This is a genomic window from Enterococcus sp. DIV2449a (genome assembly GCF_051711225.1).
GTDB lineage: Bacteria > Bacillota > Bacilli > Lactobacillales > Enterococcaceae > Enterococcus_D > Enterococcus_D casseliflavus.
Genome location: NZ_JBIOME010000001.1, coordinates 850,452 through 965,794, shown reverse-complemented (window position 1 = coordinate 965,794; position 115,343 = coordinate 850,452). Strand labels below are relative to the sequence as shown.

Annotated in this window: 97 protein-coding genes, 1 tRNA gene, 1 pseudogene and 2 other annotated features (2 of these 101 cut by a window edge); of the genes and pseudogenes, 22 read left to right on the top strand and 77 right to left on the bottom strand. The window is 44.2% G+C overall.

The annotated features are described in order from the left end of the window. Together IGI76_RS04625 and IGI76_RS04620 are read right to left on the bottom strand one after the other, a co-directional pair. Positions 1-42, bottom strand: the 5' portion of a protein-coding gene (locus IGI76_RS04625; RefSeq protein ID WP_005225423.1) for an Ohr family peroxiredoxin. 360 nt of this gene lie to the left of the window's left edge; only the first 42 of its 402 coding nucleotides appear in the window; it begins with the start codon at positions 40-42; the stop codon falls past the left edge of the window. A gap of 185 nt (positions 43-227) precedes the next feature. After that, positions 228-476, bottom strand: coding sequence for a GlsB/YeaQ/YmgE family stress response membrane protein (locus IGI76_RS04620; protein ID WP_005225422.1), 249 nt, complete (start codon positions 474-476; stop codon positions 228-230). A 406-nt stretch (positions 477-882) separates the two neighbouring features. Between IGI76_RS04620 and IGI76_RS04615 the strand changes: the two genes are divergently transcribed. The 3 genes from IGI76_RS04615 to IGI76_RS04605 all read left to right on the top strand — a co-directional run bounded on the left by IGI76_RS04615 (position 883) and on the right by IGI76_RS04605 (position 3,948). Beyond that, positions 883-2,142, top strand: a complete 1,260-nt coding sequence (locus IGI76_RS04615) for an ABC transporter substrate-binding protein (protein ID WP_087627106.1) — start codon at positions 883-885, stop codon at positions 2,140-2,142. Between the two features lie 92 nt (positions 2,143-2,234). Then, a complete protein-coding gene (locus IGI76_RS04610; protein WP_016610005.1) occupies positions 2,235-3,107 on the top strand; it encodes a carbohydrate ABC transporter permease in 873 nt (290 codons plus the stop codon). Further along, positions 3,097-3,948 carry a carbohydrate ABC transporter permease gene (locus tag IGI76_RS04605; RefSeq protein WP_010747711.1) on the top strand — a complete coding sequence of 284 codons (852 nt, stop codon included), beginning with the start codon at positions 3,097-3,099 and terminating at the stop codon, positions 3,946-3,948. Before IGI76_RS04610 ends, IGI76_RS04605 begins: the two co-directional genes overlap by 11 nt. A gap of 72 nt (positions 3,949-4,020) precedes the next feature. Here IGI76_RS04605 and IGI76_RS04600 read toward each other — a convergent pair whose 3' ends face one another. Further along, the gene (locus tag IGI76_RS04600) at positions 4,021-4,962 is read right to left on the bottom strand and encodes a magnesium transporter CorA family protein (RefSeq protein ID WP_270266296.1); all 942 of its coding nucleotides are present in this window, start codon (positions 4,960-4,962) and stop codon (positions 4,021-4,023) included. Between the two features lie 185 nt (positions 4,963-5,147). On the opposite strand from IGI76_RS04600, the gene IGI76_RS04595 reads away from it, so the two are divergent. Beyond that, positions 5,148-5,975: a manganese catalase family protein gene (locus tag IGI76_RS04595; protein WP_034857733.1), complete on the top strand. Its 828-nt coding sequence runs from the start codon at positions 5,148-5,150 to the stop codon at positions 5,973-5,975. A 135-nt stretch (positions 5,976-6,110) separates the two neighbouring features. Further along, a complete protein-coding gene (locus IGI76_RS04590; RefSeq protein WP_270266292.1) occupies positions 6,111-6,950 on the top strand; it encodes an aldo/keto reductase in 840 nt (279 codons plus the stop codon). A gap of 351 nt (positions 6,951-7,301) precedes the next feature. Here IGI76_RS04590 and IGI76_RS04585 read toward each other — a convergent pair whose 3' ends face one another. The 9 genes from IGI76_RS04585 to IGI76_RS04545 form a co-directional block, all read right to left on the bottom strand. Continuing rightward, complete coding sequence (locus IGI76_RS04585; protein WP_270266290.1) at positions 7,302-8,804, bottom strand: hypothetical protein; 1,503 nt, start codon at positions 8,802-8,804, stop codon at positions 7,302-7,304. Between the two features lie 70 nt (positions 8,805-8,874). Beyond that, positions 8,875-10,443, bottom strand: a complete 1,569-nt coding sequence (locus tag IGI76_RS04580) for a hypothetical protein (protein WP_438781134.1) — start codon at positions 10,441-10,443, stop codon at positions 8,875-8,877. 90 nt (positions 10,444-10,533) lie between these two features. Further along, positions 10,534-12,069 (bottom strand): hypothetical protein, encoded by a 1,536-nt coding sequence (locus IGI76_RS04575; RefSeq protein ID WP_270266286.1) that lies wholly within the window; start codon positions 12,067-12,069, stop codon positions 10,534-10,536. Between the two features lie 136 nt (positions 12,070-12,205). After that, the gene (locus IGI76_RS04570) at positions 12,206-16,333 is read right to left on the bottom strand and encodes a S8 family serine peptidase (protein ID WP_438781132.1); all 4,128 of its coding nucleotides are present in this window, start codon (positions 16,331-16,333) and stop codon (positions 12,206-12,208) included. Positions 16,334-16,733: 400 nt separating this feature from the next. Beyond that, the gene (locus IGI76_RS04565; protein ID WP_074534940.1) at positions 16,734-17,471 is read right to left on the bottom strand and encodes an SIS domain-containing protein; all 738 of its coding nucleotides are present in this window, start codon (positions 17,469-17,471) and stop codon (positions 16,734-16,736) included. After that, the gene (locus IGI76_RS04560) at positions 17,472-18,722 is read right to left on the bottom strand and encodes a PTS ascorbate transporter subunit IIC (protein WP_016610654.1); all 1,251 of its coding nucleotides are present in this window, start codon (positions 18,720-18,722) and stop codon (positions 17,472-17,474) included. A 2-nt stretch (positions 18,723-18,724) separates the two neighbouring features. Beyond that, positions 18,725-19,006, bottom strand: coding sequence for a PTS sugar transporter subunit IIB (locus IGI76_RS04555; protein ID WP_005225413.1), 282 nt, complete (start codon positions 19,004-19,006; stop codon positions 18,725-18,727). 12 nt (positions 19,007-19,018) lie between these two features. Next, a complete protein-coding gene (locus tag IGI76_RS04550) occupies positions 19,019-19,447 on the bottom strand; it encodes a PTS sugar transporter subunit IIA (protein ID WP_074534939.1) in 429 nt (142 codons plus the stop codon). Beyond that, positions 19,444-21,084 carry a BglG family transcription antiterminator gene (locus IGI76_RS04545; RefSeq protein WP_074534938.1) on the bottom strand — a complete coding sequence of 547 codons (1,641 nt, stop codon included), beginning with the start codon at positions 21,082-21,084 and terminating at the stop codon, positions 19,444-19,446. The genes IGI76_RS04550 and IGI76_RS04545 overlap by 4 nt, the downstream gene beginning before the upstream one ends. Positions 21,085-21,285: 201 nt before the next feature. Between IGI76_RS04545 and ypfJ the strand changes: the two genes are divergently transcribed. Next, positions 21,286-22,176 (top strand): KPN_02809 family neutral zinc metallopeptidase, encoded by an 891-nt coding sequence (gene ypfJ, locus IGI76_RS04540; RefSeq protein WP_010747705.1) that lies wholly within the window; start codon positions 21,286-21,288, stop codon positions 22,174-22,176. Between the two features lie 285 nt (positions 22,177-22,461). On the opposite strand, the gene IGI76_RS04535 is transcribed toward ypfJ, so the two are convergent. The 6 genes from IGI76_RS04535 to IGI76_RS04510 all read right to left on the bottom strand — a co-directional run bounded on the left by IGI76_RS04535 (position 22,462) and on the right by IGI76_RS04510 (position 28,555). Continuing rightward, a complete protein-coding gene (locus IGI76_RS04535) occupies positions 22,462-23,277 on the bottom strand; it encodes an ABC transporter permease subunit (protein WP_270266277.1) in 816 nt (271 codons plus the stop codon). Next, a complete protein-coding gene (locus IGI76_RS04530; RefSeq protein ID WP_115232041.1) occupies positions 23,274-24,158 on the bottom strand; it encodes an ABC transporter ATP-binding protein in 885 nt (294 codons plus the stop codon). Before IGI76_RS04530 ends, IGI76_RS04535 begins: the two co-directional genes overlap by 4 nt. A 442-nt stretch (positions 24,159-24,600) precedes the next feature. After that, positions 24,601-25,431 (bottom strand): energy-coupling factor transporter transmembrane component T family protein, encoded by an 831-nt coding sequence (locus IGI76_RS04525; RefSeq protein WP_005225404.1) that lies wholly within the window; start codon positions 25,429-25,431, stop codon positions 24,601-24,603. Next, a complete protein-coding gene (locus tag IGI76_RS04520; RefSeq protein ID WP_270266273.1) occupies positions 25,421-27,130 on the bottom strand; it encodes an ABC transporter ATP-binding protein in 1,710 nt (569 codons plus the stop codon). Before IGI76_RS04520 ends, IGI76_RS04525 begins: the two co-directional genes overlap by 11 nt. 25 nt (positions 27,131-27,155) lie before the next feature. Continuing rightward, entirely contained in the window at positions 27,156-27,710 is a 555-nt protein-coding gene (locus IGI76_RS04515; protein WP_005225401.1) for an ECF-type riboflavin transporter substrate-binding protein, read from the bottom strand. Continuing rightward, positions 27,707-28,555, bottom strand: coding sequence for an SAM hydrolase/SAM-dependent halogenase family protein (locus tag IGI76_RS04510; RefSeq protein ID WP_005225399.1), 849 nt, complete (start codon positions 28,553-28,555; stop codon positions 27,707-27,709). The genes IGI76_RS04515 and IGI76_RS04510 overlap by 4 nt, the downstream gene beginning before the upstream one ends. Positions 28,556-28,646: 91 nt before the next feature. Next, positions 28,647-28,886, bottom strand: a binding site (T-box leader). Between the two features lie 630 nt (positions 28,887-29,516). On the opposite strand from IGI76_RS04510, the gene IGI76_RS04505 reads away from it, so the two are divergent. Beyond that, positions 29,517-29,598 (top strand) — tRNA-Leu (locus IGI76_RS04505). Between the two features lie 93 nt (positions 29,599-29,691). Here the strand turns inward: IGI76_RS04505 and IGI76_RS04500 are convergent. Then, a complete protein-coding gene (locus IGI76_RS04500; RefSeq protein WP_270266270.1) occupies positions 29,692-31,344 on the bottom strand; it encodes a peptide ABC transporter substrate-binding protein in 1,653 nt (550 codons plus the stop codon). Between the two features lie 561 nt (positions 31,345-31,905). On the opposite strand from IGI76_RS04500, the gene IGI76_RS04495 reads away from it, so the two are divergent. Beyond that, positions 31,906-32,358 carry a DIP1984 family protein gene (locus IGI76_RS04495; protein WP_270266269.1) on the top strand — a complete coding sequence of 151 codons (453 nt, stop codon included), beginning with the start codon at positions 31,906-31,908 and terminating at the stop codon, positions 32,356-32,358. Positions 32,359-32,593: 235 nt separating this feature from the next. Here IGI76_RS04495 and IGI76_RS04490 read toward each other — a convergent pair whose 3' ends face one another. The 4 genes from IGI76_RS04490 to IGI76_RS04475 all read right to left on the bottom strand — a co-directional run bounded on the left by IGI76_RS04490 (position 32,594) and on the right by IGI76_RS04475 (position 35,862). Beyond that, positions 32,594-33,310: an NADPH-dependent F420 reductase gene (locus IGI76_RS04490; protein WP_270266587.1), complete on the bottom strand. Its 717-nt coding sequence runs from the start codon at positions 33,308-33,310 to the stop codon at positions 32,594-32,596. After that, positions 33,303-34,364 (bottom strand): LLM class flavin-dependent oxidoreductase, encoded by a 1,062-nt coding sequence (locus IGI76_RS04485; RefSeq protein ID WP_015509212.1) that lies wholly within the window; start codon positions 34,362-34,364, stop codon positions 33,303-33,305. Before IGI76_RS04485 ends, IGI76_RS04490 begins: the two co-directional genes overlap by 8 nt. A 152-nt stretch (positions 34,365-34,516) precedes the next feature. After that, positions 34,517-34,879: a TIGR02328 family protein gene (locus tag IGI76_RS04480; protein ID WP_016610641.1), complete on the bottom strand. Its 363-nt coding sequence runs from the start codon at positions 34,877-34,879 to the stop codon at positions 34,517-34,519. A 14-nt stretch (positions 34,880-34,893) separates the two neighbouring features. After that, a complete protein-coding gene (locus tag IGI76_RS04475; RefSeq protein ID WP_015509211.1) occupies positions 34,894-35,862 on the bottom strand; it encodes an NADP-dependent oxidoreductase in 969 nt (322 codons plus the stop codon). 267 nt (positions 35,863-36,129) lie between these two features. Here IGI76_RS04475 and IGI76_RS04470 point away from each other — a divergent pair, with 267 nt between their 5' ends. Together IGI76_RS04470 and IGI76_RS04465 are read left to right on the top strand one after the other, a co-directional pair. Next, positions 36,130-37,209, top strand: a complete 1,080-nt coding sequence (locus IGI76_RS04470) for an ABC transporter substrate-binding protein (protein ID WP_115232034.1) — start codon at positions 36,130-36,132, stop codon at positions 37,207-37,209. Then, a complete protein-coding gene (locus IGI76_RS04465) occupies positions 37,210-38,814 on the top strand; it encodes an amidohydrolase (protein ID WP_270266265.1) in 1,605 nt (534 codons plus the stop codon). It begins immediately after the preceding gene. A 117-nt stretch (positions 38,815-38,931) separates the two neighbouring features. Here IGI76_RS04465 and IGI76_RS04460 read toward each other — a convergent pair whose 3' ends face one another. Genes IGI76_RS04460 through IGI76_RS04450 form a run of 3 tightly spaced genes read right to left on the bottom strand, consistent with a single transcriptional unit; the run spans position 38,932 to position 43,109 of the window. Then, positions 38,932-40,362, bottom strand: coding sequence for a glycoside hydrolase family 1 protein (locus tag IGI76_RS04460; RefSeq protein ID WP_270266263.1), 1,431 nt, complete (start codon positions 40,360-40,362; stop codon positions 38,932-38,934). Between the two features lie 28 nt (positions 40,363-40,390). Continuing rightward, positions 40,391-42,262 (bottom strand): beta-glucoside-specific PTS transporter subunit IIABC, encoded by a 1,872-nt coding sequence (locus IGI76_RS04455; protein WP_142973717.1) that lies wholly within the window; start codon positions 42,260-42,262, stop codon positions 40,391-40,393. Further along, entirely contained in the window at positions 42,252-43,109 is an 858-nt protein-coding gene (locus IGI76_RS04450) for a PRD domain-containing protein (protein ID WP_074534926.1), read from the bottom strand. The genes IGI76_RS04455 and IGI76_RS04450 overlap by 11 nt, the downstream gene beginning before the upstream one ends. A gap of 721 nt (positions 43,110-43,830) precedes the next feature. On the opposite strand from IGI76_RS04450, the gene IGI76_RS04445 reads away from it, so the two are divergent. Both IGI76_RS04445 and IGI76_RS04440 read left to right on the top strand, forming a co-directional pair. Beyond that, positions 43,831-43,977: a hypothetical protein gene (locus IGI76_RS04445; RefSeq protein ID WP_005234527.1), complete on the top strand. Its 147-nt coding sequence runs from the start codon at positions 43,831-43,833 to the stop codon at positions 43,975-43,977. Positions 43,978-44,195: 218 nt separating this feature from the next. Continuing rightward, entirely contained in the window at positions 44,196-44,780 is a 585-nt protein-coding gene (locus IGI76_RS04440; protein ID WP_005225388.1) for an SOS response-associated peptidase, read from the top strand. An 81-nt stretch (positions 44,781-44,861) separates the two neighbouring features. On the opposite strand, the gene IGI76_RS04435 is transcribed toward IGI76_RS04440, so the two are convergent. After that, complete coding sequence (locus IGI76_RS04435; RefSeq protein ID WP_270266256.1) at positions 44,862-45,467, bottom strand: short chain dehydrogenase; 606 nt, start codon at positions 45,465-45,467, stop codon at positions 44,862-44,864. A gap of 201 nt (positions 45,468-45,668) precedes the next feature. Then, positions 45,669-45,900, top strand: a binding site (T-box leader). A gap of 49 nt (positions 45,901-45,949) precedes the next feature. Here IGI76_RS04435 and IGI76_RS04430 point away from each other — a divergent pair. Both IGI76_RS04430 and IGI76_RS04425 read left to right on the top strand, forming a co-directional pair. Next, positions 45,950-46,788 (top strand): annotated as a pseudogene (locus tag IGI76_RS04430) (MetQ/NlpA family ABC transporter substrate-binding protein). A 135-nt stretch (positions 46,789-46,923) separates the two neighbouring features. Then, entirely contained in the window at positions 46,924-47,835 is a 912-nt protein-coding gene (locus IGI76_RS04425) for a LysR family transcriptional regulator (protein WP_270266250.1), read from the top strand. Between the two features lie 137 nt (positions 47,836-47,972). Here the strand turns inward: IGI76_RS04425 and IGI76_RS04420 are convergent, their stop codons facing one another. The 11 genes from IGI76_RS04420 to fdrA (IGI76_RS04370) form a co-directional block, all read right to left on the bottom strand. Next, entirely contained in the window at positions 47,973-49,721 is a 1,749-nt protein-coding gene (locus IGI76_RS04420) for an ABC transporter ATP-binding protein (RefSeq protein WP_270266249.1), read from the bottom strand. Beyond that, entirely contained in the window at positions 49,705-51,459 is a 1,755-nt protein-coding gene (locus IGI76_RS04415) for an ABC transporter ATP-binding protein (protein ID WP_087627081.1), read from the bottom strand. The genes IGI76_RS04420 and IGI76_RS04415 overlap by 17 nt, the downstream gene beginning before the upstream one ends. A 463-nt stretch (positions 51,460-51,922) precedes the next feature. Next, entirely contained in the window at positions 51,923-53,566 is a 1,644-nt protein-coding gene (locus IGI76_RS04410) for a peptide ABC transporter substrate-binding protein (RefSeq protein ID WP_270266247.1), read from the bottom strand. A 28-nt stretch (positions 53,567-53,594) separates the two neighbouring features. Further along, positions 53,595-54,305, bottom strand: coding sequence for a gamma-glutamyl-gamma-aminobutyrate hydrolase family protein (locus tag IGI76_RS04405; RefSeq protein WP_270266246.1), 711 nt, complete (start codon positions 54,303-54,305; stop codon positions 53,595-53,597). Positions 54,306-54,598: 293 nt separating this feature from the next. Further along, positions 54,599-55,081, bottom strand: a complete 483-nt coding sequence (gene ssb / locus IGI76_RS04400; protein WP_333493943.1) for a single-stranded DNA-binding protein — start codon at positions 55,079-55,081, stop codon at positions 54,599-54,601. A gap of 228 nt (positions 55,082-55,309) precedes the next feature. Beyond that, positions 55,310-56,371 carry an ureidoglycolate dehydrogenase gene (gene allD, locus IGI76_RS04395; protein ID WP_270266245.1) on the bottom strand — a complete coding sequence of 354 codons (1,062 nt, stop codon included), beginning with the start codon at positions 56,369-56,371 and terminating at the stop codon, positions 55,310-55,312. A 48-nt stretch (positions 56,372-56,419) separates the two neighbouring features. After that, positions 56,420-57,637, bottom strand: a complete 1,218-nt coding sequence (locus IGI76_RS04390) for a dicarboxylate/amino acid:cation symporter (protein ID WP_015509197.1) — start codon at positions 57,635-57,637, stop codon at positions 56,420-56,422. A gap of 13 nt (positions 57,638-57,650) precedes the next feature. Beyond that, positions 57,651-58,583 carry a carbamate kinase gene (gene arcC, locus IGI76_RS04385; RefSeq protein ID WP_008379201.1) on the bottom strand — a complete coding sequence of 311 codons (933 nt, stop codon included), beginning with the start codon at positions 58,581-58,583 and terminating at the stop codon, positions 57,651-57,653. Continuing rightward, complete coding sequence (locus tag IGI76_RS04380) at positions 58,580-59,830, bottom strand: MFS transporter (RefSeq protein WP_005225376.1); 1,251 nt, start codon at positions 59,828-59,830, stop codon at positions 58,580-58,582. Before IGI76_RS04380 ends, arcC (IGI76_RS04385) begins: the two co-directional genes overlap by 4 nt. Positions 59,831-59,845: 15 nt before the next feature. Next, positions 59,846-60,667, bottom strand: coding sequence for a DUF2877 domain-containing protein (locus tag IGI76_RS04375; protein ID WP_368264168.1), 822 nt, complete (start codon positions 60,665-60,667; stop codon positions 59,846-59,848). Beyond that, complete coding sequence (gene fdrA, locus IGI76_RS04370) at positions 60,657-63,665, bottom strand: DUF1116 domain-containing protein (RefSeq protein WP_270266238.1); 3,009 nt, start codon at positions 63,663-63,665, stop codon at positions 60,657-60,659. Before fdrA (IGI76_RS04370) ends, IGI76_RS04375 begins: the two co-directional genes overlap by 11 nt. 116 nt (positions 63,666-63,781) lie before the next feature. Between fdrA (IGI76_RS04370) and IGI76_RS04365 the strand changes: the two genes are divergently transcribed. From IGI76_RS04365 to IGI76_RS04355, 3 genes are all read left to right on the top strand, one after another. Beyond that, on the top strand, positions 63,782-65,359 hold the full coding sequence (locus IGI76_RS04365) for a PucR family transcriptional regulator (protein ID WP_005225373.1): 1,578 nt from the start codon (positions 63,782-63,784) through the stop codon (positions 65,357-65,359). Then, positions 65,356-66,153 (top strand): alpha/beta hydrolase, encoded by a 798-nt coding sequence (locus IGI76_RS04360; RefSeq protein WP_270266234.1) that lies wholly within the window; start codon positions 65,356-65,358, stop codon positions 66,151-66,153. The genes IGI76_RS04365 and IGI76_RS04360 overlap by 4 nt, the downstream gene beginning before the upstream one ends. 204 nt (positions 66,154-66,357) lie before the next feature. Then, a complete protein-coding gene (locus IGI76_RS04355; protein WP_005234488.1) occupies positions 66,358-67,503 on the top strand; it encodes a cation:proton antiporter in 1,146 nt (381 codons plus the stop codon). A gap of 156 nt (positions 67,504-67,659) precedes the next feature. Here IGI76_RS04355 and abc-f read toward each other — a convergent pair whose 3' ends face one another. Then, complete coding sequence (gene abc-f, locus IGI76_RS04350) at positions 67,660-69,129, bottom strand: ribosomal protection-like ABC-F family protein (protein WP_270266231.1); 1,470 nt, start codon at positions 69,127-69,129, stop codon at positions 67,660-67,662. Between the two features lie 227 nt (positions 69,130-69,356). On the opposite strand from abc-f, the gene IGI76_RS04345 reads away from it, so the two are divergent. Then, positions 69,357-69,482 carry a hypothetical protein gene (locus IGI76_RS04345; RefSeq protein ID WP_438792253.1) on the top strand — a complete coding sequence of 42 codons (126 nt, stop codon included), beginning with the start codon at positions 69,357-69,359 and terminating at the stop codon, positions 69,480-69,482. A gap of 6 nt (positions 69,483-69,488) precedes the next feature. Here IGI76_RS04345 and IGI76_RS04340 read toward each other — a convergent pair whose 3' ends face one another. From IGI76_RS04340 to IGI76_RS04330, 3 genes are all read right to left on the bottom strand, one after another. After that, positions 69,489-70,757, bottom strand: a complete 1,269-nt coding sequence (locus IGI76_RS04340; protein ID WP_270266229.1) for a dicarboxylate/amino acid:cation symporter — start codon at positions 70,755-70,757, stop codon at positions 69,489-69,491. An 18-nt stretch (positions 70,758-70,775) separates the two neighbouring features. Then, entirely contained in the window at positions 70,776-72,026 is a 1,251-nt protein-coding gene (locus IGI76_RS04335; protein WP_005225368.1) for an MFS transporter, read from the bottom strand. Positions 72,027-72,177: 151 nt separating this feature from the next. Then, complete coding sequence (locus IGI76_RS04330; RefSeq protein ID WP_005225367.1) at positions 72,178-73,392, bottom strand: pyridoxal-phosphate-dependent aminotransferase family protein; 1,215 nt, start codon at positions 73,390-73,392, stop codon at positions 72,178-72,180. Between the two features lie 130 nt (positions 73,393-73,522). Between IGI76_RS04330 and IGI76_RS04325 the strand changes: the two genes are divergently transcribed. Beyond that, a complete protein-coding gene (locus IGI76_RS04325) occupies positions 73,523-75,154 on the top strand; it encodes a PucR family transcriptional regulator (protein WP_270266225.1) in 1,632 nt (543 codons plus the stop codon). Positions 75,155-75,184: 30 nt separating this feature from the next. Here the strand turns inward: IGI76_RS04325 and arcC (IGI76_RS04320) are convergent, their stop codons facing one another. The 7 genes from arcC (IGI76_RS04320) to allC are packed head-to-tail and all read right to left on the bottom strand — an operon-like array spanning position 75,185 to position 83,153. Beyond that, positions 75,185-76,120, bottom strand: a complete 936-nt coding sequence (arcC, locus tag IGI76_RS04320; protein WP_270266223.1) for a carbamate kinase — start codon at positions 76,118-76,120, stop codon at positions 75,185-75,187. Further along, positions 76,093-76,956 carry a DUF2877 domain-containing protein gene (locus IGI76_RS04315; protein ID WP_270266221.1) on the bottom strand — a complete coding sequence of 288 codons (864 nt, stop codon included), beginning with the start codon at positions 76,954-76,956 and terminating at the stop codon, positions 76,093-76,095. Before IGI76_RS04315 ends, arcC (IGI76_RS04320) begins: the two co-directional genes overlap by 28 nt. Positions 76,957-76,994: 38 nt before the next feature. Then, positions 76,995-78,257: a DUF1116 domain-containing protein gene (locus IGI76_RS04310; RefSeq protein WP_005234461.1), complete on the bottom strand. Its 1,263-nt coding sequence runs from the start codon at positions 78,255-78,257 to the stop codon at positions 76,995-76,997. A 12-nt stretch (positions 78,258-78,269) separates the two neighbouring features. Beyond that, positions 78,270-80,024: an acyl-CoA synthetase FdrA gene (gene fdrA / locus IGI76_RS04305; RefSeq protein ID WP_270266211.1), complete on the bottom strand. Its 1,755-nt coding sequence runs from the start codon at positions 80,022-80,024 to the stop codon at positions 78,270-78,272. Positions 80,025-80,032: 8 nt separating this feature from the next. Beyond that, positions 80,033-81,109, bottom strand: a complete 1,077-nt coding sequence (gene allD, locus IGI76_RS04300; protein WP_016610607.1) for an ureidoglycolate dehydrogenase — start codon at positions 81,107-81,109, stop codon at positions 80,033-80,035. A 13-nt stretch (positions 81,110-81,122) separates the two neighbouring features. Then, positions 81,123-81,908 (bottom strand): (S)-ureidoglycine aminohydrolase, encoded by a 786-nt coding sequence (gene allE / locus IGI76_RS04295; protein ID WP_005225360.1) that lies wholly within the window; start codon positions 81,906-81,908, stop codon positions 81,123-81,125. 15 nt (positions 81,909-81,923) lie between these two features. Continuing rightward, a complete protein-coding gene (gene allC / locus IGI76_RS04290) occupies positions 81,924-83,153 on the bottom strand; it encodes an allantoate deiminase (protein WP_270266204.1) in 1,230 nt (409 codons plus the stop codon). Positions 83,154-83,322: 169 nt separating this feature from the next. Between allC and IGI76_RS04285 the strand changes: the two genes are divergently transcribed. Beyond that, on the top strand, positions 83,323-84,195 hold the full coding sequence (locus IGI76_RS04285) for an alpha/beta hydrolase (RefSeq protein ID WP_270266202.1): 873 nt from the start codon (positions 83,323-83,325) through the stop codon (positions 84,193-84,195). 86 nt (positions 84,196-84,281) lie between these two features. On the opposite strand, the gene tkt is transcribed toward IGI76_RS04285, so the two are convergent. The 11 genes from tkt to rhaB all read right to left on the bottom strand — a co-directional run bounded on the left by tkt (position 84,282) and on the right by rhaB (position 96,189). Further along, entirely contained in the window at positions 84,282-86,285 is a 2,004-nt protein-coding gene (tkt, locus tag IGI76_RS04280) for a transketolase (RefSeq protein ID WP_218212877.1), read from the bottom strand. Positions 86,286-86,450: 165 nt separating this feature from the next. Continuing rightward, the gene (gene alsE / locus IGI76_RS04275) at positions 86,451-87,143 is read right to left on the bottom strand and encodes a D-allulose 6-phosphate 3-epimerase (RefSeq protein ID WP_086294769.1); all 693 of its coding nucleotides are present in this window, start codon (positions 87,141-87,143) and stop codon (positions 86,451-86,453) included. A gap of 70 nt (positions 87,144-87,213) precedes the next feature. Next, positions 87,214-88,314: a PTS fructose transporter subunit IIC gene (locus IGI76_RS04270; protein WP_005234436.1), complete on the bottom strand. Its 1,101-nt coding sequence runs from the start codon at positions 88,312-88,314 to the stop codon at positions 87,214-87,216. Positions 88,315-88,338: 24 nt separating this feature from the next. Next, positions 88,339-88,659, bottom strand: coding sequence for a PTS fructose transporter subunit IIB (locus IGI76_RS04265; RefSeq protein ID WP_008380953.1), 321 nt, complete (start codon positions 88,657-88,659; stop codon positions 88,339-88,341). Positions 88,660-88,684: 25 nt separating this feature from the next. Continuing rightward, entirely contained in the window at positions 88,685-89,137 is a 453-nt protein-coding gene (locus IGI76_RS04260; protein ID WP_074536500.1) for a PTS sugar transporter subunit IIA, read from the bottom strand. Between the two features lie 58 nt (positions 89,138-89,195). Further along, on the bottom strand, positions 89,196-89,633 hold the full coding sequence (locus IGI76_RS04255) for a PTS sugar transporter subunit IIA (protein WP_074536501.1): 438 nt from the start codon (positions 89,631-89,633) through the stop codon (positions 89,196-89,198). Next, entirely contained in the window at positions 89,626-91,104 is a 1,479-nt protein-coding gene (locus IGI76_RS04250; RefSeq protein WP_270267244.1) for a BglG family transcription antiterminator, read from the bottom strand. The genes IGI76_RS04255 and IGI76_RS04250 overlap by 8 nt, the downstream gene beginning before the upstream one ends. 351 nt (positions 91,105-91,455) lie before the next feature. After that, positions 91,456-92,607: a lactaldehyde reductase gene (fucO, locus tag IGI76_RS04245; protein WP_270267243.1), complete on the bottom strand. Its 1,152-nt coding sequence runs from the start codon at positions 92,605-92,607 to the stop codon at positions 91,456-91,458. Between the two features lie 84 nt (positions 92,608-92,691). Next, positions 92,692-93,516, bottom strand: coding sequence for a rhamnulose-1-phosphate aldolase (gene rhaD / locus IGI76_RS04240; protein ID WP_270267242.1), 825 nt, complete (start codon positions 93,514-93,516; stop codon positions 92,692-92,694). A 7-nt stretch (positions 93,517-93,523) separates the two neighbouring features. Beyond that, entirely contained in the window at positions 93,524-94,777 is a 1,254-nt protein-coding gene (gene rhaA / locus IGI76_RS04235) for an L-rhamnose isomerase (RefSeq protein ID WP_270267240.1), read from the bottom strand. Then, positions 94,774-96,189 (bottom strand): rhamnulokinase, encoded by a 1,416-nt coding sequence (gene rhaB / locus IGI76_RS04230; RefSeq protein ID WP_438781738.1) that lies wholly within the window; start codon positions 96,187-96,189, stop codon positions 94,774-94,776. The genes rhaA and rhaB overlap by 4 nt, the downstream gene beginning before the upstream one ends. 199 nt (positions 96,190-96,388) lie before the next feature. Here rhaB and IGI76_RS04225 point away from each other — a divergent pair, with 199 nt between their 5' ends. After that, positions 96,389-97,270: an AraC family transcriptional regulator gene (locus tag IGI76_RS04225; protein ID WP_005225353.1), complete on the top strand. Its 882-nt coding sequence runs from the start codon at positions 96,389-96,391 to the stop codon at positions 97,268-97,270. 192 nt (positions 97,271-97,462) lie between these two features. On the opposite strand, the gene IGI76_RS04220 is transcribed toward IGI76_RS04225, so the two are convergent. The 17 genes from IGI76_RS04220 to IGI76_RS04140 all read right to left on the bottom strand — a co-directional run bounded on the left by IGI76_RS04220 (position 97,463) and on the right by IGI76_RS04140 (position 113,645). Further along, on the bottom strand, positions 97,463-99,292 hold the full coding sequence (locus IGI76_RS04220; protein ID WP_270267238.1) for a lantibiotic ABC transporter permease: 1,830 nt from the start codon (positions 99,290-99,292) through the stop codon (positions 97,463-97,465). After that, complete coding sequence (locus tag IGI76_RS04215; RefSeq protein WP_270267237.1) at positions 99,267-101,531, bottom strand: glycosyltransferase family 2 protein; 2,265 nt, start codon at positions 101,529-101,531, stop codon at positions 99,267-99,269. The genes IGI76_RS04220 and IGI76_RS04215 overlap by 26 nt, the downstream gene beginning before the upstream one ends. Beyond that, positions 101,528-102,568: a bifunctional glycosyltransferase family 2/GtrA family protein gene (locus IGI76_RS04210; RefSeq protein WP_005225347.1), complete on the bottom strand. Its 1,041-nt coding sequence runs from the start codon at positions 102,566-102,568 to the stop codon at positions 101,528-101,530. Before IGI76_RS04210 ends, IGI76_RS04215 begins: the two co-directional genes overlap by 4 nt. Positions 102,569-102,627: 59 nt before the next feature. Then, the gene (locus IGI76_RS04205) at positions 102,628-103,680 is read right to left on the bottom strand and encodes a GGDEF domain-containing protein (protein ID WP_270267235.1); all 1,053 of its coding nucleotides are present in this window, start codon (positions 103,678-103,680) and stop codon (positions 102,628-102,630) included. A gap of 332 nt (positions 103,681-104,012) precedes the next feature. Continuing rightward, complete coding sequence (locus tag IGI76_RS04200) at positions 104,013-105,122, bottom strand: GGDEF domain-containing protein (RefSeq protein WP_015509170.1); 1,110 nt, start codon at positions 105,120-105,122, stop codon at positions 104,013-104,015. Between the two features lie 4 nt (positions 105,123-105,126). After that, positions 105,127-105,834 (bottom strand): EAL domain-containing protein, encoded by a 708-nt coding sequence (locus IGI76_RS04195; protein WP_074932405.1) that lies wholly within the window; start codon positions 105,832-105,834, stop codon positions 105,127-105,129. 375 nt (positions 105,835-106,209) lie between these two features. Then, positions 106,210-106,617 carry a NusG domain II-containing protein gene (locus IGI76_RS04190; protein WP_034868672.1) on the bottom strand — a complete coding sequence of 136 codons (408 nt, stop codon included), beginning with the start codon at positions 106,615-106,617 and terminating at the stop codon, positions 106,210-106,212. Positions 106,618-106,642: 25 nt separating this feature from the next. Then, positions 106,643-107,038, bottom strand: a complete 396-nt coding sequence (locus IGI76_RS04185; RefSeq protein WP_194193188.1) for a hypothetical protein — start codon at positions 107,036-107,038, stop codon at positions 106,643-106,645. Positions 107,039-107,075: 37 nt separating this feature from the next. After that, positions 107,076-107,246, bottom strand: coding sequence for a 50S ribosomal protein L32 (gene rpmF, locus IGI76_RS04180; protein WP_005225341.1), 171 nt, complete (start codon positions 107,244-107,246; stop codon positions 107,076-107,078). Between the two features lie 29 nt (positions 107,247-107,275). Beyond that, the gene (locus tag IGI76_RS04175; RefSeq protein ID WP_005237325.1) at positions 107,276-107,410 is read right to left on the bottom strand and encodes a putative metal homeostasis protein; all 135 of its coding nucleotides are present in this window, start codon (positions 107,408-107,410) and stop codon (positions 107,276-107,278) included. Between the two features lie 15 nt (positions 107,411-107,425). Next, a complete protein-coding gene (gene rpsN, locus IGI76_RS04170) occupies positions 107,426-107,695 on the bottom strand; it encodes a 30S ribosomal protein S14 (protein WP_005225340.1) in 270 nt (89 codons plus the stop codon). A 16-nt stretch (positions 107,696-107,711) separates the two neighbouring features. Then, positions 107,712-107,864, bottom strand: coding sequence for a 50S ribosomal protein L33 (gene rpmG / locus IGI76_RS04165; RefSeq protein ID WP_005225339.1), 153 nt, complete (start codon positions 107,862-107,864; stop codon positions 107,712-107,714). Positions 107,865-108,162: 298 nt separating this feature from the next. After that, a complete protein-coding gene (locus tag IGI76_RS04160; RefSeq protein ID WP_194193189.1) occupies positions 108,163-110,142 on the bottom strand; it encodes a S9 family peptidase in 1,980 nt (659 codons plus the stop codon). A 90-nt stretch (positions 110,143-110,232) separates the two neighbouring features. Next, positions 110,233-111,177, bottom strand: a complete 945-nt coding sequence (locus IGI76_RS04155; protein WP_194193190.1) for a tocopherol cyclase family protein — start codon at positions 111,175-111,177, stop codon at positions 110,233-110,235. A gap of 118 nt (positions 111,178-111,295) precedes the next feature. Further along, the gene (locus IGI76_RS04150; protein WP_194193191.1) at positions 111,296-112,129 is read right to left on the bottom strand and encodes a hypothetical protein; all 834 of its coding nucleotides are present in this window, start codon (positions 112,127-112,129) and stop codon (positions 111,296-111,298) included. 6 nt (positions 112,130-112,135) lie between these two features. Next, positions 112,136-112,453, bottom strand: coding sequence for a PadR family transcriptional regulator (locus IGI76_RS04145; RefSeq protein ID WP_194193192.1), 318 nt, complete (start codon positions 112,451-112,453; stop codon positions 112,136-112,138). Between the two features lie 154 nt (positions 112,454-112,607). Beyond that, the gene (locus IGI76_RS04140; protein ID WP_128488063.1) at positions 112,608-113,645 is read right to left on the bottom strand and encodes an NADH:flavin oxidoreductase/NADH oxidase; all 1,038 of its coding nucleotides are present in this window, start codon (positions 113,643-113,645) and stop codon (positions 112,608-112,610) included. A gap of 263 nt (positions 113,646-113,908) precedes the next feature. Between IGI76_RS04140 and IGI76_RS04135 the strand changes: the two genes are divergently transcribed. Further along, positions 113,909-115,343, top strand: the 5' portion of a protein-coding gene (locus tag IGI76_RS04135; RefSeq protein ID WP_194193193.1) for a HelD family protein. Its footprint extends 707 nt past the window's final position; the window shows 1,435 of its 2,142 coding nt (coding positions 1-1,435); its start codon is at positions 113,909-113,911; its stop codon lies off the right edge, out of view.

Here is a 115,343-nt window from a genome sequence, read left to right as displayed (position 1 = left end):
TCCGCCTCGATTGATCATCGCTGTTTCATATTGCTTTTTCATTGAACCTCTTCCTTTCTTTTTTTGACCTACTTTAAGTGTAACGACAATTTTCTAATCTGACAAAAGGATTGCTTATGCATCCTTTTAAAAAACAAAAAAAGGCAAACCCAGAAACTCTGGATTTGCCTGTCTATTCGAGGTAATTGCTACCCGAAATAAATGAATGAAAACAATTGCTGAATGGACTAGCCGTTTGAACGTCCTAAGAAGAATGAAACAACAGCAACTACAATAACCGCACCAATAATTGATGGGACGATTGCCATTCCAGCAAGTGATGGACCCCAAGAACCTAAGATCGCTTGTCCAATAGCTGAACCTACTAAACCTGCAACGATGTTGGCGATCCAACCCATTGATCCACCTTTATTTGTGATAGCTCCGGCGATCAAACCGATAATAGCTCCTACGATTAATACCCATAACCAATGCATATTTTTCTCCTTCTTTCTTTTAAGTAGTTATTACACATATTATGTTACGCTTAATCCCCGTTTTAGACAAAAGATTTGCACTCAATTTGCAAATAAAATTTTCAAACCTTGTTATATTAACGTTTATCAGCACTTCCTAATTATCGTTGTAAGAGCTTTAATTCGTTTTTTTTAGTATTGGTGCATTTTTTGAAATCGTTTTATTTTGTATTTTGCATCTTATCCGCTAAACTGAGGGAGAACCACTCTTATTTTGTCAGATAATTGGCACTTTTCACTCCTCGATCAGTCCTAGGACTACTATCTTTTCAGTACATCAGCTATTTTTCATTGGGGGACGTTTCGATCGTTTTCGATTGGAAACGTTTTTTTGAACAAAAATCATTCAATAAAGGAGAGGAACAAAATGAACAAAAAAATAGGGTATTCAATTTTGTCTTTGGCGGCAGTGATGTTAGGGGTCGCTGGCTGCGGCAGTGGTGACAGTGCCAGCGAGAACAAGCAGATTCGTATGTTCGTTTCTGGAGATACCAGTGAAGGCGGCGCTTATTCGAAAATGGCGGAAAAATACAAGGAAGAAACTGGTGTGACTGTCGAAGTCACCGACGTGCCTTATGCAGACTTGCTGACAAAGATCACCAAAGCTGTTCAAGCGGATGATGCACCAGAAGTCGTGCGGGTTTCTACTGTTCAACCTGACTGGAATGACTATCTGATGGATCTATCAGACATCGCCAGTGAGGCAAAAACATTGGAATCGATGACGATCAAAGATGAAGCAGATGTCGTCAAAGCACTTCCTTCTGATGTGACTGCCACTGGGTTGTTTATCAATACGGATTTGTTTGACGAAGCTGGTGTGACCTACCCCACTTCGGAAGAGGACATTTGGACTTGGGATGAATTTTTAACTGCGATCAATGAAGTCGTTGAAAAAACCGATGCCAAATACGGTATGGTCATGGACGCGTCGGATCACCGTTTACGGGCTTTCACCTATCAATACGGGGGACAAGATTTCTTTTTAGATGACAGCGGTGATTCTTACACGACCGATGATGCTACGAAAGCGGCTTTGCAAAAATTTGTTGATTTGAACAATGACGAAGTGATGCCAAAATCGGTTTGGACCTCTGGAGAAGATGCTTCTGCTATGTTCAAGAGCGGCCGTGTGCCAGCTTACTTTTCTGGCAGCTGGCAGATCGTTGATTTTTCTACCAACATCAGCAACTTTAACTGGCAATCCACCTATTCTCCTTATGAAGAGACCCGCGCGGTCAATATGGGCGGCAACTTCATCACTGGCTTCAACAATAGTAAAAACAGTGAAGAAGGCGAAAAATTCATCAAATGGTTGTACGAAGAAGAAAATTACAAACAGCTTTGTACCTATGCTGGCTACTTACCTGCGGTGGAAGATTTGACGGTCGATTATGAACAAGGCCAGGATGCTTATGAAATCTACAACCAAGAGATCGCAGCCGCTGCTCAACCAATCAGCAGCAAGCAAACCACCGATCAAGTGACAATGAGTATGAAAGGCTACACTGGATTGACAGGGGCTTACCGTGATGCCATCGTGCAAGTGTTGAATGATGAAATTACATTAGATGAGGCAATCGACAAGACGATCAAGGATTACAATGATGGGTTTTTGAAGAAATAAACAGACGTTCAACCACAAAGAACCCATAGTCTGGCTTTTTGCAGACTGCGGGTTCTTTGTTGCTGATACGATCGTCGGAGGAGGAATTTTCTGTGAGCACTTTACAAAAAAACAAATGGCCGTTGCTATTCACTGGCGCAAGCATCATTTTGTTCATTATCTTCTTTTTGATTCCAGCACTCTTAGGACTTTATTACTCGTTGACGGACTATAAAGGCTTTGCGACAGCCAATTTTATCGGCTTGGCGAATTATCAAGAATTGTTTCAAGACGCCAGCTTCTATAAAGCACTATTTCGTACATTTCGTTACGTGATTATTCTGGTCCCAAGTATCTATGTCGTTTCTCTCGCCGTTGCTTTGATGTTGAACAGTCAGCTGGCGAAAGGCAAATTTTTCGCAAAGATCATTTTTTTCTTACCATGGACCATCTCTGGGATCATCGCTGGGGTTATCTGGAAATGGCTGTTTGGTGAAAACTTTGGCTTTATCAACTTTATTCTAGAGCAAGCGGGACAACCAACTGTCCCGTGGTTTACCGACTCGAATGCTGCCTTTTCTGTCATTATTTTGGCTGCCATCTGGGGCGGGACTGCCTTTAACATGCTTCAATTTACTGCAGCTTTGAAAAATATCCCCCGCTCTTTGTATGAAGCTGCCGAAATCGACGGTGCCAGCTTTGGGCATAAATTACGCTACATCACCTTGCCTATGCTGCGGCCGACTTCCTTTATGGTCATCTTATTGGCTTCGATCGGCGCTATGAAAGAGTTCGCCCTCGTGCAATCGCTGACCAATGGTGGTCCAGGAACCGACAACATGTTGATCGTGCAATATATCTATACGACTGGGTTTGACAAAATGCGGGTCGGCTATGCCAGTGCTGCCTCCATGGTACTTTTCGTGATTCTTTTACTGTTAGGCTTAGCACAAATGAAGATTGGAGGCGGCAAGAATGACATCTAAGACCATCAAAACCAAACGACCTGTCACAAGAAAGTCAGCGATGTTTTTTTTAACGCTGGCACTGATCATCACTTCCCTGCTGTACCTTTTTCCACTACTTTGGTTCTTATTAAGTGCCTTTAAACCAGGGACTGAACTATTTGCTTATCCCTTGAAAATTATTCCTGAAAATCCAACCATTCAAAACTTTATTGATGCTTGGACAACATTGGATTTCTTTCGTTACTTCAATAATACGTTGATTTCAGCGGTGGTCACCACTTTATTGACGATCCTAGTCAGCGCCGCCTGTGGCTATGCCTTTGCAAAATACGATGCGAAATGGCTGCGTTTTTTCTTCATCTGTATCATCGCCACCACCATGCTGCCGACGGAAGTTATCATGAACCCAACGTTTTCTGTCATTCGTTCACTAGGCTTATATGATAACTTATTGGGGATCATCATCCCTTCCATCAATACAGCAACAGGTATCTTTATGTTCCGAACCTTTTTCGTCTCCGTTCCTGACGATCTGATTGAATCAGCCCGCATCGATGGCGCTTCGGATGGGATGATCTTTTTGAAAATCATGCTGCCGATTGCCCGACCAATCATTATGACACTGGGGATCTTTTCCTTCCAGTGGCGGTGGAATGATTATATCTGGCCCTTGATCGTCTTGAATGATCCGAAAAAATACACCTTGCAAGTGGCGATCCGCAGCTTGGTGGGCGCGGAAAATATCAATTGGACGATTTTGATCGCTGCCTCGGTAATTTCCATTTTGCCTTTGCTGCTGGTCTTCCTCGCCTTTCAGCGCTGGATTCTCGACAGCAATTTAGACAGCGGACTAAAATAAAAAAAGTGCCGACTGCTTCGTCGCACCTTTCTCCTTTTATGGATGAACGGTGCCACAGAGCAGCGGCGCTTTTTATTTTGAAAAGTCTTTTCGTGACAAGTAGACGGCAGTTAAAATGCCGACTAAAATAGCCAAGCCAAAGACGACAATCGTACCGATCGCATTGTCTTTTCCTGGCAGTCCTCCGGTGTTGATCCCCCATAGCCCCGCGATCAAGGATGGCACAGCCACCACTAATGCCGCAGAATCTAAGTATTTCATCAGATGGTTTAGATTGTTGTCCATCATATCAGAGAACAAGCCACCGATGGTTTCTAACAAGTCGCGATAGATAGTGACCATTTTCATGGCAAATTTTTGCCGCAGCTTGATGTCATAAACAAGTGCTTCATTATCCAAACGATCCAAAAATTCTTTGCGATCCATCAAACGATCGACGGTATGGTTTTGGTCCCGCAAGGTGTGATCAAGATAGACCATGTCTCGCTCGGTATCGGCTAAGTTAAACAATTCCTTGTTTTCCGTCGTTTTACGGGCTGCTTGATCCAAATCATCGATTTGCTTCTTCATCTCCTGCAGACCTTTGATGTAATGGGTGTAGATCATCAACGTGGCATAAGCAACAATATCTTCATACCGCTGGATATCTTGCTCATGCTTTTCGATCAATCGTTTGATCAGATTGGATTGTTCAGATACGTAGGTGATCAACAGATCCTTGGTGTAGATAAAAGTCACAGGCTCAAGACGGTCTTCGATCCGATCTTGTGTCACTTCCGACAAATCGATCAAAGTATAGAGAATCGGATGATTTAACTTGGTGTTGCGCAAGTATTCCAAACGTGACACTTCTTCCGGTTCATTGGCGCCAATAAAAATATCTTCGGGCAGTTGATACTTATCTAACAAGTGTCGTTGTTCCTCTGGATCTGTGCCAGAAACCACTAGCCAATTGTAATCCTCCTCCGAAGATTTGCTTATTTTTCGGTCTTCCATTTTGTAATACTGAAACATGGTGACTCGCTCCTTTTCTAATTCTCTCTTAATTTAACTATCTAACGCTTCAGGCTTTTTGTCAAAATAAATGGCTTTTCTTTTCAATGCTTTTTTCATTTTGGCAAAGTGCGTTTTATTAGACGAACGTTTCGATTCATGAGAAACTTTTTATGGGCCCAATAAAAAATTTTAGGAGGAATCGTATGTTTCGTCATCAGAAAGAATTACAGTTTGAAGCTAAACCAGAAAAACCAAATCCGTTAGTTGCGAAATACCTTCAAGAATTAATCGGTGGACAATATGGAGAAATGAGTGTTGCCATGCAATACTTATTCCAAGGATGGAGCTGCCGTGGGGAAGAAAAATACAAAGACATGTTAATGGATATCGCTACTGAAGAGCTTGGACACGTTGAAATGTTAGCAACGATGGTTGCACGTCTACTGGAAGGTGCACCTGTGGAAGATCAAGAAGCGGCTATGAAAAAAGACCCAACGATCGGTGCGATCATTTCTGGAATGAATCCGCAACATGCCATCGTTGCAGGCTTAGGACCACGTCCTGCTGATAGCGTCGGCAATCCATGGTCAGGTGCGTATATCATTGCTAGTGGCAACTTACTTGCTGATTTCCGTGCCAACTTAAATGCGGAATCACAAGGTCGTCTGCAAGTAGCACGCATCTATGAAATGATCGATGACCGTGGGGTCAAAGACTTACTTTCGGTCTTATTAGCGCGTGATAGCTACCACCAAAATCTTTGGGCAGCTGCCGTGAAAGAATTGGAAGAAAACGAAGGCTCGATTTTAGTGCCAAGTACCTTTGACCGCAAAAATGAACGCTTAGATATCGCTTATGATTTCTATAACTTCTCAGAAGGCGACCAAAGCAAAGAAGGCTCTTGGGCGAAAGGCAAAGCCCTTGACGGTGAAGGCGAATACCAATGGCTAGACGAACCAAAAGTCGAAGGAAAAGCGCCAAAACTCGATCAAGTCACACCAAAAATGTATGGCACACCGCCTGAAAAATAATTTGATCAAAAAGAGCAATTGTTTCTGAAACAGAAACCGTTGCTCTTTTTTCTTTGTCTGTTTGAGCAAGTTGGTTACGTTCCTGTCAAAAAAGCGTTAGAGTAGAATGTAGAGAAGAAAAGGAGGAATCATTTTATGAAAGCACCTTTACTGACATTAAACGACGGCAATTTACGCCCCGCAGTGGGCATCGGTACCTATCAGATCCGTGGTGGCGAAGGATTGAGCCAGCTGCAAGCAGCGATCGCCGACGGGTATCGCTTGATCGATTCTTCAACCAATTATGACAATGAAGGCATTGTCGGCAAAGCGATCCGTCGCTCGGGTATCCCACGTTCAGAATTTTATATCACCTCAAAATTACCAGGAAAATACCATGGCTATGATGATGCCTTAACCAGCATTCAAGAATCCCTTGCTCGCATGGGTCTCGACTACTTCGATGCCTTTTTGATCCACTGGCCATTACCAAAACGCGGCAAATATGTCGAAGCTTTGCAAGCCTTAGTGACCGCCCAAAAATTAGGCTTGATCCGTTCCATCGGCGTTTCCAATTTTGAACCAGAACATTTGGATGCCATCATTGAAGCAACTGGTGTGACTCCTGCACTAAATCAAATTGAGATCCATCCTTACTGGGTCCAAGAACGAATGGTCGCAGAAAACAAAAAACGCGGCATCGTAACGGAAGCTTGGAGCCCATTAGGCCGTGGCAGCGATGCCCTGAAAGAACCACTGATCACTGAATTAGCTGAAAAATACCAAAAATCAGCTGGTCAAATCATCTTGCGCTGGCATGTGGATCGTGGCATTTTGCCCCTTCCAAAATCAAGAAACCTCGCCCATCAACGAGAAAATCTTGCGATCTTCGACTTTGAACTGACTGAAGATGAAATCAATCAAATCAATCAGTTAAACAAAGCAGACGGCCGCATCGATGGTCAAGACCCAAATGAGTATGAAGAATTTGAATAAACAATTTCAACTGGAAAAAACACCATAGCTATCTCTTGGTAGACAAAACCTCTCAAAAATCAGCGACCAGCTGCTTTTGAGAGGTTTTTTATGTAACCAAGGCTTCAGTGGTTAGCTTTGCGTGGATCAAAGTCGTACGATCAAAATATTCTTTTTGGCAGAAATCCCCTTGCTAGCAGTGTGATTATCTTAAAGGCGACAAGCGTCAGCTAGGCGTTCATCACAGCTTTTAATCGAATGTTGGTTTCTCGAAAGAAGGTTGTCCTTCACTGTTTCGACACTTAAAGACAACAGCGTTTCCCCCGTTCTCCTTCAGCTTGAAAGGACTTTCCACATGCCAATCAATGAACGTTATCCCAAAAATTCGTGTTTCTTGCGAGGAGGTCTTTTTCGGTAAATGAAGATGGCGAAACTCAGAATGCCACAAAATAGACCGGCGCCTCCTAGTAGTTTCACGATAGTCGGCAGCCCTCTTAAGCCCATTTTGTATATGGATGATACTGTGCCATTCCTATTGATGGTCGACCAGATAGGATAGTTCCGTTCTTCAAAGGTGCTCATAACACGCCATCGTCGTAGATAGACATCTGGCACACTATGAAGTTTTTGACTTTCTCTGATTATTACATACCCTTTCGAAAAGACTTCTGGATAATCAGTCAGTAGTTGTTGCCCTTTTTTCACTAAATTCCTTGGTGTATTTTCTCCTACACCTATTTCCACATAAGGATAGGAAGGTCGATTTTCTTCTAAACGAACGCCGCCAATCGTTGCAACAGCTTCATCGATTTTTTCTTTTAGCAGCGCCTTACTGAGATAAGTTTCAGGAAATGACTCTGGATTTAAAAATGTGGTTTCTTCATGCAGCTTGAAACCTACCACGTTTTCCTGATACCTTCGGAAAAACAATCCTGGTACCCAGCCGATTTTTAGCATCTCTGGTTTGAATTCTACAGAACGATTGACAGGTTCCTCTGTTTTTGGGAGACGTTCAGCCGCTGCTAAATCGATTTCCTCTCTCCTCCCATTGGCAATCACATCACGCGTGAAAAGATTCAAATCAGAAATAAGTCTGTCCAGTTCCTCATACGAGGTTTGCTTCAACTGGATCACTACTCGATCATTTCTGTCTGGTCCAGCGATCAGCTCCATATCGTAGTAAGAAAATTCATCAAGAACAAGGTCAAGCATCGTTTCGAACCCTTCATCATTTTTTTGCGTATAAGTCTCATGGTTCAATTGGAGATGGAGCCGATTATTAATAAAGGTCACTTCTTTCCCATAATAATCTTCCGTCGTTACATCAGCGATAGTCGGCGACGGTGGTTCGGGATTTTCGGATAGCCAAAATGACTGCTCTATGGGATAATAAGTCATTTTGTTACTGCTATCGACGGCGACTAATTCAAATCGGCTCTCCTGTTCATCGGTAGAAAGAAAGAGACGAGCTTCACCGAATGTTCGCTCTGTGACTTCAGGTTCTCCCGCTTTTCTTTGATACAAATGTCGATCGAATACGCCATTTACCTTAACATAGACTTCTTCCAGCGTTTCCCCCTCGCTTGGTGTCACTGCATAGATCAATTCAAAGAAGGGAACCATTAGTTCTGAATTGGGAAGTTCCGTGACGATTTCCAACAATGGTTCAGTGAGCGGCTCTGTGGGTTCTGGGGTATTCCTTTCGCTGTTGAGGATGGCGGCTAAGGTGCCTTGGGACTGGTCGGTTGGTACTTCGGCTGCTGGTACTTGTATGCTCGTAATAAGATTGCTGGCAAGAGCAAGGAAAAGCAGGAAGAAAATTTTGTAACTGCGAAAGAGTTTTTTTGATTTTAATGATTGCTTGTTTTTGTTCATTCCATTCATTCCTTACGTACAAAATCGAACTGTTATCGTTAATAAAATTGATGCATATGTTTCTAAATTTTCACAATACTCTTTTTTTCCTTCGATAAACAATCATTCCAGACGTCAAAGTGACACAAAGCATCATAATGCCTAACATCACTTTCATAGTTATGGATAATCCTTTTAAGCCTATTTCAATCAAAGAGGATACAGTACCATTTTTATTGATAGTCGCCCAATAGCGATAGACTTCATGCTCAAACTCAGGCAATTGTCTTCCCTGAGTGTTAACTTCTGGTATCCCCACACTAGATGATGATTCTATATCTGTAACAATCATTAGATAGGATTTCTCAAAAACTTCCGAATGATCCTTTAGTAGTGTTTTGGCGTTTTTTATTAATCCTCTGGGTGAATGACTAGGTAGGCTCACACGAACAAAAGGATAATTTCCTTCTAAATGAACATTCCGAATATTCATACTCGAAAATAGCTTGGTTCCACTAAGATCATTTGCTTGGTTTCCATCTATACGAATGCCGTCAATCTCTGAAACGACTTCATCGATTTTTTTATTGATCATTGCCCTACTAAGATAAGTTTCAGGAAACGATTCTTGGTTTAAAAACGAGGTTTCCTCCTGTAATTTAAACCCTATCATATCGTGCTGATACCTTCGGAAAAACAAACCCGGTACCCAGCCAATTTTTACCATTTTCGGCTCTAATTCACCAGAGCGATTGATTGAAGAATCTTCCCTTGGAATCAGTTCAGCTGTTGCCAAATCGATTTCTTCAATTTTTGCATCAGTTATTAAAAAAACAGAAAAAGAGGGTAAATCGTTAATAAGATGATAAAGAGATGAGTAAGAGTTTTGCTTCAAACCAACTGTCACAGAGCCGTTTTTATCTGGTCCAGCAATCATTTCAATATCATAGTAAGAGAGTTCATCTAGCAATTGAAGAACCGCTGATTCATTCTTCTTCCTGTCCTCTTGATTGTAATGACTACTACATAATTGAAGTTGAAGTCTGTTATTAATGAAAGTCACTTCTTCTCCGTGAAAATCTATCGTTGATAAATCAGCCGTAGACGGTAACGGCGGCACAGGATTTTCTGCCATATAAAATGATTGCTCAATGGGGTAGATGGCACTTAGATTGCTACTGTCGACGGCGACCAGTTCAAATTTACTTTTCTGTTCATCGGTAGAAAGAAAGAGACGAGCTTCACCGAATGTTCGCTCTGTGACTTCAGGTTCTCCCGCTTTTCTTTGATACAAATGTCGATCGAATACGCCATTTACCTTAACATAGACTTCTTCCAGCGTTTCCCCCTCGCTTGGTGTGACCGCATAAATCAATTCAAAAAAGGGAATCATTAATTCTGAATCGGGTAGCTCCGTGACGATTTCCAGCAATGGTTCAGTGAGTGGCTCTGTGGGTTCTGGGGTAATCCTTTCGCTATTGAGGATGGCGGCTAAGGTGCCTTGGGACTGGTCGGTTGGTCCTTCATCTGCTAATACTTGCCAACTGGTAATGTGATAGATGGCAAGAGCAAAGAAAAACAGGCTGAATATTTTATGATTCCCAAAGAAGTTTTCATAAATTTTCTCGTCGATAGATACCGCGCAATCAGCGGATTTCATTTGCTTCACTCCTTTCACTTATGAAGGTCTAAACACTTTAAATGATCTGTTTAATAGCATTCATTGCCATCTGAGAATGACCTATGAGGATCAGTTTCTACCTGATTGCCTTTTCCGTTTTTCTGCCCTTTGACAAGCAAAAAATTCAAATATAAACACAATAAAGCCGATAGAACCAAATCCTATCACTAACGCCATGCTGACAGTCATCCCCTGCCAACCTATATCCGTTAACGAAGTAACTGTACCATTCGGGTTGATGATTGCCCAGATAGGGTAGTTCCGTTCTTCAAAATTACTCCTAACACGCCATCGTCGTTTGTATTCGGCTGTGGTAGTATAGCCATAAATATTTTGCCTTCCTCTGATTATTACATACCCTTTTGAAAAGACTTCGGGATAATTCGTCAGTAGTTGTTGCCCTTTTTTCACTAAATTCCTTGGTGTATTTCCTGCTACCCCTACTTTTACACTAGGGTAAATGGGTTGATTTTCTTCTAAACGAACGCCTCCAATCGCTGCAACAGCTTCGTCGATTTTTTCATTTATCAGTTTCTTACTGAGATAAGTTTCAGGAAACGACTCAGGATTTAAAAATGTGGTTTCTTCATGCAACTTAAAACCTACCACGTTGTCCTGATACCTTCGGAAAAACAATCCTGGTACCCAGCCGATTTTTAACATATGCCGTTTAAACTCAACCGAGCGATCGACGGGTGCTGCTGTTTTGGGTAACTGGTCCGCCTCAGCTAAAGTCATCTCTTCAATTTCTCCATCGGTAACAATACCAGAAGTAAATGTTTCTAAATCATAAATTAATCTATTAAGCTCTCTATAAGGAGTTTGCTTTAACTGAATCGTTACTCTCTCATTCTTGTCTGGTCCAGCAATCAACTCCATGTCATAGTAAGAAAGTTCATCCAACAGCTGATCTAGACTCATTTCGCCGTTTTGCTCGTTTATTCCTGTAAGTATCTCGTCATTATATTGGAGATGGAGACGATTATGTACAAAAGCTATCTTTCCTTCATAACGATCAAGTATTGATATGTCGGCAATAGTCGGCAACGGCAGCTCGGGATTTTCCGATAACCAAAATGACTGCTCTATGGGATAATAAGTCCTTCTGTTACTGCTATCGACGGCGACTAATTCAAATCGGCTCTCCTGTTCATCGGTAGAAAGAAAGAGACGAGCTTCACCGAATGTTCGCTCTGTAACTTCAGGTTCTCCCGCTTTTTTTTGATACAAGTGCTGATCGTATTCGCCGTTCACATTGACATAGACTTCTTCTAAAGTTTGCCCTTCGCTTGGTGTGACCGCATAAATCAATTCTAAAAAAGGAACCATCAATTCTGAATTCGGAAGTTCCGTGACGATTTCCAGCAATGGTTCAGTGAGCGGCTCTGTGGGTTCTGGATTAATTCTTTCGCTGTTGAGGATGTCCGCTAAGGTGCCTTCTATCTGAATTGAATCAGTATCTGAAACTTCGGCTGCTTTTACAGGTAAAACTAAAAAGTGACAGATGGTGAAACAAATTAATAAAATACAAAGAATGATACATAAGGGATTTGCTCTATCAGCCTCTTTCTTACTCATTGAGGTTATGTGTTGATCTGATTGCATTCAATTCACTCCTTACATCTAAGGTTTTGGAAGTTTATGAAAAATGTTCATCAAATGATTATTTTTTCATTAGTTAAACATCAACTAATTGACAACCATTTGATGAACAACAAATTTAGATTCCTTAAAAAGAATCTTATGCTGCTAAACGTTCAGACTCCACATTGGTCGTCTGAAGATTTTGAGCACTAGTTTCTGAGAGTTCGATTTGCAGCTTTTGAATATCTTCATCAAATAGCTCGTAACGAATTTTTTCAAAAATTTCTGCTAATTGTTGGAAGTTAGAGATGTGGAAGAATTCACCATCTGTTTCTTTTGCAATATTTTCGAGAAAGCGTTGATTTAGATTATTCCCCACCCCTATAGAAAAGATTGTTACATCGTTTTCTTTAGCCTGTTGGATCAATTCTGCCTCTGGGGGACCTGAAATATTATTGTGTCCATCTGTAAGAACAACCATTACTTTTTTTGCGTTTTTTCGTCCATACTGTTCAAATTCTTGGCTACCTTGCGCAATTGCTTGGTTTAATGCAGTACTACCGCCAACTTGCCTAGGAAGCCGCTCAGCTGCAAGTAAAGGATTTAAAAATGAGAAATGCCGATTTACTCTCGAATTAAAGGTAAACAAGCTAATCCGATCGTCACTCGTAAAAGCATCTTCATTTAAAAATAATGCCTGTACTTCATTAGTCATCTGCCTAAAATTATTCGCGCTGATACTGCCAGAATCATCTAATAAAAAGACAGTGTCAATTCCTAAATAAGAGGAATCATGTAGAACAACTGTCCCAACATCTCTTTCTTTGATACCCTCTGGAACAGAAAAATTATTGATTCTTGCAGCAATATGCCATGGGTAATGAACTGTGATTCGATAATCATGACCGGATGGTTGATTGAAGAAACGAAATTCACCCAATGAATTCGTCCATGTTTGTTCTAATAGTTTATTATTCTGATACAAATGAACGCGAGCATTTTCTAATAAGTAACCGGTAGATTCTTGTCTGACTTTCCCTCGAATCAGAACCGTATCCCTGTCCGGATCTACACCACGAGCTTGCTTTAAAGCCGCAAAAGCACTTACTTGATAATAGGTCATTTCAGGAGTATTTGGTCTGGTTTCTGTGACTTTTAAACCAGAGCGTATCGCAGACTGGGTAATAACCCCCTTAACTTGAGCACCAGAAAGACCTGGGTTTTCCGACCATACAAGAGCGGCAAGACCAGCAACATGAGGTGCTGCCATGGAAGTACCGTTCTTATTAACATATAAGTCCTTGCTAACCGATGAAGCACTTTTTATATCATGCCCTGGAGCAACAACATCTACAATTGTTCCATAATTAGAGAAGCTAGCCATCCGAATTCTATTATTCACATTAGTCGTTGCTCCGACTGTTATAATTCGTTCTCTTAATGCATGATTTTCTCCAATATTAGAAAAGGATTGCCCATATCTAGCATCAATCGCATTGTTTCCTGCAGCATGAACAATGACAAACTCATAGTTCTCATCAACTAATCGTTGAGTTTTCCTAATGAAAATATTAAAAAGTCCCAATTGCGGAAATTGAAATCCGCTACCACCAAGACTCACGTTTACAACTTGAGCCCCATTTTCGACATTCCATTTTAAACCACTTAATTGAGCATTAGCACTGGTTGATAAAAATTTTTTACCCATGTTTCTATTTGTAGCTATTCCATCAAACGAATTATAACTAAGAAGATTCTTTCGTGAAATATTAATCACTCCACTAACTCCTAATTGATTATCTTGAATGGCTCCGATCGTTCCTATAACATGCGTCCCATGATCATTTGTAGATAGTTCCGTATTTATTTTAGCGTTTGGATCATTTTCAATATTTCCAGCTGGTATCTGTAGGTCCTCATGCTTCCCCCATACACCATCATCGATAATCCCTACTTTGACATTCTCCCTTTCATGTGTGCCAAATAACGCCCATGCTTCGGGTAAATTAATCGCACGTAGCCCCCATTCATCGTTATTCCACCAAGGATCGTCAGGAAAATATTCCTTATTGCTCATTGTTTCCACAGGGGTGACTTCGTTGATTGATGCATCATCTAATGTATCAAGATTGCCATCTTCAAAGACTTCTGGGAAATTTTCTATCACATCTTCAATCATTTCAATCAGCTCTTCTGCTGTACTTTCTTTTACTTGAACAGTAAGCTGACCGAGCCAATCAGGTTCGATCAATAAAGTGGCATCAATGGAAGCAAGCGCTTCTTCAATCATCTCTGGCGTCACATTTTTTCTTTCCTCAACGGTAGCTCCTGTAAGCCATAACTGGAAGCGATTATTCACAAAGCTGCGTTCATCTTCCCAAAAGAACTCCGTACTAATTTCTTCTGGTTTTGGTGAATCTGGAACAGGATGTTCCACCACTTTCACAGGCTGATCAACTTTATAACTTCCTGTCACACCACTACTATCAAAAGCCACGACCTCAATATGATTTTCTCCTTGTATCGGTCGGAAAAAAACTCTCCCTGTGCCCAACTCACCCTTGGGCGTAATACCATTCCCGCCTTTCAGATACAAATAACTATCAAAATTACCGTTGATCTTCACATAGACTTCTATAATCTCATTGCCTATTGTTGGGGTTGCTGTATACTCAATGTCAATGAATGGGACAGTGACTTCTCCTTCTGGAAACGCTGTATGAACAATGATCATGGGTTCTTCGATCTCCTTTGGAATGTCAGGTTCTTTATAGGAAAATTGAAATACTGGATAGCCATTATCAATGATCCAAGTATCTTCAAAGTCCCACCCCTCGAATGTCCCTGACTGTGAAAATTCTTGCGTATCTTTTCCTTGAGGTCTAGCACCACTCGTTTGCTCCCCGCCTGCATTACTTAAATTTTGTGCGATACCAGCTATTTGCTGATCAAAATAATTCGTCCCTGCATATTGTTGCCGTGTGCCAAGATGTTGACCGGCAAAAGCACCAGCACGCTCTTGATTTCTTTCATCCGTATGGATCGTATTCGCTGCATAGCTGTTTTCAATGATCGCTGAATCATAGAATGTACCAACAAAGCCACCTAGTTCGGTTGTTCCAGTCACTGCTCCTCGTGCGTAAGAATTACTTACAGAGGCCGAGTTATACAACGCTCCGACAAAGCCACCTGTATAGCGCACAGCCTCGACAGAACCATAAGCCGCAGACTGGTCAACCGTTGAACGATCGTAAATAACTCCAGCAAAGCCGCCATTGTAGGACCCTTTGCCGACTACTTTCGCATGCGTCAGTGTTTGCCGCACTTCACTGCCTTCATAAATTGCCCCAAATGCCCCTCCGGCATAGGAGCCTCTTCCCTGTACGCTGCTTTCAGTATCGACAATGTTTTTCGTTACTAATGTGCCATTGCTGTGCGCCTGAGCAGAGTATCCATAAGTAACCCCAGCTATCCCTCCAGCATAGGAATACGCCTCTACCTTGGCACGATTGATTGCATTATCGAATAATGAAGAGTTACGAGCAGCACCGACAAGTCCTCCGGCGTAATTGCTAACGCCATTTGTCAGGACATTGATATGTTCTACCTGATTGTTTTCCAGTCGTGTATTATCTCCAGAATAACCAATCAGCCCGCCGGCATACCCAAGCAGCGCCGTGGCTCTAACTGTATGCCCGTTGCCAATCACCTGATTGTTTTCTAAAACGGCACCATTGTTTGTTACATGCGTCGTTCGCCCTGCAATGACACCAACAGCGGAAGATCCTAGGATATCCCCACCAAGTGCAACGGTCACATTTTTGATTGTCGCTCCATTGACTGAACCAAATAAACCTAAAAAACTACTACCTGTTCGATTTATCCGCAACCCACTGATCGTATGGCCATTACCATTGAACACACCCGTAAAGTTTGGGATCGGTAGCCATCCTTGATTCGCAGTATTTGTATTAGAACGATAGTCGGATAGATCAATGTCCTTAACTAGCTTAAAATTACCGTTTAGTTCCTTACGTATTAAGGTATCTAATTCTTCTGCTGAATGAATCTCTGTATATTCGATACCATCTTCACTATTTTGCTTTTGTTCTGTAGAAGTAACGGCTTCTACCACATTGTCAGCATAACGACCAAATGGAAATAGATTAAGTACAAGGACAACGATCAGTCCGACAAGCAGATACTTATGTAGTTTCCGACTCCTTCGCTTGTCTGTTTCTTCACAATAACTTTTATCACCTAACATTCTCTTTTCTTTTTTCACATTCTTCCTCTCCTTCTTATCGAAAAATCGATACCCACTACCTACTCCATAAGCTGCTCCTTTCTAATCAACGGTTTGTAGATTTTTTATTCATTATTTGTTGTCTTGCTGTAGCTCCCAAGCTAATTATACCGAGCGGGAAGTTAAACAACAATCGTTTTTGTAGTATTTTATTCATATTTTAGCTAATATTTTATATATTTTTATTTTTAAAGACCATTATTAAGTAAAAATACATAATTCCAGTTTAAGCCTTCTTTGCTTGAATCGCTTTTTCATCCCTATGCTCCGGCCCTTTTCTAACAAGTAACTACAAAAAAGACATTCTCTCGCAAGGAGAAAATGTCTTGAATGGTTTCTTTGACCGTCTTATTTCGCTAAGGAACGACTAACTCTTGACTTACAGCTGATAATGGATCGCTTCTTGGTACTTTTCAAACAGGGACTGGTTCAATTCATCCCCGCCCTCTAGGTTCGCTGAGTAAAAAATCGGCGGATAGTCGACACCGGCTTCTTTTAGTTTTTGGCAAACTTCAACGATGATCGCATTTAAGATCGTTGCGCCGACTACGGTGGATGTAGGTCCGACTTTTTGTTCGACGTCTGGAATCGTACACGCAGCATCGCCAATCTCCCCATGATTGTCGATGACGATATCCGCCGTTTCAAACAAACGCAAGCCTGAAGTATGGCGGCTGGTGACTGTTTTCGAATAGGTAAGGTTCGTTAATGCGATGATCTTGACTCCTTTTTCTTTGGCATGAAGCGCCATATCGATGATAACGGGGTTTCGCCCAGACACCGAATGCAAGATCAGCACATCACCTGATGTAAAGGGTTGGGTCGCCGCCAAGGCACTACCATAGCCTTCTAAGCGCTCCATTTTACTTGTGAAGGTGATTGGGCTACGATCAAGCATCAGTTCTCTTCCAAAGATCGCGTTGATCGTCATCATGCCGCCTGCTCGATAATACATCTCTTCGGCTAAGATCCCAGCGTGACTTGCGCCAAAAATGTAAATGGCTTTTTTGGTCAAGTTGGCTTGCGTCAGCAATTCAATGGCTTGCTCAATCGCTGGTGCTTCTTTTTCTTCTACAATAGACAATAGTTCTTTTGCTTTTTCAAAGTATTGAAACATTTAAAACCCTCCAAACAGCTTGCCGATCAATTCACCAAGGATGCCCCATAGAGATAAATCGTTCCCACCGAAAATCAAGATCCAGTTTTGAATCGTCGTTGAGAACAACGCTGCAGAGATCCCAACGAGTGCTACCATAACGACAGAAGCTGTGATCGTACCAATAATGGCACCTCGCAAGCCCCCTTGTCCTTCGCCGATCACCGCAGCACCGCCACATTCAAAGAAGCTGGTGATGACTAAAGGAACGATCAAAATGCCAAAGACGTTGGTCGTATTGGCAATGACCACTAAAATCGTTGAGGTGATCATCGCCACGATAAAGCCGATGATTACAGCATTTGGACGATAGTTGAACAAGATGGGCACATCAAAAGCTGGTTTTGCTCCAGGAACGACTTTTTCTGCGATCCCTTGAAAGGCGGGAATGATTTGGTTGATCAATAGACGTACCCCATACAACATGATCAATAATCCTGCACCGAAGTTCAAGCCAGCATCAACCGCAAACATCACCAAGTTGCCCCCTTCAGGAACTAATACGGGCGCAATCAAACCGATGACGACATTCATCAAAAACATCACTAACGCGCCAGTAATCGATATTTCACGGAAAAACGATAGATTTTCTGGCACTTTCAAATCTTCCGTCGATTTTTCTTTGTTTCCGACCCGTTTTGCAACAAAGCCTGAAACCAATGACAAGATCCCCGTTGGATGACCGATCAAGAATGAATCATCGCCTGTGGCATCCCATACATATTTACGCATGATCCATGGCATGAAGGACCAGTAACAAGCAGATAGAACCGCCCCTAAGATCAACAGTGGGATTCCAGTAAGCCCGCCTTCAACGCCCCCAGCGACGATGACAAATGGGAACCACCACAACATGTGGCCGGTGAGGAAAATCGTCTTCACAGGTGTAAAGCGAGCAATCAATAAATGAATGACAAGTCCGAAAAACATCGCTAAACCAACTGTTCCGCCGTATTCTGCCGTAAAGGTGATGTCAGAGAGACCATCTGACACAGCAACGCCTAATTGGGTTTGAACCGCTGCATTGATCGGTGCGATCGTTCCCACCAACATATTTACCCCAGCCGTCAATGCCACCATCCCGAAGGAAGCTGTTAAGGTTCCTTTGACGACTTCTGCAAAAGGTTTTCTTTGTACCAATAACCCAATCATGGCAATGATCCCCAGTAGGACTGGCGGATTTTTTAAAATATAATCCGTGACAAAATTCATGATTATCCCTCTCTTTCAGCTAAAAATTTTTCCATTTGCTGTTTGACTTCTTCTTTATCCATATACTTTTTGATTGGATAAACGGGTGCTTTCACGGATGCTTTTAACTCATTCAATAATTCATTACTCGTAAAATAAACATCTGCTGGTGTCGCTTTTGCCGTCGATAAATCAGTATTCTCGGCAGTTGCCGTCAACCCTAACTCTTTGATCACCTTGTCGATCGTCATCTTCAATACCATTGAGCTTCCTACACCAAATCCACATACTGCTAAAATTTTCATATCCTTTTCCTCCTATTGGAATAATTGACAAATTTGTTCCCGATCGCCATTTAATATCACGTTGTATTTTTCTTCATCCATAAAGATCGCCATGATCTCTTTCAAGCTTTCTAGATGGCTTTGACTATCTGCGGCGGCTAAGACAAGAAATATCCGCACCGGTTTGCCCTCAAGATCGATGGGCTGTTTCGTTACTAAAAGGCTCATACTTTGTTCCAAAACCCCTTCTCCAGGACGGGCATGCATCAGCGCAAAGTAATCCGCCAACACCATGTAAGGACCATTTTCTTCCACACTTTGAATCATCGCTTCGATGTATTCTGACGTAATTAGCGCTTCATCCAGCAAGGGCTGGCTGGCTAATTTTACGGCTGAGCGCCAATCTGTCACTGTCTCATCCGTTTGTATATGCTTTTCAGGCAAAGAATCCTTCACTTTCATTCTGATTTAACCTCCAACATTTTTGATAGGAACCATTCTTTGTTTTCGATTCCTTGCATGATCAATTTCATCATTGGTTCCACCTTTTGCGTCTCATCCTCTCGGATCATCAATAAAATAATGATGTCGGCTTTTTGGTTGCCCCATTCTACTGGCTGATCCAAAAGCAAAATCGAGATGGCTGTTTTTTCGACATAATTCGGATTGCCATGAGGGATGGCAAAGCCATTATCTAAATAGGTTGATTGTAGCTGCTCTCTTTCAATGACGGATTGCTGAAACTGCGCTTTTCGTTTTTCATCACTAAAAGGGGTTTGTTCGATCAAAAAATTGATGGCTTCTGTTTTGCTGGCAAATCGCTCGAAAAAGACGGTTGGCTGGATCATCGATTGGGCTTGAAGAAGTAAACTATTTTGATCGACCGCCGCCTCATTATCGATGACTAAATCGATGTAGTGATTCATGATCCGCTTCATGTCGCGATTGGTCACCATAGGCGAGATCCGCACCACAGGTTTTTGAATCTCGACGAGATCGATGGTTGAAATAATAAAATCGATCGCCGAGATGTCCATCTGCTTTAATTTTTCTACTGAAACGGTTTCGATACTGTCGATCTCTGGCAGAATGCGACGAATTTTCGCAGAGACAAACGAGCTAGTGCCGACGCCATTGGGACAGACAAAAATGATTTTGTTCATGCGGCGCATTCGCTCGATCGCTGCTTGAAAATGGATCGTGACAAATCCGATCTCATCATCAGAGATCCCCACTTGATACGCTTTCAAGAAATCATGGAGCGAGAACCAGACCACGCCATACAAGGCAGGATAGTTTTGTTTGATTTCCTCTAACAAAGGGTTGATGACTGTGGTTTGCGCTTCGATCCGCAACAGCAGTTGATACAGATGAATCGTCACATCTTCTTCCAATCGATTGTCTTGGGTCAAGTCGGTGCCTAAGCCTTCGCTGATTTTTTGAATCAAGTTGCGCACTTTTCCCCGAAAGACGAAAGGAACTTTTTCACTTTTCATAAAAAATTTCAAGCCGCTACCGACAATCAGGTAGGTTAGATATTGCACTTCTTTTGGTGAAAATTGATAAATGTGCTGTTCTTCGATTTCTTTCAGTAGCTCATAGACTAACGGATATTTGTCGAACTCCAAAAACAGTTTCCCCACTTGGCGATTTTCTTCAATCACTAAGTTTTCCGCATGACTCGCCCGTTCGATCAGCAGCACGATGGAAAGGACGATACTTTGGATATAGCTGTCGGGCATTTCCACTTGTTTTTCCACTAACGCTCGACGAAACGCCTGATTTACTTCCTGGTATTTCGCAGGTTCCACCAACAAGGAAAACGCCGCTGGTTGATCCAGCATCATTAAGCAAAAGCGTTTCAGCACCCGATGAATCTGGGATTCACTTCCTTCAAAAAATGTACCTGAATTATCAAATCTCAGACGTAAGCTTTCTTTTTGAAACAGTTCTTTTAAATAAGAAATATCTTTTGCAATACTGCTGCGGGAAACGAAATAATCCTCTGCTAACTGCTGATAGCTGAGGTGCTCGCCAGCAATCAACCGTTTAAAAATCAAAATCCTTCGTTCCGATGTCCCCGAATAATTCATTTTCATACGCTCACCCTCTACCTCTATTTTATTGCTACTGTAACAAATTAGAAGGCTAATTGTTAGATTAAAGAATGATTAAAAGGAGTGTACACTTTGATTTTCAAGGCTCCTGAAGGCATTTTATAACAATTTCAAGGCGCTTTTTTTCACAATCTGCCGCCTTTCTCTTATAATTAAGCTAGGATTTATATAGGAGGAGATAACATGAAATGGCGTGGGGGTAGACAAAGCAGAAATGTCGATGATCGAACGGGGCGATCATCTGGCTCAGGCGGGATGTTGGCTGCTGGTGGCGGGATCGGTACGGTGATCATCGCTGTTTTATTTTTCCTGTTTAGCGGTGGTGATTTAAATTCGCTGCCGGATGTCTTGGGTGGCAGCGGTCAAGCAGCCAATTACCAGACAGAAAATGTGGGCACTAGTGAGTACACGGAGGAAAAAGAATTTTCCGCAGTCGTGTTCGGCTATTTAGAAGATTATTGGCAAGACGTTTTTCAAGAGCGGCAAGAAACCTATCAAGACCCGACACTCGTATTATTTACGGGAAGCGTGCAGTCGGCATGCGGCTATGCCACGTCACAGGTTGGTCCGTTTTATTGCCCAGCAGATGAGAATGTGTACCTTGATCTGAGCTTTGCCAATGAGCTTTCCGATAAATATGGCGCAAGCGGCGACTTCGCAATGGCCTATGTCATCGCCCATGAAGTCGGTCATCATGTGCAAAATGAGCTGGGGATTACCCAACAATTGGACAAAATCCGCCAGCAAGTTTCAGAGAAGGAATACAATCAGTACAGCGTTCGCTTGGAACTGCAAGCTGACTACTTAGCTGGTACTTTTGCGAAATACTTGCAAGGCGAAACCTATCAAGGACAACCGATCTTAGAAGCTGGCGACATTCAAGAAGCAATCACAGCTGCCAATGCCATCGGGGATGATACACTGCAAAAAGAATACCAAGGCTATGTTGTTCCAGATAGTTTTACGCACGGCACATCGCAGCAACGCGTGGACTGGTTTAACCGTGGCTATCGTTATGGTGACTTAGCACATGGCGACACCTTTAATGTCGATAGCCTTGACTTGAGCAAGTAGCTTCAACTAAAAAATCACTCCGAAACAGCATGAACCGCCTGCTGCTTCGGAGTGATTTTAGGTTCTTGTTGCCCCTTCAAGCCTTTTGGTGAAGGGACGCTTTACGCTTTCTTAACTTTCGCAATGATTTTTTCGCAAAAACGTGCCTGCTTCGTCATACTTTTTTCACATTTCGAGACTATTATATAAGCATACCAACAAACAACCCTAACACTTTTTCATTTTTACTCCTTTGCCTGTCAGTCCCCGCTGACAGGCTCTTTTTTTGTCTTTTGATTGATATACTCAGACCTGCAAGTCTTTGCGCTCATAACGGGAAAAGGTGCCAAAGAAACAGATGATACCGAGCAGCAGTACCCATAGGACTGATGTGGCGCCGTTATCCATGAGTTGGACGGGTAATGCCATCCGCACGGGTGAAAGTCCTGCCAGCCATTCCAATTTATCGTAGAGTTCCCCCACGATGCCGAGCAAATACAGACCGAACACGCAGCCTAAGCCGACGCTGGCGGTTTGTTTGCTGGAACGCAAGATCGTGGATAAAAAGAAACCTAGACAGAGGAAGAAGACTAAGACACCGTACTCGGCAACGAAGATTTTGCTGATTTCTTCAATAAAAGAGGACAGGTCGTCTTCAGGCAGTTTGAACAGAGCAAAAGAGGCCAGACTACTGCCATAAGCAATCAGCCAAAAGCCAGTCAGCAACAACAATCGAGCGAGGAACTTCCACCCAACGATTTCTCTGCGGCTAATAGGCTGAGCATATAAATACTCGATCGTTCCTTCTGATTCTTCAGTGATCAGACTGTTCAAGCCTAAAAGCATCCCATAAATACACGCAGCAATAAATAAGTATTGAAAGTAGTACCCGAAAAAACCTGTTGGAGAAACCAAACTTGAGGGTCCTGTCAGTTGGATGTTAAAGATGCCTAGTAATTCTGGGCTGAAAGAGCCCAACATCTGGTCTAACGACGTTTTCATTTCTGGCGTGATCATTTGAGGATAGATAGCCGTAAATGCAAAAATGATTGCTGCAAAAAGGATCGCCCAGACTAGCCAGCCTTTGAAGGTATTTTTAAGATCGATTTTCATTAAAGTCATTTTTGAGAACCTCCTTCATACAGGAGCATAAATTGCTGTTCAAGGGTTGGGTGTTCGATCGTGAACTCTTTAATGGCAGGATTGGTTAAAAAATGTGCCAGCTGATTCATGTCCCCTTGATAGAAAAAACGCAAGCTGTGTGACTCCTGAGCAAGAACCTGTACATTTTCCAAGCCGGCTAATGAGAGGCTGTCCTCATTCGTGAGCGTTACAACTTTGCCGAAATTTTCTTCCTCACTCAATTCTTTCACGGTGATGATCTGTCCTTCACGAATAAAGGCAGTCCGATGGGCATAGGTCTGAATTTCATGCAGATCGTGGCTGGATAGAAAAATCGTCATCCCCTGTTTGTTTCTCCTGAGAAGCTCTTCAAACAGCCGTTTTTGGATCAGGGGATCTAAGCCATTGGTCGGTTCATCTAAAATCAACATTCTCGGTTGTGCAATCAAGGCGCTCGCAAGCCCGACTTTTTTCTTGTTCCCTAAAGAAAGTTCTGCGATCGATTTGTTTGGATCAATTTGAAAAAGCTCCATCAACTCCTGAATCTCTTTTTTTGGCTGCTTGACTTGATGAAAATCCGCCGTAAATGCCAGTAGTTCTGCTGTCGTCATTTTTGAATAAAACCGTACATCACTGGAAACATACCCAGTAAACGTTTTGATCTCTTTGGCTGCTTGTTGGCAATCTCGTCCAAAAATCGCCGCCTGTCCTGCATCTGGTTTGATAAAATTCAACAATACTTTGATGGTCGTTGATTTTCCCGCACCATTTGGTCCGATAAAGCCAAAAATCTCTCCTTCTGCCACTTGCAATGATACGTTCTCGATGGCGTACTTCTTGTTGTATTGTTTGCTTAGTCCGTTGATCGTAATGGCATCCATCCTGTCCCCTCCTTGTACTGCTTTGATGCCATCAGTGTAGCCTTATTTCGTGTTTCCGTCAATCAAAGATCCAAAAGGCTTACGCTGGAATGTTTTACGAAAATCATCAACAGATTGACACACTTCTATTGCTTTCTCTTCCTATTTTTTTCACATTTTCCCGCTATTATCAATACATACCAATAAACAACCCTAACACTTTTTCATTTTTACTCCTATCCCGCCAGTCCCCGCTGGCGGGCTCCTTTTTTTAGCGGCAAAAAAACGCAGGATAGTCAGTCAATTAACTTTAGCGAGTACTACATTTGCTAAAGTCAGTTGCTGCTAGGTCTGCGTTTTTTTGCTCGATCATTTCTGGAACGGATAAATCAGAGTTGACTCATCCGTCCCACTTTCATTATTGACAATGCGTCCGTTTTTTAAGTTTTCATGGGGTGATTTGTTAACGAAACGGATTGTAGAAACGTCCGCCATTAAGGACCATCAAGGACAATCCGAGCGCCACGATCAAGCAAACGACAGCAATCGCCAAGAGATCTTTGCCTTGGATCGGCTTAGCTTTCAGCCAGGTACGCTGCTTATGCTTGCCAAACCTTCTTAGCTCCATGGCAGCAGAAATATGGTCGATCCGTTCCAAGCTGGAAAAAATCAAAGGAATCGCGATCGCGACATTGCCTGCCACTCGCTTGCGCAAAGGTGCTTTTTTAGAAAGCTCCACGCCCCGTGCTTGCTGCGCTTTGGCAATGGTCCGAAAATCATCTTGAATATCGGGAATGTAACGCAAAGCCAGTGCGACTGCATAGGCGATCTTGTAGGAAATCCCGATGCGGTTGATGCTGGACGCCAACTCACTAGGATTGGTGGTAAACAGGAAAATCAACCCTGGGGGAATCGTGACAAAATATTTGATCAACAGATTCAGCTCATAAAACACTTGCTCTTGGGTCAATGTATACCGACCGATCCCTTCGAAAATTACGTGGCGCGTACCGTAGATCTCCACCCCATATTCTGGTGCGAAAAGATAGACCGCCACCAAATTCAAAAGCGAAAAAAAGATGATAAATTTTAATACAAAAGCGATATCTCGGTAGCGAATTCCAGCACTGGCAAATAGAAAGACCGAAAACAATGCCAGTCCAATGAGAAAGCGCGTATCATAAGAGATCATCCCGATGACGGATAGCAGCAAAAAACAAATCAGTTTTGCGGCACCGCTTAATTGGTGAATCCACGTTTTGCGGTCAAGATAGCCGATTAGATTACTCTCCATCGTGTCCCCCCTTCTCGCTGGCAATGAAGGCGGCAGTAAAAGCGGCGGGATCTGTCAGCTGGTTAAGGGTCGCCAGTGTATACAAGCTGGTTTCTTTGAGGTTTGCGGCACTCACCACTTGTTTGTCTGCTAAAACAACTTCTGGCGGTGCGTCCAGCAAAATCGTTCCTTTTGTCAAAACGATCGTCCGCTGTGTATACTCCAACATCAAATGCATATCGTGGGTGATCATAACGATCGTTAATCCCCGCTGGTTCAACTCCTGTAAAAATTGCATCATTTCGGTGTAATGGCGATAGTCTTGTCCCGCTGTCGGCTCATCCAATAAAATGAGTTCAGGATCTAAGACGAGGATCGCTGCAATGGCGGCTCGGCGTTTTTGCCCATGACTTAGTGCCGACAATGGCCATGAACGAAACGGATAAAGACCACAAATTTTCAAGGTCTGATGAACTTTTTCTGTAATTTCAGCCTCTGGAACGTTTCGGTTGCGCAAGCCTAAGGCAACTTCGTCAAACAGGAAGTTTTTTGACAGCATTTGATTGCTGTTTTGCAACACATACCCGATTTTTTGCGCTCGTTCTTTGATGGAATCATTGCCCATGTCTGCTCCTTGCCAAAGTAATTTGCCAGAAGTCGGAGTTAAAAAGCCGGTAATCAAATGGGACAAGGTCGATTTTCCTGCGCCATTATGCCCGACCAAACTAATCATTTCTCCTTGATGGATGGTAAAATCCAGTGCCTGCAAAATTGGTTTGCCCACTTGGTAGGAAAACGATAGATTTTTTGCTTCCAACAACGGCGGCTGGTGGCTAGGAAGCGCTGGTTTCGGAAATTTTTCTTGAAACTGAGTCAGTTTTTCGGCAATCTCAGGTGATGCAAATGCTTCTACCGCGACCAAATCAGCAGCGTCGGTCACGGGAACCCCCGCTTTTTTTAAAGCAGCTAAATACAGCGGTTCACGAATGCCGACTTGCTGTAGCATATCCGTTTTTAATAGTTCATTCGGTGTACTGTCGGCAAGGATGCGGCCTTCTTCCATCACGATGATGCGATCGACAGCTGCGGCTAACACTTCTTCTAAGCGATGTTCAATGATGATGGTGGTAAAACGCTTCTCTTGATACAGCTGGTCGATCATTTTGATGGCTTCCACACCTGTTTGCGGATCCAAGTTGGCTAGCGGCTCATCAAACAGTAGAATCGGTGTTTCATCGATCAAAACACCTGCCATTGAAACACGTTGCTTTTGGCCACCCGATAATTCCTGCGGTTTTTTCGCCAAATGATCCATTAAGTCAGTCTTTTCTGCCCAAAAACGCAGCGCCTCTTGCATCACTGCTTGACTGCGCTGATCGTTTTCCAATGAAAATACGATATCTTCTGCTACGGTCAAGCCTACAAATTGGCTATCGGTGTCTTGCAGCACCGTGCCGACGGTCAAAGACAGCTCGTAGATGGAAGCTTGCCCAAAGGCATTGGTACCGATCGTCAATTCTCCAGTACTACTGCCTTTGTCGTTTTGCGGGATCAAACCGTTCAAACATTTTCCTAATGTACTTTTGCCAGAACCGCTGGCACCGACGATCAGGACTTTTTCTCCTTCATAGATCGTTAGATCGATGTTTTTCAAGGTCGGTTCCGCTTGTGCATCATATTGGAAAGAAAAATTCGTAAATTGAATGATTTTTTGTTTCATTTTTAGCCTTCACACATTTCTTTGGTTAGGATTCCTTGCTCAAGCTGCCTTTTTTGGTTTTGGTTTGGGCATAGGCTTTTAGCAGGATCACTCCGATTATCCCAGTTACGACTGCATTGGTCAATCCCGCAATGACTCCTTGCGTAAAGACTTTGTTCGCTGGTTCGCCATAGATCAAAATATCCCCGATCGGGGCAATGATCACCCAGACGACCAAATTTGCGATCGTTTCACCGATCAAGAAGGTCCGAATTTCTTTAGCGCCAAAGGTTCCTTGCTGGATTGGAATCCAACGAGTCAAAAGTCCAAAGAACACCCCTAAGATCCCAGAGGCGGCGATCCAAGACCACCATGGACCATAAGTCGTTAAATCTCCTAGGGCATGCCCGATAAAACCTGCTAAACCAGCCACGATCGGACCGTAGACAACGCCTAATAGCGCCAAGAAAGGATAGGCTGTGGCGATATCTGTATTTGGGAAACCCGTCGGAATCGTGACGAAACGTTTTAAGACGAAAAAGACCGCGGCACCGATACCGATTGCAACAATGTGTTTTACTGTAAACTTTGATTGATTCATTTTTCATTTCTCCTTTTTTTGAGGGTAATTTTCCAATTTGTGCCAGTGCCGATTTTATAGGTTTCAGCAAATGAAGCCAAGTTGAGCCCTAAACCGATATTCAGCAAGGAATTGACATATAAGACGGGTTCTTGTTCTGCCACTTGCGCAAAGGAGCGTCCGAAACGCACTTCTTCTTGATAACGCAGGGTATCTTGGTAGTAGATACTGACGAGCAGCGACTCATTGTATTGGACCTGCCATTGCTTAAAGAACGTGTGGGGAATATTCGTCCACAACGAACCAAAGCGGATATCGAGAATATCGATCGTCCCTGTGATCGTTTCAGCTGTTTGGCTTGGCTTTTCAATGGCAAAAACTTGGATCGCTTCTTTAGGTTCAGGTGTTCCTAGCTCTTCAAAGCTGATGGCGCCGCTGGCGAGCCGAGCGGCATTATACATATAAACATCCCGACCATGAAACGTATGGCTTTCGGCTGATCCTGCCAAGCGCTCAGTTGCCTCATTGATCACCCGAAGTTCAGCGATTCCGATATAAGTCGCTAAATAGGTCAGGGTGCCGTTATCTGGTGTCAAAACCAACTGCCCGGTCGCCAGCTTGGCAACCACACTTCGTCGATCAGACCCTACGCCAGGATCGACCACTGAAACAAAGACTGTTCCTGCTGGCCAATAGGTGACGCTTTGCAGCAGGCGATAGCTGGCGTCATGAATGTTGTATGGCTCGATCTCATGAGTCAAATCCGCAATGACCAGCTCTGGTGCCACTTGATAGGCTACCCCGTACATCGCATTGACCGCTCCATCTTGCAAACCAAAATCGGTTTGAACCACTAATTTGTGCATTTTCTCTCCTCCCAACAACCTTTCTCCTTTTCAACAAAACCTTCGCATGAAACAGCTGACCCTACAGACACAAAAAAAGCCCTTAGCCAAAGCTAAGGGCATCACCTGCGGTACCACCTTAATCTGTAAAACCTTCACAGGCCTCACCTCATTCAGTACCCGAGAACACTCGGAGACTGTCGCTTGTTAACGGGGCAACCGTATTTTCCTAATTAGTCAGAAAATCCGCTCCAAAGTCATTTTCAAATCATTTGTTGTCGTTCCTTCTCACCTGCTGGAACTCTCTGCTAGACAACGCCCGTGATTCTACTTTCTTTTTCATCGCGTTTGCATTTTGTTTCATTAAAATTATCAAAGCTTGTGCCTTTTGTCAATTCTCTTTTAAGAAAAAATTCAAACAGAAGCCATAATTTGTCAAAAGATTCACGCAATTTCTAAATTTCACTCGAAAATTCTTCATATTTTCTCGGTATGATACTTGTATACCAACAAACAACCCTAACACTTTTTCATTTTTACTCCTTCCCGCCAGTCCCCGCTGGCGGGCTCCTTTTTGTCTTCTGACTGTTTTAAATGGTTTCACTTTTTCTTGGCGATTTCTTCTCAGAATTCTGTTTGATTCGTCAATTTTTTTTCACATTTTCCCGCTATTATAAATGCATACCAACAAACAACCCTAACACTTTTTCATTTTTACTCCTTCCCGCCAGTCCCCGCTGGCGGGCTCCTTTTTGTCTTCTGACTGTTTTAAATGGTTTCACTTTTTCTTGACGATTTCTTCTCAGAATTCTGTTTGATTCGTCAACTTTTTTTCACATTTTCCCGCTATTATAAATGCATACCAACAAACAACCCTAACACTTTTTCATTTTTACTCCTATCCCGCCAGTCCCCGCTGGCGGGCTCCTTTTTGTGAGATTGGACTTGCATTTCATCCTAGAAAGGATTATCTTTATCTTATGCGGAAGTGGCGGAATGGCAGACGCGCACGCTTCAGGCGCGTGTGAGTTTATCTCGTGTGGGTTCAACTCCCATCTTCCGCATTTAGCAGTTCAGCTTTCTGAACTGCTTTTTTTGTTGCAAAACGCGCATGTTCATCGAATAAACATGCGCGTTTCATTCAACTATTTTTCCCCTTATTCACTAACATAGGCGGTGCGGAAAAAGAAATGCGCGCCATAAGCTGGGAATTGGATGTCTTTAACATTTGATTTTATCAGATAATTTGAAGCACTTTGGTAAAGAGGGACTTGCGCAGCATCTTGTTCCAACAAAATTTCTTCTGCCGCTTTGTAATCTTCAAAATATTGATCGGGGTCATTGGCATGAACGGTGCGCGCATCTTCCGTCAACGCCGTATATTCTTCATTGACATAGCCGCCGTAGTTAAAGGAAGCGCCGTTTTTGTATAAGATAAAGAACATATCCATGTCACTGCTTCCAGCGATCCAGCCAGAAACGGAAAGCTCATAATCACTATTTGCTCTTGATTGATTCAAGCTGGCACGTGGCTGTTTGTTGATGGAGATCGACAAGCCTGGCAAGTTTTCTTGCAGTTGGCTTTGCAAGTACTCCCCGATTTTTTGACCATTGTCATCATCTGTCACTAATAAACGCAGCGTCGTACTTTCGCCAATTTCCGCTTGGGCTTTTTCCCACTCTTCCTTGGCAGCCTCTAAATCATACAGGTTATAATCACCGCTATATGCTCGAAAATCTTCGCCAGTATTTGGATTCGCAGCTAAGCCGGTAGGGATCAATCCATTTAAAACTTTCGCTCCATCGTTCAACACATTATCCACGAGACTTTCTTTGTCGATCGCCAACGCGATCGCTTTACGCACATGAACATTTGCTAAGGCATCGTTGGCGGTTTTATTGAAGTCTAAGAAAAAGTTCGCCACATCGTTTTGCGTAACTAGTTCTTCATTGTCCCCGTATTGTTGGACGTAGATCCCGCTGATTTTTTGCAAATCAAGGTCGCCGCTTTCAAACAATTGGATCCCCGTATTTTCTTCTTTGATGGTGGAGCCTTTGATCTCCTCCAATTGAACGACATCAGCATCGTAGTATTGGTCGTTTTTCACTAGCGTCCACTCGTCTCCTGTCTGTTGCCAATCGGTTAAAGTAAAGGGACCAGAATACAACAAATCTTCACTTGTACGGGCATAGGTCTCGCCTTTTTCTTCAACAAAGGCTTGATTTTGCGGTGCCAACCAGCCGATGGAAATCAAGGATAAAAACGAAGGCTGCGGCTGCTCCAACTGCACGATAAAGGTCGCGTCATCTGGGGTCTCCAGACCAATCGTTTCTACGTCTGCATTGCCTTCACGAATGTCTTTACTATTGACTACATTATCTAACAAATAGGCATTTGGTCCCATCGTTTCTGGATCAACTAACTTTTTCCACGCATAAGCAAAGTCAGCCGAAGTGATCGCTTCGCCATTGCTCCACTTCGCATCGTCTCGCAAAGTAAAGGTATAGGTTTTGCCATCTTCACTGATTTCGACTCCTTCTGCCAAGCCTGGAACTGGTTCGCTGTTTTCATCGAAACGATAAAGCCCTTCGAATAAATGTTGTACGATGGTAAACGTTGCTTTATCCGTCGTTTGGGTCGTATCGAGAGTCGTCAGCTCAGCTGGTAGACTCACCGCGATCGCTTGATTCGGCGCTCCGTTAGTTCCAGCCTCTGATCCCTCGGTATTTCCTGTTGTCGTGCAGCCAGAAAGGGTCAACCCAATCACTCCTGCTGCCACCAATAAACGCTTCTTCCAGATCATTTTCATTCTTCCTCCTATGTGATTGCGCAACCAACGCAAGTGTTTTTCATGACAGCAAAAAACGCATTCAACGATAAAAAGAAAAAACCTCATCCCTTTGCTTATCAACTTTGACAAACAAAGGGACGAGATTTTCGTGTTACCACCCTTTTTCGCACCATTCTCACAAATGGCACCTCAACAGTACGCTAAGATACTTGGCACGGTAACGGCTGCTTTCCGTCTGATTTGCGTGAACAAATCAGATCACTCAGAGCTCATCTTCACTTTTTTTCTGCTGCCCTTTCTCACCATCCGGGTTCTCTTCTAACAGATTCCAAAGCTACTCTTCTCTTCATCGTCTTTCTTTTTATCTAAAAAACAGGTAAATGACGTTTTTTTGTCTATTTCATGATTGTTTTAAAGTATACTATTGGTGTTTTTGGAAGTCAACAAGAATTGCGAATATTCAGTTTTTTATGATTTTTCTATTAGTGCTTGTTTTGCGTCTTGCTTGCCTTTCGTCACCTTCTTCTCTAGGATAAGAACTAGATAAGCCTTCTCATTTGTAAAAAGGAGTGTGCCAAAATGAAATTAGCAGAAGCGTTACTTTTAAGACGAGATTTGAACAATCGTCTGTTTCAATTGCGCAACGAAATCTCTAGTAGTATGTTAGTCCAAGAAGGCGATACCTTGGATCGCAGTATCACAGAATTGTTCAAGGAATACGATGAGATCAATCAACAGTATTCAGAACTAGTCGTAGCCATCAATCGGAAAAATGCGACTGCCTCTTTAGCAGATAGTGCGTTATTGTTGATGGAAGCACTAGAACAGCGAGAACAGCTGCGCCGTAAGCATGCACTGCTTACGCAAGCACTGGATGAAACCAAAGCAGCTCCCCGAATGGGTCGCAACGAAATTCGACTGGTGCGCACGATCGATACAAAAACGCTAACGGAGCAATTGAATGCGACCGCCAAACAGCTGCGAGAATTAGATGGAAAGATCCAACAAACCAACTGGCTGGTCGATCTTTAACAAACATGGGTGGGTGTCAAAGGCGAGCACAAAGCAGGTACAGGCTAATATGTACACTATGGAACGTCTGGCAGAGACGTAAACGTAACAACCACTGCTTACGAATCACAATCGTAACAATCACATTGTATTTTTTAGCGACCACGTGCTGATTTGACTGGATGGGAAAAACCCTCTTCTTTTTTGAGAAGAGGGTTGTTTTTATCGTATCCAATCGTACATTGAGGCGGCTCTTTTACTGCGAAGCCTGCTGCTTGTTACTCACAGCGGAAGGACGCGCCAGAAACGCTTGCCCTTTCTCACTGCTCCAAAACGCCTTCATCAATGCCGTCAATCCCTCTTTGGTTTGATTGGCACCAAAGAAAGGGCTGCCGGGTTCTAACATGATGCCATTAGCTAAAGCACCGATAGGAAAGGGATCAAAGCCGAAGGCAGCAATGATTTCTGCTGTCTGATCGAGGGCGGTTTGGTCATCGCCAGCAATGGCGATGGCTTTTTTGGCAGTTCCTTGAGCAGCCGTTCTCGTCAGCAAGGATTCCTCTTGGATGTCGTGGTACCCCATATGATTGAATCCTTTGACTACTTTACTTTGGGAAAAATAGCGTTGCACACGTTCCGAAGAAGTCTGCTCGATGGATGAGTATTCTGTTTCTTTGCCATCGACTTCCCACCAATAATTCATGGCATCGATTATTAGCTTGCCAGCCAAAGCTTCTGCTGGTAGCTGTTGGTACTTACTCAACGGAATTGCCAAAAGGATCGTTTGGGCTTCTGTCATCACCTCAACGGCATTTTTTGCGATCGCTCCCGGAGCCAACACAGAAACGGACAAGGCGATTTTTTCTGCTGGCTTCGTACTAGCGATCAAGACCCGATAGCCCGCCTGGGCACCAAGATTTGCGAGCGCTAAGCCTAACTTGCCTGCGCCTAAAATACCGATGGTTTTAGGCATTGCCATCACCTGCTGCCAACAATTCTTTCACCCGTGGAATCACTTTGGTTCCATACAATTCAATCGTTTTGAAACGGTCTTTTTGCAGCTGGCCGCCAGTACCGTAAACCAGATCAAAGCGTTCTACACCGACTTGCGGCATCATACGGGCGATTTTTTGCGCCACGGTTTCTGGACTGCCTACATAGTAAGACCCATGTTCGACTTCAAAGTCAAAGCGCTCTTTGCTCATGGCTGGCCAGCCGCGATCAAGACCGATTTTGTCCATGCTCTTTTTAATGTAGTTCCAGCCGATTTCATAGGCTTCTTCGTCGGTGTCGGCGATCACACCATGGGAGTGCATGCCGATTGGCAAAATCGGTTGTCCCAGTTGCTGCGCTGCCTTTTTATACAGATCAACATAGGGCGCAAAACGAGCAGGTTCGCCACCGATGATCGCTAACATAACGGGAAACCCATAACGGACGGCACGAATGATCGATTCAGGGGTTCCACCGACACCTACATAGGTATCTAATTGGTGTCCCTCGATTTTTGGAAAAACGTCGGCATTTTTTAAGGATTGCGTGAACTTGCCTTCCCAAGTTAATGGTTTGCCTTTTCTCAATTCACTGAACATCGCTGTTTTTTCTTCAAATAGTTCTTCATAATCTTGCAAGTCATAGCCGAATAGAGGGAATGATTCAGTAAAAGATCCTCGTCCCAGCATGATTTGTGCACGACCGTTCGACAACGCGTCAACGGTCGCAAACCGTTCGTAGACCCTCACGGGATCATCCGAACTCAAAACAGTTACACCGGTACCTAGTTTGATGGTTTTGGTAACCATTGCTAAAGCCGCTAGTACCGTATCAGGACTTGAGATCGAATATTCTTCCCGATGGTGCTCCCCTAAGGCAATGACATCGATGCCGACTTCATCGGCTAATTTTCCTTCTGCCACGATATTGCGCAACGATTCGCTGTAACTGATCCGTTCTTTCGTTGTATCATCAAAGGCTAGATCGCCAAACGTATCTAACCCAAATTCAAGATTTCTGTGATTGATGGTCATTTTCTTTTCCTCATTTCTCATTACTGATTCTCTGTTCTCACTATAACAAGGAACAAAAAAAGTTGCGAACAATATGCTTACTTTTTGTAAGTTGTCGATTTTAAAGCAAAAAAACACTTTCCCGAACAAATATTCAGGAAAGTGTTTGGTCTTTAAAGATAGATCCCTTTACTATGGAGATTCACTAAGCATTCTTCCAAGTATGCTTCATCATGTTCTGGATAGATCGGCGTAGTCAAAGGAACAGCTTGAACGGAGGGTTCCAGCGGCAGATTTTTGCCACGATACGCTGGATCGTACCATTCAGGTGCTGGCCGATAGCCTCGACGGGTCATTTCATCCAGCACTAACTGATGGTATTGAAACAATTTATAGGGCGGATGGGTAAAAACGTAATCGACGGTTGCGTGCTTTTTACCCCAGCCTAGCCCCCGCAAGGCTGCTGCTTCACGATGCTGGCCTAACAGCTGCTGCCGAGGCAAAGCAGGTATCAGCGCTTCATGCCATAAGCGCATCGGTTCAGCCTCCTTTATTCTGCGTCTTGGCTGATGAAATTGTCTTGGTTTTCAATAACGATCTTGCCGACTGCATGGTGTGTCTCACTCAATGCGTGGGCATCGTAAATTCCTTGTGCTGTCAATGGGAAGGTTGCACCGATGATACTGTTGACTTTTTCTGCTTCGATCAGCTCTGTCAATTCTGCCAATTGTTTGCCGTTGGTTCGTAACCAAATTGCTTTGGCGAAGATGTCTTTTTCTTTTGCTAAGTCTTCGTCTTCAATACTCAAAATCGAGATCAGACGGCCCTTAGGTTTTAAGACAGTGAAACTTTTCTTCTGGGTGTCGCCCCCCATCGTATCAAAGACCAAATCGATGTCTTGCAAGACTTCTTCAAAATCTGTCGTATGGTAATCGATGATCTCATCGGCACCAAGTTTTTGCAATAACTCATGGTTACGAGGACTAGCCGTCGTGATGACGTAAGCGCCAGCTGCTTTTGCTAGTTGGATCGCATAGGTACCAACTCCGCCTGCTCCGGCATGGATCAAGACTTTTTCCCCTTCTTTTAAACGACCGTGTTCAAACAACGCTTGGTAAGCAGTCAAACCAGCTAATGGCACTGCAGCTGCTTCTGCGTAGTTTTGGTTTTCTGGTTTGATCGCTGCTAACTCAGCATCCACGATGGCGTAATCAGCATACGTCCCAAAACGAGTCGTTTCAGGGCGGGCATAGATCGCATCACCAACTTTGAACTCTGTCACGTCAGCACCTATTTCTACGATATCCCCTGCGACATCCCAGCCTAAAATAATTGGGAAGTCCCACGGAAACATTTGTTTTAAATAGCCTTCTCTTAATTTCCAATCGATCGGGTTGATGGACGTTGCGGCAACTTTGACTAATAATTGATTTGCTTTTAATTCTGGTAATTGGACCGTTGCTTCTTTTAATTGGTCTTTTCCACCATAGGCTTCAATAACGACAGCACGTGTTTCCATTGATGCTTCACTCCTTACATTCATTCTTCATCAAAGAGAGGTTCCTGTTTTTCCATCCCTTGATTTCTCACTTCCCTAGCTTAGGCAAAAGGAGGGAATTTGACAAATGATATGTTTGGAAACTGCCCCAGCCACCTGGCCGTTCCTCCTTCAAAGCCTTGAAAGAAACGGGTTTATTTTTTCTTCATTTTTTTATTGCCTTTTCTTTAAAAATCAATTACGCTACTCAAGAAATACGAAATTGTAGAGAAAGAAGGAATTGATGAATTGAAAAGGTTGTGGGTATTTTTTGGCGGTGTGATCGGCATCACCGCGTTGCTGTTTTTAGGTGCTTCGGTGTTAACGAAAGAATCGGGGGCAGCAACGTCGTCCGACAAAAATACAGTGATTATTTACAATTGGGGCGAATATATTGACCCCGAATTGATCAAAACATTCGAAACTGAGACTGGTTACTCAGTGATTTATAATACATTTGACTCCAACGAAGCGATGGAAACCAAAATCAAACAAGGCGGCTCGCGCTATGATTTGGTTTTCCCTAGCGAATCGATCATTCCGAAAATGATCGAAGAAGGATTGTTAGTGCCTTTAGACCATCAGAAATTGACGGGAACGGAAGATCTTTCGCCTTTTTTGATGGATCAAGCCTTTGATCCTGACAATACCTACTCAATCCCCTATTTTTGGGGCACGATCGGAATCATGGCAAATACTGAAGAAGTTGATGTTTCTTCGATCCATGGCTGGAGTGACTTATGGGACCCTGCATTTAAAAATGATGTATTGATGGTGGATGGTGCTCGCGAAACCTTAGGAATCGCGTTACAGACGCTCGGTCTTTCCCAAAATGAAAAAGACCCGACCAAGGTCGCCAAAGCCTTGAAGAAGCTGGAAAGTATCCGTCCCAACGTCAAAGCAGTTTTGACCGACGAGATCAAAACCTTGATGATCAACAACGATGCCCCTTTAGGAATCGGATATTCGGGCGATGCCGCTTATGTGATGGCGGAAAATCCTGCCGTCACCTATATCGTTCCCAATGACGGCGGTGCGATTTGGACAGACAATTTTGCGATCCCGAAAACCGTTGGCAATCTTGAGGGAGCCTACGCCTTCATCAATTTTATGCTGCGACCAGAAAATGCCGCACAAAATGCCGAATACGTGGGCTACGCCACGCCGAGTGAATCGGCCAAAGCCATGCTGCCAGCAGAACTGACTGCTGACAAGGCTTTCTACCCTGAGCCAAGTGCGATGGAACAAATGGAACATTATGAATACTTAGGAAAAGAAGCGGTTGAGCTTTACAACGACCTTTTCCTTGAATGGAAGTTGGGATTATAATTGTCACTATTACTAAAATCTGAACACATCTTTGATACCAAAACGAAAACGACTTTTGCGGGCTTTCTCCTGATAGAAGACCAGAAAATCACGGCTGTAGGTCCTCTTTCAGCGCTGCCAACACTTGCTGAAGACACCCAGGTCATTGATCTCAAAGAACAAATGATCATCCCAGGCTTTATTGATGCTCATGTTCATTTTTATCTTTCCGCATTACTCCATCAAGGGGCACTGACCCATCTTACGGGAGTGACAGAAGAAGCCGTTGCCCAGCAAGTACCCGCCTTGCCCATCACCCATGGATGGAAAATCGGCATCGGCTGGTTCAGCAGTGATTTCGGTCAGCAAGTCTACCCGACGAAAGATTCAATCGACAACTATTGTGCCGACACGCCTGTCATGCTGATTTCAGGTGATGCCCACAGTATTTGGTTGAATAGCCAAGGGATCGCTGCTTTAGGGATCACACCTGAGAACTTACCAGCAGGGATCAGCGGGGAGGCACTGCTTGACGAAAACAGCGGACAATTAAGCGGCTGCTTTTTAGAAGCGATCGCCATTCATTATTTAGCAAAGGTCTTACAGTCATTTCAGGCACAAAGCCCTGCTGCCTTTCTGACCTATATGAAGCAGCTCAATCAATACGGCATTACGACGATCGGTGATGTTGCCTTGACAGGAGAAAGCTGGGACGATTTGGTTTACCCCACTCTTTATCGGCAAACAGAAGCAGAAGCGACCTTGCGCGCTGTCTTTTATCCAGCCATGCGAGAAGACATCACGCAACTGAAAGAAACTTACCATACTTATCGCTCCGAAAAAGTACAAATGGGCGGCGTCAAACAATTTTTTGATGGCGTGACGAGTACGCACACGGCTTTTTTAAAAAAGGAATATGAAACACCGTATTTTGCTGGTGATGTCGGGATGCCCTTGATCGATGTTCAACGGATGCGCCGCTTTATTTTACAAGCCAACCAGCAAGACTGGCCGATGCGCATCCATACCATCGGTGATGAAGCGATTCGACAAGCACTCCTCTTTTATCAAGAAAGTGCTGCTGCTCACCCGCTTTCTAAAGGAAAAGCCAATACCTTGGAACACTTGGAAGTGATGGATGCCGCTGATCTGCCACTAGTTCGCCAAGAACAACTGGTACTCTCCGTACAGCCTAGCCATTTATTAGTCGGTTATGAGACCCTCGATGAAGAAGTAGGCCCTCAGCGTGCCAGTCAAATGTTTCCTTTTCAGTCCTTTCTAGAGCAAGGCGCAACCTTGGCTTTTGGGACTGATACGCCAGTCGTGATCGACGTGACCCCTTTAGACTCGCTGTATTATGCGGTTGCTCGGCAGGAAAAAAACGGCCAGCCTGCAGGCGGATTGATGCCACAAGAAAAAATCTCCATCGCCGATGCCCTCTATGCCCACACCGCAGGCGCCGCCAAAGCCTTGAGTCGGCAAGATATCGGGCGATTAGAAGTTGGCTGTTTAGCCGATCTTTGTATTTTGTCCCAAAACATCTTGCCTTTGACTGCCGAAGAATTGCTTCAAACGACTGTTGAAGCGACCGTATTTGATGGGCGGTTTGTTTATTGGCGTAATTGACATGAACCACCGATAGGGACCACGCGTGAGCTACGCGTGGTTTTTGTTTTGTACGCGCTGAAATTGATGCGCAAAAAAACCCCAGCACTTATTCACCGCAAGTACTGGAGTATTTAATCATAAGCCGTTTCGTTCAATCACTTTTTGATACCAATAGAAACTGTCTTTTTTCTTTCTATCTAAATTCCCTGTCCCGTCGTCATATTTATCCACAAAAATGATGCCATACCTTTTTTTCATTTCTCCTGTAGAAGCACTGACAATATCGACGGCACTCCAAATCGTGTAACCAATCAACTCGACACCATCATCGATGGCTTTCTCCATTTCAGCAATATGCTTTTCTAAATAATTGATACGATAATCATCATGAATCTGTCCATCTTCAGCAACAGTTTCTGAAACCCCGATCCCATTTTCCACGATCATCAATGGCAGTTGGTAGCGATCATAAATATCATTCAACGCAATTCTCAATCCTACTGGATCAATCATCGCATTCCATTCCGTCTGCTCTAGATAAGGATTATTTACGCCAGAGCCGCCAATCATGCTGTGTCCATTTTTGGTAACTTTCTCATCTGCAGAGACACAAAGTGTTAGATAGTAACTAAACGTGTAGTAATCCACTGTTCCCTTAGATAGGATCGCTTGATCTTCTGGTGCAAACTCGATTGTAAAGCCATGATCAGCAAAATATTTCTTTGCATAATAAGGATATTTCCCTGTGACCTGCACATCGCCACAAAACTTCGAGTGCATATTTTCTTCTTGTTTGGCTAGTAATACATCATTTGGATGGCTGGTATAAGGATAGCGTGGCATATAAGAAATCATACAGCCGATTTTCAGATCTGGATAGTGTTCATGTCCGTAAGCGACAACCTTTGCACTGGCAACAAATTGATGATGCAGGGCTTGGTATCGTTGCTGTAGATTATCCGGCTGATTGATAAATTCAGATTCACCAACTTGCAGTCCCAGTGATAAAAAGTTTCCGATACTTAAAGTGGCCGTGTTGATTTCATTAAAAGTGATCCAATAGTTTACTTTTTCGTGATAGCGTTCAAACAATACCGCCGCATATCTCGCATAAAAGTCGATCACTTCACGACTCGCCCAACCATTGTATTCTTGGCTCAAATATGCGGGAACATCAAAATGAGCAATGGTTACAATTGGTTCGATCCCGTACTTCCGACACTCGTCAAACACACGATCATAAAAGGCCAGTCCTTCTTCATTCGGTTCAGCGTCGTTGCCCTTGGGAAAAATCCGTGTCCAGTTGATTGACATGCGGAAAGCTTTAAATCCAGCTTCTGCAAACAATGCAATATCTTCTTGATAATGATGATAAAAATCAGTTGCTTCGTGGCTCGGATACAACAACTCTTCTTCAATTTTCGCTGTGATTTTCCGAGAAGTCGTATGGCTGCCACCACTGATCAAGTCAGCACAAGCGAGCCCTTTTCCGCCCTCATTATAGCCGCCTTCATATTGGTTTGCCGCCGAAGCGCCGCCCCATAAAAAATGTTTTGGGAAACTCATTGCTGTCATCCTTTCTTCTTTCTAATGGTTAAAAAATGGCTAATAACTGATCGCCAGCTTGAATTTCTTGATGTTGGGCAAGTGCCACAACATCTAAGAAGTCTGCCGTATTAGTAACAGTGATCATAACGGTATCTTCATACCCTGCCTGAGCGATTTTTTCTGAATCAAAATGCAATAACGTTTCTCCCACTGTGATTAGATCACCTTCATTGACTAGTCGTTCAAAGGCACTTCCTTGCATATTCACCGTATCGATACCGATATGGATCAGTAGTTCAATCCCCTCGGTACTGGTAAGTCCAATCGCATGATTTCCTGGAAAAACGGCAGAAACCTGTCCCGTAAATGGTGCTATCACCTGTTGATCGTGTGGCTTAACAGCAATTCCTTTACCTAATGCCAATGAAGCAAACGCCTGATCATTGGTTTCTGTCAATGGAACCGCAGTCCCTTTTAAAGGTGATAATACAATTTTTTCAATCGCTGTTTGTTCTTTCTTCGTTTCAGAAGAAACATCAGTTGCTTCGGGTGTCGCATCTTGCGCTCCAGATTTTACTGCTTGTGGCTGATTATTGTTAGGAAAATCTGCATCTTTGACCATGAGCCAGGTGTAGGCAAAGGCAATCGCAAAAGTAATCAACGAGCCGATCAGCGCATGAAACACACTGCTGTATGATGGAAGCGCCACAAATGAAGCAATGACGACTGGCGTATTGATTTTCATCAAACCAAAATAAAGTCCCCCAGCAGCACCCCCAAGGATCATTCCGACAATCGGTTTTTTCAGACGTAGTGTTACTCCGTACAAAGCAGGTTCAGACACACCCATCAGGGCAGTAATTGCTGATGAAAAACTCACTTGTTTAAATTCCGTATCCTTAGCTTTGATTCCAGCCGCTAAACAAATCGCTGCTTCGGCAGCCAATCCAAGCAGCATACCAGGGACGATCAAATCATCATACCCGTACGTCGCCAGAGAAGTTAATAAAATAGGGGTCAGCGTCGTGTGCATGCCCGTCATTACTAGCAATTGAGCAAAGGCACCCATAAACAAGACCGCTAACGGACCAAAATTGTTTGTTAAGTAGTTCAAAAACTGTGACACATAGTTACCGATCGTCACACCTAATGGTCCGATTAGTAATAGAGCCAGCGGTGTGATCACGATGATGGCGATCAAAGGACGTAGAATAAATTTGACACTGTTCGGTAAAATCCGATCGGCGAACCGATAAACATAAGACATAACCCAGACACTTAATAAGACTGGCAAAACGGAGGCATTGTAGCTCACATTCGGTACGAGTAACCCAAATAATGAGATTCCTCCTTCTTGGCTAAGAAGGGCCGTCAATCCAGGCATCACAAAAATCGCTCCGACGTAGCTTCCTAAGAAAGGATCAATTTTTAATCGTTTGGCCACAGAATTTCCTAAATAAACGGGAATGAAAAAGAAGGCTGCTTGCGATACTTGATACAATACGAGATACGTATCATCAGTTGCTGCTAAAATGCCTGATAACTCCAACAGTGAAAGGACCACTTGCAGCATTCCTCCAGCTGCAATGATTGCAATCATCGGTGTAAAACAACCTGCGATAAAGTCAAGGAGTCGTGAGATGATCGATTGATCGTTGTTGCTTTGATCAGCCGTCGCTTCTGTCGTCGGAAGTTGCGCGTATACACTCGATACATCCGGCCCAATAATCACTTGGTATTGACCATTTCCCTGAACGAGTCCAGTCACTCCTTTTAATTGTTTAATTGCTTCACTGTCAGCTTTTTTGTCGTCGGCCAGCGTGAAACGCAGTCTTGTTGCACAGTGGGTCACGTGCTGGATATTTTTACCACCGCCGACATTTTCATAAATTTCATTGGCTAGTTGTTTATAGTCCATTGTTTTTCTCCCTTTCTCCTTGTTCCGTCAATTTCTGGATATGGAGTGATAGATAGATTTCTTCATTTTCTGAGATATTGATATCATACGTATTTTTGATATAAACCTTGATTTTTTCCACACAGTGAAATGCTTGCGGATACATCTTTTCAATTTGTGCATAGAGCGTCGACGCTTCATAGCTGGGAAGTGTATGATTGATCACATTTTGTGCGAAATAGTGCAGATGCGTGACAAAGCGAGAATAATGGAAACTATTCTCATCAAAATTTTGTTTGTACTCATACTTTACGATCGTCAGTACGTCTTCTATAAACTTCGCGATTTGATTGGTAACCGCCATATCCTTCTTTTGTGATTGGACATTTACAAAATGCAATGCGATGGAGATCGCTTCTTCTGTTGGTACATCGATCGCTAGTTCTTGCTCCATAAGCTGGACAGCATACACCCCAATGGCATATTCATCGGGATAAAATCGCCGAATATCCCATTGTAAAGGACTATGAAAAGTCATTTGCTGCTTGATCCGATGAACAGTGAAATCAATATGATCCAGCAAAGTCAAATAAATATAGTCGCTGACTGCTAAGCGATAATTCTGTTTGGCATAAGCCACAATTTTAGCAACGATCGCAACGTATTTCGGATCGCATTTTCCTAATTGATAGCTAAAATGTTCCAGCATTGCATGGGTATCCAATACAAAAATCTTTTCAAAATCTTGTTCTTCTACATCATCTCCTACCTTCTTATTGAAGCTGATGCCTGTAGAAAATCCGATAATTTCATTGCTGCCTTTCTTTAGTAAGACAACATTATTATTTAAAAACTTCTTTATTTTCATGATTTCCCCCACCTTAAAAACACTAAAAAACCTCATACTCCACCCTTGGTGGAATATGAGGTTTGCCTTCTTACAGTAACACGCCTCTTGGTCACAGCACTTCTGTAACCGTTATCTAATTACATCGGTATCATAGCACTTCAAAAAAAACTTGTCAATCGCTTCCTTAAAATTTTTCACACGATCGGTTAAGCCCCCGTTGAGCTTCTCACAAAAGCTGCCTTTGTCAGACGGACATTTCAAGAACAACTTTTGCTTTTTTATTCCCCAAAAACCAGCAACTTGCCAACACAATAAACAACAAGCTTCGTGCTTATATAGCGCTTGAGTCATCGTTTCTTTCTACAAATCATTTTTTGAGGAAAAATGTATCAATAACACGCAAAAAACGAAAATTGCTTCTATTCTCTACTTTTGACACATATCTTAGTTATTCTTCGATTGGTCTATTTGTTGAAATGTCAAAACAAAATAGCTTTCATTCTTTGTCCTTCTATGCTGGAAAGCAAGTAGCAGAAATTTTATACGTTTCCGTTCCTTCGTCTTTCCTTCAAATACGAATTGGTCTATTCCACTCCCCTCCCTTTCTCCTTCAATCGTTTCTTAAAGCTTTGAATAAATTCTTAATAAAATAACTAACAAAAAATAAACTTTTACTATATCCCTTGAATGTAAGCGGTAAATTTGTTATTATTACCAAGGATAAGGAGGTGTTTATCTATTGTATGCGATTAAAATCTTTCATGGTTATCTAACCGCCGAAGGAAAAAGAACACGGGACAAAACAATTGCATTGACCTATACTTGCAGAGAAGATGCTGAACGTTTCGCAAATAAAATCGGCGGGAGAGTTAAAAAAATTGGCTAACCAACTAGAATAAAAAAGGCTGTCAACCTCAGTAGGTGACTGCCTTTTTTTGTTATCTGATTTCCAGCAAATCAAGCGATACTCCTGATTTTTTACATATGTTTAAGCTCCTTTTCTTGTTGAATCGAGAAGTGAAGCAAGTTAGTTGGTTTTGACGCCTTGAGTCTTTATACTGAAACAAAGGCACCAGCCAATCCAAAAAAAGGAGTGACCCGTCCATGTGCGGCCGATACTTATTTGACCCAACAACTGGCGAATTGTCAGAATATTATCAAGAAGCCGCGGCGAAAGCCCGCAAGCGCCAACAGACTGTCGCTGTCAATGATGTTTTCCCTTCCAATCATGTCGTAACCATCGGTGCAAATCAACAACAACAAGTTGTAGCTGGTGTGACAAGATGGGGCTTTACCGGCTTTAAAAAAGGGCATTTGATGATCAATGCCCGTTCTGAGACCGTTGAAGAAAAACCGACTTTTCGCAAACCTTTCCAAGAACATCGCTGTGTCTTTCCGATGTCTGGTTTCTATGAATGGAATCATGAAAAGGAAAAGTTTCTCTTTTCGCAAGATCACGTGATTTATGCCGCTGGTTTTTATCGCATCCTTCAAAAAGAGGATCAAATCGAAACCGAATCAATCATTCTAACGACTGCCGCGAACGATTCTGTTGAACCAGTCCATGATCGAATGCCTCTGTTCTTAGAAAAAGAAGCGATTGCTTCTTGGATCAATGACTTGGCTTTTGCTCGCCAACAACTCAAAGCAGAAATGCCCAAGCTGAAAACTCAATTGCTCTCTTCTTAACTGCTTGCTACTTCTTTTTCAGCAGAACAAAAACCGCCAAGTCAGCTTTGATTTGGCGGTTTTTCCTACTTCTGCTTTTTCTTAATAAACGGTGAAGGTTTTGCCAGTCATGATCCCAAAGACTGCTTTTTGATACGCTGCAAAAACGGGTGCGTCACCAACGGGAATAAAGCCTTTGAAAGAATCGGCGAAGGTTTCCCAAGAGCCCACAAGTGCATTGGGACTGACTGCATTGATTCGTACCCCATGACCGATCTCAAAAGCTGCCGATGCCACGAAGGCTTCCAAACCGCCGTTGACCAGTGCTGAAGGCGTGCCCATTGGGATAAATTCGTCTTTGATAATTCCAGAAGTCAGTGTGATACTGCCGCCTTCAGTGAGAAAATGCTGGCCAATCAACGCAAGGTTGACTTGTCCTTGCAGCTTCGAAGCCACTGATTGTTGAATATCTGCTGGCGTCAACTCCTCAAAGGGTTTAAACACTGTGCTTCCCGCAGCGGAAACAATGGCATCCACTTTCCCAGTAGCTGCAAATAGCTGGCTGACACTGGCTGCATCCGCAATTTCGACCTGATGATCGCCGCTGCTACGGCTAGCCGTGATCAGCTCCACCTTTGGTAGCTGCTGAAAGCCTTCAACTAAAAGCTGCCCAAGTGTGCCGGTATGTCCAATCAAAAGTAATTTCATTTGCTCGCCTCTTTTTTTGTTTTGTGTTTCGATTCTAACTCAACCAAGCGATTTCGACCATTCATCTGCTTTTCCTGCCTTATTGGTCTATTCTTATCCTTCCCCATTTGTTCCCCTACTACCTGCGTAGTGATTGGAATCACCTATCACGAAAGCAATTGACAACTTTCTCATCTTGTTCTAAGATACTACTAATTTCATACACATGCAGTGAGAAGAAGAGTACGATCCCCCCTTTCTTTCAAGAGAGCTCGGAACTGGTGGAAACGAGTAAGGAAGACGATCCGAAGATGACCTTTGAGCATTCGTGGACGAACAATCCCCGACGGAGAAAGCCCGATAGCGCAATGCAGTTTATTTGATGAACTGACTGAGGTTTTTTGTTTCAACAAAAAACAAATGAAGGTGGTACCGCGAAATGATCGTCCTTCCCAAAGAATTGTCTTTGGGAAGGTTTTTTGTATTAAAAAGGAGGAAGAGGTATGAAACGAAGGATTCAATTGGGTGTGGGCATTGGTCTGTTGTCCTTGGTCTTATTTACGGGCTGTGGCAACCAAGAAGAAGTGACCGGAAATGCCGAAGAACAGCAGACAGAAATCAGAGTTGGTACGACACCAGGACCTTACGCGAGCTGTTTCTTCAGGGAATCAAACCGATTTTAGAAGAAGCAGGCTATACCGTGACTGATATTGGCTTTACTGGGGTATTGGAAGCAGACATTGCACTGAACGATGGCGAAATCGACTTAAACGTCGATCAGCATACCGCCTATTTAGAGAACTTTAATGAAAACACGGGTGCCGATTTGGTGGGTATCACACCGATCCCTACTGTTCCAGCTGGCTTGTATCCTGGCAGAAAGGATAATTTAGCAGCGATTGAAGCAAACGATACCATCGGGATTCCCAATGATCCGTCAAATAGCGCCCGTGCCCTGTTGCTGCTGCAAAAAGCTGGCTGGATCGAACTTGACCCCGAAGTGGCGCCCATTGACGCGACGTTAAGAACCATTACTGACAATCCTTATAACCTGGATATCGTCGAGATGGATTCTGCGCAAATCCCCCGCAGCTTAGCAGACTTAGACTATGCGGTGATTCCCGGCAGCATCGTTTATAGTGCTGGAATTGCTGCAGAGGAAAGCTTATTAAGTGAAGACATTTTGCAAGAGTATGAACTGGTGGCAACGGTCAAAGAAGCCAACCAAGACAGTGATTGGGCACAGGCAGTGGTGGCAGCATATCGTTCTGAAGCCTTTAAAGAACTGCTGGCAGAAGAGAATCAAACGGGCTATTGGTTTATTCCTGAAGAATTGCAATAACCGCTTCACAAGTAGCAATAAGCAGCAACTGTCGTCTTATTTTTTAAGAAGCTTCTATTATAGAAGGAAAAGAACTGACTACTATTGATTGGTGGACCCTTTTTCCGTCTGAATCTTTGTAAAGGAGGGCAAAAATTGAATATTCAACAAATGCGGATCGTGCAAGCGATCGCTGACCATGGAAGTTTTCGTGAAGCAGCCAAACGGCTGTATCTCTCACAGCCAAGTCTTTCCCAAGCCGTGAAAGAGTTGGAAACAGAATTGGAGGTCCAGCTTTTCGAGCGTACGAATCAAGGTGCCCGCTTGACTGCCGAAGGCTCGGAATTTCTAGACCATGCCCAGCCGATCTTGAGTCAAGTGGCGCAGCTGCAAACGCGTTTTTCCAGCAAGCAAGCAGCGAGTCAAACCTTCGCCATAGCAAGCCAGCACTATGATTTCACGGCTGAAATTTTCAGTGAACTGCTACAGGAATTTCCCAAATGCCGCCAGTTTCGCCTATTAGAAACCACGACCTTAAAGGTGATCACGGACGTGCAGCAATATCGAAGTGAATTTGGGGTTCTTTATTTGAATGAGCAAAACCAAGCAGGATTGGAACGACTGTTACAAGGCGCCCAATTGTCCTTCGAGGCGTTGGGACGGTTTCGCCCCCATGTCTTTTTACGAGCGACTCATCCCTTGACAGAAAAAAAGCGACTTTCCTTAAAGGATCTTGCCCCTTATCCGCAAGTACGCTTTTTGCAAGAAGATGAGCGCTATTCGTTCTTTTCCGAGGATTTGATCGACTTTGCTCAAAGCCCTCAAGTGGTGCATGTCAGCGATCGAGGCACAATGGTCCAGCTATTACAGCAGACGGATCTTTATGGAACCGGCTCGGGGATCGTTGCCCAACCAGAACGCCAAGGCTTGGCTTTTCTTCCTTTGATCGACGCGTCCGAGGGTGAGATCATCCTCATTAAAAAGAACGCTCGCCCGTTATCAATGATCGGCGAGCGTTTCTTAACAAAATTACGACAACACCTTGCCGCGTTTCCTACTGATATATAAGCGAAGGCCTCCTCTTCCTACTCCCCATAGATGATTGGCTGCACCTTCGCATTATATAAAAAATCCTTGAGCCACTTCCCATGCAGGAGGCTCAAGGATTTTCTTTTACGGTTACTGTTGTCGGCAATCACCGCTGATTACAGCTGCTCTGCCTGCATTTGATACATTTGCTGATAGATTCCCTGCCCTTGGACAAGACTTGCATGGGTTCCCCGTTCCACGATCTTCCCTTGGTCTAGGACTAAGATTTGATCGGCTTGTTTGATCGTTGACAACCGGTGAGCGATCATGAAGGTCGTCCGTCCTTTTTGCAAGACGGTCATCGCCTTTTGAATGATGGACTCTGTTTCAGTGTCCACATGGCTCGTCGCTTCATCCAGAATCAAGATTTTTGGATCAAACACCAGCGCACGGGCGAAACTGATCAGCTGGCGTTCTCCACTAGAAAACTCATTGCCTTTTTCAACGACTGGATGATGGATGCCTTTTTCGTAGCGGCTCAAAAGGTAGTCAGCGCCGACTTGTTTCAAGGCATCGATAATCATCGCTTCGGTGATCGTTGGATCATTCATCCCGATGTTGCTGGCGATCGTTCCAGTAAATAGATAGGGATCTTGCATGACGATCGCCATTGACTCTCTTAAACTATGACGATCATAATCAGCGATCACTTGTCCATCCACAACGATTTTTCCCTGCTGCGGATCATAAAAACGGAACAACAGGTTCAAAATACTCGATTTTCCAGAACCAGTATGACCAACTAAAGCAATGGTCTCTCCTGCGGCAACATCAAAGTTGATATCGTGCAAGATCGCTTGCTCAGGGTCGTAGCCAAAGGTCACTTGTTGGAAAGAAACATCGCCATTCGTGACAGTCAGCTGCTTACTTTGTTGTTTTTCAACCGGCTGATCAGCAAACTCAAAGACCCGCTGTCCAGCAGCTAATGATTGCTGCACATTGGTGATGGTTTGGACAAGCCCTTCGATGGGATCATACAGGCGGTTGATGTAATCAATAAAGGCATACAGCAAGCCTGCTGAGATCGCCAAGCGGCCATCAAGGAAAAAGGCGGCCAAGGTCGTGATCAAAATCAAGATCGTTGAATTTCGCAACAAGTTGCCTAATCCCCAAGCGATACTTGAATCGAGCAAGAGGTATTTACGTCCAGTTTTGAACCATTTCTCTACTGTTTCATTAAATTCTTTCTGCAACTGATTTTCTCGTTGGAAGGCTTGGATGATCGCCATTCCTTGGACAAATTCATTCAACTGCCCACTGATTTGTGAGATGTACTCCCGCATTGCTAAATTGTAACGAGAGGCATATTTGGTATAAAAATGCTGCCAGATTCCTAGAATCGGGATCAAAATCAGCATCGCTGCTCCTAAGGGGCGGTTCAAAAGAAACAATGCAATAAACGCACCAATGATTTGGATGATGTTGCTTAACAAATTACTGATCACGATCACGTAGAAATTCGACCGCAAGACTTCGGTGTCATTCGTGATTCGTGCAACGACTTTACCTGCTGGGATTTGGTCAAAGTAAGAAACCGGTAATTTGTGCATATGGTCAAAAAGCTGATCCCGCATTTTTTTGACGATACTGTTGGACATTTTTCGCAATTGCAGCAAGCTGATATAACGAAAGAGGGAACCAATCAAATTTACCAGCAAATACCCAGCGAGCAATTGGATCAAAAGCATCGTGTCTAAATTGCTACTATTAACCGCTGGTGTCATCACTCGGTCGATCAGCTGCTTGGCAATCAGTGGGGAAGTCAGTTCGAGCGCTGCAGCCAGCAACAGCAAGATCGCACCCACGGTAAATTGTTTTTTATAATAGCTCAAATACGTGAGCAAACGTTTAATCGTTGAGAACACTCGTATCGTCCTCCTTTAACTGTTGATGATAATACTGCTCTTGGTACCAGCCTGGCGTTTCGATCAACTCCTGATGGGTACCACGCTGTGTGATCCGTCCGTCTTCTAAGACGATGATTTGATCCGCTTCGGTGATGGCGGACAATCGATGGGTCACGATGATGGAGGTCGGTGCCTGCTTCATCGTTTTCAAATTCGTGATGATGGCTTGTTCCGTTTTGGCATCAACTGCCGAAAGGGCATCATCCAGTAAGAGGACTTCACTGTTTCGTAAAAACGCCCGTGCTAAGGACAAGCGTTGTTTTTGTCCACCAGAAAGGGAAACGCCTTTCTCACCGACGACCGTTTCGAGCCCTTCTGGCATCCGCTTGATGTCTTCGCTAAAGCAAGCAGCTTCCAGTGCTTCCCACAATACTTCTTCGGAAGCGTCTGGTTGTCCGAATAACAAGTTCTCGCGAATCGTTCGTGAAAACAAGGTATGTTCTTGCGGTACTTCTGCAAAGTGGTTGCGCACTGCTGTTGTTTGATAGGCCGTCAACGGCTGCTCGTTGATCAAGGGGACTTGATCAGAGTATGGATAGCGGTGACCGAATTGTCTTAGCAGCGTCGTTTTTCCACTGCCGGTCTTCCCAACGATCCCTAAGACTTCTCCACGAGTGATCGTCAAATCCAGTCCTTCTAACACATAACGAGCTGCTTGCGGGTATTGGAAATGGTATGCTTCAAAACGGATCGTATTGATGGCTTGCAGGTCGGCTTCGCCTGGCGTTTCTAATTCATCCCCCGTCTGCAGCACTTCATTGATCCGACGCCAGGATGCGGCACCTTGCTGCATCACATTCACAAGATCTCCTGCTGAGATCATCGGCCAAACGACCATTGTCAAGTACACTTGGAAAGAGACCATCGCACCGATGGTGATCGTTTGGTTGGCAACAAGAAACGCCCCCACACCAAAGCTCATCACGAAACTGATCGCTAAGATGATGGTAATCAGCGGCCCAAAACGGGAATCGATCTCAGAAACGATATTGTTTTTCGCTCGTGTTTCCAGTGTTTTCTTTCGAAACTGTTCCGTGGTGGCTCCTTCTAGTCCATAAGCTCGGACGACCCGAATGCCATCAATGATCTCCAGCACTTCACTGTTCATCTCAGAAACAGAATTCTGCGCTTCCGTAAACGCCTTATCGACTTGCGAGCCCCATTTGAAAATGTAATAGGCTAAAAGCGGCATTGGAATCAAGGCAATCAAGGTCAGTAGCCAAGAAACCGTCCCAGCCATCATCGCTACGATAAAACTTAGATACAAACTAGTATTTAAGAAAACCATCAGTCCATACCCAACGGTCATCCCCATCACTTGGACATCGTCACTGGAACGAGTCATTAAATCACCTGTTCGGAAGCGATGGTAAAACGGCGCCCCCATTTTGAGAAAGTGGCTCATCAATTGTTCCCGTAATTGTTTTTGCAAATCGTAGGAACCAATAAATAAATTAAACGTCCAAACAAATTCCGCCAAATATCCTAACAAGATAGCTCCCGCGAAGAGGCTCACATATTGGATCAGTACGGAGTAATCAAAATTATCTTGAATCAACGCATCGATGAACAAGCGCAGAATATAGATCGGTGCGACATACATCGCACTAGCGATCACCATAAAGACGAATACAAAGGTATAGCGCACCTTATGTTCTTTAAAATACGTTGTTAATTGTTTTAATACATACTTCATGTTTTATCCCTCACATTCTAAAAAAGTACACAAAAAAGCTCTGTCCCTTCGGAAAAAGGACAGAGCATAAACGTCGTTATTATAGACATTATCTGTACACTAATGGTTACCGAATGAGGGATTCACTTTATTCAATTTGGTTGTTTTTTTATCAAATACTTTTTGCATCGTAATCCCTCCTTCTCTTTTTATTTTTGCTGACTACACCTAACACTTTACAGATAAGTTTCTGAGAATGCAACAACTTTTATTAATTTTTTTTCAAAAAGATTGACTTTTCTAAAAAGGCGTTTCTCAATTTCTCGCTTTTTAACAACTATTTTTTGAAAACGAATTCTCGGTTTATCCTAAGCGTTGCAAGGAATCTGGCAAAATAAAAAAACAGATGTCCCTCTCTTCAACAAGCGTTGTTTGGTCAGCACACTTGGTTGAAAAAAAGTTCCTCTGTTTTCTTACTTCCTGTTTATTCTGTGACAGATGCTAGGCGATAGGATACTGTTCGTCCAAAAGGAAACACTTGCACTCCTTGCAAACGATCTGTTTTCAAATATGCTACCGCTCCTTGATATAACGGCAAGACGGCTGTATCTTCAACGATCAATTGTTTCTCGAGTTCTTTCAATAAGTCCCAACGGGCAGCTGGGTCGTTTGCTAAAGTCGTCCGTGCTTCTTGTAACCCTTGGTCGTACCTTTCACTAGCATACCCAGAGGTATTCAAGCCACCTGTCGAATCATAAAATTCTAAGAAGTTGATCGGGTCCGCGTAATCTGGTGTCCAAGTCCCGAAGACGAGATCAAATTCACCTTGGGATTGCAAGTCCAAGCGGTTTTGTAAAGGAATCGACTTGGCATCGATGGTTAATCCAGGCAAATTAGTTTCTAACTGTCCTTGGACAAACTCGATGGTTTTCTTGGCTGCTGCTGTATCTGCTGACAACAGTTCCAAAGTGATCTCGTCTTGTCCCAACTCTTCTTTGGCTTGCGCCCAAAGCGCTTGTGCGGCTGTTAGATCATACGGCAGTAAATCGCCATTTTCTTCACGAAAATCTTGGTCTGTTTCAGGATCTTTGGCAAAGTTGCTTGGCACAAAGCCGTTCAATACAGTCGATCCATCGCCTAAGATATTTTCGGCAAATGCCTCTTTGTCGATAGCTTGTAAAATCGCCTGACGTACCTTGACATTGCCAGTGACTTCTCGTTTTTGGTTGGCACTTAAATACCCCACCAGCGCCTTTGGCACATAGTTGGCTTGAGCTGAGTTTTGGTATTGCTGCGCGTAAGTATCCGTTAAGGTGGTGTAGTCCAGTTCTCCTGTTTCAAAAAGGCTGACACCAGTTGCCGTTTCCTTCACTACTTGCACGTCGATCTTGGTCAATTGGACATTCTCAGCATCCCAATAATCAGGATTTTTCGTTAACGTCCATGATTCGTTGGTTCCGTTCCACCCTTCGATCAAGAATGGACCGTTGCCGACAAAATTTTCCGCTGATAACCCATAATCGGCACCTTTTTCTTCAGCAAATGCCTGATTTTTTGGCATAAAAGGTGTCCCGACCAGAATCTGATCCAAATACGAGATTGGACTTGCCAATGTCAGCTCTAACGTCTGTTGGTCCAATGCTTTGGCACCTAACTCACTCACCTCAGCATCTCCTTGACGTACTTGACTGCCATTTTTCAACACATCCATTTGATTGCTGCTGCTAGAACCGTTCTCTGGATTGGCAACATATTGAAAGGCGTAGACAAAATCATCCGCTGTAACAGGATCGCCATTGCTCCATTTTGCATCACGAATGGTGAAGGTATAAACCAGTCCATCTTCTGATACCGTAGGCTCTTCAGCGGCCATCGCAAGCTCAGGATCCCCCTCTTGATCCAGACGGTATAACCCTTCTGCCACTTGTCCGATCATATCGGAACTGTTGACATCCGTGTATTGCCCGCTATCAAGGGTCGATAAGGCGCCAGCGGTTGACACTTGAATCTCTTGCGCAACGGCGCCTTGCTCCTCTTGCTGTCCAGAATCCGTCGTGGGACTCGTGGTACTGCAGGCACTTAAAACCAATACTGTGAAAGCAGTGATACCCATCATTTTCTTTTTCATTTTTCTCCTCCTTGCGTGACCCTCTTTCTTACAACACGTCAACGACATACTTGAAAACCGCTTGTTCTTGTAAAAGCGCATCATAGGCAAAGTCTGGATGCCATTGAACCGCCAACAAGCGCTGATCCACATGTTCAATGCCTTCAATGATGCCATCAGGACTCCAAGCTGTCTTTTGCAATGGACGAGCCAATCGATCCACCGCTTGATGGTGAAAGGAATTGACCTTTGTTTTTTGACCGTATACACGAGCCAACATGCTTTTTTCAGCCGTCGCGATGGCATGGGTCGGCACTTCTTTCGGAATCGGCGCCTGCATATGAATGATCTCACTGAAGGTACTGATGTCTTGCTGCAGCGTGCCCCCATAGGCCACGTTGACCAACTGCATCCCCCGACAAACTGCAAAAATTGGTTTCTTTTGCAGCAGCGCTTCATCGATCAGCGCCAGTTCAAACTCATCCCGTGCCAAAAAGCCGCTTCCAGTTGCCTGATGGGCCTCCTGCCCATAAAACTTGGGTGAAACATCTTGTCCACCAGCTAATACCAGTTTATCGATCTGTGAAACATAGTCCTTGGCTATAGCTGGCTCACTGATTGGCAAGAGCAATGGCAGTCCGCCCGCTTGCTGGATCGCTCGCACATACCCTAATGGTGTGTAGGCGATCGGCAAATGATGCAGCACATCGCCAGCATCTTGCACTTCATTCGCAGCGATCCCTATAATTGGTTTGCCCATCGACATCCCTCCCTGATTAACGATTTTTTCAGAAAAAAGCGGCATCTAGCAGTTGAACAAGGCAAGCGCCGCTTTTTCCCTCAAGATATGTTTCAACTATTCTAAACCAATCGGCACTTTTTGTGAAACACTATTTTCACTTTCGCGATCATTTATTACAATCACCATTCTATTCAACCGCCTCTTTGATTCGCAATAAAGAACACCGCTAGTCAGATATAGTTGAATTTTGCCAATGCTTTCTCTACGTAAAAAAACATACGAGAAGCCGTGGCTTTCCGCATGTTTCGTCATTAAAATAATCGATTGTCTTTTAAAAACTCCAGCATCTGTGTTTTTAGGGGATCTTTTTCATTACGGATCGACTTTGTTTGCGTCGGTTCATCAAGTGTCGATGACCGCTTTTTAGGAAAAGGTGCCGCTGGTTCTTCTGCTAACTCTATGATTTGAAAGGTATCCACCACCACTTCTGCCGCACAAAATCTTTGCCCTTCTGCTGTTTCATACGGACAGCCTTGCAAGTGTCCGTTGATTTTGATACTTGCTCCTTTTTGAGTATACCGTAAAAAGGTCTCTGCCTGTTTCCCATGAACGACACAAGCAAACCATTCATGATGTACTTCTTCACTATTTTGCCATTGAGATACAATGACAAGATCAAAACGTACGCCCTGATCGTCCGCCGCATCAAACGCTTCTTTACTAGGCATCGCTGCGATTTTCCCAGTAAGAACCACTTTATTCATTGCCACGCTGCATCCTCGCTTTTCTCTCATTTCTTGAGTGATCTAAACTTATGCGACCTATTCTACCATATTCCAAAAAACAAGCAATCAAAGGGCGAATGGCTTAAGAAATGCTTTGAAAAAAATGAACCAACTCAAAGAATTCGTCTGCTCTTGTCAAAAAGCTGCGATTTTTTGACGGAAAAATCCTTTTTGCTCCACACAGCAAAAAAACAGTTGGTTCAATCCCCCTATGAACCAACCGTCTTCTGCAGATCTTTATTTAGCAAAGGAATCTTGACTACCATAGCGATCAAAATGGAGGGTTTCGCTTTCGAGATAATCGATGATCGCTTTGGGGATCAGGACCCCTTCTTGCTGAGCTTTTTCAAAGTGTATTTGACTGATCTCTCCAGGATAGTAGATTTGTGATTGCCCTTTTACTGGCGGGATTGCATGCAGCTCAGTCACCATCTGATCGATGCTTTGCTTGAAGGTTTCGGTGTCCGTAAAACGAGACGGATCGATCACCAAAAGGAATTGTCCTAAGCGACGTTTTTCCGTCAAGTCCGCATACATAGAGGTGACCTGTTTACCAAAAGCCAAGCCTAGCATCGAGCCGGCTAAAATATCCACCATCATCATCAAGCCATACCCTTTGGCACCAGCGATAGGCAATAATCCTTGGACTGCATAGGGATCGGTGGTAGGCAAGCCTTGCTCGTCTACTGCCCAAGTATCGGGGATCTGCTGTTTCTTCGAGCGAGCGTCCAAAATTTTGCCCCACGCTTGAACCGTTGTCGCCATATCAAAAACCACCGGCGGATGATTGGCTCGTGGTGCTGCAAACGCGATTGGATTGGTGCCAAAATAGTTTTCGGTCCCACCAAAAGGCACCGCCATCGGATCCGATTGACACATGGCGATCGCCACTAAGTCGGCTTCAGCAGCCTGTTTGACGTAATACGCCATCGTCCCGCTATGGCTGGTCTGCTCGATTCCTACTGCAGCGATTCCTGCTTCTTTCGCCAGATGAATGGCGATCGCGATCGCTTCATTGCACACATAATGCCCCATGCCGTTATCTCCGTGAAAAATTCCAGTAGCGGCGCCTGTTTTTTCAAAAGACATGTTTGGTTCTAGCGTGATGCCGCCTTTTACTAAGCGCTCGGCATAGTAGTCCATCCGCACGGCACCATGAGAATGGATCCCGCAAGCATCCGCAAAGGTCAAATGCGCCGCTGTTTCACTGGCCGCGGCTTCTGGCAAACCAGCAGCCAAGAGTTTCTTTTTCATCAATGCTTCTAATTCCAGCAGAGAACGTCTGCTCATTTCTTCCATCTTTTCTCCTCCTTAGAAAAAGAGAAGCACGCTTGGCAACGGCTTCTCTTATTGATTAAACACGCGATGATCGAGTTCATCGGCTGACTTAGCGATCAAAAGCGCTGAATAGACGTCTGAGTTCACGTTCAAGATCGTCCGCAGCATGCCAACAAACCATTCGACACCAGCAAATAGCGCAATGCTTTCGATTGGTAAACCGAGCTGGGGAACAATGATTGCCAAGGAAACTAACCCCGCTCCGGGAACAACTGCATTGGCTAAAGAAACGAAAGTCGCAGTTACAGCTACCGTCACCATTTGGATCCCGTCAAAGTTGATTTGATACATTTGGGCGATCGTCATGACTGTAATCGCCATATGCATCGCTGACCCATTGCTGTTCAAAGACATCCCTAACGGCAATACCAAATTGGTGATGCGGCTACTGAGTCCTAATTTATTCTGGGATTCTTCCATAGCGATCGGCAGCGTGATGGCAGAGGAGGTTGTCGCCAATGCCATGACCGACATATTTTTCATATTTTTGATCAATCGTAACGGATTGATCCGACAATACACGGTCAACAAGACTAGCCACAGCCCAAGGAACGTGACGGTGGCTAGACCGTAGACAAGCAAATAGCTGCCTAATGGCAAAATGATCTGCAAGCCCAGGGAGCTGATCGTTGAAGCGATCAAAGCAAAAATACCGATTGGTGCCACGATCATCACGTAACGAATGATGGCAATGACGACCTCATTCAGATCCACGATCAGCCCATAAAGAGCTGACTCAGGTTTCTTTTGCATAAAGCGATTGAGGGCAACACCAAAAAATAACCCAAAAACGATGATTTGAATAATTGACCCTTTACTCAACGCATCGAAAATATTTGTGGGAATAAAGTTGATCACTGTCTCTGATATAGAAATTTCTTGTGCTTGCAGAGGTTCGCCGGCAGCTTGTGAAAAGTCGATCCCTTTGCCTGGAGCAAAGAAGAGCGCCATCAGCACGCCCCATGCAGCAGCGAATAAGGAGGAAATCCCAAAGACAGCGATCGTTTTTCCACCCAAACGAGTGAGTTCTTTCGGGGCAATCCCCCCAACTGCTTGAATGATTTGGCCAACGATCAATAATGGGATCGCCATTTGCATCAGACGCAAGAAGAGATCGCCTAAAATTTTTAGGAACGAAGCGGCTTGCCCAAAGAACAAACCGCAAAGAATCCCTAGAAGAACGGCAATAACGATCTGCGTCACCATCGGTAGTTTTTTTGCTTTCACTTTGATCCCCTCTTTATTTTCGAAGTATGGTTCCTGTATGCTGATCCAGTTCAGCTAACTTTTCGATTGAGGTAATAATCGCGGTTCTGGCTGCATCTTCTTCAACAAAATCAATCGCAGCTTCTATTTTTGGCAACATACTGCCCGCTGCAAAATGGCCTTCCTCGATGTAGCCCTTGGCTTGTGCCACACTGATTTCCCCTAGGGCTTGCTGATTCGGCTGGTTGTAATTGATGTAGATATTGTCGACACCAGTCAAAATGATTAGGCGATCGGCCTGCACATCTTTTGCTAAGACACTAGCGGTAAAGTCCTTGTCGTTGACGGCTTCCACGCCAGTAAACCCATTGTCGTTGCGAACGACAGGTACGCCACCACCACCGGCGCAAATCGTTATCACACCAGCATCGACCAATGTTTTGATGGCTTCTTTTTCAACGATTTCTTGCGGTTTCGGGGATGGAACCACTTTCCGGTAACCACGCCCAGCATCTTCTTGATATACCCCACCATTGGCTGCCATCGCAGCATTGGCTTCCTCTTCACTATAAAAAGGTCCGACTGGTTTGGAAGGTTTCTCAAAGGATGGATCTGCTGGATCGACACGAACTTGGGTGACTAATGAGATCACCGAAGGATGTGCTTGACGTGTGGCAAACTCATTGATCAAGGCATTTTGCAGCCAATAACCGATACTTCCTTGGGTCATCGCCACGCAGCTGTCTAATTTCAATTGGGGATTTTTTTCACTTTCCCCGGCTTTTTGCTGCAACAGTAAGTTGCCGACTTGTGGTCCATTGCCGTGACAAACAATGACTTTTTCCCCTTTTTCAACAAAATCGGCAATATAACGTGCTGCTTGCGCAACGACTGCTTTTTGTCCTTCATCACTAGGGTCTTTATCTAAAATAGCATTGCCGCCTAACGCGATCACATTCAAACTCATTTTATGCTCTCCTTCTGATTTTCCTTTGCTAATACGGCAAAAACACCTAATCCGATCAGCAGTAATAGACAAGACAGGTAAAACCCGACTTGCATCGATCCTAAAGAATCGGCTAAAAAGCCAGTAACATAAGGTGCTAAGATCGACCCAGACATCCCGATAAAATTATAGGCACTCAAGGTCGTTCCTAAGGCGCCTTTTGGTGCGTTTTTCGTCACAAAGGTCACGACGATTGGATCAAGCGCCAGCTTGCCAGTCAATCCATACAAAATCAAGACAGTGATCAATAAGGTACGATCCGTTACAAAGGCAATGGCAAATACGGAAAGGGTCGCCAATGGGACCAATAAATAGACTAATTTTTTCGTTGCGCCTGTTTTATCATTCAATCGAGCAAAAATCAACGCACCTGGAATTGATGCCCATGGGACTAAGGAAGCAATAAAGCCGACACTCGCCCCTTCAAAACCACGCTCGGCAATCAAGAATTGCGGCAGCCAAGTAATGATCACAAAGTTTGCATAAATGCTGGTAAAGCATAGAACAAAGGCTGCCACGAGATTGCGGTTTGAAAAAATCTGCTTCAAGGAAATCTTTTCTTTCGGCCCTTCTTCTTTTATTTCTTGTCCTTCATCTTCTGGACGGATCACTTTTTCTTTCAAAACAAAATAGAACAAGACACCAACGATCAAGGTCGGAATTGCCATTAGGAAGAAGGGTTGGCTCCAATGGCCCCCGTTATCCAAGACTAATTTACTAGAAAGCAAGTACCCGCCAGACGTTCCAAACGCCATCCCACTGTTGATAATGGCATTTCCGACGGTTCGTTTGTTGTCGGGAATCGCTTCGGTAGACAATGCGTATTGCGGACCGTAATAGGCACCTTGACCAATCCCTGCAATGGCACGAATCACTAAAAACAAAACAAAGCTTGTGGCTAGCCCACTGAAGTACGTAGTCACCGCCAATAAAACAAAGCCTAGAGCGATCACTAATTTGCGACCGATTTTGTCGCCGATGATCCCAAAAGGAATTTGCGCAACGGCATAAGTCAAAAAGAAAATACTATTGGCAAGTCCTAGTTGTGTGTTACTTAAATTGAATTCTTCACCGATCACACCCATGATTGGATTGAAGATCGTCCGTGTGGCGTACATTAAAATCCAGCCGACAAAGAAAATAGCAACGACTTTTTTCCAGTAAGAATTGCTTACTTTGACCGCATCTTTCTGGTTACTGATTTCCATGATTTCTCCCCTTTTCTATTCTTTCTCCTCAAGTGACAATGACTCCAACGCTAACAACAACCCAAAGCTAAGATCTTTGCCTGACGAATGACCGATGGACATCAGCTGCTGCACATCGTTTTCCAGCACCTGCGGGTTTTTACTTTTTACGTCTTGGAATAATTGCAGCATTACCGAATTGACATACCCTTGACTGGCACTTTGAATATATGCAAGGCTGACATCCGTCGTAGACAGCGGTTTTGCCAATGCTTGCGCTAACGTTTCGGCTTCTGGCTGCTGCAAGGCATAGAGCATCGCTTGATAGGCAACGAGAAGATCATCGCCGCTAGGTGTCAATCCTTTGCCGCGGCCAATCAGGTGGTCAATGATTGGTTCCCAATCTGAGACAGGCTGCCGCAATGCCGCAAACACTGCTTGGGTTTTCTCATCTTCTGGCAACCCAATCTTGGTTTCTAGTTCTTGCTGAAGCAGTATTTCTTTCAAAAGCTGCAATTCCGCAGAGGTGAAGGATAACTCCTTCACCTGCAGCGAAACCAATTCTTTCTCCTCTAATGAAAGAGAAAATGTTCCTTTTGTGCTGTAAAAGGTCAGACCATGCTCTCGGACTTGCACGCGATTGCCGACTTCGATCAAAGGCAAGACTTGTTCAAACAATGCATCGGGTAAAAAGACCCCGAAGCCAGTCAAATAGTTGCGATAGTTGTTGATATTGACCAGCTGCTGCCCGATCATCACATTGAATGAACGATCAAACACGCTATGCACCCGACCGGTACGACCGAATCGTTGCAGTGGGTCTAGATAATCACTGATTTTGATTTTCTCAGTCAACATCGATCCCCAGATCCTTCGCATAAGCCGTCAAGGCATTTTCAAAACATCCTAACGGTGCACGCACCGTGCCTGCGCCGACTTGACCGACACCTGCTTCTTTATGGGCGATCCCAGTATTGATGATTGGGGTGATGCCTGTTTCAACGACTTTGCGGATGTCGATCCCCAAACAAGTCCCTTGGAAATCCCATGTTGGGATCGAGAAGGTCGGATTATGACCGAAACAGATTTTTGCCATTTCGTTGGAAGTTTCCAGCGCATCCTCAAAGCCCCCAGCGCCGACAAAGCGTGTTACCCCTGGTGCGGCTACCATCGCCATTGCTCCGACGCCGACGGTTTCAGTAATGGCACTGTCCCCAATATCGGGATTGCCATCTGCTTCGGTAAACCCAGTAAAGTACAAACCTTTCGGCGTATTGACTGGTGCAGTATGCCATTGGTCTTCTGTTTGGGCGACACGAACCCCAAAGTTAACACCGTTTCTCGTCATGGTGGTCACGATCGTTCCTTTGGCATCGACACGGGCACCGTCAACGATGGCTTTGCCAGTTGCCATCATGATATTCAAGAAGAACTGATCGGTATCTGCTAAGAACTTGATCACTTCATATTTTTGCTTTTCATCGATCTCTGTTTGGATGATCAACGGCGCGATTTCTTTCAAAAAGTTCAATGATGCTGCAATATTTCGTTGATGGAATTCATCCCCCATTGTGATCGACCGGGCAATCAATACATTCAAGTTGATGCCTTCTTCTGTTAATTGTAATGCCTTGGCAATGGTTGGTCCTAAGACGTCTTTGATCCAATCCAAACGATCGATGACTTCTTGTGAATAGGCACCAAATCGTAAGACTTTACCGATCCCTTCGTTCAAAATACAGTAGGCTTTGTTGCCGACAAGGCGGTTTTCAACCACAAAGACAGGCATATTCCCAGAAGTGATTCCCCCCATTGGTCCAACTGCCTGGACATGGTGACATGGCATAAAGCGAACTTCCCCACTTTCGAGTAAGCGGCGGGCTTCGTCTTCATCCTTCGCCCAGCGTTCAAACAAGGCAGCGCCGATACAAGACCCTTGCATCGGTCCCGTCATTTCCGACCATTGGATCGGCGGTCCTGCATGCAGCAAGGTTTTCTGGCTTTCGTTTAATTCAGCGATCACTGATTTAGCTGGAACGACATCGATCAAGAATGGTTGGGCATTTTTGATTTTATCCGTCACTGCTTGGTTTTCAGCTGTGATTTTTTCGTTAAATTCTTCTAACGCGTCTAAAATACGGATCATTTTCTTGTTGCCGTTGGCACGAGGACGCCAGTTGAATTGTTCTGTTTTCCCGCCATATTGCAGGATCGATTCATTGAAGCTTTGTAAGCCAACATTGATGATCCGTGGTTTGGTGGTCAACAGCTCCATCACTTTCTCGCTAACTGTCGGCACCTCAACTTTGCTACCAGTATAATTATTGACCGCTTTGTCTGTTTCAGAAAGAGTCGCCCCTTTTAAGGCGAGGGCTAATTGCACTGCTTGAGCATTGCTTGGTGCCACATAGACGCCAGCTGCTTTCAAACGGTTGACTGCTTCTTGATAGTTTTGCGGATCTTTTTCAGTTCCGCAGACGGTAGCAACAAAGTACAACGCACGATCAGCTGCTTGGGCTGTTTGCTGTGCAGCTTCGATAGCTGGTAATAAAGCTCCTACCATATCTGCATGCGCGCCGTAACCTAGCACCACATCAAATAAAATGACCCCGGTTTGCTCATCTTGCGCATAGTCTTCGATTTTTTTGATACGCACTTCAGGATCGATCATTGGGTGCGGTTTGCCTTGGGTATAAATATCATCACCAAGGTCGATCACATCATAGCCGTGGGAATGCAAGATATAGCCTTCTTGTTTTACAAGGCCTTCTAGATTCAAGGCTTCGGAGATCAGCATTCCTGCTTCGGCAGCTAATGTTCCGCCAGAATAAAGACCTTTGACCACTTTGTCGGCAGCGAGTTTTGGCACATCTGGGGTTGCTACGCGTTCAAAATAGTTCGCCTTAACTGGTTCTTCATTGGCAAGATCAACAGCGATGCGCGCTGTTTCTTCCAGAGTATGTGCCAAATAGACTTTTCCTTCATGGGCTTCTGGTTTTTCTCCTAAGAAAATCGCTACCACTGGTTTGCTGATACTTTGCAGCAATTGAACGACTTCATCCCGCACTTCTTTTGCAGGTGGCTTCGAGATCACGCAAATCACATCTGTCGGTTCATGATTTTCTAAAGCAACGATGGCATCTTTGACAGTGATCGCCCCAACTTTGTCGCTTAAGTCACGTCCGCCGGTCCCGATGGCGTGAACGACACCACCGCCTAATCGGTCAATGATCGTCGTCACTTCTTGAATCCCTGTACCAGAGGCGCCAACAACGCCGATGTTTCCTGGTGCCACGACATTCGTGAAGGCAATCGGAATGCTGGAAATAATACCGGTCCCACAGTCTGGCCCCATCATCAATAAGCCTTTTTCATGAGCCAGCTTTTTCAAACGCACTTCATCTTCGATAGCAACATTGTCCGTAAACGAGAATACATGCAAGTCATTTTTCAAGGCTTTTTCCATCTCGGCAGCACCATATTCCCCAGGAATACTAAATAGTGCAACATTGGCATCCGGCATTACGCTCAAGGCTTCTTGCCATGAAGCCGCCGCTGGCGTTTCTTTGCCTTGATCTTTTGCTGAAAGATCAGCTAAAAATGAATCGATCGCTGGCATAACTTGATCCATGATTTGTTCGTTTTGGCTATCGACCACGATCATCATATCGTTGGGTGAAGCACCTTCTGCCTCTTTAGAAAGCAAGCCAGTGTTATTTAATATATCTTTGTTTGCATCCGTCCCCATCATGATTTGACTCATTTCGACATCGCCTAGATCATTGATCGTATTCGTCAGCAGCATTAAGTTAATGGAATCTTGGTAGTTATTCTTTAAGATTACTGTGTGCAGCATTTGTTCTCCTCCTTTTCTTATACTCTCATTCTAACGAGCCTTGTTTGCGTTTTCATTGGATAAAGTTCTAAAAAAATGCTATACTTTTTATCCAAAAGAGAAAAAAGGAGCGTTTTATGAAATTAAAAGAATTGGTTGAACTGCCGCTTTTTGAAAAAAGTAAAGTCCTGACTGGCTCCATTGGTTTAACAAATTCCGTCGGTTCCGTCATGGTGCTGGAAGCGATGGACATCGAGAAATGGAGCAAAGCCCATCAATTGATTTTGACTTCTTTTTATGCCTTCAAAGACCAATCCCCTGAGGAACTGCGTGTTTTTTTTGAAAAAATGCAGCAAATCGGTGTCAGCGGTTTAGTGATCAAAGTGGATCGCTTGATCCCTATGATCCCAGATTGGGTGATCGAGCTTAGCTTTGCTTATCAGATCCCTTTGATCAAAGTGCAGCAAGAAGTCAGCTATGAAGCCATCATGCTAGCGGTTTACGAACCATTGCTAAATCACCAAACCCAGCTGCTGCGTACCTATTACGAAGTTCGCCAGCGCTTCATGAAAGTTGAGCGCAACCACTCTTCTTTCGATCAGATCATGCAGGAGTTCTATCAATTGATCGAAAAGCCTTGTTCGTTGCGCATCCCCCATTTAGATGTGCATGTGTCCGTCGGTCAATCCTTTAAGAATTTCGTGGTGACCAAACAAGAACCCATGAAAACCATCGAGTTTACCAAGAACCACTACGAATATTTGGAATTATTTTCTCATGAGAACAATCAATATGTGACTGCCATAAAAGTAGAGATCATCAATCCTTACAATGATCTGTGTACCTTGATCGTTTATCAGAAAGATTCGCAGATCCCTGAGGCAAAAGTCATGATCATTGAAAATGTGATCGACGTCATTTATGAACGCCTCCAAATGGAGTATTTGTTGAAGAAAGAACGCTACAATCGCATGAACAATCTGGCCGATGCAATCTTACAAAACACTCCTAGTAATTTGGCTGAGCTGGATCTTTTGTTAGAAGAAGCGCAACTGGATCGCTACGATTTCTACCAAGGCATCGCCTTTGCTTCCAACAGCTTTAAAGATAAGGAGCGTAAGTCCGTCGTCTTGCACAAGCTACGGGCGTTGAAAACACCCCACGTCTTTTTCGAACACCACAACTATTTGGTGATCCTCTATAATTTCCAATCGATCGCCCATCAGGTGACGAAACAGATGCTGCAGACACATTTTGATGATGCCCTGTTAGCCGATGAACATGGCTGCTTGGTGGTCAGCGAAGTCTTGCGCAAGGAACAGATCAAAGAGATCCTGCCAGAGTGTTTGGATGCGATCCGCTTCAATCGGCAGTTTTATTTGGCGCCGATCATTGCCTATAGCGACTTAGGTATCTTTAGTTCCTTTATCAAGGAGAACCAACTGGAAAAGCTGCAGCAAAGCATTCCCCCGAAGCTGTATCAACTCTCGGAAGAAAATGAAGAGCTGTTCAAAACGCTGTATACCTTTTTTATCACGAATCGCAATTACAAAAATACGGCTGAAACCTTGTTTCTTCATGCCAAAACGATTCGTTATCGGCTAAGCAAAATCGAACAGCTACTAGAGATTGATCTGACAAGTCCGATCCAATTAGTCAATTACGAGATCGGCACCTATTTATTAGAGCTTCAGAAAAGGAGTCAAGCAAAATGAAAAAAGAATGGCAATTGACCACCGGTGCTTCGGTGTCCCTTTATCCTGCTTCGGAGAAATACGTGATTTACTTTCACGGCGGCGGTTTTGTTTATGGAACCCGTCAAGACATTCCCGCATCACTGATTGCACTATTTCAAGAGCAGCAATACAGCGTCCTTACAGTCGATTATTTACTGGCACCCAATTCCTCGTTAGTGGAGATTTTGGCGCTGAACTGGCAAAATTTTCAAGAATTGCAAGCAACTGTGCTTAAAGATAACCCGTTTTGTTTCTGCGGACGCTCAGCTGGCGGTTATTTGATGCTGGCGCTGACCCAGCAATTACTGAAGGAACAACAGAGATTGCCTGAAAAACTGGTCAACTTTTATGGGTATACCGATCTTTCTTTTATTGAAAACAAACGAGTCTTGCAGCAGCCGCTCTTAAGCAAAGAGCAAGTCCCTTCTTTGGATCAAACCGAGATCGTTTGGGATGATCCGCAGTTTCAGCGCTATTTGCCTTATGTTTATTGGGTTCAACAGCAAGAACTCACCACGATCTATGGTCTAACAGCTGAAGCTCTTTCTGACTATGCCATTGATCCTGAGCTGCTTGTTCAATTTCCTCCAATTTTCAGCAGTGCTAGCAGTACCGATGAGGAAGTTCCTTTTCGTTACAGCAAAGGCTTGAAGAAAGTGCCTAAAAGCAAATTTGTCCCTGTCTATGATTTGCCCCACGACTTTTTGAAAAACATCGAGGAGCCGCAAGTCCAAATGGTGTTTCAGCAGCTCGCCCGTTGGCTCAAACAATAATTTGATACAAGTAAAGTGAAAATAATGTTTTTTTATTTCGACGAGTGCACAGAAAAACTCTGATTGCCTTCGCTTCCTCCTTATCTTAAAAAACGTGCGGTTTAATGAAACTCTTTTAATAAAAAAAGGCTTGTTACAGGCTCAATTCAAGAGAGAATGCTATACTAAAGGGGAGTATGTTATAGGAAAGAAGGATGAGGTTTTATGCATTTTGTCGGGATTTTGTGTTTGATCCTAATCACGACGACCCTCTTCTCGCATCTGGCGAGACGGATGGGCGTTCCTGCTGTCATCGGGCAGTTGTTAGCGGGGGTTTTATTAGGAGGCGCAGGACTCAATTGGGTCCATCCAGATATTCTGGTTCATGATTTTTCAGAGATTGGTGTTATTTTGCTGATGTTTTTAGCGGGATTGGAAAGTGATATTTCTTTATTGAAACGCTATTTTCGTCCAGGGATGCTCGTTGCCCTTTTGGGGATCGTGTTCCCTATGCTCTTCGGGTATGCCACGGGGGTCGGTTTTCAAAGCAGTCCCACAGAAGCGTTCTTTTTCGGGATCGTATTAGCTGCCACCTCAGTCAGTATTTCTGTCGAAGTATTGAAAGAGTTGAATGTGGTGAATACGAAAGAAGGGTCGACGATTCTTGGTGCTTCCGTCGTGGATGATATTTTGGTCGTGTTGGTTTTGAGTCTTAGCCTTTCCTTTTTAGGCGGCGAAAGCAGCCAAGCAACACCACTGCCGGTCACCTTATTGGTAGAATTGATTTATTTTGTGTTGATTTTTCTATTGGTGAAATGGATTGCTCCGTTCTTATTGGCACTTGCAGAAAAGCTATTTGCAAATTCCGCGGTGATCATCATGTCACTGATCATCTGCTTAGGAATGGCGTATCTTGCTGACCTCGTTGGGTTAAGCTCGGTCATTGGTGCCTTCTTCGCAGGGATCGCTGTCAGTCAAACGAAGGTTCGTGAGGAAGTGGAACACAGTGTCGAAGCATTAGGTTACGCCGTCTTCATTCCGGTGTTCTTTGTCAGCGTTGGCTTAGAAGTTGATTTTTCCCGCTTAAATGAGCAATTATTCTTTATTCTTGCCTTTACCGTGGTCGCGATCATGACCAAATTGGTCGGCGGCTATGTCGGGGCGAAAATCGCGAAATTCTCAAACAACAGTGCTTGGATGGTGGGAGCTGGAATGATTTCCCGAGGTGAAATGGCATTGATCATTTTACAGATTGGTCAACAAAACCAATTGATTTCGTCCGCATTGTATTCCCCTTTGGTGATCGTTGTCTTGTTGAGTACCTTGATCTCTCCCCTGATCTTAAAATACTTTACGAAAAAGATTTATTAAGCGATGTAGCAACAGCTAGGCGATACCGATGATTGCAAAAAAAACAGCGCGGGTTTTGTAGTGACCGCTCAACGGCCGATTGTTGATCGAACGTTGGGCGGTCGCTTCCTTTCCCGCGCTGTTTTTCTTTATACAGTTATAAAAGCGACAATGCTGCTAGTTACTGGAAACCAATGTTAATTTTCCATGATCGATTTGATACACGTCATCCGCGACGGCATCGATAAACGCTTGATCGTGCGATGTGAACAAAACCATGCCTCGATAGCTGCGAATCAATTGTTCCAAGACGGTGATTGTCGGCAGATCAATAAAGTTCGTCGGTTCATCAAGTATCAAGACATTGGCAGGTTGAGTAAAGATGCGTGCGAGCTCGACCCGTGTCGCTTCTCCGCCGCTTAGCACATTGACTGGCTTCATCACGTCAATCTGGCTAAATCCCAGATTGTGTAAAATACTGCGGACCAGTGGTTCCTGATAGTCTGTTTGAGCCATCAATTCCGTCAAAAGCGGGGTGGTGCTGTTTTTTCGATAGCCCATTTGCTCGTAGACCGCAAAGACGATTTTCGGTGATACATAGATTCCCTCTCCACCTGCGATGATTTCTTTTAGTAAAGTCGACTTTCCCGAACCGTTCGGACCCACGATAGCGATTTTCTTCCCGGCAGCAAACTGGAAACTGCTGCTGTCTAGCAAACGTTTCGCCCCTCTTTGAATGGTTACTTGCTCCCCACGAATCGGTCGTTTATTATGCAGCTCCACTGCAGGGACTACTGGAAAACGAATCACCTGCTGCCGGGCGACGCCCTTCACTTCTTCCAACTGATCCAAGCGGCTTTCCATGGCTTTGACTGTTTTTTGCAATGACTTTTGCACCGTGTCTTTTTGTTTTGATGACGACAAACGGTCTGGTCGGATGTTCTGCTGTCGCTTTTTTTCAGAAATACGACTGCTCTTGATCGCTTGTTCTTTTTTCTTTTGGATTGCTTGGGTCAACTGCTGTTTTTGTTGCTGATACTGCTCAGCCTCCCAGGCAATACGCTGTGCCGCTTGCTCTTTTTGCTGTCGGTAACTGTCATAATTGCCAGCATACTCGGTGACTTTTCCTTGATCGACTTCCCAGATTTTCGTTGCCAGCTGATTCAATAGATACCGATCATGACTGACCACGATCAGGATGCCATAATAATACTGCAGTTCCTCAATCAAGACTTGAATTCCTTGCTGGTCCAAGTGGGTCGTTGGCTCATCGAGCAAAAGTCCTAACTGATAGGAAGATAACGTTTGTGCCAACCGGTATTTGGTCTCCTCCCCGCCGCTTAGTGTCGCCAATTCATTTGTTGGGATCGAAAAACGACCGAACAGCGCCCAGTCAAGGGCCTCCGTCTTTTCAGTCACCTCAGCGATTTGCGGGAAATAGTGAAACGAATTTTCTTTTTGGATCGTTCCTGAATCAGGATCGACCACTCCCGCAATCAACTTCAGCAAGGTAGACTTGCCTTGCCCGTTTGCTCCCACGATCCCGATACGATCCGTTTGATAGGTGCTCAGTTCTTCAATGTTCAGTACTTCTTTGGACCCATAATTTTTGATTAGATTGTTTATTTTTACACTTAATTGTTCCATCAGTCTGTCCTTCCCGTCTAGGAAAACGCAAGCACAAAAAAGGGCATAGCCTACCGCTATACCCTGATTTTAATAAGAAATTGGAAAAAAGAGGACACTCATCCCTTGAAATCACGATTGCCTAGACTTTTGAAATAGATTTAAATTAGCTATTCAAAAGGTCAATCCACAATTTCATCGATGCTGTCATGTTTTTTCCTCCTCTTTTTGTCGTAGTTGTCTGTTGAATGACGAGCGGAAAATCAGCCGCTACTGTTTACCGTTTACGGTATTTTCAAGAAGCTTCTTTAGTCTATCAACGAATCAATCGTAGCACGTTTTCAAAAAAGAGTAAAGTTTCATCACAAGAATGATTGGTCTTATACGCCATCTGTGATTTTTTCTGCTAATTTGACCGAGGCTTTTTCACCATTGAAGACTGCATGATCCAGTTCTCCTTCATCATGAGCAACGATCAACGCCACTGTGACGTCAGGGTCAACATTCAAGAGGGTCCGAAACATCCCAGAAAACCAATCGATCCCAGCCAGTAAGGCGATGCTTTCATTAGGCAGTCCTAACATAGGTAAAACCGTGGCCAATGTGACTAATCCGCCACCTGGAACGACGATCGTTCCCAAGCATGCCAACGAGGACAACAAGACCACTTGCAAAAGATCCCCCCAGCTCAATTGGATCTGGTACGCCTGAGCAACGGTTACGATTGCCAGGGCTAAAAATAAGGAGAGCCCATTGCTATTTAAGGTCATGCCCAGAGGCATCACGAGCTTATTGATTCGATCACTGATCCCAAATCGTTCTTTGCCATCTTCCATTTGAAACGGCAATGAAACAGCAGAGGAGGTAGTCGTAAAGGAAACCACCGAGAGGCGCCACATGTTCTTTATCAAACGAAACAAGGAAACTTTGCAATAGAGCGACGTCAAGAGAAACCAAAGAAACAAAAAGAGCAAAGATGCTGCTGCTAACGTCAATAAAAAATTGGCTAACATTCCCAACACACGAATACCGGTATCTTCTACCAAGGAAGCAACAAGGCCGAAAATCCCGATCGGCGCCAACTTCATGATCATGCTGACCATTTTTAACAAAATATGATTAAAACTACTGATCATATCTAGAAACAGCTGATTCTTTTTTTCATGCTTGATCAAGCTCAAGGCAAGGCCAAAGAAGAGCGAAAAAATAATCACTTGGATCATATTCTGCTCCACCATGGCTTGAATAATGTTCAGTGGAACAAAGTTTAAGATGACTTCTTCCATGCTGCTGGTACTTAATGCAGTTTCTGTACTTTGCAGCAGGGACTGATCAAGGCCTGCGCCAGGCTTGAGGATCAAGGCGAACAAGAGACCGAAAATAGCGGCGACGAGGGTCGATCCAGTAAACCAGAGAAAGACTTTCCCGCCGATCCCACCTAATTCTTTTGGATCAAGTCCCCCCACCGCTTCAATCACCGAGCCCATGACCAGCACGACCACAGACATTTGAATCAGTCGCAAGAAGAAGTCCCCGATTAGCTGCATTTGATCACCTAAACCGGGAAAGGAAACGCCCCAAAAAATCCCCAATACCGTTGCAATCATGATTTGGTTGGTCAAACTGATTTTTAAGGATCGTTTTTTCATCTGTTTTGCCTCACTTTTCTACTTGGCTGTTTTCTTAGAGTTTACAGTCAAGAATAAGAATGTACCACCGATCAACAAAATAATTGCGATATAAAAGCCCATTACTTTTGACCCTGTTGCATCCGAGATCGATCCGGTCAATGTTGGTGCGATAACGGAAGACATCATGCCGAAAAAGTTGAAGACCCCTAATGTCGTACCCACCCCAACTTTGGGTGCATTTTCCCCTAGCCAAGAAATGATGATTGGTTCAACCGCTAATTTTCCAAGGAACCCATACAAGATCAACGCGATCATTAAGAAGGTCGAATTTGTCGCTTGCACCGTTACTAATAACATCAACGCCGCCAATACTTCTAAAATAACGATAAAAGTTACTTTTTTGTGCATGTATTTGTCTGCCAAGCGGCTAAAGAACAATGCCCCAGGAATGGAAGCAAATGCTACCAATGAAGAAGAGAAGCCGATCGCGACTCCTTGGAAGCCTCGTTCTGTTCCTAAGAAGTTTGGTAGCCAAGTAACCGTCATATAGTAGGCATAACACGTCGCAAAATATAACACATACGTAAAGAGCATCCGCAGTGAGAACAAGGTCGAAAGGGAAACTTTTTCTTTCGGCTGATCCGTTGTTTCTTCTTCAGCTGCTGCTTGGCTCTCCAAGAAAGCCACGTCTTCTTTGTTACTGCGGATCACCAATGCAAAAGCGATCGTCATACAAACGATCAAGAAAGCGGATAAATACATCATTGTTTGCCAAGGCATGTTCATCTGAATAACGATAAAGCTTGATAAGATCATCCCAAACCCTGAACCAACGGCAGAACCACTATTGACGATCGCTGTTGAGAAGCTCTTCTTTTCTTTCGGAATGTTCTGTGAGGTCAAAGAATACGCTGAGCCGTAAAATGACCCACAGCCGATCCCTGCTAAAAAGCTACCGGTATAGATCATGGAGATTGAAGAGGCTTGTGAAATCAGTAAAGCTGCCAGTGCAAATACCACGAATCCTGGAAGCAGAACTGTTTTCTTTCCAATCTTATCCACCAAAAAGCCGGCAGGAATCTGCATGATTACATAGCCGAAAAAGTAAAAGCTGGCAATCGATCCTAATGCTGTATCAGAAATATTGCCGCCAAGTGACTCATTGATTTGCGGATAGACTGGCGATAACGCAGCGCGATAAATCCAGATAGTGACCCAGCCTGAACACATTAAGATAATAATTTGTTTCCAGTAGGCAAGCCCACCACGTTCTTTATTGATTTCCATTTTTTTCCCTCCATCAGTTACACAAGTAAAGTTTGTGAAGCACGCCAACGAAAGCGCTTTAAGATAGTCTTAGTGTACGTTTTTTTGCCGACGATTGCATTTGTCATTTTTCACAAAGCGCTTTCAGTCGTTGTGCATTTGTGCTAAAAATTTAAGTCGTTTTTTGGTAATAATTTAACGCAGCGATGAGCGCTTTGCCAGCAGAAATTGGTGCTTGCTGGTACAATAGTGCCCCTTCTAACGCGGCTAGGACATGTAAAATATTTTCTTTGCGGCTGCTGTAACCCATATTTCCAATCCGCCAGATTTTTCCTTTTAGATCACCAAATGAACTAGCGATCTCTACACCAAAGGAGTGAAGCATCTCTTCTCGGACAGCTTCGCCATCAACACCTTCTGGAATAAAGATGGGGGTAACTGTCGGCATTTTGGTTGCTTTTTCGCCATAAATCGACAGCCCCATTGCCTCCAGTCCAGCGACCAACGCGCCTTCATTCGTCAAATGACGTTGATAGGCTGCATCAAGGCCTTCGTTTAGCAGCATCCGTAATCCTTCATGAAGCGCATAGATCATACTCGTCGCTTCTGTGTGATGGTTGATTCGCTCTGTGTTCCAGTAGCGTTGCAGTTGACTCAAATCCAGGTAATTGCTCATAATGTGCCGCTTGTTTCGATCCGTTTTACTCAAGCCTAATTCTTTTTGGTAACGAGCATTAAGGACGGCTTCGACTCGCTCGTTGTAGGTCACTAATGAAAGACCAGACGGCACACTTAAACACTTCTGTGTACCGGCAATCGCTAAATCGACACACCAATCATCGACTGACAGGGCCACGCCACCATAAGTCGCCACCATGTCAACGACAAAGAAAATATCTTTTGCGCGACAATACTGCCCGATTTCTGCTAACGGCTGCATTTGCCCATTGGCGGTTTCCCCGTGGACCATCGCCACGATCTTGGGTTGAAATGCGTCGATTTCTTTGATGACCTCTGCGGGTGCAAAAGGAGCTGTCCACTCTTTTTCTACATATTTGACTTGTGCTTGAGCACGTTCACAGATTTCTCCCAGTAAGAAAGCAAAGCGCCCATAGGCTGGGATCAAGACTTTGTCCCCTGGTTCGATCAAAGCGATCAGCGCCGCTTCTAAACCAGCTCGGGAAGTCCCGTCAATGGCAAATGCCTCTTTGTTTTTGGTTCCAAACGGTTGCTTGATCATTTCTTTGACCTCATCCATGATCGCCAAAAAATTCGGATCAAACTGCCCCAAAATGCGATTGGTCATTGCTTGTAGAACAGCTGGATGGGCTTCTACAGGCCCAGGTGTCATGATCGTACGTTGTGCGATCGTTAACTCTTTATACATCTTTTTCCCTCATTTCTCTTTTTGATTTCACTGTCCAACGCCTTGTCAACGTTTCCAAGTTTGTTGTACAATAAAGCTAAAAAAGGACATGTTTTTGTTTGTTTTGTTCAATTCCAAAAGGAGTTTCTCTATGAAGTTAGTTGCTGAATTGCTTGCTATACCACGCTTTTCCAATTTGCGTTTATTGACAGATCCCCTGACTGCGGAAATTCCCGTCGACAGTATCGAAATCACCGAGACCCCCGATATCGCCCACTATATTCCTGAGCATACCTTTATCTTAAGCACGGCGATGGTTTATAAAGATAATCAAGGAGCGCTTCTAGAGCTGATCGATTCTCTCGTAGCCAAAAATGCCGCTGGATTAGGCATCAAGATCGGTCGTTTTTTAGATGTCATCGATCCTGAAGTGATCACCTACGCCGATAGCTTGGGTTTCCCCATCGTAGAAGTACCTGCCACGATGCCGCTGGGTCGTTTGATGCACCAGCTTTTGAATTTATTGTGGAACACCAAAACCGAGCAGCTGAGCTATGCCTTAGACATTCAAAAACGGTTCTCTGCTTCCTTGATGAAGGATGTCAGCATCGCTCGCTTTATCGCTGATTTTGGCCAAATGGTCAATACACCGATCATTTTGTTGAATCCTTTTAAACAAGTGATTGCCCACTCCAAGCATTTCACCCGCATGTCAAAACCCGCGGAGTATTACATCCATCAATTAGGACAAACGAAAGGGGTTTTTACTGGTGAAAAAAGCGGGGCGATCCCTATCAAAGATCTTCATGAAAAAACGTCACAAATTTCTTATTATGCCATTGAAACCTCCACTTATTTCCCCCATTATTTAGTCATTTTGAATCCTGAGGCGATTCCTTATCCTGTCTCGGATTTTGCGCTGGAACAAGCAGCCTTGGTCTTGTCGTTTATGCTTTACAAGAACCAAAAAGTGCAAGAATCTTTTGAAGATTTAAAAAGTGACTTTTTAACACGGATGATCGAATACCAGCAGTCGACCAAGCAAGAACAAAAGGATTGGTTAGATCTCGGAAAAACTTACGGGTTGGTCAAAGCCCGCCATTATCGTGTCATCTATGGTGCCTGTGAACCAACCAAAGAAACCAAAGGCAAAGACAAATACTTAAAAGAAGAAAGTGACTTGGTTTATCAGTGGTTTAGTGAACAACTGCCTTATCGCATCAAAGATGTTTGTCTCTTTCGCTTAAAGGGCAGCAATCACTTTGCGATTTTCGTGCAGCACAAGTGTGATGCCTTAGAAGACCATTTGATCGAGACCGCCAATGCTTTGACCAATCGGTTGCCATTTCGAATGGCCTTTGGGGTAGGGAGTGTCTGTGAAAGTATCAATGATTTAGCCAGCTCCTACATCGAAGCAAAGACTGCTTATGAAGAACGAAGAGGCCAACCTGATTCGTCCATCGTCTCTTTCTACCATCAACGGGGAATGCGGAGTCTATTTGAAAAAATGAGTCCTGAAGATATCCATTATTTCTGCCGTACGATTCTTAAAGAATTGGCGTTTCCGCAAGAAGATGCCACCATCGAATTACGCAAAACCTTACGGGCTTACTTGGACTATCAATGTGAGATCACCCGCACCGCCAAAGCCTTGTTCGTTCATCGCAACACGATCAAATACCGCATTGAACAGTGTCAAAAGCTACTAGGAAAAAACGTGCATGATCCTAGCATCAGCCTGGATCTGCGTTTAGCCCTTGAGCTGTCGGAAGAAGGCGACTAATAGGCGAATCAAGCAGTTGGATCGCTGGTGTTACCCAGCGATCCTTGTGCCTGCTTCACCTAACAATGCTAAGTCCGCTTCTTCCAATGAGCAGATGATTGCTGTCTTTCCTTGTTTGGCAAACGCAATCGCCGCTTCCATTTTCGGTCCCATACTACCTTCTGCAAAATGCCCCGCATCAAAATATGCTTGCGCTTCACTTACGGATAAGCCCGTTAATTTTTCTTGTTTCGGTGTTCCATAATTGATATAAACGTTGTTGACGTCGGTCAGCATCATAAATACATCGGCATCCACTTGTTCTGCCAGTTTTTTCCCAGTTCGATCTTTATCGATGACTGCTTCGATCCCTTTCAAGCCTTCCGCTTGTTTTACGACTGGAATCCCACCGCCGCCACCAGCGATCACGATGGTATTTTGATTCAATAAATGAACCATTGATTCCACGCCGTGGATCGTCACAGGTTGTGGAGATGGCACGACGCGACGGTACCCACGTCCAGCATCTTCTTCCATCACCCAATGTTTTTCCTCAGCCATTGTTTTTGCTTCTTCTTCTGAGTAGAACAAGCCGATTGGCTTCGTTGGCTTTTCAAACGCGGGATCATCCGCTGCCACTTCCACTTGGGTCAATAAGGTCACGACATTGCTGGTCAATTCTTCTTGCTCGATTTTATTTTTGATGCTTCGCTCCATTAAATAACCGATAAAGCCTTGTGACTCTGCATTGCAGACATCCAGTGGAAAAGGCGGCACGACTTCTTTGGCTTCTTCATTTTGTCGTAAAATATTGCCGACTTGCGGACCATTGCCGTGCGTCACGACGATTTGATGGTCAAGCTTCTCGATTTTAGCGATCTGTTCCGCACTTAACTGGATATTTGCAAGCTGTGTTTCTACGGTCGCTGGTTGATTCGGTTTTAAAATTGCATTGCCCCCTAGAGCGATGACCACTCGTTTTGCCATATGAATTCCTCATTTCTATTGTTTTGAAATTGATCGATACTGCGAGCAAACCCTGCCAAAAAGTCGGCCCCCGAGGTATGACCGATCGCTAGTATCTCTTTGATTACTTTGGAAAAAGCCGCTGAATCGGTACACCTGGTCAAGGATAATGCCGATTGATTGAATGCGCCTGTCAGTGCATGCAGAAGATAGTGTTTACTGACGTCAGTCGTTAAATCATTGACTGTCAACAGCCTTCTTTGTAGATAAGCCACCAAGCGGGTATCTTCTTGCCCCATCACTCGGCGAGCCAGTAAATGACCAACTAGCATATCATCGCCTGTGGGGGTCAATCCGACACCCCGTCCGACTAAATAAGCGACTGCTTGCCGTTGTTCCTTAAATGAAGGCGTGCATAGCTGATCGATTGCGTCATAAAACGGATGATTGCTGCGGATGGTTGCTGAAACAGCTTCTTGAATCCCCGTCTTTTCCGTGACGTTTTGAAGGGTTGACCAAAACCGTTCTCGATCGAATGGGACTGTGCCAGCTGGAACAGTCGTTGTAAATTTGGCTGCCTTTTGAAAAGACAGACGATGATGCGGAAAATGGATCACCCGTTGCTGAACCAAAAGAGTGGTACCAGCAACTAAGCCTGTCGCCAACGCTGCATAATCGTCGGCAGCTAAAATCATCCCTTTGGGCACGCGAGCCGCTTGTTTGGAGACACAGATCAGCTGATCCTGACGAGAATCTTGCAGATTGAAACTATGCTGAAACACACTGTGAACGAGCCAGTTGCCATTGATAAATGCGGGTTCAAATAAAGCTTGGTCGATCCATTTTGCCTGTATCATCGCTCGATTGCTCCTTTTCCACGTTTTCAGTCCCTGATTTATTCTTCAAATCCTAATTTTTTTGCATAAGCCAAGACAGCTTTTTCAAAGCAATCCATTGGTGGTGTCACTGTCCCGGCACCAATTTGTCCTCGTCCAGCTTGTTTGTTGGCGATCCCTGTATTGATCACCGGTAAGATCCCTGTTTCCACGACTTTCCGAGCATCGATCCCTAAACAGATCCCTTTGAAGTCCCATGTAGGAACGGGAAAATTCGGATTGGTATCAATGGAGATCTCTAACATCTCATTGCTGGTTTTCAACGCATCGTGAAATCCACCAGAACCAACGAAGCGTGTCACAGCTGGGGCAGCAATCATTGCCATTCCCCCAACACCAAAGGTTTCCGTAATGGCACTGTCGCCCATATCTGGAGAGGCATCTTCTTCACTGAATCCTGAGAAATACAGCCCTTTTGGTGTATTGACAGGTCCAGTAAACCACTCATCTCCCATGCCAGAAATACGGATACCGAATTCATGGCCGTTGCGACACATTGCGGTCACAACCGTGCCTTCTTCAATCGTCCGGGCGCCATCAAGCACCGCTTTTGAAGAAGCCATCATGATATTCAAGAAGAACTGATCCGTGTCTGCTAGAAACTGAATGACTTCTGGTTTTTCTTTTTCAAATCCTTCCAGAGTAACGATCGCTGGTGCTACTTCTTTTAAGAACGCCAACGAAGCAGCGATATTCCGTTGATGGAACTCATCCCCCATGGCGATTGCTTTTGCGACTAAAACATTGATGTTCAAGCCATCGGGTTTTGTTTGTAGTGCAGCACTTAAAACTGGTGCTAACGTATTTTTCATCCAATGCAAGCGATCAATGACTTCTTGAGAATAGGCGCCAAATCGTAAAACTGCCCCGATCCCTTCGTTCATCGTACAATACGCTCGGTTGCCATCGGTTTTGTTTTCCACTACGAGCACTGGCATATTGGCAGAGGTGATGCCCCCCATTGGGCCAACCGCTTGCACGTGGTGACAAGGAATCAGTTGAACTTCCCCAGATGCTAATAAATGACGTACCTCTTCTTCCGTTTCGCCCCAGCCTTCAAAAAGCCCCGCACCAACACAAGCACCTTGAATCGGATCGATCATCTGATCGTAGCGGATCGGTGGTCCTGCATGCAATAGGACTTTTCCTTCACCTAACTCTGGAATGACACTGACTGCTGGAACGACATCCAGCAAAAAAGGCGAACCGGCAACGATCTTGGCAATAACGGCTTGGTTTGCTTCTTCAATAGTTTCGTACACGATAACTTCCTCCTACTCTGATAGTGACACTTGTGCTAAGAAACGTAAGGCTTTTTGTAACGTTACGTTTCCACCAGCAATTGGCTGCCAGTCATATTGAACGACTTGACCGTGATGCGCCTGGATCGCTTCCGCAAAGCTACGCAATCCTACATTGATGAACGCGTCATTCGCTAACAATTCGCGGCTCTTTTCAGATGGCTCTGGCAACGTATCGGCAGTTGTCACTGCTTTTGGCAACAGCTTACGACTAATTGGGGAAAACGGGTGACCGAGCATTGCTAAAGCTTGTTTGACTGCTTGGGCATTGCTTTGACACAAAATCACGCCAGCTGCGGTTAAAATCTCTGCTTGCTCGTTGCTGTCTTGGGGGTCTAAATCAGTTCCGACGATCGTAGCGATCACCGCTAACTCCCGGCCAGCTGCTTGCGCTGCTTCCTTCAACGATTTGATGGTCGGTGCCAATTCACTCGCCATATCTTGATGAGAGCCGTACCCTAAAACGATATCTAACAAGATCACTGCCGTCTCAGGATCTTCTCCCGCTTGTTTCAACAGTTCGATCCGCTTTGTTGGGTCGATCATCGGATGGGGCTTGCCTTGCGTATAGATGTCATCACCTAAATCGATGATCTCATGGCCAGCTGCTTTTAAGATGTACCCTTCTTGATGGGCATCTTCTTGTTCTAGATTTAATCCTGCTTTGACCAGCATCGCTGCTTCGTACGCCAATGTTCCGCCAGAATAATAAGCTTTGATTTTTTGCTGTTCAGGTCCAAAAGCGGCAGCTGCCGTTTCCTCTTTTACTGGCTCTAATCCAATCTGTTCTTGACGTAGCAGCTGCACGGCTAATTGTGCCGCTTCTTCCAGCGTGTAGGCTCGGTAAAGATTTTCTTCGTGATCCGTTGGTTCTTCCCCAAGAAAAATCGTGACTGCAGGTTTTGTTCCTCTTCTTAATAATGCCAACACTTCATCGCGGACACGTGGTGCAGGTGGCTTGGAGATCACCACGATCACCTCCGTATCAGGATCGTGTTCCAAGGCAAGAATGCTGTCTTTCATGGTGATCCCACCGACTTCTTCTTTGAGATCTCGTCCACCGGTTCCGATGGCTTGTGTCACACCGGCACCCAATTTATGAATGATGGTGGTGACTTCTTGGATGCCCGTACCCGAAGCGCCGACAACACCGATTTTCCCTTTACGAACGGCATTCGTGAAGGCTACTGGTATCCCATTGAGAATCCCTGTGCCACAATCTGGTCCCATTAAAAGAAGTCCTTGTTCATGAGCCATTTTCTTTAGTCGAACTTCCTCTTCCAACGAAACATTATCACTGAAACAAAAAACATGTTTGCCTGCTGCTAATGCGGTTTCAATTTCTGGTGCTGCCATAGTACCAGGAATCGATAAGACAGCGACCTTCGCATCTTTTCCAAGATCTAAGGCTTTTTCCCAAGTTTTGACGCTTTGGGTTTCTTCTCCTGCGCTATTGCTTTGGTCCGATAAGAAGGCATCGATTTCTGACAGGACTGTTTCGATGATTTCTTCCTCTTCAATGTCTAACACGAGCACCATATCGTTGGATGTCGCATTGCTCATCTCCTCGGTATAAAGACCACCCGTCTTGAAGATATCCTTATTGGCAGGTGTACCCATCATGACCGAAGCGTTGTTGATCCCTTCGATCGTCAGTAAACGATTGGTCAAAAGCATTAAAACAATGGAATCTTGGTAATTGTTTTTTTGAATAATAGTGTGTAACATGGGTCTCCTCACTTTCCTGTTCCTGTCTGTGCAAAGGCATCTGACCCAGAATACTGGTCAAAATGAACCGTGTCACTAATGAGATAGCGATAAATGTTCTTTTCGATAGGAATGCCTTCTGCCATATATTTTTCATAGGTTAGTTGATTGATCTCGCCTGGATAATAGACTTGCTGGAACTGTTCAGCAGCCGGTATGGCGTGTAGCTCTTCGATCATCGTTTCGACTGACTCTTTAAATGTCTCTAAATCTGTAAAGCGTTGCGGATCGATCAGCAAAATAAATTGCCCTAAGTCGCGGCCTTTCGTCAGATCGTTGTACATAGAGGAAACATGCTTGCCAAAAGGCAGCCCAAGGAGCATTCCAGACAAGATATCCACCATCATCATCAACCCAAAGCCTTTTGGTCCTGAGATTGGCAATAACCCATGAACATGATGCGGATTTGTCGTTGGCTTGCCATGGGCATCAACGGCCCATGTTGCTGGAATCTCTTTATCTTTGGAACGAGCATCTAAAATTTTGCCCCACGCTTGGACCGTCGTTGCCATATCAAAAACCACCGGCGCACCATGCTTTCGCGGTGCCGCAAAGGCAATCGGATTGGTACCAAAATAATTTTCTTTGCCGCCAAAAGGAACCACCATTGAATCCGATTGGCACATAGATAATGCAATCAAGTCAGCTTCTGCGGCTTTTTTGACATAATAGGATAGTGCCCCACTATGACTCGTTTTCCGCACACCAACCGCCGCGATCCCAGAACGTTTGGCCATCTCAATGGCATGCTTTGTCGCTTCTAATACGACGACCTGCCCTGCGCCATTTTGCCCGTGAACGATCCCGCTGCTCGGTCCAGTCTCTTCAAACGTGATCTGCGGGGTGCGATTCATCCCACCTTTAGCGATCCGCTCTGCGTAATAGTCTACCCGCACAGCCCCGTGAGAGTGGATCCCGCTGGCATCGGCAAAGACCAAATGCTCTGCAACGATGGCTGCGTGCTCTTCAGACAAACCAGCAGCCGCTAATTTGTTTTGGATCAATTGCTGTAACTCTTGTGACTGTACAATAACCGTTTCTTCCATCTTCTAAACTCCTTTAAATTTCCGGATCGCGGTTGCAATCTTTGGAATAAATATAGGTCAATGGTTCGTCACGACCAACACCATAGGCCGCTTGCTGTACATAGGCACTCATGAAAATGTAGTCGCCTTTTTCCACTGGGAACCACTCATTATCTAAGTTATACATCCCTTTACCTGACAGTAAGTACGCTCCATGTTCTTGGTAGTGGGTCTCAATGTAGCCATGACTTGCCCCTGGTTCAAAGGAAAGGATATGGATATTCATGTCAAAGCCCAGCTCTTTTGGCAAGAAATCCCAAAGTAGGACGTCTGCCATCCCTTCGTATTGGATCGGTGTCAACTCTGAAAGATTCCCCACTACTTTGTAGGCTTGGTGATTTTCAAGTGGTTGGTAACGTTTCTTATACAAGAACACTTCTGTCGCTTCTTCTTGGAGATTTTTCATATACAGTTTTTCTCCAGCAGGCAGATAGATATAGCCTCCGTCCGTCAATGTATGGGTTTCTTTGCCATCACTTACTTCCAGTTTGCCCGAGATGACATACAAGAAACTCTCGATCTCTGGACCACCGAAGCCCAATTGGTTGGCGCCATCTTTTTTGAATGAAATGATGTAATCGACAAAAGACGCCCCTAATTTTGGTGTGCCGAGTATCGAACATTCACAGTTTTCGAAGCCTGGAATGACATTATTCACTAGCCCATCATGCGGCAAGATCGCAAAATTATTTTTTCTAATGACTGCTCGTGATTGCAGCAATCCATCTAAATAGCCCGTATTATTATTTTTATATCCCATGTGTGTCCCTGCTTTCTATTCTTTGTATGCTAGCTCGTAAAGGGAAGCTGCTAAAACTTCAACCCCAGCTACTAAATCTTCGATAGTCGTTGCTTCGGCTGGGTTGTGGCTAATCCCATCAATACTTGGTACAAACAGCATCGCAGTTGGAAAATGTGGTGCAATGATTTGGGAATCATGCCCCGCCCCACTATGCATGACTTTGTAGCGTTTGCCAGTTTGCTTCACCGCTTGTTCCACCGTGGCAACGATCGTCTCGTCCATCGGCACAGGGCGTTCATCCATCCATAGATCCATCTCCACTGTCAGGTCGTGCTCTTTGGCGATCGCTTGAATGATCTGTTCTGCTTCAGCAGTAAAGGCATCCAATAGCTGTCCATCGGTATGGCGACAATCCATCGTAAACAACACTTCACCAGGAACCACGTTGACCGTATTCGGTTTTGGCTCAACTTTACCGAACGTCACTACTAATGGATCCCCAAGCTCTAAGCCACGGTCGATCACTGCGGCACACATTTTGGCAAAACCATACACAGCATCTTGGCGATAGCCCATCGGTGTGGTTCCTGCATGATTGGCTTGTCCTTTTAAAACAAAGGTGTAGCGCTTTTGACCAGCGATACTATTGACGACACCGATCTGCAAATTTTCTTTTTCTAAAACACTGCCTTGTTCGATATGGATTTCCACGAAGGCTTTGATGTCTGATCGAACCGGTTCTTGTGGGTCGCGAAAATCAAAGCCTTGGCGTTGCATCTCTGCCACGAAGCGATTGCCTTCAAAATCTGCGATCGCTTCAACATCGGATTTTTTGGCCTCTCCGACAAAGTTTTTACTTCCCCAAAAAACGGTTGGAAAACGACTGCCTTCTTCTTCTGCCATTGAGATGACTTCCAAGGAGCGTAAAGGTTGCCCATAGGTCTCTTTTAAATACTTGATCGCTAAAGCAGCAGCAACGACCCCGTATTGACCGTCTAATGTGCCACCGTTGACGACTGTATCGATATGTGACCCTGAAAGAATCGTTTCTTCTGGATACTGGCTGCCTTCCATTCTGCCGAAGAGATTGCCGACTGCATCATAGGACGTCGTTAAGCCAGTTTCTTTTAATTGTTTTTCTACAAATGATTGCGCTTCTTTCCATGAATCGGTATAAAGCAGTCTAGTCATTCCTCCAGTTGGATCACTCCCAATCTGAGATAGTGCATCGATCATTGCCGCTACTTCTTTTTTCAACTCCATTGTTCTGCCTCCTTTGATTTATACGGTTATTGTAAGCGTGTTACTGAAGGACATCATTGTTCACTTTCGACAAAACCGTTTCTATTTTTAGTCATAACGCTGTTTTTTAAACCGCTTCCTTCTCCTATACTCTTCCTTATACTATCGAAGAAGAGAAAGGAAGAAAACAATGGTTTATCCTAAAAATGCCTTTGCGCAAACAGAAAAAATCCAATTTGACACCTATGGCACTTTGCCGTTAGAAGTGACGATCCTAAAAGCAGCGCAGCCTCGGATCAGCCTTTTGTATTTTCATGGTGGTGGCTTCCTCTATGGTCAGCGGGAAGACCTCCCACAGGATTATGTCCACCAATTGCTGGCTGCCGGTGTTAGCCTTTACCTGTTCGATTATCCACTGGCTCCCGAAGTAGCGCTACACGATATCTACCTTCATGCAAAAAAGGCAGTGGAGTGGTTTTTGGCCGAAGGCTGGCAGTTCAGCGGCGTTGGTACAAATGAGTACGTTTTGTTCGGTCGCTCCGCCGGCGGTTTTTTAGCGACCTTACTGACCGCACGCACAAAGCACTCGGAGCAAAAGGGTTTGATCCGATTTTACGGTTACCAAGAGTTGTTTTGTAAAGAATTTTTGCAGCCGGCACGCTTTTACACACAATTTCCGAAAGTCCCACCACTCGCCGCTGAAGCCATGATCGAAAGCCAACCCATCACCCACGGCACGTTAGAAAAACGATTCCCTTTGTACCTTTCCGCCCGTCAATATGGCAACTGGCAGCGTTATTTAGGGAATCGGGAACAGCTAGCAGCCTTGGCGATCCCTGCTGCCGCTTACCAAGACTTTCCTCCTTGCTTTGTCGTTCATTGCAAAAAAGATCCAGATGTTCCCTTCAGTGCATCCGAAGCTTTCGCTGCACAAGTCCCCCATGCCAAAACACTTTGGCTCGACTTAGATCAGCATGACTTTGATCGGACACCAAATGCGATCGCTGATGAGTGCTATCGAGAGGTGATTTCATGGCTCCTTTTAATAATAGAGAAACAATGAGCGTAAACTTATCCGCGTTTCCTTAATAAATAAAAACAGGCGATCTTCAAAGGAGTGTTCCCCTTTAAAGACCGCCTGTTTTTTGATTATAGTGAGTTGAAAGTATTCACGACATTCTCAACACTGAAGCCGAATTCCGCTAAGACTTTGTCACCAGGTGCGGATGCACCGAAATGATCGATCGCGATCACTTTTCCATGGCAACCGGTGTAACGTTCCCAACCAAATGGGGAAGCCGCTTCGATCGCTACCCGTTTCTTCACTGCTTTTGGCAAGACGCTTTCTTTGTATTCTGAGCTTTGTGCTTCAAACAGATCAAAGCTTGGTAAGGAGACCACCGATACATCGATGCCTTCTTCTGCCAATTTAGCTTGTGCTTGGACCGCAAGATTCACTTCAGAACCTGTGGCGATCAAAATCCCCGCTGGTGTTTCACCAGCTTGTTTTGAAATCACGTAGCCACCTTTTGCGACATTTTCATCCGCACCGGTTTGCGTGCCTTCGATCACTGGTAGATTTTGTCGGCTTAAGACTAAGACCGTTGGTTTATCCGTTGTTGTCATAGCCAATTTCCAGGCAGCACGGGTTTCATTGCCGTCTGCTGGACGAATCACTTGGACATTTGGCATGCAACGGACGCTGGCTAATTGCTCGATTGGCTCATGCGTCGGTCCATCTTCTCCCACCGCCACGGAGTCATGCGTCAAGACATAGATCACAGGTGCATGCTGGATCGCAGACAAGCGCACCGCTGGACGCAAGTAATCAACGAAGACGAAGAAGGTCCCGCCATAGATTCGCGTCCCGCCATGCAATTGAATGCCGTTCATCGCTGCTGCCATCGCAAATTCTCGGACACCAAACCAAATGTTGCGGCCTTCGTATTGGCCAGGTTCAAAGTCTTTTTCTGCTGCCACCATCGTGTTGTTGGATCCAGAAAGGTCAGCCGATCCACCCCAGAGACTAGGGACGGCTTTGGATAAGGCTTGGATCATCTCTTTGCTAGATACCCGACTAGCTTGTGAGCTGCCAACTTCGTAGCTTGGTAATGCTGCATCCCAATCTGCTGGCAATTCACCCGCAAAGGCTTGTTTGAATTGCGCCGCAAGTTCTGGGTAGGCTGCTTCATAGGCACGGAAGGTTTCGTTCCAAGCTGCTTCAGCTTTTTGCCCTTCATCGATCATGGTTTCTTTGAAGCGCGCGGCAACTTCTTCAGGTACGGTAAATTCTGGGTATTCCCAACCATAAATCGCTTTGGCTGCAGAAATGCCTTCGGCACCGATCGGCGCACCATGAACGGCAGAGGTGCCTTGATTTGGCGCACCGTATCCGATCACAGTCTTGATTTCGATCAAGGTTGGTTTGTCGCTTTCAGCTTTTGCTTCGTCGATCGCTTTCGAGATCGCTTCTAAATCATTGCCGTCTTCAACGAGAATGTGTTGCCAGCCATACGCTTCAAAACGCGCACCGACATTTTCTGTAAAGGCTTTTGAAGTTGGGCCATCTAGGGAGATGTCATTTGAATCGTACAAGACGATCAGTTTGTCTAATTTCATGTGACCAGCCATGGATGCAGCTTCTTGCGAAACACCTTCCATCAAGTCCCCATCGCCACATAGAGCGTAGGTATAGTGATCAATGACTTGATACTTGTCGCGATTGTAGGTTGCAGCCAAGTGGGCTTCAGCCATTGCCATACCGACTGCCATGGCAATCCCTTGTCCTAAAGGTCCAGTGGTTGCTTCCACGCCGTCTGTGTGATCGACTTCTGGATGTCCTGGCGTGCGGCTATCCCATTGACGGAAGTTTTTTAGATCCTCAATGGTCACATCGTAACCAGACACGTGCAACAAGCTGTACAATAACGCCGAACCGTGTCCAGCAGACAAAACAAAGCGGTCACGATCCACCCAGTTGCGAGAAGTCGTTGGATTGACTTTCAAGTGTTTCGTCCACAAGGCATAGGCCATGGGTGCTGCCCCCATCGGTAATCCTGGATGTCCTGAATTGGCTTTTTGTACGGCTTCGATACTTAATGTACGAAGGGTGTTCACTCCTAATTGATCGATTTTATCAAATAGTTTTTTCAATTAAATTGCCTCCTTCACTTTCTTCAGCCAGCATGTTTCTATTCACTGCCTTTTCACAATAGAAAAGAACCGGACGTCCAAAGTTTACTGGCTAATAGGCAACGAATGCTCCTCTTTTTAACAGTCCTAACTTTGGTCGTCCGATTCTTTTGCTTTCGGCTTTGCTCAGCTGCTCAAAACTTTTCCAGTCATTTCTTGATAATCTGCGACCATGATCGACCATGCTTTGGCAATGTCGTCATCTAAACCAAACAATCCACTGCGTCCGACAATATAGATGTCTGGATTGGCTTCATCGATCCGTTTGAAGGATTTCCGATTGGAGGAACCGTCCATTTCAATGACATAGTGATAGTCGTATTCTTCCCGTAATTCCCGCAGTTCAACAATTTTATCTAACGCCCCTTCAATAAAGCGTTGGCCAGCAAACCCTGGATCAACTGTCATGATCGTGACTTTATCCAAAAGATCGATATAAGGCAAAATGACCGATACTGGCGTTTCAGGATTTAAAACGATCCCGGCTTTTAATCCAGCATCATGGATTTGATCGATCAGACGAAATGCTAATCCATCCAAAACCTCAGCGTGCATACAGATCCATTCACAGTTGATATCGATCAGCTGCTGCACCCAAAAAGCAGGTTCAGTGACCATCAAATGAGCGGACAGAGGCAACGTACTGATTTTGCGGACCTCTTGAATAAACCATGGGGATAGGGAAATATTGGGTACGTAATGACCATCCATAATATCAATATGATAGGAGTCAACTTGGTCATTCAAAAAAGTGATTTGTTCTTTAAATTTATCTAGATCCATCGTCATCAATGACGGTGAAAATTCAACTTTGTTCATAGACTTATCCTTTCTCCTCAATCAGTCTTGTACTGAGAGGAACGACTCTTCTTTCAATTGAATCGCTTTTTTAGAAAATTTGAATATCATCTAAATCGATTTCTTCTTCTTCCACTTCTGCTTGTGCGGCTACTTGTTCTTCAGTGACATTTTTCTTAATCAAAGCCAAGGTGATCCCAGTCACTACTATATTTACCAGCAAAGCTACTGCCCCAGCCCACGGACGAGTCATGGTCGGCAGCATCAGCACACCACCAAACGGTACCGTTGCATCTGCCCCTAAGACCATTGAAACAGCTCCGCCAGCAGCGCCGCCAATAGCTGTTGCGATCAGCCCTCGGACGATATCGTTCATAACGATTGGGATCACCCCTTCAACGATATTGATCACACCCATTGGTACGGCAGACTTTAACGTTTCCACTTCTACAGGCGTATAGATGTTTTTGCCGAAAAGTTTTGCAATAAAGAATGCTAAACCAAAGCCGATCGGTGTTGCAGTATTGACTAATTGCAGTGCAGTGATCGGTCCATTGATCCCTTCTGCCTGCATCGTCAGAACAAAAGCAAAGACCGTTTTATTGATTGGTCCACCATAATCAACGCCGCTCAACAAGCCGATGACGGCACCAAAAACCAATAATGAAGAGGAGCCTAAGCTATTTAATGCGTTCGTCAGTAAGTTCGTAAAGGCAGTGATCGGTGTACCGATAATATAGACCATGATCAGACCACCGATCAAAGAGGTCAAAAAGGGAATGATCAATGTCGGCATCAAGCCTTTCGCCCAATTTGGTACTTTAATAAATCGTAAAATAGCAATTACTAGATATCCAGCTAAGTAGCCGCCCAAAATTCCCCCAATAAAACCTGCACCAATGGCATTGGCTGTCAAACCAATAATAAACCCTGGCGCGATCCCCGGTTTTTCGGCAATCGCATAAGAAATTCCTGTCGCAATGACCACTGGAAGCAACCCGAGTCCTGCGCCTCCCATCGTAGCTAAAGCATCCCAAATCGTAAATTCACCTGGCACTAGTTGTCCCTGGCTGGTGCCGCCGAAAGCCATGCCAATGGCAATCAAGAATCCGGCACCGCAGACAATCGGAATCAAATAGGAGATGGCTGTCAACAAGTGTCCTTTTAAATTCAATGCTTTGATTTTTTCCATAGTTTCCTTCCTCCTTCGGTTTTCTTAGACCGCCTGCTGTTGGACGACCTCTTTGGCTTTTTCCAACAATTTGCTTGGGGACTTGATGGCAACTTCGGTCGGCACTTGAATGATCCGTTTCCCTTCAAATCGTTCACGTCCTGCTACTTTGACGTCAACTGCTAAAATCACGACATCTGCAGCCGCAATCGCTTCAGGTGACAATTCATTTTCACGACCGATCGTTCCTTGTGTTTCCACATGGATCTCGTAACCTGCCTTTTTAGCCGCATTTTCTAACTTTTCTTGAGCAATATAAGTGTGAGCGATCCCTACTGTACATGCACATACTCCGACGATTTTCATAAATAATTCCTCCTTAAATTTTCTGTTATCCTTGAAATGCTTCAATCACTTGCTGCGGCTCTTTTGCTTTCAACAAGGCAGCCGTCACCTCGTCATTTCCTAATTTCCGAGCGAACAAAGAGAGTAGTTTCAAATGCTTTTGCGCCCCTTCCGTGTCATCACCGACGGCGAATAAGATAATTCCTTTCACTCCCTTGCCATCCAACGTTTCCCAAGGGATCTCTTCTTTTAAAACCCCGATTGCTACGCCGATCTCCTTCACATGAGCACTTTTTCCATGAGGAATGGCAATGTAATTACCAATCCCTGTTTGACCAACTGCTTCCCGCTCATAGACATCTTTTAAAAATGCTGCCTGGTCCGTCAAGTACTCATTGGTATATAAAAGCTGACTCAATTGCTGCAGAGCTTCTTCTTTAGAAGCTGCCTCCATGTTGGTTTTGATTATTTTTGGATCAATCACTGTTGAAATATCCATTCGTTTTCCTCCTCTAGCTGAGTACCTCTTGCCTTACTGAATTGATCATTCATTCCTATCAGCCGCGTTGGTTGAGAAGGAAGGCTTCGATTTCTTCTTTTGATTTTTCTGCAATGAATTGCAGATTTTCTTCATAGGCGAAACATTTCATTAAGCGGATGACTGCTTGTTTCACCGCGGTTGTTTCGTCAGTCTTCATCAGGATCGCAAAAATCGTTTTTGCTTGCAGCGTTCCCTGCCAAAGGACTTTTTCACCTCTGACTAGGACGATTCCGCTTTTTTTCACCACATCACTTTCAATGTGTGGTAGCGCAAAATCTTCAGCAATCATCGTATTGCCGCTCGCTTCTCGGGCTTGCAGTGCTTCAAATAGCAGGGTTTTGCTCTCCGTCAGCCCGATTGTTTGGCTAACAGCTGCAATCTTCCTTAAAACATCGACTTTCGTCTCTCCTGCTTTTGTTGAAACTAAAGTAAGGGACAAAGGGAATTTAGTCATTTCTCACCCTCCCAATCATCACTTCAAGGCGTTTTTGGTCTTCCATCGTCAGCATGGCGCTCACGATCACGACCGGAATCGGACTCTCGATCGTTAATTGAACGGTTGAGATGATCATCTCCGTATCCGGGTGTTGCTTTAAAGCCGCTTCCACATCACGAGAAGGTAGGACAGCGGTGATTGCCAACTCACGAAATTTCTTATGCACTTTTACTTTTAATAATTCGGAGGTCCCGATTCCCGTAGTACAGACGATCATAACCTTGAGTTGTTGAGGATGTTCTTCGATCGCTTGAGCAAAGTAAAGGGTGACAAAGCCGATTTCATCTTCTGTGAGCGCTGGCAAATCGTACACTTGGCAGATTTCTCTTGCAGTCTCTTCGGTAGCAAAAAACAAATCTGTGTATTCTAATTTGATTTGCTCCAAAAGATTGTTTTTGACTTCAATCCCATGTCGCAATCGATTGATCATTGGTTTGATATGGCGAGCCAATTTACCGAATAACTCCTCGTCTTCAAATGAGCGCTGCAGCTGGGTGCTCATTTTTTCTATAAATGCATTGGAAATCAGTTTTACTTGTTCTGACAGATCCTCTAATTCATCCGTGGCCTTTTGCATCCGTGAGGAGACGAGGTACTGATACATATAATAGCTTTCGTTTTCTGGTAATTTCGTATGCAAGTACTGTTCGCTATTGCCAATGATCTCTTTGGCGATGGTGGCTAACTCTGGGTTTTCTTGCATTTGCTGTTTCTCTTTCTCATCTAAAATATCCTCGTTAAACGAATTCCCTACTTTGCGAAACCGCCGCAATAAGATATACAGGTGAGAAAAAAGATTGATGTTGTATGGGTGAGGAATTACTAAGCCTAGGTGATTTTCAATCAAATTCAGCTGTCGCAAAACAAACTCCGCATCATAACGGTTGAACGCCTCATTCGTCACATGCAGATCATCCAAGCGGATATTGCGGGTTTGCTGGATATACTCCTGCAATGCTCGACGGATATTTTTTTCTGCACCGTTCACCCCGATCATTTTATTTTTGCGGGAAACCGTCAGCTCAAAACGCTGCAAAGCTTCAGAAATTAATTTCTCATCACTGTTGATGACCGTTTCACTCACATAAAAAGGCTGATACAGGGAAAAAATATTCTTTCTTTTGGGTGAAATAAGCAATAGCTCCTCCATCACCTTGTTACGGCGTTCCACTGGTGTCAGTGCATTCGGCATCTCCGCTTTCTGACTCTGGGGCTTTTCTTGATGATGGAAACTTAAGCGGTAGCCTTTCCCTTTTTCTGAGAGAATCACATAGTCAATCGTGGCATCCTCATTGATCGCTTTTACGATGCGATAAATCGACTTTGTAGAAAGTCGAAGCGCTGCGGATAGTTCATCGGCTGTGACAAATTCTCTCGTATTGGAAAGAATATGGATGATTTTTCTCTTTCGTTGTTCCATAACAGTCATGTAACCGTTCTCCTTTCTACACACTTATCATAGCACCAGGAAATGTAAGCGTTCTATCATTCTTTGTCCCCTTCAAGGGACAAAGACGATCGATAATAAGAATTACAATACAACGTTAAGGACAAAAAAACAGCCATTTTTCAAAATGGCTGTAACAAAATCTGTGTTATCATCAATGTTCCTTATTCAACTGTTGGAATAAGAAAAGAAAAGCTGCTAGTTCCAATAAAACGAGAAGGAAAACGCCGTTTATCGAAACCCTTCAACCCCCGTTAAAAAACAATCTAGGTTTAAACGGCTTGTGCAGCAAGCGAAATAACCACTCTCATTGAAAGGAATGATTTGAGCTTTTTACATCAACGAACGATAAAGCTCAATAATCTCTTCTAAAGTCGTATCCCGCGGGTTGCCTGGTGTGCAGACATCGTTCAAGGCATCTTTGGCGATGGCTGGGATATCTTCTTCTTTGACGCCTAATTCAGAAATGGTCGCTGGAATGCCCACATCTTTGCTTAACTGATCGATTGCTTGGCAAGCAGCATCTCGGACGTCTTCAAGTGACATCGTTTCTGCCCCTTCAATGCCTAAAACGAGCGCGATCTCACGGTATTTTTCACCCGTAAAGTCTTTGTTGTATTTCATGATGGTTGGCAACAAGGACGCGCACGCTACTCCGTGAGGAATGTTGTACCAAGCGGACAATGGATGGGCCATGCCGTGGACTAAGCCCAAGCCGACGTTTGAAAAGCCCATACCGGCAATGTATTGTCCTAACGCCATCGCTTCTCGTCCTGCTTGATCGCCATTCACGGAATCTCGCAATGAGCGGCCGATGATTTCAATTGCTTTGATGTGCAGCATATCAGTCATTTCCCAAGCGCCTTTGGTGATGAAGCCTTCGATGGCGTGGGTCATGGCATCCATTCCCGTTGCGGCTGCCAAGCTCTTAGGCATCCCCATCATCATATCACTGTCCACAAAGGCTACCAGAGGAATATCGTGAGGATCTACACAAACAAATTTCCGATGATTTTCTTCATCTGTAATCACATAGTTGATTGTTACTTCGGCTGCAGTCCCAGAAGTTGTCGGTACCGCTAAAATCGGCAAGCATGGATGTTTCGTGTCTGCCACTCCTTCCAAACTAATCACATCGGAAAATTCAGGATTCGTAGCAATGATCGCGATCGCTTTTGCCGTATCGATCGGTGAACCACCGCCAATCGCAATGATACAATCGGCTTGAGCTTCTTTGACAAACGCTAAGCCGTCTTTGACATTTTGGATCGTTGGGTTCGGCACGATCCCATCATATAACGCATAATCGACACCTGCTTCATCCAATAATTTCGTCACTTTGGTCGCAACTTCAAATTTCACCAAATCTTTGTCGGTGATCACTGCCGCTTTTTTAAACCCTCGTGCCTTGAATTCTGTAGGTACGTTCTCGATCGCTCCTTTTCCAAAATACGATGTTTCATTCAAAATCATTCTATTTGCCATTCTTCCTACCTCCATTTGTTTGTTTATTCACAATTTATTTTAAATAGAAAAGACTGAAAGCCTTTTCTATTCTTCTACCATTGATTATACCTCAAGATAGCCTGTTCGGGGAGTGACTTTGAAAGCGTCAGCCAATTTTTTCAGATTTTCATCTGTAATGGTTTGTAAAATTGGGCCTTGCGCTTTGACATAGGTGTACACTTCCGCAGCTTTCTCTGCCGTTTCAATCAAGCCAAAGACTTCGTCCATATCTTTGCCAGCGCCATAGATGCCGTGTTGTGGCCAAAGAACCAAACGGGTTTCTTTCATTTTAGCAGCCGTTGCTTCGCCGATTTCATTCGTTCCTGGAACCATCCAAGGAATGATGGAAACACCTTCTGGGAAGACCACCAAGCACTCCGTACACATTTGCCACAAGGTCCGCGTGAAACTGCGTTCATCCAACTCATGGGTAAAACTCATGGCTAAAAGATGCGATGCGTGGTTATGCATGATGATTCGGTTTTCTGGATCGACCGACAAGCGAGCGATATGACTCATAAAATGACTTGGCAGTTCACTCGTTGGCACCGCACCATTTTCCAAGCCCCAAAGCAATTCCAATGTTTGCCCATCTTCTTTGACTCGGATCACACCAAGGTTTTCCGCTGGATGTGCCGCTACATTTTTAAAGTATTTTCCTGAACCTGTCACGATAAAGTACTTGCCAGCTAGTGCCGTGGTATCAAAAATCATCGGAATTTCCCGCAAGACGCTTTGCGGATCGATGAAAGGCAAGATCTCTTCTTCTGTTAATAAGTAAGAAATATTGCCGCCGTTGCGCTCATCCCACCCTAAACGGTAAAGATTTGCTGTCGTTTCCATCATTTCTTGTACAAAATTCGCTTGTAAAATATCAATCTTTTTCATTGTTCTCCTACTTTCTGGCTTTTAAGACGGTTTCTTCATAGGCTTTCACTTCTGATAGCCAATCCAGACCTGCTGGTACCCCTTGGCTTTCACAGAAGTAATTCCAAACATCTGCATACGGATAGTCTTTTAATTCTTCCGTCATGGCTAAACGAGTGGTGAAATCACCTGACAATTCGATTGCTTTTAGTTCTTCGATCGGTTCCAGCATCGCTTTTAGCAACGCTTTTTGAGTATTGCGCGTCCCGATCACCCACGCAGCGACCCGATTGATCGTCGCATCAAAGAAATCTAACCCAATGTTGGTTTTTGGCAATAAGTCATTGCGAACCAATTCGCGGCCAATCTCTTGCAATTCATCGTCCATGATCACGACATGATCACTATCCCAGCGTACAGGACGGCTGACATGCAGCAAAATGCCTTTGCTGAATAGTGCCAATGAAGACAATTTATTGGAGATCACTTCGGTTGGATGGAAGTGTCCAGCATCCAAACAAATCAATTTATCGCGCGTCAAGCCATAGCCCATATAAAATTCATGAGAGCCGACGGTGTAGGCTTCGGCACCAAGACCAAACAACTTGCTTTCCACGGCATCTACCGTGTATTCCGCTGGCAATTCTTCAGCAAAAATCTCATCTAATGCTGTCATCAAGCGTTCCCGTGGTGTAAAACGATCAATCGGATTGTCTTTGTAGCCATCTGGCACCCAGAAATTATTGACACAGACTTGCCCAGTTTCTTTCCCCATATAGGTAGCGATTTGACGAGAACGTTTGCCGTGTTCGATCCAGAACTGACGAACTTCTTCATCTGGTGAAGCAAGGGTAAAGCCATCTTTGAACATGGGATGTGAGAAAAAGGTTGGATTGAAGTCTAAACCTAAGCCTTGTTCTTTCGCCCAAGCGACCCATTTTTCAAAATGCTTCGGCTCCAATTCATTTAGATCCACTGCTTCCTCGGTGTCTAAATAGATGGCGTGAAGGTTCAATTTGTGATTTCCAGGAATCAAAGAGTAGGCTTTTTCTAAATCTTGGCGCAACTCCTCTGGGGTATGGGCAGCACCAGGATAATTCCCCGTTACAGAGATCCCACCAGATAATGCTTCATCACTCAAAAATCCTTGGACATCGTCCCCTTGCCAAACATGCATCGAGATTTTCACATCGGCTAATTTTTTCAAAACCGCATCCGTGTCGACACCTAATTTGGCATATGCTGTCTTAGCTTCTTCATAACGCTGCTGAATCGTTGTCATTTTTTTCCTACTCCTTCTATAAAACATTGATAGTTGCTTAAAATCTTGTGATCAAAAGGCTGTGGTTCATGAACACTGCAAGGAAATGAGTGTTTGACCGCGCGGCGTGCTTCAGCCAGCGACGTGAAGATGCCAGCACTCATCATCTGCATTAAAAGATTACCGATCGCCGTTGCTTCACTTGGGCCAGCTTCGATCGTCAGCTGCGCAGCATCTGCCGTCAGTTGATTTAAAAAGCGATTGTTGGAACCGCCCCCCACGATATGCAGTTTTTGCAGCTTGCTCGTCGTACCTGTCAGCTGTTCCAGCTTTTGCAATTCACTGGCATAGCAAAGCGCTAAGTTATCATACACACAGCGAGCCAGTTCCCCTGCGGTTTCTGGAACTTTCTGCTGGGTTTCTCGACAATACGCTTGCAGTTCAGTAATCATGTTTTCTGGATTCAAAAAACGAGGATCATTGACATCGACAAACTGTTGAAAAGCAGGCGTTGCTTGCGCTAATTCCGCCAATTCTGCATAAGAATACTGATAGTCTTGCTGCCTAGCCACTTCTTGGATCAGCCACATGCCCATGATGTTTTTTAAAAAGCGAATCGTATTGTGGGCACCCCATTCGTTCGTATAATTTTCATCAAAAGCGGCGAGGGAAACATTGGGTACTTTGGTTTCGATCCCCAGCAATGACCATGTCCCGCTGCTGATGTAGCCCCAATCTGCCCCCTCTCCAGGTGTACCGATGATCGCTGATGCCGTATCATGACTAGCGACAGTGACAAAGGTCGCTTGTGGCAAATCATAGGCTGGAAACTTCTGTGTTTGCAGTGCGCCTAAAACCGTTCCAGCATCAACCAATGGTGGGAATAGGCCTTCTGTTACGCCGATCTCAGCTAACAATTCTGCATCCCATGTTTGGGTGTTGGCATTTAGAAGCTGCATCGTCGAGGCATTGGTTTTTTCCGTGACCATCTTGCCAGTAAAAACGTAGCCCAAGTAGTCTGGAATCAGCAGCAGCTTGTCGGCTTTTTGCAGCAGTTGCGCTTCTTCTGCGGCTAACTGAAAAATCGTGTTGAAGGGCTGCAGCTGAATGCCTGTTTTCTCATACAGTTTTTGCAAAGAATAGCGCTGACCAAAAGCTGCGATCGCATCATTGGTGCGACTATCTCGATAAGCGACTGGGTCGCCTAAACGTTCGCCTGCTTGATCGATCAAACAGTAATCCACTGCCCAGGTGTCGATTCCGACGAAGCAGTCATGGATACCTGCTTGTTTCACTTTTTGCAGTCCTACTAAAATCTCTTGGATCAAATAATCGATCGCCCAACGGTCAAAGCCTTCATGAGGACGAAAGCCGTTTTTAAAGCGATGGATCTCTTCTAAAGTGATCTGCTCATTTTCCCAACGGCTCAGCATCAGACGCCCGCTTGATGCACCGATATCGATTGCGATAAATGTGTTCACTGGTCTCCACCTTTCATTATCTTGTTTAAAAATAAATCGATTACAATTCACTGTTTCATTCTTGTTGCCTCAATTTTAGCTTGACAATCAACGAGTTTCATCACACAATTTTGATAAAGACTTGCACAATCTTGGTAAAAAGGAGGATCCGATGGACTACTGGGAAAAAGCCAATCACTCATGGTCAACTGATTCACTGCGTTACATCAATACTTCAACTCAAAAGCAGCGTGAACTTTTCTATTACATTCAAGAAATCGGCTATTTCAAAGCCAGCAAACCTTACTTTACAGAACGAGAGAACCTGCCTTCTTATTTGATCAAATATACATTGTCCGGTTGCGGTGAATTGCGCTACAAAGGAAAAAGCTATCAATTGAAAGCGGGTGATGTGTTTTTTATCGACTGTCTAGACTATCAGTACTACCGCACCGTTAGTCAAGAGCCCTGGGAAATGGACTGGATCCATCTATATGGCGCCAACGTCGCAGCGTTTTATGAGGAATTCCTCAAAAATGGCAGTCCAGTTTTTCACACCAATCCTGCCAGCAGTCGTCAAAATCCGATCCATTTGGTCTTACAAGATTTATTGATGTTACAGCCAGAACCAAATGCGAAAACTGCCTTCCAAAGCTCTGTTTTGATCCATCAGCTGCTCAATGAACTGCTCCTGCAAAAATATCATCTCGACTTTTCGGATAGTGAAATCCCGCCTTATATTTTGCAGATTCGTGACCAGCTAGAAGAAGATTTCCGTCAAGGGATCACCTTGGAATCTTTGGAGGAAAGGTATCATATCAATAAGTATCAAATCGTCAAGGAGTTTTCCAAATATATGGGCTTGCCCCCCATCGAGTATCAGATCAGCAAACGCATCTCTTATTCGAAAGACCTTTTGCGCTATTCTCGGCTTTCCATCAAAGAGATCTCATTGGCGATCGGCATCGAAAACACCGCCTATTTCAGCCGTTTATTCAAGAAAAAAGTCGGCATTTCACCTAGTGATTATCGACAGACGGAGAATGGACGGTAGGGCTGGTTCTTATTAAAAAAGCACTTACTGTCATGTGTAGAAAGTACGACCGCAAAAGTTTAACTTTTGAGGGCCTATACGCATGTCAGCCGTTCCTTTTATTGATGTGCATTCCGTATAAATCAACCTTCAGACACCACAAAAGCCGATCCTCTCTAGAGTAGGATCGGCTTTTTTGTGTATAATCTTCATTTAACGCCCCAACACCTCCGCCACCGAATATACGCCTGGGGCAAAGGTCTTGCCTGTTAGCTTCTTCGTCATGGCATTAAAGGTATAGTGCTCTTCTAAGACGACGACTTCATCGTATTGCTTTAATAGCGTGCGAAATTCAGCATCGGATAAGAGGAAATTCTCTCGGCCATCGACATTAGGTGAAAACAAGTAATATTTTCCGACATAGCCAACTAAGTAGCTATCTACTGCTTCTTTGTTAGTACTGACCACCAAATATTTTTTCTCGTTTAGGTCAAAGTGATCGCCAGTAACGGCTGAAACTTGTGCTGGAATCGAAGCAGCATATTCACGATTGGTATAACGCATGCCATTATTCTCTGAAAGGATCAGCAATGTCGCAAAAAATAGCAGAATCAAGGTACTGTATTGATAGATTTTTTTCGTGGTCAAGCTGGCAAAACTACGGTAGTTTCGCCGATCGATCGCTTGTTCATGATACAAATGATCAATGCCTCGGACCATGAAAAAGGTCATTAATCCAAGTGCTAAAATCACGATACTTGAGGCATAGCGATCGAACCCAGCCAAAGACAATGCTTCATCAGTGGGCATCGAGAACAAGAACATGGCATAGATTCCTAAATAATACCCCCCAATGATACCATCGATCAACAGCAGTTCTTTGAAAAATGGATTGCGTTTTTTCATGATAAATCGGACAAATAGCCAACTGCCCAAAAGAATGACCTGGATCAAGAGAATCCCTTGCGTGGAGATCGTCGCAACATCCGTGATGGTTTTGACAAAAACATCCGTAATCTGCTGCAGTATCTGAGAATCCTTTTCGCCAAAAATCTGTTTATAAGCGGTCACGCTGACTTCATGCTTCGATTTAGGAAAATTCGCTTTGACATGCAGGTTCCAAAGAATCGCTGGCAGGACAGATAGCCCAATGGCAGCTAATCCTACAATCATCATGCCCAGCCGTTGCCGCCAACGAACTGATGCCTGCCACAAGCAGACTAGTAAATAGCCGCCTAAAATCAGCAGAAAAAAGACGGCGCTATTTTTGACCAAATCAAGAGAGGCGCCAATCAAAAGAAAGAAACCGATCGACGGTAGTACGTTGCCTTTTAAAGCGAATAAGCCAGCGATGCCAGCTAAAGTCAACACTGGCAGGATAAAGTCTACTAACAAATTATTCATTCGAATCGCAATATTAAAATAATTGAATACGGCCATGCTGGTGAAGACCAAGACAAAAGCCAGCTTTCTTTTCGGATCACGAATAATCGCAAAAAAACTATACAGACTACAGAAAATCAAAATCAATTGACCAATCAGCAAGACATTCTCATGATAGCCAACGATGATCGCTGTATAAGTAACAAATAGCGAGCTGCCTAAAGGATAGGAAGTAAAACTGATGATGGCATCGGCTGCCGTTGGCAATTGTCCCTGTGTATAAAGGAATTTAACGATCGTCGCCCAATGGGAGAAGTTGTCATAGTGGGTCAAATGACTGTGAAGCAATGTCAAAACGAACAAAGCAAAATAGCCATAAAACCACAGCATAATGGGCTCATGCAAGCCCAAACGCACCTGATAGCGTTCCTGCCAAAAACGCCAAACGCATAATAGTAAGCCAAGACCAAATAAAAACCAAGCCCCCCAGATCAACCATCCTTTGGGACCATATGCGACAAAGGAAAGAACGAGGATCGGCAAACAGCAAGCAGCGATCCAGCTAATGTATTTGGTAAAATGACAAACTCGTACAAAAAAATAGGCATAGCCAGCTAATGATAAACCAAAGAGACTAAATCGCAGCAGGATCTCGATCATCGTCTGCCTCCTTTCTCAGCAAGCTGTCTACCCATTCTTGAAAGGCTGCTGTAAAACGCAGCTCGGAAAGATTGCTTACTTGATAAATCACTTGATTTTCTTTTGGTTGAAGCATTGCTTTTTCAGCGTGAAGCACAAGATTACTGATCGGCAAGGTTAGATGGGCCGGCATCTCGACCTCTTCTGTTTTTACCAACGTGAGCTGGTCAAAACCAAACGTTGTGACCGCATAGGTTCCTTCATCAAAGTGCCATTTCTGATCAATGGTCAGGACCGGCACTCGTTGAGGTGGCAGCGGCTTTTTTTTGGCTTGCAGCAGATGCTTACCGAGATTTTCAAAAAGACTGTCAAAGAAAGTCATCCACGGGTCACGCAGAACTGGCAGGCTTTGATTGAAGCCATCATAAATGATCTGCAAATAAGCCAAGTAGTCTTTTTCTGATAATTGGTGTAAAGCAACCCCATAGACCCAGCGATCCTTGCCTGAAAAAACGCGGACGACGTTTCCCGTCATCTCTGCTTGGTAGCCATTACGGGTGATTTTAAAAGTCAGCTGCGCATCTGGCGGAAAATAAAGAGGAACGTCAGAAACGAAGGACAAGCCGTTTTCTGAGATATTTTCAGTCATCAAAGAATAGCTGGCGTCTTGGTCGGAAACTTCAACAGGATAATGGGCTCTGAACCGTTCCGTCGTTCGGTAAATCGGGCGACCGAGATAAAATAAGACCGCAAAGGTTAAATTAAAGAAATGGGTCAGCAGCCAGAAGGTCAACACGCTGCCATAGAAAATCTCTGAGCCGAATTTGCCGTAATTAAACTTCACTAAGCCGATAATCGTCAAAATCAACAGCAACAAATGCGGCACCACAAACAACAAGTCTTTTTTAGACTGAGTTGCTGCTTTATTAGTCACCTTGAAGCGGGTCTCTTTGATGCCAATGGCTTGCAAAAAGACAGGAATCACTAGGTAAGGTGCAAAAATCGTTTCCTGGATCTCGCCCCAACGCTGCGTTCGAATATCACTGCTCAAATCCTGCATCGCCAAATGCAAGAACGTATAGCTTGGCAGCCAAAACAGCAGCAAGACCCAAAAGTTAGTCTCTACGACCCTTACATTAAAGACGGTGTACAAAATCGGCGCGAAAATAAACAGCAACCGACGTAAAAACGACCACCAATACAAATAGCTGTTTAAGAAAACCATTTTTTGCGCCAAAGACAACGTCTTGTTTTTGAAGAGATGGAGATTGTGGACACTTTGGACCACTCCTCTTCCCCAGCGAATCCGCTGCTTTAAGGCACTTGGGATATCAATAGGAGACAGACCGCTGGCCATTGGCTGCAATGTTGATAAACTGCGATAACCTTGGCAATTGATCAAGGCGCCTAATTCAAAATCTTCTGTGATCGTGTCCGTCGGAAATCCGCCAGCGGCTTCGATCGCTTCTCGTGCGATCACCGTATTGGAACCTGTATAAATAGCGGTATCATGGGCGTTGTTCAAAACATTGACTTCTCTGGAAAAGAAGTCCTGCTCGTTAGGGATCGCCGCTTCTGAAAAAAGATTGTACTGAAAAAGATCCGCATTGTAAAAGCTTTGCGGTGTTTGGACAAAGCCCAATGGTTTGATGGTCTGATCTTTGCGGCGTTCCTGCTGATTTGCCACAAAATATGGCACTGTTTCCAGCAAAAAATCTGAGTAAGGGATCATATCTGCATCAAAGGTTGCTACTAGCGGCGAATTGGTTTTTGACAATGCATGATTGAGATTGCCTGACTTGGCATGCTGATTGCCTGTCAATCCGATATAGCCGATGCCAAATTTATCTGCCAGTGCTTTGACCTCTGGACGGTTGGTGTCATCTGACAAGTAGATGTGAACTTTTTTGGGATCGGGGTATTTCATATGAACTGCCGCATTGACCGTTTTTAATAAAAGCGGCACTTCTTCATTATGGGTAGCAATCAACACATCGATCGCCGGATAGTCGGCTTCTGGCACGACCGGTTTTTCAAAAGGCTTTGCTTTGTTTTTGTTCCAAATCAACAGCAAGCCCGTAAAGTTCGATACGATCTCACTGCCCCAAAGCAGCAAACCAAACAGCAGGGCAAACCAAGACTCGTGCCATGGCAATGTATACAGCCCCCGCCATGATAAATAGATCAGCGAAAAGACAAACGCCAGAAAGTAAACGACTTTTTTCGCCCAAGGCAAACGTTTTTGTTCCACCTCAATCACTCCTTAAAGATGACATTTTTTTGCACATGGTAACTAAAGAAAAAGAGCAGGCAATCGACACCTATTTTTAACAACACAGAATCCCCGATCGGCAGGATCAAATAGATCAGGTAGACGAGGAAAGAGGACAGCAAAATCTGTACGATCACTAATAAAAAATACTGCAGCATACTGTTCTTTGTCCGTTGACCAAAAACAAGCTCGCGATTGATGTAGTAATTGACGATCGCCGAAATCAAGCGGGCACCCAACGAAGCGATCACGATGGAGGACAGATCGATGACAGACAAGAAATGGATCAATAACGCATAGGCGATCACATCGACAAAAAAGGAGACCACAGATGAAAACAAATACTTCAAAAAGACGCTATAGATAGCGACGGAATCTGCCAAGACCCGAAAATGGGAAGAGGCATTTTCTTCAATATAGATGGTGGCGATCGGTTGCGAGAGAATCGGCCACCCCCGTTTCTGGGCTTCGATCAGCATCCGCGTTTCATATTCAAAACGCTCACCTGAGATCGCCAACAAATCTGTCATGAATTTTCGAGGGAAAACCCTTAAGCCCGTCTGCGAATCCTCGATGGCAAGACCAGTCGCTAAACGTAGGATATTTCGGGTCAATATGTTACCGAACTTACTCCGCAAGGGCACTTCTTTGCCAAAGGATCGGGTCCCTAAAATAATACTGTCGGGATGGGCTTGGGCCTTTGCTAAGCAAGCCATCATATCGGTATACTCATGCTGCCCGTCCGAATCAATGGTCACCATAAATTCAACAGCTGGCTGGTTTGTCAGCACTTCAGTGAGGGCGGTTTTGATGGCTGCGCCTTTTCCAAGATTCTTTGGATGGGTCAAAACCTGACAACCAAACTGCTGTGCCAATGCCGAAAAGACAGGCTGATAAGCAGCCCCACTGCCATCATCCACGACCAAAATCGGCAGGTGCTGGTTATGCAAACGAATTTTCTCCACCAGAGCCAGCAGTTTGTGGTCAGGTTCTAGCGAAGGAATCATGATTAAACTATTTTCCATATGCGCTCCTCATTTAAGGTAGTATTTTTGAAAATAAAAAAGAAAAGAAGCCAACTCCATCAGTAAAGACAGAGTTGGTCGCGACCGCTGCGCTTGGCTCGATACAATGCTTGATCGGCTCGTTCTTGTGTTTGCTGTAGCAACTCGCCCTTTTGCCGTTGTGCGATCCCAATCGACAACGTGATGCTGACCGAATCGCCTGCATCCAAGATGATCTCTTGGTAACGGATGCGCTTTTGGATTTTTTCGAGGAGATAAGCAGCAGCCTGTGCGTCTCCTTGGATCAAGATCGCAAACTCTTCCCCGCCGATGCGATAGACCGGGTTGCTCGCCGTACAGTAGGTCGAAAAAATACGAGCGATTTCTTGCAAAATCACATCCCCAGCACGGTGTCCGTAACGGTCATTGTAATTTTTGAAATGATCGATATCGATCAAAGCGATCGATAAGTCCACCTCGGTCGTGTCTAGGCGTTGGCGGTCCTCTTGAAATTTACGGAAGTTGTTCAACTGCGTAAGATCATCGATTTTGACCAATGCCAAAATGCGCTGCATATCATTTACTATCGAGTAAAGGAAAAACGCCAACGTATAGGCGAGAATGCCATAAACTATATAAATTAGGGTCGTTTTTTGAATATCGCCCGTCAAATAAAAACCAAAAAGAAAGGAGATAGCGATCAAGTAGGTAATTGATAGGAATAACTCTTGTTTGTCAGTAAATCGCCGTTTGGCCCAGGCATGCAGAAATGACAGTGTCACTATCAAAAAAAACGTAAGATATAAGTTCAACCAAGACGATTTTGATACTTCAAACAAGAAACGCCCTAACGCTAGATTGACCATCGTCGGTACGGTCACCTTCCACCCCAGATATTTCATGGAAAAAGCGTAAAGCAAAAAGCGCAGGTCAAATCGCGTTTCGTATACGACGTAAGAGAAATTCATCATCAGCATCCCCACCACGGTTTCACAAGCAATCGCAGCTGCGATCTGTTTCGCTTTGAACGTCCCTTGGCCAACGAATCCGTCACTGATTTTGAATAACAAATAAATATTGATGATAATTGCGCCTAAATTTGCGAGTGTATTGACAACCAGCGTATTTGCCATTTCCTGTGCTTCCTTTCTAAAAAAAAGAACCCTTACTTGCTGATTCGACGGGACAATTCCAGAAACATTTCATTGGAAAAGCGGACAAAGCATCAAGTAAGAATCACTATTTATTATTGACAGTTTTTATCACTCTTGATTTAGAATAATTTACCAGAAATTATACATAGTTTCAATCTTTTTGTTGATATACGAAGATTCTCAAGATAAATAAGAAAAGCAAAATGTATATTTTTTAAATAAATAACATTATTTCTTTATTATTACTAACAATTTGTGCATAAAGATTTAATTCTTTGTGAATTTGTGCAAATCATTTTTTCATTATTTTTTTACGTCTCAGGTAAGGTGCACACCCGATTTCGACCACTTTGTTTTGCGAGATAGAGTGCTTGATCAGCTCTTTCGACGGCTGCCAAGATATCGCCATGACAAACGGTGCTCGCTTCAACGCCGCAAGACAAAGACATCGTCCCTTTTTCAAAATTGGCGACAGGAAACATACTGCTGGAAATAGTTTGACACAGTGTCGTCATCGCAGCTACGGTCTTTTCTTTGACATCCCCTTCGATCACGACACAGAACTCTTCGCCGCCATAACGATAAAAGGAAAAGGTCTCAGCAAAATGCGCCTCTAAAAAAGTAGTCGTCCGTGTGGCAAAGGTTCTCAACAGCTCATTTCCAGCGATATGACCATAACGATCGTTGACCTTTTTGAAGTGATCGAGATCGATCATGGCGATCGTCACAGTCTTTTTCTGTGAAACGGCTTGAAGCAGATCGTGGTTATAGGTCCCATAGTTGAAGCAGCCGGTCAACGCATCGATCTTACTATTCGCCAACTCTGCCAGTACTTGGTACTCTTCGCCTTCAATCAACCGATGCAGCCACATAAAGCCGCCCAACAGCACAAAAGAACCAACAAGTACTGCCAACATCGCTTCCCAGTCATAGGTCGTCGTATGATGGACCAACATCGAAAAACGCGGTGAGAGCAGACAGGTCAAAAAATACATCAAATAAAATTGCTGTTGCGGACGCAGCGGCTTGATTTTTGATAAGAGAAAATCAAGGACAAAGACGCCGACACCTAATAGCGGTAAATAAAAGGCTTTGCCAATGTCAGAAAAACCGACAAACAGTAAATAGAACACGACCATACACGGCGTTATCAAAATCAAGATTTTGCCACGATCACCATAGAAAAAATGACTCGCAATAAAAGCAGTTGTGTATTGATAACAGATAAACCCAACTGAATTCATTGAGAAAGAAAGAATAAAATACAAATGCGTAAACGTCAGAATACCAATAATAAAATACTTAAATGGACGAGAAACCGATATTTTTTGCACACTTCGTACAAAAACATCTGCGGTCACCAGTAAACTGGCAATCATCAGCGGCAAACCAAACGCCAAGAGCACGCCTCGTTCTAACATTCCATCACAATCGCTCTCCTTTAGACCATAAATATCCTTGTTGTAAATGAACCCCCATCTCAAGCAGCTGCGCCATCTTATCGCGGGTCTCGATGCCTTCAACGATCAACTCAAGCTGATACTTTTTGGCGACCTTCAACCAACAGGTCAAGAAACTAAACCCGATCTCCTCATCGAGCTGAATAAACGGCAGTAGTGAAAATTTCAAACAATCCACATTTTCAAGATTGGCAAAGACCAATGACAGGGTATTTTGGCCACAGCCGATGTCATCGACAGCGATCACATAGCCATAGGCTTTGATTTTTGCAAGGGCAGTAGACAAATCAAAAGAATCATGCTGACCTTTTACAGGATGCTCTGTTAATTCGATCTGCAACTGCTCTTTGTGGGCAGTCATCCCCTCAAAAAAAGTCCACGTTGACTGCCACAGCAGCTGTTGTGGATGAATATTGACACTAAAGCGGGTTTTCGGCTTTTTTTGGCACAACCGTTGCAGCTCCTGGGCATACCACCCCATCAACTGCTGATTGCCGCTTTCAGATTGAATCATTGCGCTGAATTCTTGTTGCGGAAAGCGGTTGTTTTTCTCGCTGCGCAGCAAGACCTCATAGCCGTTCACCTCTTGCTGACTTAGCGATTCTACCTGCATGATTGGTTGACATAACAGATAAAAATTGTCTGTGTTTTCCCAAATTGTTTCATTTCCCATCTTCGTTAAGCCCCCATCTAGTAAAGTTATCACTTCCGAAAATTGGTCATATTTGTATCATCGCTCGTTCATAGTCCTTAGAAAAAGAAGCTTCAAAGGAACTGACTTGCCTAAGTATACCAAATAGAGCCGCAGTTCCCCAACTATTTTAGATGATTGGGCAGAATTTTTTGTGAACGATTGGACAGATATTGCTATTTCCACCCATAGTTCCCATTTCTTCTGACAGTTGGAATTCTGCGCTTTTCTTGTATCAAAAACGCTGTTTCTGGCTGACTTACACGTTGGTCGATTGGCGGTTTTGACAGCTTCTTCTGCTCATCCTTATAAAAAAGCCAGCTGAACAGGAATTGTTCAGCTGGCTTCCTTTTTCTGTTAATAAATTAAATAGTCAGAGGCACCGGCTTGCTTGATCTCGATCACCAGCTTATGAGGCAGGCAAATGCTCGTCTGCCCATTGCGATAGATCCAGCTGGTTTTGACAGCAATCTGGTCGGGACTATTGTCTTCACGAACTCGGATCGCGCCATCTTTGATCTCGACGATATTGTACTGACCTTCTGCTGGATAGTAGGTTTTTTCCATCGCATCGATTTCTTCTAAGTTAAAACGGTCAACCTCTTCTCCATTTATTCGCACGATTGCATACCGATCGCCGGTATCACTTTGAGCTTGTGCTTCAAATAGAAAAAGCGGTAAAAAAGAGCCGACAACTAACAGAATAAACAGCAGATAATCATAGGGCTTTAGAAGTTTTAAAAATGGCTGGATCGTCTTTTTCATCACATGTACGCCTTTCACGGTTCATTCACTGTTCCTTTTTAGAAGGTAGTCGCTCTTCAAAAAAAGCAGTTAGGTCGATGATCTCTTCCTCTGTGAAGGTTTCTTGCTCCCATTGGTCAAGAATTTGTTCTTGCAAAGCCAAATCCATTTCCCAAAAATGCTCGATCTTCTTGAAATGCTTTGAGTCAAAGGAACGAAACACGGGGTAGATCATCAAAAATTCTTCAAAGGTAAGATCCCAGTCCTCAGTATAATCTTTAACGACCCCTTCTGACAAGGCTTTTTCCGTCGGATCGCCGTTTTCTTTGATCAAACCTGCTTCGTAAAAATGGCGATAGATTGCCTCTTTGGTGATCTCTGGATGAAATTTTTTACTGTGACGGTAGGCTTCTTCAATCAATGACGGATAGATGATCTCCATTTTCCCCCTGCTTTCTGGACGGCGTCATAAGACGCCGTTAATTCTTTTCGATTGGGTGCTGCGCTTTATATTCTGCTAATGATACATGGTGGCTGCGCTTGAAGGTTCCTGTTGTCCCATCAAACGAAATCGCTGGTGCTTTGACGCCATAGTGGGTCCGGCGCTTATTCTTTTTTGCTTTTGATGTTTTTCTTGCAGGTACTGCCATGTCATTTCCAACTTTCTTTCACTTTCTCATTATGCACGCAGCTGCAATGCATTTTTCCGTTTATTTCGCTTAAATTCATGAATGATCTTTAATGCGCGTTTCCTTGTTTTGATGTTCGGGCTCTTTAAACGTCGATACGCACTAGACAAGTCCGTTTTTTCCATATTGACTCCTTTCTGTTACCAGCTTGCTTTTGTAACGCCGGGAATTTCTCCGAGATGTGCATGCTTACGGAAATTGATCCGTGACATGCCGAATTTATTCATGTAGCCGCGCGGACGACCATCGATCATATCCCGTTTTTTCAAACGAGTCGGATTCGAATCTTTCGGTAGTTTGGCCAATGCTTGGGTATCTCCTTGTGCTTTTAGTTCTTGACGTACTGCTCGGTATTGTTCGATCAGTTGTACTTGTTTGTTGTATTTTGCAATTTTTGATTTTTTTGCCATTCAGTTATTTTCCTTCCTATTTCTTGATTTCACGAAAAATCGCTCTGCGCCGCAACTTGGGTGAATATTTTTTTAATTCTAAACGTTCCGGCGTATTGCGCTGGTTCTTATTGGTCAAATAAAGTCTTTCCCCTGTCTCCACACATGCCAAAATAATATTGTTTCTCATAATAACCAGCTCCTTTCTCTTGCGTCACACCAAAAAAACTTAAAGTGTAACGATTACGTTTTGTATCATATCACACTAAAACACAGGAAGCAAGCAAAACTATTTCTTCTTTTTGTTATTTAACACGTGAAGAAAACGTCATATGAATTTGTTTTCAACCGTCGCTGTCATTGGCGGCAAGATAACAGAAACCTATAGCTTTTGATCCCGCAAAAAAATCACCTGATCTTTAAGAAATCACTGGTTGGGCTTTTCAAGCAGCCCAAGTCATGATTCTTTGTCAGGTGATTTCATTCGGTTAATTTACTGATTGGTTCTCATGTGATGCAAGCCATTCACTGATCGCCTGCAAGCGTTCTATCCGCAGGTTCGGCAAGCCATTGCGCGACAAACCATGAGAGGATTGAGGAAACAGCATCAGCTTCGTATCGACGCCTTGGCGTTGCAATGCCATGTAAAACTGCTGTCCTTGTTCTTGCGGACATCGCAAATCATTTTCTCCATGGAGGACTAGCGTAGGTGTCTTGACTTGGCTGGCATAGGCCAAAGGCGACATCTTCCAAAGTCCTTCGGTCTGATCAAGTTCCCGCAACAATTGGAATTTGACAAAGGCAGGTCCAATGTCACTCGTCCCATAAAAGCTGATCCAATTTGAGATCGAGCGTTGCGTAACGGCCGCACAAAAACGATCGGTATGGCCAACGATCCAGTTGGTCATAAAGCCACCATAACTGCCGCCAGCCACATGGATGGTGTTCGTATCGATTTCTGGATGGTTTGCCACCACGGCATCCACCCCCAACAATAGGTCTTGATAATCTTTATTGCCATAATCACCTAAAATCGATTTGACAAACGTCTGACCGTACCCTTGCCCGCCTCGAGGGTTCAACAAGATGACCCCATAGCCATTAGCGGCATGGACTTGCATCTCATGGAAAAATGTTTCCCCATAACAGACCTGCGGACCGCCATGAATGTACAAAATCGCTGGATGATTCTCCTTTGTTTCGGTCGGAGGCAAATACCAGCCTTGAATTTGCCAGCCATCTGCTCCTTCGTACCAAAACGCTTCAGGTTTACTGATCGTTAATTGTGACATAACTGCTTGGTTGGGATCATAGAGATCGGTTACTTCGCCACTTGTTAAGTCAATCAACGCTAAGCGACTAGGGATCGTTGGCGTCGCATAAGCAACAGCAAGTTTGGCTTCTGAATAGATCGCCGCATCGAGGATATCCATTTTTTCATCAAGTAGTTTGGTCCATTCTCCTTGGGTCGTGGCACGGTACAATTGTAGCTTGCCATGTTCTGTTACGGGTACAAGGAATGTGTCATCCGTCAACCAGGTGATCGCTACGCCACGATTTTTTTGTTGAAAATCACTGATGATCGCATTGCCAAAGGCAACATCTAACTCCTTGGAAAGATTTTTGACTGCTTTCGTTTTTAAGTCGATCAAAAACAAATCATCCAAGGTCACAAATCCGTAAGAGAGATCATTGCCTAATAGTAACAGCTGATCATTGCGCGCAGCAGCAAAAGTGTAGGTTCCTTCTGGCAGAATGTTTTCTAAACTTTCTGTCTTTTTCGTCTGGCTATCAAGGAGACAAACCTTCGAGCCATAGTCCCATTCATCTTCTTCCTCTTTGTCAAAGGTGAGGAACAACGTCTTCTGATCATCCGCGATGCCAGAAAAAACAAAGGGAGAATCATGCTCAAAAATCAGTTCCGTTTCTTGTGTCGCGATCGTTTTTTTGACGATCGAATGTTTTTTTTCTTTTAAAAAGCCGACGCCATCCGCCAAATAATTGACTTTCGTAGTAGCTTTTACTTCTGGAAATTCCTTTTGCTTGTCCGTCTTTTCTGTGTCGTCTTGATTCTCTGAGACCGGCTCTTCTTGTGCCAGCTTATAATAGACCGCCGTTGCGTCTTGCTTCCAAAAATAGTCCCCCAGACCCTTCTCAGTGACAAGTGCTTGGGGCTTGCCTCCGGACACTGGCATCGTCCATAACGTACTTTCACCTTTCTTTGGATCGGTCGTCACAAAACTGAGCCATTGCTCATCTGGCGAGACCTTTAGGTTGTTGTGGGTCGTCGCTTCGGTGCCCCACTCACGCCGTTCGTTGGTCCTTGCGTCAATACTATAAATCGCTGAATCATACGTATTGGTCTCTTGGTTGACTGCCGTTTCCAAGTAAAAAACCTGATTTTTCCCCACTGCAGGCTGCGCAATCGTTTTCAGTTCAAACAGTGTCTCATTCGTTATTTTTTCCATCCGTTTCCCTCCAAAGATACGTGTTTTCGCAGTAACTATCTACTAGTATATCAAAAGAAACGAATTTTTCTGCTTTTTTCCCGCCTTTTTTTAATAGTGAAATCCTCGCAGATTCGCTACTTCTTCAAAACCAGCCGACGTCCCCGTCTGCCGCAAGATCTCCTGCCCATTTTCTAAAAGGGTCAAGGCAATTTCCGTACTGGCGCTTTCGCGAATGATCCGATTCATTTGCCCAATAGAAGGTGCTAACAACGAATGGCCTTCTTTCGTCAACACTTCGATCGTCAGCAGCCACTGTTTTTGTTTGAGATGGATCACTAAACGGTCTTCCGTACGTTTGACATCATGAATCTTTGCACCATGATAAGTAGCAAAACGATATTCTTGGCTGCCGACTTGCAGAACACAAATCGTTCCCAAAAAAGCAAAACCAGCAAAGGGAATGTCGGCTGCGGAGAAAAAGAACCGTACATCTGGTGCATCAAAACTGTTGCACTGAACCCAGATATAAGCTGCTGGAAAGGAGGTACCCCAGTCTTTTTCCAAATAACCGATCCCGTTCGTGAAATCGATTGGTTCTTCGTTCCAGTACAGCGTACCTTCTAAGGTATGACTCATGCTCAAGACACCGTGGTAGCACTCCATAAATGACAGGTACGAAAAAGGCCCCATGATACTCGGCGCATAACGTGTCCGCTGAATCGGTTTGTGGTCGTTATATTTTACTGCTCCTTGTACTTGGAGATCGTTATTTTTTAAAGAAACTTGAATGCCTGCTTCACTAAAGATATTGTCACCAATCGTTACTTTTCGCTCCTCTTCTGAAACCTGAAAATCAGTTTCTGGAAAGGGGAAGTAATGCGCGCCCTCATGATTGATCACTTGAATGAACACTTCTTTGGTACCGTCTTCTTGAATCGAAAGACCTGGAATAAAAGCATAGACTTCTTCACCGATTTGGTGCTTATGGTACCAGCCTTCAAAAAAAGCGGTCTGCTTGTCGTGGCCGTGAAAGAACCGATCTGTTATCAACATCTTGATTTCCCTCCGTTTCTTTTTTAAGTGTAGCATGAAGCAGAAAGATTCCTCAGGATAATGCTTTTGTCCATGTAAAAAAGCCAGAAACAAGCAACACACTTGTTTCTGGCTTTGCTTATTGCTTTTTCATCACTCGACGGGTCCACCAGAGAAAAATAAGAAACCCTACAACGAGCAGTGTCAAAAGTCCGCCGGTCATCCACGATGGATCCCCAATGTGATAAAATGCCATGGCTTTTTGCAGGCAACCAAGCAACACAAATACCCCCAGTAGAAAAACGATCGGATAAAAAGCTTTTTCTTTGCGTGATACAACAAAAACGATCGCCGCTACCAGCAAACTGCCAACCAATACTACATCAAAAGGAAATGCGATCGTCAGGAGCCACCAGTTTGGGGTCAGCAGATTGATCAACAGTGAAAGACCAATCCAGCCACTCACAACGAGCCAAAGGGAGCCGAAACGAATCACCTTGCTTGTGCCCTTCTTTTGATAGATGGTTTTGCTGATGATCGCAAAAATCCCGATGACCGCTACCACAGTTACCAATCCTGTTAAAAGATAATCCAGCAGGTTAAGAACCAGTGGTCCTTGATTTGTAAAATCAGCTATAAACTTGATCCCCCAACTGATACCAACCGCTAGATATGCCAATTTGAGACGCTCTTTGAGATTGCTCTTTGGCGTGTTTGCCAACAGTTCATCTGCCACCCCTTTCGGATCATTGCCAAAATAGTGTTGCGCCTCTTCTCCATGAGTTTGTGCTTCTAATAAATCCATTGCAATCGCGTATACCTGCTCTGTGACTTTATGCTCATCGTAAAAAAGGCTGGAAAGTAAGAGGTAGCTTCGAAAATCATCAAAAAATTGGCGATTTTTCTCATTGAATTGTTGCTCGATCAGATTGGTTTGCTCTCGCCAATAGGTCGTCTCTTGTTTATCTGCCATGTTTCCTCACTCCTTAAATAATCCTTCGACTTTCTTCATTAGGTTCGTCCATTGTTCTCTAAATTGTGCCAAATAGTCTATGCCTTTCGGGGTGATCGAGAAATACTTGCGATCAGGTCCTTCAGGTGATTTTTTCATCTCAGAGGTAATAAGTTCTTGTTTTTCCAACTTCTGCAGCAAAGGATAGACCGTGCCGCCAACGATCGTTTCAAAGCCTCTTTGCTTCAGTTCCTGTACCAGTTCATAACCATAAATCTCTTTTTGAGCAATCACTTGCAAAACACACCCTTCCAAAACCCCTTTTAGCAATTGCGTCTCTTTCACGATTTCCCTCCTTTGGTTCCCTTTATCTAGTTTGTTATACAAACTAGTGTTGTACCTAGTATACGTGTTTGTCACTAGTTTGTAAAGCATACTAGTAGAATAAAAAAATCTCCTAAGAAGAATTTTCTTCTAGGAGAATTTTTTATCAAATAAATCAACGCTTCACCCCGCGTTGATAGGAATCATTGTACGCTTGAAAGGACTTATCGTGAAGTTTCGCCGCTGCATCTGCCAACCAGTTGACATTTCTGATCAATGCGCGGCCTTGTAAAACCAAATCCACTTGATTGGTTTGCAAAAGATATTCGCAAAGATCAGGATTATCCAATAAACCGACTGCTGCTACGGGAATATCGACCACTTGCTTGATAGCTGCAGCAAAGGGCACTTGATAGCCATCATAGATCGGAATATTAGGCTTTTTATCCACCACACCGCCTGTGGAACAGTCAAGACAATCAATGCCATCTGCTTGAAGCCATTGGGCCACTTGCTGCCAATCTTCCAACGAATTTTGGCGTCCTGGTTCTTCATAGTCTGTCAATGACAAGCGCATCCACAAGGACCCAGAAAAGACTGCTCGAACTGCTTGTACCGTTTCTTTTACAAAGCGATACCGATTCTCTAAGGAACCACCATACAGGTCGGTGCGTTGATTGACGAGAGGCGAAAGAAATTGATCCATCAAGTAGCCATGAGCCCCATGAAGTTCGATCATCGTGACACCCGCATTGGCTGCTCGTTGGGCAGCCTGAACAAAACTATCTTGCACCCGTTTGATTTCCGACAGGGTCATTTCTGACGGTAACGGGTAGCGTTCGTTAAAGGCAACGGCACTTGGTGCCAAAGGATTGCTGGCATCAACTGCTTTTCGTCCTGCATGGCTTAGTTGGATGCCTACTTGCGCATCGAACCCATGCAGCAGCTCCACCAATTTCGTCAGCTCTGTTTGCTGCTCTTCATTCCATAGCCCTAGATCATTATTTGTGATTCGTCCGTCTGGTTCAACGGCAGTCGCTTCAATAATGATCAAGCCGACTTTGCTTAATGCTCGTGCCCCGTAGTGAACAAAATGAAAGGGCTCCGCAACACCGTCTTCTTTTTTTACTTCATACATACACATCGGCGACATAACGACACGGTTGGCCAATGCTAAATTCGCTAGCTTCACTGGTGACAATAATTTGGACATGCTGACACTCCCTCAACGATTTTTCGCTTTGTATTTTTCTCTATATTCAGTATAAACAGCCCCTTCAAAAACACAAGCAATGACCCTTTTTCTCATTTTTAAAACAAAAAAACAGACGCATTCTGCTTGCTCCCATGACATTGGAACAATCAGCTGCCTCTTCCCACTATTATTATACCGCATCCAGAGTCAAAAAAATAGACTAGTATTTTTGGTGGATGCTCGTATAATTGAGATACTTTGGAGAATGGATGTGAGTCTGAATGAAAGACCTAAAGGCTGAAAAGAAGCATCTCGCAGACACGTACCAGCAATTGCTGACGCGAAAGACAGGGCTGAGCAGTTTCTTGACTGAAGGCAGAAAAAAAGATCGCCTTGCGATGCAAAGCATCGGCGAAGAGATTCGCTTAAACTTTGATAATTTTGCTGACCGTTTAGATACTTTTGCTGCCATCGAAAGTAAGAACCGTGAGATCGACCAAATGAACGCCGCTCTTCAATCTGCTGAACGTGAATTAGCTGCCATCGACCGTCTACTGGATAGTCCCTACTTTGGTAAAATCTCCCTACAGTTTGAAGATGAGGAAACAATAGAAGATTTTTACATTGGGATCAATGGTTTTGTTAATGAAAATAAGGAAGGGCTGATCTATGATTGGCGCTCCCCAATTGCCGAATTGTTCTATGCCAAACGCTTGGGCCCAGTCTCTTATCAAGTGAACAATCAGACGATTTCTGCCGCTCTTGAACATCGCCGACAATTTATTATCGAAAAAGATCAATTGAAGCAAGCCTTCGATACCTCAGTCGCGATTCAAGATGAAGTGTTACTGGCAGCCCTTGAGGCCAATAATAGCCAAAAAATGCAAGACATCACTGCTTCGATCCAACACGAACAAAACGTCATCATCCGTGACTTAGCGCATAAAAACCTACTGGTCAACGGTGTTGCTGGAAGCGGAAAAACGTCTGCTGTCATGCAACGGATCGCCTTTTTGCTGTACCATTTTCGTGAAGAGATGACCGCAGAGAATGTCTTGATCCTCTCCCCGAACTCTCGGTTTATTGATTATATTTCGCAAGTGCTGCCTTCCCTCGGTGAAAAAAATCCATTGACGTTGACCATGCGGCAGTTTTGCCAAGCATTTCCTAGTGTTGACTTAGAATCGGAAGAGGCGTATTTTGACCGCATCCAGCAAACACCCAGTGAAGCAATCGACCTTTTGCGCAGTGTTGACTTCAGCCGCTTTCTTCAATCCTTGAGCAAACAGCTGCCAGAAGAACTTGTGCTTCAGTTTAAACCAATCAAAAGAAAAAACGTCGTCCTTTTTTCTGAAGAAACGATCGATACTTTCTTCCAAGAGACACCGAAACAGGCATCCTGGCGCGATCGCATCCAAGCAGTCAAAAAGAAATTGGCTTACGCTTGGGAGAATCGACTGCAAAAAAATGCCTTAGCAGCAAATGTTCACGACCAAGTTCGTTCTTTGACTGAAGACGAACAGCGCTCCTTATTAGGGACAGTTTTAAAGGATGATTCAGAAAAAACAATTCAGAAAGCAGCCATTCGCCTCCTGAAGAAAAAATACGCAACGGTTTCCGAACAAATCAACGACCTTACTTGGTTTGATACAAAACGATTGTTAGCAGACAGTGCCGACTATTTTACTCACGGACAGATCACTTTGACGCAAACAA

Excerpts from the sequence above, each read along its gene's own strand:
- IGI76_RS04620 (WP_005225422.1), bottom strand. The coding sequence starts at position 476 with ATGCATTGGTTATGGGTATTAATCGTAGGAGCTATTATCGGTTTGATC.
- IGI76_RS04615 (WP_087627106.1), top strand. The coding sequence starts at position 883 with ATGAACAAAAAAATAGGGTATTCAATTTTGTCTTTGGCGGCAGTGATG.
- IGI76_RS04605 (WP_010747711.1), top strand. The coding sequence starts at position 3,097 with ATGACATCTAAGACCATCAAAACCAAACGACCTGTCACAAGAAAGTCA.
- IGI76_RS04600 (WP_270266296.1), bottom strand. The coding sequence starts at position 4,962 with ATGTTTCAGTATTACAAAATGGAAGACCGAAAAATAAGCAAATCTTCG.
- IGI76_RS04595 (WP_034857733.1), top strand. The coding sequence starts at position 5,148 with ATGTTTCGTCATCAGAAAGAATTACAGTTTGAAGCTAAACCAGAAAAA.
- IGI76_RS04590 (WP_270266292.1), top strand. The coding sequence starts at position 6,111 with ATGAAAGCACCTTTACTGACATTAAACGACGGCAATTTACGCCCCGCA.
- IGI76_RS04585 (WP_270266290.1), bottom strand. The coding sequence starts at position 8,804 with ATGAACAAAAACAAGCAATCATTAAAATCAAAAAAACTCTTTCGCAGT.
- IGI76_RS04580 (WP_438781134.1), bottom strand. The coding sequence starts at position 10,443 with ATGAAATCCGCTGATTGCGCGGTATCTATCGACGAGAAAATTTATGAA.
- IGI76_RS04575 (WP_270266286.1), bottom strand. The coding sequence starts at position 12,069 with ATGCAATCAGATCAACACATAACCTCAATGAGTAAGAAAGAGGCTGAT.
- IGI76_RS04565 (WP_074534940.1), bottom strand. The coding sequence starts at position 17,471 with ATGTTTCAATACTTTGAAAAAGCAAAAGAACTATTGTCTATTGTAGAA.
- IGI76_RS04560 (WP_016610654.1), bottom strand. The coding sequence starts at position 18,722 with ATGAATTTTGTCACGGATTATATTTTAAAAAATCCGCCAGTCCTACTG.
- IGI76_RS04555 (WP_005225413.1), bottom strand. The coding sequence starts at position 19,006 with ATGAAAATTTTAGCAGTATGTGGATTTGGTGTAGGAAGCTCAATGGTA.
- IGI76_RS04550 (WP_074534939.1), bottom strand. The coding sequence starts at position 19,447 with ATGAAAGTGAAGGATTCTTTGCCTGAAAAGCATATACAAACGGATGAG.
- IGI76_RS04545 (WP_074534938.1), bottom strand. The coding sequence starts at position 21,084 with ATGAAAATGAATTATTCGGGGACATCGGAACGAAGGATTTTGATTTTT.
- ypfJ (WP_010747705.1), top strand. The coding sequence starts at position 21,286 with ATGAAATGGCGTGGGGGTAGACAAAGCAGAAATGTCGATGATCGAACG.
- IGI76_RS04535 (WP_270266277.1), bottom strand. The coding sequence starts at position 23,277 with ATGACTTTAATGAAAATCGATCTTAAAAATACCTTCAAAGGCTGGCTA.
- IGI76_RS04530 (WP_115232041.1), bottom strand. The coding sequence starts at position 24,158 with ATGGATGCCATTACGATCAACGGACTAAGCAAACAATACAACAAGAAG.
- IGI76_RS04525 (WP_005225404.1), bottom strand. The coding sequence starts at position 25,431 with ATGGAGAGTAATCTAATCGGCTATCTTGACCGCAAAACGTGGATTCAC.
- IGI76_RS04520 (WP_270266273.1), bottom strand. The coding sequence starts at position 27,130 with ATGAAACAAAAAATCATTCAATTTACGAATTTTTCTTTCCAATATGAT.
- IGI76_RS04515 (WP_005225401.1), bottom strand. The coding sequence starts at position 27,710 with ATGAATCAATCAAAGTTTACAGTAAAACACATTGTTGCAATCGGTATC.
- IGI76_RS04510 (WP_005225399.1), bottom strand. The coding sequence starts at position 28,555 with ATGCACAAATTAGTGGTTCAAACCGATTTTGGTTTGCAAGATGGAGCG.
- IGI76_RS04500 (WP_270266270.1), bottom strand. The coding sequence starts at position 31,344 with ATGAAAATGATCTGGAAGAAGCGTTTATTGGTGGCAGCAGGAGTGATT.
- IGI76_RS04495 (WP_270266269.1), top strand. The coding sequence starts at position 31,906 with ATGAAATTAGCAGAAGCGTTACTTTTAAGACGAGATTTGAACAATCGT.
- IGI76_RS04490 (WP_270266587.1), bottom strand. The coding sequence starts at position 33,310 with ATGCCTAAAACCATCGGTATTTTAGGCGCAGGCAAGTTAGGCTTAGCG.
- IGI76_RS04485 (WP_015509212.1), bottom strand. The coding sequence starts at position 34,364 with ATGACCATCAATCACAGAAATCTTGAATTTGGGTTAGATACGTTTGGC.
- IGI76_RS04480 (WP_016610641.1), bottom strand. The coding sequence starts at position 34,879 with ATGCGCTTATGGCATGAAGCGCTGATACCTGCTTTGCCTCGGCAGCAG.
- IGI76_RS04475 (WP_015509211.1), bottom strand. The coding sequence starts at position 35,862 with ATGGAAACACGTGCTGTCGTTATTGAAGCCTATGGTGGAAAAGACCAA.
- IGI76_RS04460 (WP_270266263.1), bottom strand. The coding sequence starts at position 40,362 with ATGAGTTTCCCAAAACATTTTTTATGGGGCGGCGCTTCGGCGGCAAAC.
- IGI76_RS04455 (WP_142973717.1), bottom strand. The coding sequence starts at position 42,262 with ATGGACTATAAACAACTAGCCAATGAAATTTATGAAAATGTCGGCGGT.
- IGI76_RS04450 (WP_074534926.1), bottom strand. The coding sequence starts at position 43,109 with ATGAAAATAAAGAAGTTTTTAAATAATAATGTTGTCTTACTAAAGAAA.
- IGI76_RS04440 (WP_005225388.1), top strand. The coding sequence starts at position 44,196 with ATGTGCGGCCGATACTTATTTGACCCAACAACTGGCGAATTGTCAGAA.
- IGI76_RS04435 (WP_270266256.1), bottom strand. The coding sequence starts at position 45,467 with ATGAAATTACTTTTGATTGGACATACCGGCACACTTGGGCAGCTTTTA.
- IGI76_RS04415 (WP_087627081.1), bottom strand. The coding sequence starts at position 51,459 with ATGAAGTATGTATTAAAACAATTAACAACGTATTTTAAAGAACATAAG.
- IGI76_RS04410 (WP_270266247.1), bottom strand. The coding sequence starts at position 53,566 with ATGAAAAAGAAAATGATGGGTATCACTGCTTTCACAGTATTGGTTTTA.
- IGI76_RS04405 (WP_270266246.1), bottom strand. The coding sequence starts at position 54,305 with ATGGGCAAACCAATTATAGGGATCGCTGCGAATGAAGTGCAAGATGCT.
- ssb (WP_333493943.1), bottom strand. The coding sequence starts at position 55,081 with ATGAGAGAAAAGCGAGGATGCAGCGTGGCAATGAATAAAGTGGTTCTT.
- allD (WP_270266245.1), bottom strand. The coding sequence starts at position 56,371 with ATGGAAGAAATGAGCAGACGTTCTCTGCTGGAATTAGAAGCATTGATG.
- arcC (WP_008379201.1), bottom strand. The coding sequence starts at position 58,583 with ATGAGTTTGAATGTGATCGCGTTAGGCGGCAATGCTATTTTAGATAAA.
- IGI76_RS04380 (WP_005225376.1), bottom strand. The coding sequence starts at position 59,830 with ATGGAAATCAGTAACCAGAAAGATGCGGTCAAAGTAAGCAATTCTTAC.
- IGI76_RS04375 (WP_368264168.1), bottom strand. The coding sequence starts at position 60,667 with ATGTTGACTGAGAAAATCAAAATCAGTGATTATCTAGACCCACTGCAA.
- fdrA (WP_270266238.1), bottom strand. The coding sequence starts at position 63,665 with ATGCTGCACACAGTAATCTTAAAGAATAACTACCAAGATTCCATTAAC.
- IGI76_RS04365 (WP_005225373.1), top strand. The coding sequence starts at position 63,782 with ATGAAATTAAAAGAATTGGTTGAACTGCCGCTTTTTGAAAAAAGTAAA.
- IGI76_RS04360 (WP_270266234.1), top strand. The coding sequence starts at position 65,356 with ATGAAAAAAGAATGGCAATTGACCACCGGTGCTTCGGTGTCCCTTTAT.
- IGI76_RS04355 (WP_005234488.1), top strand. The coding sequence starts at position 66,358 with ATGCATTTTGTCGGGATTTTGTGTTTGATCCTAATCACGACGACCCTC.
- abc-f (WP_270266231.1), bottom strand. The coding sequence starts at position 69,129 with ATGGAACAATTAAGTGTAAAAATAAACAATCTAATCAAAAATTATGGG.
- IGI76_RS04345 (WP_438792253.1), top strand. The coding sequence starts at position 69,357 with ATGACGAGCGGAAAATCAGCCGCTACTGTTTACCGTTTACGGTATTTT.
- IGI76_RS04340 (WP_270266229.1), bottom strand. The coding sequence starts at position 70,757 with ATGAAAAAACGATCCTTAAAAATCAGTTTGACCAACCAAATCATGATT.
- IGI76_RS04335 (WP_005225368.1), bottom strand. The coding sequence starts at position 72,026 with ATGGAAATCAATAAAGAACGTGGTGGGCTTGCCTACTGGAAACAAATT.
- IGI76_RS04330 (WP_005225367.1), bottom strand. The coding sequence starts at position 73,392 with ATGTATAAAGAGTTAACGATCGCACAACGTACGATCATGACACCTGGG.
- IGI76_RS04325 (WP_270266225.1), top strand. The coding sequence starts at position 73,523 with ATGAAGTTAGTTGCTGAATTGCTTGCTATACCACGCTTTTCCAATTTG.
- arcC (WP_270266223.1), bottom strand. The coding sequence starts at position 76,120 with ATGGCAAAACGAGTGGTCATCGCTCTAGGGGGCAATGCAATTTTAAAA.
- IGI76_RS04315 (WP_270266221.1), bottom strand. The coding sequence starts at position 76,956 with ATGATACAGGCAAAATGGATCGACCAAGCTTTATTTGAACCCGCATTT.
- fdrA (WP_270266211.1), bottom strand. The coding sequence starts at position 80,024 with ATGTTACACACTATTATTCAAAAAAACAATTACCAAGATTCCATTGTT.
- allD (WP_016610607.1), bottom strand. The coding sequence starts at position 81,109 with ATGGAAGAAACGGTTATTGTACAGTCACAAGAGTTACAGCAATTGATC.
- allE (WP_005225360.1), bottom strand. The coding sequence starts at position 81,908 with ATGGGATATAAAAATAATAATACGGGCTATTTAGATGGATTGCTGCAA.
- allC (WP_270266204.1), bottom strand. The coding sequence starts at position 83,153 with ATGGAGTTGAAAAAAGAAGTAGCGGCAATGATCGATGCACTATCTCAG.
- IGI76_RS04285 (WP_270266202.1), top strand. The coding sequence starts at position 83,323 with ATGGTTTATCCTAAAAATGCCTTTGCGCAAACAGAAAAAATCCAATTT.
- alsE (WP_086294769.1), bottom strand. The coding sequence starts at position 87,143 with ATGAACAAAGTTGAATTTTCACCGTCATTGATGACGATGGATCTAGAT.
- IGI76_RS04270 (WP_005234436.1), bottom strand. The coding sequence starts at position 88,314 with ATGGAAAAAATCAAAGCATTGAATTTAAAAGGACACTTGTTGACAGCC.
- IGI76_RS04265 (WP_008380953.1), bottom strand. The coding sequence starts at position 88,659 with ATGAAAATCGTCGGAGTATGTGCATGTACAGTAGGGATCGCTCACACT.
- IGI76_RS04260 (WP_074536500.1), bottom strand. The coding sequence starts at position 89,137 with ATGGATATTTCAACAGTGATTGATCCAAAAATAATCAAAACCAACATG.
- IGI76_RS04255 (WP_074536501.1), bottom strand. The coding sequence starts at position 89,633 with ATGACTAAATTCCCTTTGTCCCTTACTTTAGTTTCAACAAAAGCAGGA.
- IGI76_RS04250 (WP_270267244.1), bottom strand. The coding sequence starts at position 91,104 with ATGACTGTTATGGAACAACGAAAGAGAAAAATCATCCATATTCTTTCC.
- fucO (WP_270267243.1), bottom strand. The coding sequence starts at position 92,607 with ATGGCAAATAGAATGATTTTGAATGAAACATCGTATTTTGGAAAAGGA.
- rhaD (WP_270267242.1), bottom strand. The coding sequence starts at position 93,516 with ATGAAAAAGATTGATATTTTACAAGCGAATTTTGTACAAGAAATGATG.
- rhaA (WP_270267240.1), bottom strand. The coding sequence starts at position 94,777 with ATGACAACGATTCAGCAGCGTTATGAAGAAGCTAAGACAGCATATGCC.
- rhaB (WP_438781738.1), bottom strand. The coding sequence starts at position 96,189 with ATGCTGAGCCGTTGGGAAAATGAGCAGATCACTTTAGAAGAGATCCAT.
- IGI76_RS04225 (WP_005225353.1), top strand. The coding sequence starts at position 96,389 with ATGGACTACTGGGAAAAAGCCAATCACTCATGGTCAACTGATTCACTG.
- IGI76_RS04220 (WP_270267238.1), bottom strand. The coding sequence starts at position 99,292 with ATGATCGAGATCCTGCTGCGATTTAGTCTCTTTGGTTTATCATTAGCT.
- IGI76_RS04210 (WP_005225347.1), bottom strand. The coding sequence starts at position 102,568 with ATGGAAAATAGTTTAATCATGATTCCTTCGCTAGAACCTGACCACAAA.
- IGI76_RS04205 (WP_270267235.1), bottom strand. The coding sequence starts at position 103,680 with ATGGCAAATACGCTGGTTGTCAATACACTCGCAAATTTAGGCGCAATT.
- IGI76_RS04200 (WP_015509170.1), bottom strand. The coding sequence starts at position 105,122 with ATGTTAGAACGAGGCGTGCTCTTGGCGTTTGGTTTGCCGCTGATGATT.
- IGI76_RS04195 (WP_074932405.1), bottom strand. The coding sequence starts at position 105,834 with ATGGGAAATGAAACAATTTGGGAAAACACAGACAATTTTTATCTGTTA.
- IGI76_RS04190 (WP_034868672.1), bottom strand. The coding sequence starts at position 106,617 with ATGAAAAAGACGATCCAGCCATTTTTAAAACTTCTAAAGCCCTATGAT.
- IGI76_RS04185 (WP_194193188.1), bottom strand. The coding sequence starts at position 107,038 with ATGGAGATCATCTATCCGTCATTGATTGAAGAAGCCTACCGTCACAGT.
- rpmF (WP_005225341.1), bottom strand. The coding sequence starts at position 107,246 with ATGGCAGTACCTGCAAGAAAAACATCAAAAGCAAAAAAGAATAAGCGC.
- IGI76_RS04175 (WP_005237325.1), bottom strand. The coding sequence starts at position 107,410 with ATGGAAAAAACGGACTTGTCTAGTGCGTATCGACGTTTAAAGAGCCCG.
- rpsN (WP_005225340.1), bottom strand. The coding sequence starts at position 107,695 with ATGGCAAAAAAATCAAAAATTGCAAAATACAACAAACAAGTACAACTG.
- rpmG (WP_005225339.1), bottom strand. The coding sequence starts at position 107,864 with ATGAGAAACAATATTATTTTGGCATGTGTGGAGACAGGGGAAAGACTT.
- IGI76_RS04160 (WP_194193189.1), bottom strand. The coding sequence starts at position 110,142 with ATGGAAAAAATAACGAATGAGACACTGTTTGAACTGAAAACGATTGCG.
- IGI76_RS04155 (WP_194193190.1), bottom strand. The coding sequence starts at position 111,177 with ATGTTGATAACAGATCGGTTCTTTCACGGCCACGACAAGCAGACCGCT.
- IGI76_RS04150 (WP_194193191.1), bottom strand. The coding sequence starts at position 112,129 with ATGGCAGATAAACAAGAGACGACCTATTGGCGAGAGCAAACCAATCTG.
- IGI76_RS04140 (WP_128488063.1), bottom strand. The coding sequence starts at position 113,645 with ATGTCCAAATTATTGTCACCAGTGAAGCTAGCGAATTTAGCATTGGCC.